Origin of the sequence: Natronococcus amylolyticus DSM 10524, assembly GCF_000337675.1 — an archaeon.
GTDB lineage: Archaea > Halobacteriota > Halobacteria > Halobacteriales > Natrialbaceae > Natronococcus > Natronococcus amylolyticus.
Genome location: NZ_AOIB01000013.1, coordinates 366,621 through 474,415 on the forward strand (window position 1 = coordinate 366,621; position 107,795 = coordinate 474,415).

The 107,795-nt window shown below is 66.2% G+C and carries 118 protein-coding genes, 1 tRNA gene and 2 pseudogenes (2 of these 121 cut by a window edge); 65 read left to right on the forward strand and 56 right to left on the reverse strand.

Features of this window, described 5'->3' with window-relative positions; genetic code table 11:
- Positions 1-967, forward strand: the 3' portion of a protein-coding gene (locus C491_RS03980; protein ID WP_005553959.1) for a DUF5787 family protein. 92 nt of this gene lie to the left of the window's left edge; only the last 967 of its 1,059 coding nucleotides appear in the window; its start codon lies beyond the left edge, outside the window; it ends in the stop codon at positions 965-967.
- An 18-nt stretch (positions 968-985) separates the two neighbouring features.
- On the opposite strand, the gene C491_RS03985 is transcribed toward C491_RS03980, so the two are convergent.
- Positions 986-1,486: a DUF5797 family protein gene (locus C491_RS03985; protein WP_005553961.1), complete on the reverse strand. Its 501-nt coding sequence runs from the start codon at positions 1,484-1,486 to the stop codon at positions 986-988.
- 64 nt (positions 1,487-1,550) lie between these two features.
- Positions 1,551-2,837, reverse strand: a complete 1,287-nt coding sequence (locus C491_RS03990; protein ID WP_005553962.1) for an MFS transporter — start codon at positions 2,835-2,837, stop codon at positions 1,551-1,553.
- A gap of 114 nt (positions 2,838-2,951) precedes the next feature.
- On the opposite strand from C491_RS03990, the gene C491_RS03995 reads away from it, so the two are divergent.
- Complete coding sequence (locus C491_RS03995) at positions 2,952-3,206, forward strand: DUF5789 family protein (protein ID WP_005553965.1); 255 nt, start codon at positions 2,952-2,954, stop codon at positions 3,204-3,206.
- A 51-nt stretch (positions 3,207-3,257) separates the two neighbouring features.
- Complete coding sequence (locus C491_RS04000) at positions 3,258-3,566, forward strand: transcription factor S (protein ID WP_005553967.1); 309 nt, start codon at positions 3,258-3,260, stop codon at positions 3,564-3,566.
- A gap of 312 nt (positions 3,567-3,878) precedes the next feature.
- On the opposite strand, the gene C491_RS04005 is transcribed toward C491_RS04000, so the two are convergent.
- The 3 genes from C491_RS04005 to C491_RS04015 form a co-directional block, all read right to left on the reverse strand.
- Positions 3,879-4,613, reverse strand: a complete 735-nt coding sequence (locus C491_RS04005) for a methyltransferase domain-containing protein (protein ID WP_005553968.1) — start codon at positions 4,611-4,613, stop codon at positions 3,879-3,881.
- Between the two features lie 3 nt (positions 4,614-4,616).
- Positions 4,617-5,006 carry a nascent polypeptide-associated complex protein gene (locus C491_RS22295; protein ID WP_049891426.1) on the reverse strand — a complete coding sequence of 130 codons (390 nt, stop codon included), beginning with the start codon at positions 5,004-5,006 and terminating at the stop codon, positions 4,617-4,619.
- Positions 5,007-5,189: 183 nt separating this feature from the next.
- Positions 5,190-5,678 carry a PUA domain-containing protein gene (locus C491_RS04015; RefSeq protein ID WP_005553970.1) on the reverse strand — a complete coding sequence of 163 codons (489 nt, stop codon included), beginning with the start codon at positions 5,676-5,678 and terminating at the stop codon, positions 5,190-5,192.
- 131 nt (positions 5,679-5,809) lie between these two features.
- On the opposite strand from C491_RS04015, the gene C491_RS23125 reads away from it, so the two are divergent.
- Complete coding sequence (locus C491_RS23125; RefSeq protein ID WP_005553971.1) at positions 5,810-5,983, forward strand: hypothetical protein; 174 nt, start codon at positions 5,810-5,812, stop codon at positions 5,981-5,983.
- On the opposite strand, the gene C491_RS04020 is transcribed toward C491_RS23125, so the two are convergent.
- A complete protein-coding gene (locus C491_RS04020; protein ID WP_005553972.1) occupies positions 5,980-6,477 on the reverse strand; it encodes a LabA-like NYN domain-containing protein in 498 nt (165 codons plus the stop codon). The genes C491_RS23125 and C491_RS04020 overlap by 4 nt on opposite strands.
- Positions 6,478-6,577: 100 nt before the next feature.
- The gene (locus tag C491_RS04025) at positions 6,578-7,402 is read right to left on the reverse strand and encodes a M48 family metallopeptidase (protein WP_005553974.1); all 825 of its coding nucleotides are present in this window, start codon (positions 7,400-7,402) and stop codon (positions 6,578-6,580) included.
- A gap of 336 nt (positions 7,403-7,738) precedes the next feature.
- Between C491_RS04025 and dapA the strand changes: the two genes are divergently transcribed.
- From dapA to C491_RS04045, 4 genes are all read left to right on the forward strand, one after another.
- Complete coding sequence (dapA, locus tag C491_RS04030) at positions 7,739-8,662, forward strand: 4-hydroxy-tetrahydrodipicolinate synthase (RefSeq protein WP_005553975.1); 924 nt, start codon at positions 7,739-7,741, stop codon at positions 8,660-8,662.
- Entirely contained in the window at positions 8,659-9,426 is a 768-nt protein-coding gene (gene dapB / locus C491_RS04035) for a 4-hydroxy-tetrahydrodipicolinate reductase (protein WP_005553977.1), read from the forward strand. The genes dapA and dapB overlap by 4 nt, the downstream gene beginning before the upstream one ends.
- Positions 9,423-10,259 carry a 2,3,4,5-tetrahydropyridine-2,6-dicarboxylate N-succinyltransferase gene (locus C491_RS04040; RefSeq protein ID WP_005553978.1) on the forward strand — a complete coding sequence of 279 codons (837 nt, stop codon included), beginning with the start codon at positions 9,423-9,425 and terminating at the stop codon, positions 10,257-10,259. The genes dapB and C491_RS04040 overlap by 4 nt, the downstream gene beginning before the upstream one ends.
- 506 nt (positions 10,260-10,765) lie before the next feature.
- The gene (locus tag C491_RS04045; RefSeq protein ID WP_005553979.1) at positions 10,766-11,515 is read left to right on the forward strand and encodes an enoyl-CoA hydratase/isomerase family protein; all 750 of its coding nucleotides are present in this window, start codon (positions 10,766-10,768) and stop codon (positions 11,513-11,515) included.
- Positions 11,516-11,755: 240 nt separating this feature from the next.
- On the opposite strand, the gene paaC is transcribed toward C491_RS04045, so the two are convergent.
- The 3 genes from paaC to paaA are packed head-to-tail and all read right to left on the reverse strand — an operon-like array spanning position 11,756 to position 13,874.
- On the reverse strand, positions 11,756-12,613 hold the full coding sequence (paaC, locus tag C491_RS04050) for a 1,2-phenylacetyl-CoA epoxidase subunit PaaC (protein WP_005553980.1): 858 nt from the start codon (positions 12,611-12,613) through the stop codon (positions 11,756-11,758).
- Positions 12,613-12,930, reverse strand: coding sequence for a 1,2-phenylacetyl-CoA epoxidase subunit PaaB (paaB, locus tag C491_RS04055; RefSeq protein WP_005553981.1), 318 nt, complete (start codon positions 12,928-12,930; stop codon positions 12,613-12,615). The genes paaC and paaB overlap by 1 nt, the downstream gene beginning before the upstream one ends.
- A 2-nt stretch (positions 12,931-12,932) precedes the next feature.
- The gene (gene paaA, locus C491_RS04060; RefSeq protein ID WP_005553982.1) at positions 12,933-13,874 is read right to left on the reverse strand and encodes a 1,2-phenylacetyl-CoA epoxidase subunit PaaA; all 942 of its coding nucleotides are present in this window, start codon (positions 13,872-13,874) and stop codon (positions 12,933-12,935) included.
- A 219-nt stretch (positions 13,875-14,093) separates the two neighbouring features.
- Here paaA and paaI point away from each other — a divergent pair, with 219 nt between their 5' ends.
- Complete coding sequence (paaI, locus tag C491_RS04065) at positions 14,094-14,492, forward strand: hydroxyphenylacetyl-CoA thioesterase PaaI (RefSeq protein ID WP_005553983.1); 399 nt, start codon at positions 14,094-14,096, stop codon at positions 14,490-14,492.
- A gap of 85 nt (positions 14,493-14,577) precedes the next feature.
- Here paaI and paaK read toward each other — a convergent pair whose 3' ends face one another.
- Positions 14,578-15,864 carry a phenylacetate--CoA ligase PaaK gene (gene paaK / locus C491_RS04070; RefSeq protein ID WP_049891427.1) on the reverse strand — a complete coding sequence of 429 codons (1,287 nt, stop codon included), beginning with the start codon at positions 15,862-15,864 and terminating at the stop codon, positions 14,578-14,580.
- Positions 15,865-15,963: 99 nt separating this feature from the next.
- Here paaK and C491_RS04075 point away from each other — a divergent pair, with 99 nt between their 5' ends.
- Complete coding sequence (locus tag C491_RS04075; protein WP_005553988.1) at positions 15,964-17,139, forward strand: thiolase domain-containing protein; 1,176 nt, start codon at positions 15,964-15,966, stop codon at positions 17,137-17,139.
- Positions 17,136-18,557: a zinc ribbon domain-containing protein gene (locus C491_RS04080; RefSeq protein ID WP_049891429.1), complete on the forward strand. Its 1,422-nt coding sequence runs from the start codon at positions 17,136-17,138 to the stop codon at positions 18,555-18,557. The genes C491_RS04075 and C491_RS04080 overlap by 4 nt, the downstream gene beginning before the upstream one ends.
- 22 nt (positions 18,558-18,579) lie before the next feature.
- Here the strand turns inward: C491_RS04080 and C491_RS04085 are convergent, their stop codons facing one another.
- The gene (locus C491_RS04085) at positions 18,580-19,716 is read right to left on the reverse strand and encodes a thiolase family protein (RefSeq protein WP_005553990.1); all 1,137 of its coding nucleotides are present in this window, start codon (positions 19,714-19,716) and stop codon (positions 18,580-18,582) included.
- 321 nt (positions 19,717-20,037) lie between these two features.
- Here C491_RS04085 and C491_RS04090 point away from each other — a divergent pair, with 321 nt between their 5' ends.
- The 5 genes from C491_RS04090 (at position 20,038) to C491_RS04110 (ending at position 23,559) form a co-directional block, all read left to right on the forward strand.
- Positions 20,038-20,844 carry an AzlC family ABC transporter permease gene (locus tag C491_RS04090; protein WP_005553991.1) on the forward strand — a complete coding sequence of 269 codons (807 nt, stop codon included), beginning with the start codon at positions 20,038-20,040 and terminating at the stop codon, positions 20,842-20,844.
- The gene (locus C491_RS04095; RefSeq protein ID WP_005553992.1) at positions 20,841-21,179 is read left to right on the forward strand and encodes an AzlD domain-containing protein; all 339 of its coding nucleotides are present in this window, start codon (positions 20,841-20,843) and stop codon (positions 21,177-21,179) included. The genes C491_RS04090 and C491_RS04095 overlap by 4 nt, the downstream gene beginning before the upstream one ends.
- 59 nt (positions 21,180-21,238) lie before the next feature.
- Positions 21,239-22,120, forward strand: a complete 882-nt coding sequence (locus C491_RS04100) for a 3-hydroxyacyl-CoA dehydrogenase family protein (protein ID WP_049891430.1) — start codon at positions 21,239-21,241, stop codon at positions 22,118-22,120.
- Positions 22,117-22,962, forward strand: a complete 846-nt coding sequence (locus C491_RS04105; RefSeq protein WP_005553994.1) for an enoyl-CoA hydratase/isomerase family protein — start codon at positions 22,117-22,119, stop codon at positions 22,960-22,962. Before C491_RS04100 ends, C491_RS04105 begins: the two co-directional genes overlap by 4 nt.
- 138 nt (positions 22,963-23,100) lie before the next feature.
- Positions 23,101-23,559, forward strand: coding sequence for a MaoC/PaaZ C-terminal domain-containing protein (locus C491_RS04110; RefSeq protein WP_005553996.1), 459 nt, complete (start codon positions 23,101-23,103; stop codon positions 23,557-23,559).
- Positions 23,560-23,640: 81 nt separating this feature from the next.
- Here C491_RS04110 and C491_RS04115 read toward each other — a convergent pair whose 3' ends face one another.
- Positions 23,641-24,510, reverse strand: a complete 870-nt coding sequence (locus C491_RS04115) for an amidohydrolase family protein (RefSeq protein WP_005553998.1) — start codon at positions 24,508-24,510, stop codon at positions 23,641-23,643.
- 604 nt (positions 24,511-25,114) lie between these two features.
- Between C491_RS04115 and C491_RS04120 the strand changes: the two genes are divergently transcribed.
- From C491_RS04120 to C491_RS04140, 5 genes are all read left to right on the forward strand, one after another.
- Entirely contained in the window at positions 25,115-25,879 is a 765-nt protein-coding gene (locus C491_RS04120; protein WP_005554000.1) for an aldo/keto reductase, read from the forward strand.
- A gap of 434 nt (positions 25,880-26,313) precedes the next feature.
- Positions 26,314-27,549, forward strand: a complete 1,236-nt coding sequence (lysA, locus tag C491_RS04125) for a diaminopimelate decarboxylase (protein ID WP_005554001.1) — start codon at positions 26,314-26,316, stop codon at positions 27,547-27,549.
- Between the two features lie 90 nt (positions 27,550-27,639).
- Positions 27,640-28,047 carry an SPW repeat domain-containing protein gene (locus C491_RS04130; protein WP_083909281.1) on the forward strand — a complete coding sequence of 136 codons (408 nt, stop codon included), beginning with the start codon at positions 27,640-27,642 and terminating at the stop codon, positions 28,045-28,047.
- Positions 28,048-28,173: 126 nt separating this feature from the next.
- Positions 28,174-29,250 carry a M20/M25/M40 family metallo-hydrolase gene (locus C491_RS04135; RefSeq protein WP_005554005.1) on the forward strand — a complete coding sequence of 359 codons (1,077 nt, stop codon included), beginning with the start codon at positions 28,174-28,176 and terminating at the stop codon, positions 29,248-29,250.
- 146 nt (positions 29,251-29,396) lie between these two features.
- Entirely contained in the window at positions 29,397-31,301 is a 1,905-nt protein-coding gene (locus C491_RS04140) for a sensor histidine kinase (RefSeq protein ID WP_005554006.1), read from the forward strand.
- A 301-nt stretch (positions 31,302-31,602) separates the two neighbouring features.
- On the opposite strand, the gene purB is transcribed toward C491_RS04140, so the two are convergent.
- Positions 31,603-32,988 carry an adenylosuccinate lyase gene (gene purB / locus C491_RS04145; protein ID WP_005554008.1) on the reverse strand — a complete coding sequence of 462 codons (1,386 nt, stop codon included), beginning with the start codon at positions 32,986-32,988 and terminating at the stop codon, positions 31,603-31,605.
- A 168-nt stretch (positions 32,989-33,156) separates the two neighbouring features.
- Here purB and purH point away from each other — a divergent pair, with 168 nt between their 5' ends.
- Positions 33,157-34,788 carry a bifunctional phosphoribosylaminoimidazolecarboxamide formyltransferase/IMP cyclohydrolase gene (purH, locus tag C491_RS04150; protein WP_005554009.1) on the forward strand — a complete coding sequence of 544 codons (1,632 nt, stop codon included), beginning with the start codon at positions 33,157-33,159 and terminating at the stop codon, positions 34,786-34,788.
- A gap of 484 nt (positions 34,789-35,272) precedes the next feature.
- Here purH and C491_RS04155 read toward each other — a convergent pair whose 3' ends face one another.
- From C491_RS04155 to carA, 3 genes are all read right to left on the reverse strand, one after another.
- Positions 35,273-36,133: a universal stress protein gene (locus C491_RS04155; protein ID WP_005554011.1), complete on the reverse strand. Its 861-nt coding sequence runs from the start codon at positions 36,131-36,133 to the stop codon at positions 35,273-35,275.
- Between the two features lie 71 nt (positions 36,134-36,204).
- Complete coding sequence (locus C491_RS04160; RefSeq protein ID WP_005554012.1) at positions 36,205-36,741, reverse strand: hypothetical protein; 537 nt, start codon at positions 36,739-36,741, stop codon at positions 36,205-36,207.
- An 88-nt stretch (positions 36,742-36,829) separates the two neighbouring features.
- Positions 36,830-37,906: a glutamine-hydrolyzing carbamoyl-phosphate synthase small subunit gene (gene carA / locus C491_RS04165; protein ID WP_005554015.1), complete on the reverse strand. Its 1,077-nt coding sequence runs from the start codon at positions 37,904-37,906 to the stop codon at positions 36,830-36,832.
- A gap of 102 nt (positions 37,907-38,008) precedes the next feature.
- Between carA and C491_RS04170 the strand changes: the two genes are divergently transcribed.
- On the forward strand, positions 38,009-38,422 hold the full coding sequence (locus C491_RS04170) for an Lrp/AsnC family transcriptional regulator (RefSeq protein ID WP_005554017.1): 414 nt from the start codon (positions 38,009-38,011) through the stop codon (positions 38,420-38,422).
- 17 nt (positions 38,423-38,439) lie between these two features.
- Here C491_RS04170 and C491_RS04175 read toward each other — a convergent pair whose 3' ends face one another.
- Entirely contained in the window at positions 38,440-39,150 is a 711-nt protein-coding gene (locus tag C491_RS04175) for a CehA/McbA family metallohydrolase (RefSeq protein ID WP_005554019.1), read from the reverse strand.
- A gap of 52 nt (positions 39,151-39,202) precedes the next feature.
- Between C491_RS04175 and C491_RS04180 the strand changes: the two genes are divergently transcribed.
- Positions 39,203-40,207: a diacylglycerol/lipid kinase family protein gene (locus C491_RS04180; protein ID WP_005554021.1), complete on the forward strand. Its 1,005-nt coding sequence runs from the start codon at positions 39,203-39,205 to the stop codon at positions 40,205-40,207.
- Positions 40,208-40,268: 61 nt separating this feature from the next.
- On the forward strand, positions 40,269-40,835 hold the full coding sequence (locus tag C491_RS04185; protein ID WP_005554023.1) for an NUDIX hydrolase: 567 nt from the start codon (positions 40,269-40,271) through the stop codon (positions 40,833-40,835).
- Positions 40,836-40,974: 139 nt separating this feature from the next.
- On the opposite strand, the gene C491_RS04190 is transcribed toward C491_RS04185, so the two are convergent.
- The 3 genes from C491_RS04190 to C491_RS04200 form a co-directional block, all read right to left on the reverse strand.
- Positions 40,975-41,472 carry a CAP domain-containing protein gene (locus tag C491_RS04190; RefSeq protein ID WP_241431288.1) on the reverse strand — a complete coding sequence of 166 codons (498 nt, stop codon included), beginning with the start codon at positions 41,470-41,472 and terminating at the stop codon, positions 40,975-40,977.
- Between the two features lie 235 nt (positions 41,473-41,707).
- Complete coding sequence (locus C491_RS04195; RefSeq protein WP_005554025.1) at positions 41,708-42,028, reverse strand: hypothetical protein; 321 nt, start codon at positions 42,026-42,028, stop codon at positions 41,708-41,710.
- 70 nt (positions 42,029-42,098) lie between these two features.
- Positions 42,099-43,139, reverse strand: coding sequence for a zinc-binding dehydrogenase (locus C491_RS04200; protein WP_005554026.1), 1,041 nt, complete (start codon positions 43,137-43,139; stop codon positions 42,099-42,101).
- 93 nt (positions 43,140-43,232) lie between these two features.
- Between C491_RS04200 and C491_RS04205 the strand changes: the two genes are divergently transcribed.
- Both C491_RS04205 and C491_RS04210 read left to right on the forward strand, forming a co-directional pair.
- Positions 43,233-43,787 carry a MogA/MoaB family molybdenum cofactor biosynthesis protein gene (locus tag C491_RS04205; RefSeq protein WP_005554028.1) on the forward strand — a complete coding sequence of 185 codons (555 nt, stop codon included), beginning with the start codon at positions 43,233-43,235 and terminating at the stop codon, positions 43,785-43,787.
- Positions 43,784-44,485 carry a 5-formyltetrahydrofolate cyclo-ligase gene (locus C491_RS04210; RefSeq protein ID WP_005554029.1) on the forward strand — a complete coding sequence of 234 codons (702 nt, stop codon included), beginning with the start codon at positions 43,784-43,786 and terminating at the stop codon, positions 44,483-44,485. Before C491_RS04205 ends, C491_RS04210 begins: the two co-directional genes overlap by 4 nt.
- Positions 44,486-44,861: 376 nt before the next feature.
- On the opposite strand, the gene C491_RS04215 is transcribed toward C491_RS04210, so the two are convergent.
- The 4 genes from C491_RS04215 to C491_RS04230 all read right to left on the reverse strand — a co-directional run bounded on the left by C491_RS04215 (position 44,862) and on the right by C491_RS04230 (position 48,244).
- Entirely contained in the window at positions 44,862-45,188 is a 327-nt protein-coding gene (locus C491_RS04215; RefSeq protein WP_005554031.1) for a DUF7126 family protein, read from the reverse strand.
- A complete protein-coding gene (guaA, locus tag C491_RS04220; protein ID WP_005554033.1) occupies positions 45,185-46,102 on the reverse strand; it encodes a glutamine-hydrolyzing GMP synthase in 918 nt (305 codons plus the stop codon). Before guaA ends, C491_RS04215 begins: the two co-directional genes overlap by 4 nt.
- Complete coding sequence (locus tag C491_RS04225) at positions 46,102-47,766, reverse strand: CTP synthase (protein WP_049891433.1); 1,665 nt, start codon at positions 47,764-47,766, stop codon at positions 46,102-46,104. Before C491_RS04225 ends, guaA begins: the two co-directional genes overlap by 1 nt.
- A 118-nt stretch (positions 47,767-47,884) precedes the next feature.
- Positions 47,885-48,244, reverse strand: coding sequence for a hypothetical protein (locus tag C491_RS04230; protein ID WP_005554036.1), 360 nt, complete (start codon positions 48,242-48,244; stop codon positions 47,885-47,887).
- Between the two features lie 156 nt (positions 48,245-48,400).
- On the opposite strand from C491_RS04230, the gene C491_RS04235 reads away from it, so the two are divergent.
- Positions 48,401-48,790, forward strand: a complete 390-nt coding sequence (locus tag C491_RS04235; RefSeq protein ID WP_005554038.1) for a cyclophilin-like family protein — start codon at positions 48,401-48,403, stop codon at positions 48,788-48,790.
- Positions 48,791-48,847: 57 nt separating this feature from the next.
- Positions 48,848-49,762: a hypothetical protein gene (locus C491_RS04240; RefSeq protein WP_005554039.1), complete on the forward strand. Its 915-nt coding sequence runs from the start codon at positions 48,848-48,850 to the stop codon at positions 49,760-49,762.
- Positions 49,763-49,778: 16 nt separating this feature from the next.
- Here C491_RS04240 and infB read toward each other — a convergent pair whose 3' ends face one another.
- Positions 49,779-51,578 carry a translation initiation factor IF-2 gene (gene infB, locus C491_RS04245; RefSeq protein ID WP_005554041.1) on the reverse strand — a complete coding sequence of 600 codons (1,800 nt, stop codon included), beginning with the start codon at positions 51,576-51,578 and terminating at the stop codon, positions 49,779-49,781.
- Positions 51,579-51,715: 137 nt separating this feature from the next.
- Here infB and C491_RS04250 point away from each other — a divergent pair, with 137 nt between their 5' ends.
- Positions 51,716-51,961: a PRC-barrel domain-containing protein gene (locus tag C491_RS04250; RefSeq protein ID WP_005554042.1), complete on the forward strand. Its 246-nt coding sequence runs from the start codon at positions 51,716-51,718 to the stop codon at positions 51,959-51,961.
- A 4-nt stretch (positions 51,962-51,965) separates the two neighbouring features.
- Complete coding sequence (locus tag C491_RS04255; protein ID WP_005554043.1) at positions 51,966-52,424, forward strand: NOB1 family endonuclease; 459 nt, start codon at positions 51,966-51,968, stop codon at positions 52,422-52,424.
- Here the strand turns inward: C491_RS04255 and C491_RS04260 are convergent.
- Entirely contained in the window at positions 52,421-53,518 is a 1,098-nt protein-coding gene (locus tag C491_RS04260) for a CPBP family intramembrane glutamic endopeptidase (RefSeq protein WP_005554044.1), read from the reverse strand. The genes C491_RS04255 and C491_RS04260 overlap by 4 nt on opposite strands.
- Before the next feature lie 244 nt (positions 53,519-53,762).
- Between C491_RS04260 and C491_RS04265 the strand changes: the two genes are divergently transcribed.
- Positions 53,763-54,419: a helix-turn-helix domain-containing protein gene (locus C491_RS04265; protein WP_049891458.1), complete on the forward strand. Its 657-nt coding sequence runs from the start codon at positions 53,763-53,765 to the stop codon at positions 54,417-54,419.
- A gap of 19 nt (positions 54,420-54,438) precedes the next feature.
- Here the strand turns inward: C491_RS04265 and C491_RS04270 are convergent, their stop codons facing one another.
- The 3 genes from C491_RS04270 to C491_RS04280 all read right to left on the reverse strand — a co-directional run bounded on the left by C491_RS04270 (position 54,439) and on the right by C491_RS04280 (position 56,417).
- Positions 54,439-55,734, reverse strand: coding sequence for a hypothetical protein (locus tag C491_RS04270; RefSeq protein ID WP_005554047.1), 1,296 nt, complete (start codon positions 55,732-55,734; stop codon positions 54,439-54,441).
- Between the two features lie 61 nt (positions 55,735-55,795).
- Entirely contained in the window at positions 55,796-55,975 is a 180-nt protein-coding gene (locus tag C491_RS04275) for a hypothetical protein (RefSeq protein WP_049891434.1), read from the reverse strand.
- 31 nt (positions 55,976-56,006) lie between these two features.
- The gene (locus C491_RS04280) at positions 56,007-56,417 is read right to left on the reverse strand and encodes an ester cyclase (protein WP_005554048.1); all 411 of its coding nucleotides are present in this window, start codon (positions 56,415-56,417) and stop codon (positions 56,007-56,009) included.
- A 180-nt stretch (positions 56,418-56,597) separates the two neighbouring features.
- Between C491_RS04280 and C491_RS04285 the strand changes: the two genes are divergently transcribed.
- Positions 56,598-57,068 carry a DUF5812 family protein gene (locus C491_RS04285; protein WP_005554049.1) on the forward strand — a complete coding sequence of 157 codons (471 nt, stop codon included), beginning with the start codon at positions 56,598-56,600 and terminating at the stop codon, positions 57,066-57,068.
- Between the two features lie 5 nt (positions 57,069-57,073).
- Here the strand turns inward: C491_RS04285 and C491_RS04290 are convergent, their stop codons facing one another.
- Positions 57,074-57,418: a hypothetical protein gene (locus C491_RS04290; protein ID WP_049891459.1), complete on the reverse strand. Its 345-nt coding sequence runs from the start codon at positions 57,416-57,418 to the stop codon at positions 57,074-57,076.
- A gap of 148 nt (positions 57,419-57,566) precedes the next feature.
- Between C491_RS04290 and C491_RS24160 the strand changes: the two are divergent.
- The 3 genes and pseudogenes from C491_RS24160 to C491_RS04300 form a co-directional block, all read left to right on the forward strand.
- Positions 57,567-57,818 (forward strand): annotated as a pseudogene (locus C491_RS24160) (protein translocase subunit SecF); the annotation flags it as partial.
- A 153-nt stretch (positions 57,819-57,971) separates the two neighbouring features.
- A pseudogene (locus C491_RS24165) lies at positions 57,972-58,550 on the forward strand (protein translocase subunit SecF); the annotation flags it as partial.
- Positions 58,547-60,169: a preprotein translocase subunit SecD gene (locus C491_RS04300; protein WP_005554054.1), complete on the forward strand. Its 1,623-nt coding sequence runs from the start codon at positions 58,547-58,549 to the stop codon at positions 60,167-60,169. The pseudogene C491_RS24165 and the gene C491_RS04300, both read left to right, overlap by 4 nt.
- A 31-nt stretch (positions 60,170-60,200) precedes the next feature.
- Here the strand turns inward: C491_RS04300 and C491_RS24350 are convergent, their stop codons facing one another.
- The 3 genes from C491_RS24350 to rnhB all read right to left on the reverse strand — a co-directional run bounded on the left by C491_RS24350 (position 60,201) and on the right by rnhB (position 62,146).
- Positions 60,201-60,305, reverse strand: a complete 105-nt coding sequence (locus C491_RS24350) for a DUF7563 family protein (protein ID WP_449289265.1) — start codon at positions 60,303-60,305, stop codon at positions 60,201-60,203.
- Positions 60,306-60,395: 90 nt separating this feature from the next.
- Positions 60,396-61,406, reverse strand: coding sequence for a sodium:calcium antiporter (locus C491_RS04305; protein WP_005554055.1), 1,011 nt, complete (start codon positions 61,404-61,406; stop codon positions 60,396-60,398).
- 71 nt (positions 61,407-61,477) lie between these two features.
- Positions 61,478-62,146, reverse strand: coding sequence for a ribonuclease HII (gene rnhB / locus C491_RS04310; RefSeq protein ID WP_005554056.1), 669 nt, complete (start codon positions 62,144-62,146; stop codon positions 61,478-61,480).
- A 204-nt stretch (positions 62,147-62,350) separates the two neighbouring features.
- Here rnhB and C491_RS04315 point away from each other — a divergent pair, with 204 nt between their 5' ends.
- Positions 62,351-62,728 carry an SHOCT domain-containing protein gene (locus C491_RS04315; RefSeq protein ID WP_005554057.1) on the forward strand — a complete coding sequence of 126 codons (378 nt, stop codon included), beginning with the start codon at positions 62,351-62,353 and terminating at the stop codon, positions 62,726-62,728.
- 90 nt (positions 62,729-62,818) lie between these two features.
- Here C491_RS04315 and C491_RS04320 read toward each other — a convergent pair whose 3' ends face one another.
- Complete coding sequence (locus C491_RS04320; protein WP_005554058.1) at positions 62,819-64,195, reverse strand: tRNA pseudouridine(54/55) synthase Pus10; 1,377 nt, start codon at positions 64,193-64,195, stop codon at positions 62,819-62,821.
- Between the two features lie 112 nt (positions 64,196-64,307).
- Here C491_RS04320 and C491_RS04325 point away from each other — a divergent pair, with 112 nt between their 5' ends.
- From C491_RS04325 to C491_RS04335, 3 genes are all read left to right on the forward strand, one after another.
- On the forward strand, positions 64,308-65,417 hold the full coding sequence (locus C491_RS04325) for a S1C family serine protease (RefSeq protein WP_005554060.1): 1,110 nt from the start codon (positions 64,308-64,310) through the stop codon (positions 65,415-65,417).
- A 239-nt stretch (positions 65,418-65,656) separates the two neighbouring features.
- Positions 65,657-65,863, forward strand: a complete 207-nt coding sequence (locus tag C491_RS04330; RefSeq protein ID WP_005554061.1) for a DUF7511 domain-containing protein — start codon at positions 65,657-65,659, stop codon at positions 65,861-65,863.
- 3 nt (positions 65,864-65,866) lie between these two features.
- Positions 65,867-66,055, forward strand: a complete 189-nt coding sequence (locus tag C491_RS04335) for a hypothetical protein (protein WP_005554063.1) — start codon at positions 65,867-65,869, stop codon at positions 66,053-66,055.
- A 26-nt stretch (positions 66,056-66,081) separates the two neighbouring features.
- Here the strand turns inward: C491_RS04335 and C491_RS04340 are convergent, their stop codons facing one another.
- Positions 66,082-66,261, reverse strand: a complete 180-nt coding sequence (locus C491_RS04340; RefSeq protein WP_005554065.1) for an HVO_A0556 family zinc finger protein — start codon at positions 66,259-66,261, stop codon at positions 66,082-66,084.
- A gap of 162 nt (positions 66,262-66,423) precedes the next feature.
- On the opposite strand from C491_RS04340, the gene trmY reads away from it, so the two are divergent.
- Both trmY and C491_RS04350 read left to right on the forward strand, forming a co-directional pair.
- Complete coding sequence (gene trmY, locus C491_RS04345; protein ID WP_005554066.1) at positions 66,424-67,020, forward strand: tRNA (pseudouridine(54)-N(1))-methyltransferase TrmY; 597 nt, start codon at positions 66,424-66,426, stop codon at positions 67,018-67,020.
- A gap of 187 nt (positions 67,021-67,207) precedes the next feature.
- Positions 67,208-67,280 (forward strand) — tRNA-Pro (locus tag C491_RS04350).
- A 132-nt stretch (positions 67,281-67,412) separates the two neighbouring features.
- Here C491_RS04350 and C491_RS04355 read toward each other — a convergent pair.
- A complete protein-coding gene (locus tag C491_RS04355; protein ID WP_005554068.1) occupies positions 67,413-67,802 on the reverse strand; it encodes a PPOX class F420-dependent oxidoreductase in 390 nt (129 codons plus the stop codon).
- Between the two features lie 113 nt (positions 67,803-67,915).
- Here C491_RS04355 and C491_RS04360 point away from each other — a divergent pair, with 113 nt between their 5' ends.
- Together C491_RS04360 and C491_RS04365 are read left to right on the forward strand one after the other, a co-directional pair.
- Complete coding sequence (locus C491_RS04360) at positions 67,916-68,134, forward strand: twin-arginine translocation signal domain-containing protein (RefSeq protein WP_005554070.1); 219 nt, start codon at positions 67,916-67,918, stop codon at positions 68,132-68,134.
- A 112-nt stretch (positions 68,135-68,246) separates the two neighbouring features.
- Positions 68,247-68,978, forward strand: a complete 732-nt coding sequence (locus C491_RS04365; RefSeq protein WP_005554073.1) for a hypothetical protein — start codon at positions 68,247-68,249, stop codon at positions 68,976-68,978.
- A gap of 225 nt (positions 68,979-69,203) precedes the next feature.
- On the opposite strand, the gene C491_RS04370 is transcribed toward C491_RS04365, so the two are convergent.
- Positions 69,204-69,479, reverse strand: coding sequence for a PadR family transcriptional regulator (locus C491_RS04370; RefSeq protein ID WP_005554076.1), 276 nt, complete (start codon positions 69,477-69,479; stop codon positions 69,204-69,206).
- 171 nt (positions 69,480-69,650) lie between these two features.
- Here C491_RS04370 and C491_RS04375 point away from each other — a divergent pair, with 171 nt between their 5' ends.
- Entirely contained in the window at positions 69,651-70,205 is a 555-nt protein-coding gene (locus tag C491_RS04375) for an NUDIX hydrolase (protein WP_005554077.1), read from the forward strand.
- 96 nt (positions 70,206-70,301) lie between these two features.
- Here the strand turns inward: C491_RS04375 and C491_RS04380 are convergent, their stop codons facing one another.
- Positions 70,302-71,537 carry a hypothetical protein gene (locus tag C491_RS04380; RefSeq protein WP_005554078.1) on the reverse strand — a complete coding sequence of 412 codons (1,236 nt, stop codon included), beginning with the start codon at positions 71,535-71,537 and terminating at the stop codon, positions 70,302-70,304.
- 298 nt (positions 71,538-71,835) lie between these two features.
- Positions 71,836-73,197, reverse strand: a complete 1,362-nt coding sequence (locus C491_RS04385) for a hypothetical protein (protein ID WP_005554079.1) — start codon at positions 73,195-73,197, stop codon at positions 71,836-71,838.
- 254 nt (positions 73,198-73,451) lie between these two features.
- Here C491_RS04385 and tgtA point away from each other — a divergent pair, with 254 nt between their 5' ends.
- Positions 73,452-74,930, forward strand: coding sequence for a tRNA guanosine(15) transglycosylase TgtA (gene tgtA / locus C491_RS04390; protein ID WP_005554080.1), 1,479 nt, complete (start codon positions 73,452-73,454; stop codon positions 74,928-74,930).
- A 128-nt stretch (positions 74,931-75,058) separates the two neighbouring features.
- Positions 75,059-75,415, forward strand: a complete 357-nt coding sequence (locus tag C491_RS04395) for a TRAM domain-containing protein (RefSeq protein WP_005554081.1) — start codon at positions 75,059-75,061, stop codon at positions 75,413-75,415.
- On the opposite strand, the gene C491_RS04400 is transcribed toward C491_RS04395, so the two are convergent.
- A complete protein-coding gene (locus C491_RS04400) occupies positions 75,416-75,667 on the reverse strand; it encodes a hypothetical protein (RefSeq protein WP_005554082.1) in 252 nt (83 codons plus the stop codon).
- Between the two features lie 85 nt (positions 75,668-75,752).
- Between C491_RS04400 and C491_RS04405 the strand changes: the two genes are divergently transcribed.
- From C491_RS04405 to C491_RS04415, 3 genes are all read left to right on the forward strand, one after another.
- Positions 75,753-76,163, forward strand: a complete 411-nt coding sequence (locus C491_RS04405; protein WP_005554083.1) for a hypothetical protein — start codon at positions 75,753-75,755, stop codon at positions 76,161-76,163.
- A 47-nt stretch (positions 76,164-76,210) separates the two neighbouring features.
- Positions 76,211-77,962, forward strand: a complete 1,752-nt coding sequence (gene arcS / locus C491_RS04410; RefSeq protein ID WP_005554084.1) for an archaeosine synthase subunit alpha — start codon at positions 76,211-76,213, stop codon at positions 77,960-77,962.
- 304 nt (positions 77,963-78,266) lie between these two features.
- Positions 78,267-80,189 carry an outer membrane protein assembly factor BamB family protein gene (locus C491_RS04415; RefSeq protein ID WP_083909284.1) on the forward strand — a complete coding sequence of 641 codons (1,923 nt, stop codon included), beginning with the start codon at positions 78,267-78,269 and terminating at the stop codon, positions 80,187-80,189.
- A 222-nt stretch (positions 80,190-80,411) separates the two neighbouring features.
- Here C491_RS04415 and C491_RS04420 read toward each other — a convergent pair whose 3' ends face one another.
- A complete protein-coding gene (locus C491_RS04420) occupies positions 80,412-80,687 on the reverse strand; it encodes a hypothetical protein (RefSeq protein WP_005554086.1) in 276 nt (91 codons plus the stop codon).
- 97 nt (positions 80,688-80,784) lie between these two features.
- On the opposite strand from C491_RS04420, the gene C491_RS04425 reads away from it, so the two are divergent.
- Positions 80,785-81,816, forward strand: a complete 1,032-nt coding sequence (locus C491_RS04425) for an LLM class flavin-dependent oxidoreductase (RefSeq protein ID WP_005554088.1) — start codon at positions 80,785-80,787, stop codon at positions 81,814-81,816.
- 30 nt (positions 81,817-81,846) lie between these two features.
- Here the strand turns inward: C491_RS04425 and C491_RS04430 are convergent, their stop codons facing one another.
- From C491_RS04430 to C491_RS04440, 3 genes are all read right to left on the reverse strand, one after another.
- Positions 81,847-82,041, reverse strand: a complete 195-nt coding sequence (locus tag C491_RS04430; RefSeq protein ID WP_005554090.1) for a hypothetical protein — start codon at positions 82,039-82,041, stop codon at positions 81,847-81,849.
- 134 nt (positions 82,042-82,175) lie between these two features.
- The gene (locus tag C491_RS04435) at positions 82,176-83,861 is read right to left on the reverse strand and encodes a bacterio-opsin activator domain-containing protein (protein WP_005554092.1); all 1,686 of its coding nucleotides are present in this window, start codon (positions 83,859-83,861) and stop codon (positions 82,176-82,178) included.
- A complete protein-coding gene (locus tag C491_RS04440) occupies positions 83,858-84,322 on the reverse strand; it encodes a response regulator (protein WP_005554094.1) in 465 nt (154 codons plus the stop codon). The genes C491_RS04435 and C491_RS04440 overlap by 4 nt, the downstream gene beginning before the upstream one ends.
- A gap of 1,587 nt (positions 84,323-85,909) precedes the next feature.
- On the opposite strand from C491_RS04440, the gene C491_RS04450 reads away from it, so the two are divergent.
- From C491_RS04450 to C491_RS04490, 9 genes are all read left to right on the forward strand, one after another.
- Positions 85,910-86,296, forward strand: a complete 387-nt coding sequence (locus C491_RS04450) for a hypothetical protein (RefSeq protein WP_005554097.1) — start codon at positions 85,910-85,912, stop codon at positions 86,294-86,296.
- Between the two features lie 83 nt (positions 86,297-86,379).
- Entirely contained in the window at positions 86,380-86,853 is a 474-nt protein-coding gene (locus C491_RS04455) for a hypothetical protein (RefSeq protein ID WP_005554098.1), read from the forward strand.
- Between the two features lie 43 nt (positions 86,854-86,896).
- On the forward strand, positions 86,897-88,000 hold the full coding sequence (locus C491_RS04460) for a glycosyltransferase (RefSeq protein WP_005554100.1): 1,104 nt from the start codon (positions 86,897-86,899) through the stop codon (positions 87,998-88,000).
- 53 nt (positions 88,001-88,053) lie between these two features.
- Entirely contained in the window at positions 88,054-88,401 is a 348-nt protein-coding gene (locus C491_RS04465) for a hypothetical protein (protein ID WP_005554101.1), read from the forward strand.
- Between the two features lie 119 nt (positions 88,402-88,520).
- Positions 88,521-88,799, forward strand: coding sequence for a ubiquitin-like small modifier protein 1 (locus tag C491_RS04470; RefSeq protein WP_005554102.1), 279 nt, complete (start codon positions 88,521-88,523; stop codon positions 88,797-88,799).
- A gap of 66 nt (positions 88,800-88,865) precedes the next feature.
- Positions 88,866-89,636, forward strand: coding sequence for an AzlC family ABC transporter permease (locus C491_RS04475; RefSeq protein ID WP_005554103.1), 771 nt, complete (start codon positions 88,866-88,868; stop codon positions 89,634-89,636).
- Positions 89,626-89,946, forward strand: coding sequence for an AzlD family protein (locus C491_RS04480; protein WP_005554104.1), 321 nt, complete (start codon positions 89,626-89,628; stop codon positions 89,944-89,946). The genes C491_RS04475 and C491_RS04480 overlap by 11 nt, the downstream gene beginning before the upstream one ends.
- Before the next feature lie 35 nt (positions 89,947-89,981).
- The gene (locus C491_RS04485; protein WP_005554105.1) at positions 89,982-90,248 is read left to right on the forward strand and encodes a hypothetical protein; all 267 of its coding nucleotides are present in this window, start codon (positions 89,982-89,984) and stop codon (positions 90,246-90,248) included.
- Positions 90,248-90,610 (forward strand): hypothetical protein, encoded by a 363-nt coding sequence (locus C491_RS04490; protein WP_005554106.1) that lies wholly within the window; start codon positions 90,248-90,250, stop codon positions 90,608-90,610. The genes C491_RS04485 and C491_RS04490 overlap by 1 nt, the downstream gene beginning before the upstream one ends.
- Positions 90,611-90,757: 147 nt before the next feature.
- Here the strand turns inward: C491_RS04490 and C491_RS04495 are convergent, their stop codons facing one another.
- The 3 genes from C491_RS04495 to C491_RS04505 all read right to left on the reverse strand — a co-directional run bounded on the left by C491_RS04495 (position 90,758) and on the right by C491_RS04505 (position 95,150).
- Positions 90,758-90,952 carry a DUF1328 family protein gene (locus C491_RS04495; protein WP_049891461.1) on the reverse strand — a complete coding sequence of 65 codons (195 nt, stop codon included), beginning with the start codon at positions 90,950-90,952 and terminating at the stop codon, positions 90,758-90,760.
- Between the two features lie 167 nt (positions 90,953-91,119).
- Entirely contained in the window at positions 91,120-92,976 is a 1,857-nt protein-coding gene (locus tag C491_RS04500; protein WP_005554108.1) for a bacterio-opsin activator domain-containing protein, read from the reverse strand.
- A 308-nt stretch (positions 92,977-93,284) separates the two neighbouring features.
- Positions 93,285-95,150 (reverse strand): rhomboid family intramembrane serine protease, encoded by a 1,866-nt coding sequence (locus tag C491_RS04505; protein ID WP_005554109.1) that lies wholly within the window; start codon positions 95,148-95,150, stop codon positions 93,285-93,287.
- A 94-nt stretch (positions 95,151-95,244) separates the two neighbouring features.
- Here C491_RS04505 and C491_RS04510 point away from each other — a divergent pair, with 94 nt between their 5' ends.
- A complete protein-coding gene (locus C491_RS04510) occupies positions 95,245-96,345 on the forward strand; it encodes an archaeosine biosynthesis radical SAM protein RaSEA (protein WP_005554110.1) in 1,101 nt (366 codons plus the stop codon).
- Between the two features lie 10 nt (positions 96,346-96,355).
- On the opposite strand, the gene C491_RS04515 is transcribed toward C491_RS04510, so the two are convergent.
- The 7 genes from C491_RS04515 to C491_RS04545 all read right to left on the reverse strand — a co-directional run bounded on the left by C491_RS04515 (position 96,356) and on the right by C491_RS04545 (position 103,576).
- On the reverse strand, positions 96,356-99,442 hold the full coding sequence (locus tag C491_RS04515; RefSeq protein WP_005554111.1) for a PAS domain S-box protein: 3,087 nt from the start codon (positions 99,440-99,442) through the stop codon (positions 96,356-96,358).
- A 117-nt stretch (positions 99,443-99,559) separates the two neighbouring features.
- Positions 99,560-100,252, reverse strand: a complete 693-nt coding sequence (gene purQ / locus C491_RS04520) for a phosphoribosylformylglycinamidine synthase I (RefSeq protein WP_005554112.1) — start codon at positions 100,250-100,252, stop codon at positions 99,560-99,562.
- Positions 100,253-100,311: 59 nt separating this feature from the next.
- On the reverse strand, positions 100,312-100,563 hold the full coding sequence (purS, locus tag C491_RS04525; protein ID WP_005554115.1) for a phosphoribosylformylglycinamidine synthase subunit PurS: 252 nt from the start codon (positions 100,561-100,563) through the stop codon (positions 100,312-100,314).
- A 218-nt stretch (positions 100,564-100,781) separates the two neighbouring features.
- Positions 100,782-101,234: a universal stress protein gene (locus tag C491_RS04530; protein WP_083909285.1), complete on the reverse strand. Its 453-nt coding sequence runs from the start codon at positions 101,232-101,234 to the stop codon at positions 100,782-100,784.
- A gap of 66 nt (positions 101,235-101,300) precedes the next feature.
- Entirely contained in the window at positions 101,301-101,522 is a 222-nt protein-coding gene (locus C491_RS04535) for a hypothetical protein (RefSeq protein ID WP_005554119.1), read from the reverse strand.
- Between the two features lie 61 nt (positions 101,523-101,583).
- The gene (locus C491_RS04540; protein ID WP_005554120.1) at positions 101,584-102,234 is read right to left on the reverse strand and encodes a DUF3267 domain-containing protein; all 651 of its coding nucleotides are present in this window, start codon (positions 102,232-102,234) and stop codon (positions 101,584-101,586) included.
- A gap of 136 nt (positions 102,235-102,370) precedes the next feature.
- Positions 102,371-103,576, reverse strand: a complete 1,206-nt coding sequence (locus tag C491_RS04545) for an FAD/NAD(P)-binding protein (protein ID WP_005554122.1) — start codon at positions 103,574-103,576, stop codon at positions 102,371-102,373.
- Between the two features lie 171 nt (positions 103,577-103,747).
- On the opposite strand from C491_RS04545, the gene C491_RS04550 reads away from it, so the two are divergent.
- Entirely contained in the window at positions 103,748-104,218 is a 471-nt protein-coding gene (locus C491_RS04550) for a hypothetical protein (RefSeq protein ID WP_005554123.1), read from the forward strand.
- Here C491_RS04550 and C491_RS04555 read toward each other — a convergent pair.
- On the reverse strand, positions 104,202-105,890 hold the full coding sequence (locus tag C491_RS04555) for a nucleoside recognition domain-containing protein (RefSeq protein WP_005554124.1): 1,689 nt from the start codon (positions 105,888-105,890) through the stop codon (positions 104,202-104,204). The two genes, C491_RS04550 and C491_RS04555, sit on opposite strands and share 17 nt — an antisense overlap.
- 172 nt (positions 105,891-106,062) lie before the next feature.
- On the opposite strand from C491_RS04555, the gene C491_RS04560 reads away from it, so the two are divergent.
- The 3 genes in view from C491_RS04560 to C491_RS04570 are tightly spaced (at most 39 nt apart) and all read left to right on the forward strand, a layout consistent with a single transcriptional unit that may run on beyond the window.
- Positions 106,063-107,328, forward strand: coding sequence for a CobW family GTP-binding protein (locus tag C491_RS04560; protein WP_005554125.1), 1,266 nt, complete (start codon positions 106,063-106,065; stop codon positions 107,326-107,328).
- Positions 107,329-107,337: 9 nt separating this feature from the next.
- Positions 107,338-107,550, forward strand: coding sequence for a DUF7511 domain-containing protein (locus C491_RS04565; protein ID WP_005554126.1), 213 nt, complete (start codon positions 107,338-107,340; stop codon positions 107,548-107,550).
- A gap of 39 nt (positions 107,551-107,589) precedes the next feature.
- A protein-coding gene (locus C491_RS04570) for a hypothetical protein (RefSeq protein ID WP_005554127.1) crosses the window boundary here: on the forward strand, positions 107,590-107,795 show its 5' portion. Its footprint extends 52 nt past the window's final position; only the first 206 of its 258 coding nucleotides appear in the window; it begins with the start codon at positions 107,590-107,592; its stop codon lies beyond the right edge, outside the window.

Genomic DNA, 107,795 nt, shown 5'->3' on the forward strand with positions numbered 1-107,795 from the left:
CGCGGACGACCGCGCGGTCCTCGTCGCCCGCCAGCTCGGGACGAAGCGCCGACGCTGGGACACGATCGTCCTCGAGTGCGACCGCGACGCCCTCGAGGCCCGTGCGAACTTCGGCCCGAAGCGACTCGACGGCGACCTCCTGCACGTCGTCCGGAACGCGCCCGCCGACTGGGCCTACTACCGCGACGCGCTCCCGGATCCGGGCTACCCCTGGCGGTACGTCCGCGAGGCGATCCACGAGGCCGACGACCGGGGGATCCTCGAGACCCGAAAGCGGGGGAACCGCATCGAGATCCGCCGGAAGTGGGCCTATCCGGCGTGGATCGACCGAATCGTCGCCATCGAGAACAAACCTGACCTCGACGCGAGCGCCGCCCGAACTCTCGCAACCCAGCTCGAGTACGACGTCGCGCTGGGGCTCGCCGACGAGGTCTGGGTCGCAACCCGGAAGACGGGCGAGCGCGTCGAGCCCGTGCTGTTCGAGGATCTCCCGGTCGAGGCGGGCGTGCTCGCGCTCGAGTCCGAGTCGCTGTCGACCGAGGTCGCGTGGTACCCCCGCTCGCTGTCGGTCGACGAGCCGGGAACCCGGATCCTCGAGCGACCCGACGGCGGCGAGCGGGACGGCTCGGCGGCCCGGTTCGAGTACGTCGACCCCGAACGGAAGGCCGAGAAGCGCCTCGCGATCGCGGAGCGGGCCTACGAGCGTGGCTGGCGCTCGTTCGTCGAGACGATGCGTCCCGACTGTCGGCACTTCGCGCTGCGCGGAACGGACGGCACGCAGCTGCAACCTCACTGCGAGGCCAAGGGGCGCTGTCAGACGGCCGCGGAGTGTTCGGGCTCCTGTCCCGAGTTCGAACCGGAGCCCCCGGTCTGGCGAACGCGAGGGTGGCCGATCGAGGGCGGGCCGGGGACTCGGCTCTCGGCGCTGCTCGAGGGGCGGCGACGCCATCGACGGCCCGGATTGTGAGACTCCGCTCGAGGCGATTCAGTCGGTCGTCGTGACCTCGAGTTCGTCGCGCTCGACGGCCAGCCGGAACGTCGGGACGGTGCGGTACTCGATCTCGACGACGCCCTTCCGGCGCAGGCTCTGCAGACCCGAGCGGACGTCCTCGGAGTCGGGATCGACGTCGTAGGCGTCCCGGAGCTTGTGTAACACCGAGACGACGCTCTCCGATTCCTCGTCGGGGCCCGCGAGCACCCCGACGATTCGCGCCTGGAGTTCGGGAACCCGGATCTTGGAGGGGGTGCCGTCGTCGGGATCGCTCTCGACGCCCGGCTCGACGTCGACCAGGTCCGCGGCCTCCGCGGTCGCCCGGATCAGGCTGTTGTCATCGCGGAAGTAGTAGTCGCCGAGCTCGTTCTCGAGATACTGGTGGACTTCGCTGCCGCTTTCTAACCCCCACCGATCCTGCAGCTCCGAGTTCTTCGTCGGCTGTAGTTCCACCACGTCGGCCAACCGTTCCGTGGCCTCGTCCGAGAGCGTCATCGCTCGGAGATACGCGGATCCGGTACTTTTGCGTTGTGTCCCGCCGCGGCGGGTCGCGATTCGATCAGTCACCGAGTACCGGCACTGGAGCGGTCGTCTCGAGGGTTTCCTCGACCTGGGTGTAGACGAGGATCGCCCCCAGCGCGGCGAGCACGGTGCCGAAGGCGAAGGGAACCCAGAACCCGTAGCCGATGAGCGCGCCCGAGGAGAACGGGCCGATCGCGATCCCGAAGCCGAAGGCCATCGTCAGCACCGAGAGCTTCGACCCCGACTCGCCGTCGCCCGCGAGGTCGCCGGCCAGCGCCAGCGCGGGTGCGAACACCATCGCGCCGGCGATTCCCTGGACGAGACGGGCCAGGAACATGGTCTCGGAGGTCGTGACCAGCCCCTGGGCCATCGTCGCGGGGACGAGGACGATCATCCCGGCGAGGATGAACGGCCGCCGACCGTACTGGTCACAGGCCCGGCCGATCGGCGTCTGCAGAAGGATCTGGGCGAGGATGAACGCCGCGAACTGGAGGCCGAACCAGGTCGATCCCTGGTCGAGGTGGTCGTTGACCTGTGGCTGGATCGTCGCGAACAGGGCGATCGCCGCCGCCATGAACAGGGAGACGACGCCCAGGGTGAAGATCGGATCGAGCAGGTTCTTTCCCGACGAATCGAAGACGTCGATCGAGAGATCCGCGCCCGCGGTCGCGCCCGTCGACTCGGGGTCCGTAATCAGGATCGTCACCAGCAGGTAGCTCAACGTGGCCGTGATCGCGGCGACGTAGAAGGCGGCGTCGAAGCCGCTGATCGCCAGCCCGCCGGGAAGCGGGTAGGGGCCGGCGCTGACGACCGCACCGGCGGCGACGGGGCCCGCGCCGAAGCCGACCAGCCGGAACGTGTTGTAGACGCCCATGTTCCCGCCCCGATCGCCTGTCGTCGCGAGTTCGTTGACCAGCGCGACCGACGCGGGGATGATGAAGGCGACGCTGATCCCCTGGAGGCCGCGGATCACGAGCAGGGAGACGTAGGTCTCGGCGAAGACGTACGCCAGGTTCGTCAGCGCGAGTCCGCCGAGGCCGACCAGGATGAACGTCTTTCGCCGCCTCGTTCGGTCCGAGAGGCGCCCGGTGAGTGGCTGGAAGGAGCTGTTGAGAAAGCCAAACAGCGACAGGATAACGCCGATGATCATCGCCTCGCTGAGGCCGAACGTCGGCCCGCCGACGACGTCGTCGGCGACGTACAGCGGGATCACGATGATCAGAAAGGAGTTACCGACCCCGTCCGCCATTCGGGCGAACGCCAGCGCGAGCACGCGCCTGTCGACGGCGAACTGCGCGAGAATCCAGTGAACGAGACGCCGCATCGCCTCGAACTGCGTAACCCACCCCGATTATCGTTTCGAATCGAAATGGCTGTCGGGCTGACAGTCAGATTTGGTTGCATCGCTCTACAAGACCCTGGCGCGCGTCTCCCTCGCATGGAGGAGGTCAAACTCAGTCGAATCGACGACGCGTTCGAGCGCCTCGAGTACCCGATCGAGGCCGAGACGGCAGCGACCGAACTCGAGGGCGTCACTCTGCTGCTGGCCGATGGCGAACGCAACCTGGGCGAACTCGTCGGCCGAACCAACAGCGATCGGTTCGAGTCGGCCGACGATCTCGAGACCGAACTGCACAACGTCCTGCCGCGGGAGGCCGTCGGCGAGCCGTACCAGTCGGAGGGCGAGGGCTAGCCAGCCCAAACGGGTCGTTTAAGTCGCTCCACCGACGTATGCCGGACAACGATGGAATTCTGCGACGAATGCGGTTCGATGATGAAAGCCGACGACGGCATCTGGGAGTGCGGGAGCTGCGGCTTCACGAAGCCCCAGGGCGACGCCGCCGAGTACACGCTGACCGACGACCAGGAGGCGTCCGAGGTCATCGAGTCCTCCGAGGAGACGTCGCTGCCCGAAACCGACGCGCACTGTCCCGAGTGTGGTCACGACCGCGCGTACTGGTACATGCAACAGATCCGCTCGGCCGACGAGTCCGAGACGCGGTTTTTCATCTGTAGCGAGTGCGAGTACAAGTGGCGCGAGGACGACAACTAACGAAATTTTACGCTGCAGTCTGTCGCGGCCGCGGTATCGCCGCGGCCGCGACGTCCCTCGGTAAAATTTCGATCAAAAGCACTCCTCCCTCCGTTCCGAACGCGTGGCGTTCTCAGCTCACGGCTTCGCCGTTCGCTCGATCGCGGCGCGTAGCGCCGCGCTCTCCACGTCAGTCGTCGGCCCGCTCGCTCACCCTCAGGGTTCGCTCGCGGGAAGTGTCGGTAAACAGCCTGCCCTCCCCCGAGTCGCGGACTCCTCGCAGTGCTCGGCGTCCGTTCCCGGCCAGTTTCCCTCGAGAGTGGTAGAACAGAACTACTCGTTCCGGGCGAGCACCAGGTATCCCGTGTGGCCGACCGGAGCCGTCGAGGGTCGGGACCCTCGGTCGTCGAACTGCATCTCCCGCTGGATCGTCTCTCGGGTACGGACGTCCGACAGCTCGGCCGCTCGAGCGGCCTCGACGACCTCGCGGGTCGACTCGACGAACGGACTGTACACCGCGAGGAACCCACCCTCGACGAGCAGTTCGGGAACGCTCTCGACGACGTCGGGCGCGTCGCCCGTATCGAGGGTGACGACGTCGAACGACGACGGCTCGAGGCCGTCGAGCTCCTCGGTCAGATCGCCGGTTCGGACGTCGACGTCATCGGCGACGCCGCCCAGTCGCATGTTCTTCCGGGCGACGTCGGCGAACTCGGGGTCGCGCTCGTAGGTGACGACCGACGCGCCCGCACGGGCAAGTAGCGCCGCAAGCACGCCCGTGCCGGTGCCGGTGTCGAGCACCCGATCGCCCCGTGCGACGCCGGTCTCGCCGATCACCAGTCCAATGTCTCGGGGCACCATCGGGGCGCCCGTTCGATCGAAGTGGTGGAAGAGATCCGGCCCCCGGAGCCGGCGTACCCTGAACTTGTCGCCGAGATGCGTCTCGAGGGTCTCGCCGGGCTCGACGTCCTCGGGAACCTCGAGCACACCGAGGTCGGTCCCCTTCTCCTCGCCGGGTTCGACGAGGTATTCGCGGTCGCCCCGAACCAGTAATACCGGGACAGTCACGCGTTACTCGAGGGCCTCGACCGCCGCGGCGAGGTCGCCGTCGTGCTCCTCGAGGGCCTCTCGGGCCTCGTCCTCGCTGACGCCCGTGCGGGTGGCGACGATCTCGACGTCGGCGTCGGGGATCGCGCTCCCGGCGTCCTCGCTGGCTCCGGCGTCGGCGCCTTCCACGGCGCCCGCCGCGCCGGACTCGACCTCCTCGGGCGAGCCGATGACCTGGTAGGTCTCCTGGCCGCGGGCGTCCATCTTCGTGACCTCGGCGTCGTCGAAGACGAGGTCGTACTCCGAGGTCCGGATGATGACCTCCTCGGCGTCGACGTCCTCGACGTCGATCCCCATCTGTTCCATCATCTGTTCCATCTTGCGCGGGTTCATGCCGCCGCCTCCTCCAAACATACCCGAAACGTCGCCGTCAGCCGTCTTTTACTCTGCGGTCTCTTCCGAGCGACGCCGGCCCCGAAATCCGGACGGAGCGTACACAGCGCCCTCCGCGTCGATCGAGAGCCCGCTCGAGCAACCCCGACGGGTTCTACGCGGCGGTGAGACGTCGGCGTCGGAGAACAGGGACGACGGTTGCCGTCAGTGCTCCGGGGGCACGCCCTCGCGAACGGAGACGGCCATCCCGGTCTCGAAGTCGCCCATCGCCGCGCCGTCGAGTTCGGCCGTGCCGACCGCGAGCACCTCGCCGCGTTCGTGGACGACGACCACCTCGTCGCCCGGGCGGATCTCGGAACCGGCCTCGAGGACGAACTTCGCGAAGACGTTCTTCTCCTCGCGGACGAACGGCTCGCTCTCGTCGTCGACGACGACCCGGTAGGCCGGTCGCTCGAGAGCAGCGTCGAGCCGCCGTCCGCCCTCGATCCCCAGCGTGAATCTGCCGTCGATTCCGAACGAGACGAGGCGGCCGTCCCTGCAGTGGATCTGCTGGGGTCGCCCCGAAGAGGTGCGTTTGACCGTCAGCGACTCCGTCGGCGGGAAGAGGCTCTCGCCCGCGTCGGCGCCGAACTGGTAGTCGGCGATCGTCCGCAGCGCCGGCAGTCCCGCGTTTCCGTCGGCTGGATCGCTCATAGCCCGCGTTCGGCGCGGGCGGTCGAAAGCCCTTCGACCCGCTGGCGACGGCGTTCGTGATCCGCTGACAACCACCGTCCCACGACTGTCATCAGGACCATTATATAGGTCGGTCCCGATTCGACGAGCGAATGGATTTTACGCAGGTCGTCCTGGGACTGGTGGTGCTCGCGGTGAGCAGCCTCACGTTCGCCGGCCCGTCCGCGCTCGAGTCGCACGTCCTCGTCTACGCGCTTACGGGGTCGGCGCTGGTGATCGGCGCGGGCGCACTGTGTGTCGATCGTGCCCGCGACGCCCGCGTCTAGAGCAGGAACGTCTCGCGGCGCGAGTCGAGATCCAGAAACGAGTCGGCCTCCGCGATGAGCTCCTCGGCGGTCGAGGACTCGAAGGCCATTACCTCGACGCGGACGCCCTCGTGACGCAGGTGTGAGCAGAGCCGCGAGAAGTCGCCGTCGCCCGTACAGAGCACGAGCGTATCGATGTGGTTCGCGAGCGTCACCGCGTCCAAGCTCATTCCGACGTCCCAGTCGGCCTTCTTCGAGCCGTCGGCGAACGTCTTGATATCCTTGATCTTCGTCTCGAAGCCGATGTCGATCAGCGCCTCGAAGAAGCTCTCCTCCTCGGGCGAGTCCGCGCGGATGACGTAGGCGATGGCACGGGTAAGCTGGCGGTCCTGTACCGCCTTCTCGAGCAGCGAGGAGTAGTCGATGTTTCGGCTGTGGAGGCTCTGTGCGGTGTGATAGAGGTTCTGCGCGTCGACGAGAACCGCGACGCGCTGCCCCGAATGAATCTCGGTCATGTCCTACCCGTGACGGTCGATCGTGAAAACCCTTCTCACAACGGGCGGCCCTCCGGCAATCCGTGGCTACCTGTCGCGGAAAAAACGTGCTGACGCCCGATCAGCTGCGAAGCTTCTCGATGCGCTTCTCGGTCGGCGGATGGGTGGCGAACACGGTCGCGAGCAGTCCGCGCTCGGAGTTGAAGATACAGAGCGCGGCCTGTCCCTCGTCGACGGTCGACTCGCGGTTCTCCGCGCCCTTCGAAATCTTCTCGAGAGCCCGAGCGAGCGGGTCGCCGCTGCCGATGTACTGACGCGCGTCGTCGTCGGCGACGTACTCGCGGTACCGCGAGATGGCCATCACGAGGATCGTGACGAGCATCTGGGCGAAGATCGAGAGGATCCAGCCGACGATGAACCCGCCGGGGTTGTCCTCGCCGCCGAAGACGTAGACGAAGTAGACGGCGTAGCCGACCATCATCCCGATGGAGCTGCCGACGGTCATCATCAGCACGTCGCGGTTCTTGATGTGGGCCAGCTCGTGGGCGATGACGCCCTCGAGTTCGTCGCGGTCGAGCAGCCGGATGAGCTCCTCGCTGACGACGACGACGCCGTCGCCCTTTCGACCGGTCGCGAACGCGTTCGGGACGCCCATCTGCTGAACCATCAGCGTGGGCTTTTTGATCCCCATGTCGCGGGAGAGCGACTCGGTCATGCGGTGGATATCGGCGTACTGTCCCTCCTCGGGCATCTCCTCGGCTTTCCTGGTCGCCATCCACTTGCCGAGTTTGTACTGGAGGAACGGGAACGTCACCAGCAACACCAGGACGATCGGCCAGCCACCTGTCCCCAGGAACGCGAGGCCGACGGCCCCGACGAACAGGTAGAGCGCCGCCAGCATCGAGCCGACGACGAACATTCGTACTTTCAGTCCGAAGTCTGTCATACCCCGAGGTAAGGGGTCGTGATGTATAAATTTCGCGGGTTGATTCGACAGACGGCGTGGCGGAGCCTGTCTCATCTCGGCTCGTCCACCTCGAGTTGCCGCAAGAATCGCAGGACAACGAAATCCATAAGTTCGTCCCGGTTGCCCTTCCGGGTATGCCACGCACCGCTCGCGCGATCGTCGGACCCATCGTGAGCGGAGCGAGCGCGGCCCCCTTCTCGAAAAAACGCGTCTGAGAGTGCTCGTGGCGAGCGTGGCGACCTCGTCTCGGGCGCGCTCCGGTGTGCGGTTTCCCAGAATCGTTCGACGAACGTACGACCACCACACGACACAGACATGACATCCAACATCGACTTCAGCGGCGTCTTCCCGGCTATGTGTACGCCGTTCGACGAGGACGAACAGATCGACTTCGAAACACTGCAGACCGACGCCCAGCGACTCGAGGAGGCGGGCGTCGACGGGCTCGTTCCCGTCGGCTCCACGGGGGAGTCGGCGACGCTGACCCACGACGAACACGTCGAGGTCGTCGAGGCCGTTATCGACGCCGTCGACGACGTGCCCGTCATCGCGGGCTCGGGCTCGAACAACACCCGCGAGGCCCTCGAACTCTCCGAGCGCTCGGCCGACGCCGGCGCCGACGGCCTGCTGCTGATCTCGCCGTACTACAACAAGCCCGAACAACAGGGCTTCGTCGACCACTACGAGACGATCGCCGACGCCGTCGACCTGCCCCAGATCGTCTACAACGTCCCCTCGCGGACAGGCCAGAACATCGAGCCTGACGCAGCCGTCGAGCTGGCGAGTCACGAGAACATCGCGGGCTACAAGGCCGCGAGCGGCGACCTGGGCCAGATCGGTGAGGTCGTCGAGCGCACACGCGACGAGGACTTCGCAGTCCTCTCGGGCGACGACGCGCTCACCCTGCCCGTCCTGTCGGTCGGCGGCACCGGCACGATCAGCGTCTCGGCGAACGTCGAACCCGAACGAACGTGTGCGATGGTCGGCGCCGCCCTCGAGGGAGACTACGAACGCGCCCGCAAGCTCCACCACGAGCTCGGACCGCTGTTCCGGACGCTGTTTATCGAGACGAACCCGATCCCGGTCAAGGAGGCCATGGAGATCCGCGGCTACGGCCCCGCCCGGATGCGCTCGCCGATGACCCGCCTCACCGACGAAAGCCGAGAGCTGCTCGAGGACGTCCTCGCCGAGCTCGAGGACGAGCCGGCGGCGGTCGCCGACGCAGAGGCCAGTCCATGACGGTCGGGATCGGCGTCACCGGAGCGACGGGACGGATGGGCCGCGAGGTCGTCGCCGCCGTCGCCGATCACGAGGACTGCGAGGTCGCCTTCGCCGTCAACCGCGACCCCGACGGCGAGCGCGTCGACGGCGTCGAACTCGAGCCCGCGGCGCGGTTCGACGCGCTGCTCGCGGAGCGCGAGCCCGACGCCGTGATCGACTTCACCGGACCCGAGTCAGCAGCGGACTACGCCCGAGCCTGCGCCGAGATCGGCGTTGCTTTCGTCACGGGCACGACCGGGTTCGGCGACGACGGGCTCGCGGCGCTCGAGGACGCCGGCGACGAGGTTCCGGTGCTCCACGCGCCGAACTTCGCCCGCGGGGTTCAGGCGCTGGTCAACGTCGTCGGCCAGGCGGTGCGGAACCTCCCGGGGTACGACGTCGAACTCGTCGAGACCCACCACAACGGAAAGCGCGACGCACCCAGCGGCACCGCGAACCGGCTGCTCGACGAGATCGAGGCGAACGGCGAGTTCTCGGGGCGCACGCACGGCCGTGAGGGCGAGGCCCCCCGCGAGGACGGCGAGATCGGCGTCCATGCGCTTCGTGCTGGCAATATCACCGGTGAACACGAGGTCGTCCTCGCGGGCAACGACGAGGAAGTTCGCCTGACCCACCGCGCCGAGGACCGCGGCGTGTTCGCCGCGGGCGCGGTCGACGCCGCGGTCTGGATCGCAGGACGGAAGGCGGGGAACTACAACTTTGCGGACGTGATCGACGAATGAGCACGCTCGAAAGCGAGATCGGCGAGCTGTGGGATCGCAAGCAAAACGGCGAGGTCGACGCGGCGTCGGCCGGCGAGGACGAGTTCGCGACCCTGGAGGCCTTTCTCGAGGCCCTCGAGGACGGCGAGGTCCGCGCCGCCGAGAAAAACGGTGACGAGTGGGAGGCAAACGAGTGGGTCAAGCAGGGAATCCTGCTGAACTTCGGCCTGCGCCAGAATCAGGCCTACGACTACGGCGGCGTCGACCACTACGACGTCCTCCCCCTCCGGGAGACCGACGACCTCGGCGAGCGCGGGACCCGGAACACGCCCGACGGGACGACGATCCGACGGGGCGCCTACCTCGGCTCGGACTGCATCATGATGAGCCCGAGCTTCGTCAACGTCGGCGCCTACGTCGACGACGGCACCCTCGTCGACTCCTGTGACACGGTCGGCTCCTGTGCTCAGATCGGCGCGGACGTCAAGCTCGGCGCGAACACCCTCATTGGGGGTGTACTCGAGCCCGTCGAGTCGGCGCCCGTCGTCGTCGAAGACAACGTTTCGCTCGGTGCCGGCTGCCGAGTGACCTCCGGATTCGTCGTCGGCGAGAACAGCGTCGTCGGCGAGAACACGCTCCTGACGCCGCGCATCCCCGTCTACGACCTCGTCGAGGAGGAGGTCGTCTACGGCGAACTGCCCGCGAACCGGCGCGCTTTCACGCGGTTCGTCGAGTCCTCGGTCAGCGACCACGACCTCTTCGAGGGCGGCGCCTACAAGCCCGCCGTCGTCGCCACCGACCTCGAGACCGAGACCCTCGAGGCGACCGAGCGCGAGGACGCGCTCCGGGAGTAAGACTCGACCACCGTTTCGTTCGCGGTCGTTCTGCGACGGCTGTCGGTTCGATAGGCACCCGACCGTTAGCCTTCTCCGGAAGTACCAGATTAGCATATATCTAAATAGGTGGAGAGTAGTGTGAAACCCTCTCGATCGAACAGCTCAGAATCGAACCGCCAGCCACCGGGGTGAAACCACCCTATTGTGGATTTGTAGGCCCTATTCAGCTGGTCACCGAATCGGTCGGTTATCACTCCTAGATCGGTCACCGATATTCGATATTCTCTCAGAATGCAGGTTCTCGTCGCTTAGCAGCCCCAAGTCGCTCGAGCTTCGAAGGTATCTCGATACCGGAGATACCCTGCCGAGACAAGGTTAGAACCTGTTTGGAAGAATAGATTAAGTCCGAATACTACTAATTCTGCCATTCGCACGGCCTCGAGCACTGCCGTACGTTCCCGGACGGACGCGATCGACGGAGCGAACATGAGAATCGTTATTATACTCGGTACTGTCGCGGGCGTATGCGCACCGACGACGAGAACGGAGTCCGAACGATCACCTTCGACCGGCCCGAACAGCTGAACGCGTTTACGGCAAGCGAAGCCAGGAAGTTGGCAGCGGCCATCGAGGAGGTCGACGAGGAGGAGTACGACGCGATAGTGCTCACCGGCGAGGGCGAGGCGTTCAGCGCCGGGGGCGACCTCGAGGCGATGGCCGAACGCGAGGAGACGCCCAAGGAGTCGTACGAGCGGACGACCGAGACGCTGGGACGGGTCGTCGAGACCGCGCTCACCTCGCCCGTGCCGATCGTCGCGAAGGTAAACGGCGACGCCGTCGGCGCCGGCCTGGCCGTCACTGCGGTCAGCGACTTCGCCTACGCCGCGGAATCGGCCGCGTTTAGCTGCGCGTTCGTCCGCGTCGGGCTCGTCCCCGACACTGGCGGAACCTTCCTGCTCCCGCAACTGATCGGACTTCGGGACGCCAAGCGACTGGCGCTGACTGCCGAGTTCGTCTCCGCCGAGGAGGCAGCGGAGCTGGGGCTCGTCAACGAGGCCGTCCCGGACGGGGAACTGGACGACGTGGTCGCCGACCTCCTCGAGACCTTGCGGAAGCGACCGACGGCGACCCTCGGGCTCACCAAGCGGGCGATCCACGAGAACATGGGCAGGTACTGGCAGGAGGCGCTGGACCACGAGCTGCTCACCCAGTCGATGGCGTACGGAACGCCCGAGCACGAGGACGGCGTTCGGACGTTCCTGGAGCGACGCTGAACGGAGACGTGCGACGCCCGCTCGGGACGAGATCCAAGATACCCGGTTGAGGCCTCGCTACGGGATACTCTCGACTCAGCACCAATCTCGGGAGCTTTTCCGACGGGAAACCGTACCGGAATTTCAACAAGTTCTCAACCGCGGTACGCGCACGGCTATTTACACGAGTACGTCTGTATTTGAGTCTGCCGGCAGCTCGTCTTTTCACCGGCGACCCGGACTAACCCACCTCAGAAACGGCTATTCTGGTTTCTCCATGATTTTGGTGGTCTCGCTGCGCCCGAGGTCGCGATAGGTGTGGGTTAGCTCGTCGTGGAGGTCGGCCCACGCGTCGGTGTGGCTCCCATCCCGGCCGCGCTTCTCGGGAAGCATCTCCTCGGTGATCTCGAAGGTGTCGTCGTCGACCTGCGGGCTGACCGGCAGCTCGAGTTCGAGGGACTCGAGGTACGGCACCACGATCGAGAGCCACTCCTCGCCCAGTTCCTCGAGGCTCGCGTCCCGCAGCCTCAGTTCGACGATAGCCTCCTCGAGGTCGGGATCGACCGGCTCGAACAGCGTCAACGCGTGGGGGAACAGCCGATCGAGGGCGTTCTGAAGGCGCTGGTGGCCCTCTTCCCCCTCGGCCAGGCGTTCGACCCAGTTCTGGGCGTGCTCTAAGTGGTAGTCCTCCTCGCTCTGGATCTTGCCGACGCGATCGGCGATCTTCGGGTACGTCGACTCCTCGAGGGCCTCGAGTCGGAGCTCCTCGGCGGCGTCATAGAGGTACGACCGGAGGACGGCGTCGGCCCAGTCGCCCTCCTCGAAGGGGAGTTCGACGAGCGTACTGTGGCGGAAGTCGTCGGGATCGCGCTCGTAGATCAGCTCCTGCTCTTCGAAGCCAAGATCCTCGAGGACGTCGTACCACAGGCGAGCGTGGCCGAGTTCGTCCTGGGCGTTGTTCGCCAGCGCGAGATCCGACTCGAGGCTGGGTGCCCGAACCTGCCACTCGGTGTACCGTTCGGCGAGCACGAACTCGTCGTCGGCCAGACGCTTGAGCAGCGTCTCGAGGGCCTCGCGCTCGCGGGCGTCGAGGTCGTCCGGGTTCTCGAGGGCCGCCATCAGTCGTCACCTCGCTGTCGCTCGGCGGTGGCCTGTTCGTCCTCGCTCTCGACGACCTCGCGGGCGTCCTCGCCGGTGGTGTTGTAGGCGGTCGCCCACCGGTAGCTCCTGTCGGTGGCGCCACCGAAGGCGACGTCCTCGCTGTCGATTTCGCCGATCTCCTCGCGGGGGACGACCCAGAGGCTGTTCGTGGGTTTGCGCCGACCGTGCTGGATGGCCGCGAACTGCTTGGCCATCTCGCGGTCGGGTGCGTGAACGTTTCCGCAGTGGGCGTGGTACCCACCCGTCTTCTCCTGGCGAAACACTTCCCAGATCATGGTCAGTCGGCCGCCTGCGGCGCGTGGCCGCCGGCGGTGGTAGCGTCGTTTTCGATCGTGTCACGGACCCACTGGACCGCGTCCTGTGCGTGTTTCCGGCCGTTGATCTGTCCGAGGCCGGGCTCGTAGTCGTTTTTGGCGATCGTGAAGAACTCGTCCCAGTCGAGGTCACCTTCCTCGACGGCGTAGGTGCCGTCGTCGCGCTCGCGAATCCGGGGTTCGTCGGGGATCTCGAGGCCGTGCTTGCGAGCTTTGGGGATGTACTGGTCGAGGAAGGCGTCCCGAAGTTGGTCGTTGGACTGCTGTTTGAGCCCCACCGAGGCGGCGAAGTCGTGGTGGGTGCTCTTGTCGTCGGTCGGGCCGAAGAACTGGATGATGCGGGGCCACCACTCCTCGAAGGCCTCCTGGGTCATCTGCCGTTCCTTCCGCGAGCCGGTCATCAGCTCCTTGAGGATGTCCTCGCCGTGTTTGACGTGAAATCCCTCCTCGAAGCAGACCTTGTCCATCGCATGGGCGTAGGGCTCCCAGCTGGTCCGTCGCAGCGTCGCCTGTCGGCGCATCGCCGCTCCGTCGACGAAAAACGAGATCATCGGCACGTCGACCCAGCTCTTCAGCGGGTAGTGAAAGCAGTTGAGGAACTTCCCGTCGCCGTTCGCCAGGTCGTCGAGCATCTCCTCGCGCGTTTTGACGCCCAACGACTCGGCGGCACGGTACAGCAGTTGTCCGTGGCCGATCTCGTCCTGGACTTTCGCCGAGAACGCCAGCTTGCGGTCGATGCTCGGCGCCTGCCGGATGAACGGCCGCTCGAGGTAGGCGCCCATGATCTCACTGTTGGCGTGGAACTCGATCATCCGCGTTGCGGCCTCCCGGTACTCCCGCGGCAGGTCGTCCGCGGGGCTGAACTCCCGGGGCCCCGCGCGTTTCGTGACTGCGTCGACGTTCATTACTCTACTGCAGAGTAGATTCCTCCATAGTATTTCACCCCCATATGACGCGGTTTTAAATACTCCCGAAGGCGTCCGTAACAGCCGCTGAAGCCAAAACGGCGTTCTCGGGCGGAAAGACGTCTCAATCCGATCGATCCAGCTCCGGTGGGTTGGCCATACCCCTCGAGGAGTACGACCGCCAGTAGTTTCTTTACTGGTCGGCACACGGGTAGCGGTATGACGTCTATCGACGCCATCAGGGAGCACGTCGAGAACGACCCCTACTGTGAGACGCTCGGTATCGAACTCGTCGCACTCGAGCCCGGATACGCACGCACGGAACTCGCGGTGACCAGTGATCTGACCAACTTCCACGGGACCCCCCACGGCGGAGCCATCTATTCGCTGGCCGATGCGGCGTTTGCCGCCGCATCGAACTCTCACGGCGACACCGCGGTCGCACTCGAGACGAACGTCTCCTATCTCGAGGCCGTCGACGTCGGCAGCGTCCTGACTGCAACCGCCGAAGAGACACACGTCGGCGGCCGAACTGCCGAGTACGAAGTAACCGTTACCGACGAGGCCGACGACCGGGTCGCGACGTTTCGCGGACGCGTCTACGTCCTCAAGCAGTAGTCTCGCAGTCGGAACAGGAGGCGTCGGCCATCGACGGCGACGAGGTCGTCGCTGCCGTCAAAAGAAGGTGCCGTCGCGGTCCCCGTCAGCGGTGATCGTAGACTCGCTTTACCTTCCCGACCTTGGTGCGCTCGATCCCGCCGGGCTCTGCGATCGTCAACGTGTCTGGCGTGAACGACAGCACGTTCTGCAGTCGCGTCATGACTCGATCGCGCAGGTCGTCGACGGAGCCGTCGAACTCCGGTTCGCGCTCGATCGTGACCTCGAGGGTGTCGAGATTGTCCACTCGATCGAGATCGATCCGGTAGTAGGGAGCGACCTCGTCGAACTCGAGGACGACGTCCTCGATCTCGCTCGGATAGAAGTTGACGCCCCGAACGATGACGAGGTCATCGGCGCGACCAGTGACGTTGTCCATCCGGACCATCGTCCGACCACACTCGCAGGTCTCGTAGGTAAGCGACGTCAGATCTCCGGTTCGGTATCGGAGTACGGGCAGGGCTTCCTTCGAGAGCGTAGTGAGAACGAGTTCACCCTCTTCACCCACCGGGAGGGGCTCGCCCGTTTCCGGATCAATAACCTCGGGGAAGAACCTGTCCTCCCAGATGTGGAGCCCGTCCTGGGCCTCGTAGCACTCGTTCGAAACCCCGGGTCCGATGATCTCCGAGAGGCCGTAGATGTCGATCCCGGTCACGTCGAGGCGCTCCTCGATCTCCTCGCGCATCGGGTCGGTACAGGGCTCGGCCCCGAAGATGACTGCACGGAGGGGGAGTTCCTTGATGTCGACGCCCATCTCCTGGGCCGTCTCGGCGAGATACAGCGCGTACGACGGCGTACAGGCGATCGCGTCGCTCTCCAGATCCTCGAGCATCTCGACCTGACGCTGGGTGTTGCCGCCGCCAATCGGAATCACCGTCGCGCCGAGTTCCTCGACTCCGTAGTGGAGACCCAGTCCGCCCGTAAACAGCCCGTAACCGTAGGCGTTCTGGACGGTATCGCCGGCTTCGACTCCTGCCGCCGCGAGGCTGCGGGCGACGACCTCGCTCCAGACCTCGAGGTCGTCTTCGGTGTACGAGACGATCTTCGGTTTCCCGGTCGTTCCCGAGGACGCGTGAATCCGGATGATCTCGTCGTCGTCAACGGCGAAGAGGCCGTCGGGATACTCGTCGCGGAAATCCTCCTTCGTCGTAAACGGGAGTTTCGTGATGTCGTCGACCGTCTCGATGTCCTCGGGTGTGACGCCCTCTTTGTTGAGTTCGTCGCGGTAGTAGTCGACGTTTTCGTAGGCGTTCCGCACAGTCCGGCGGAGTCGATCGTTCTGCAGCTCCCGTAGCTCCTCGCGGGAGGCAGCTTCTATGTCTTTGTGTACCATCCTCAACTACCTCTCTACCGGGATACGGTAAAAAATGATGTGGTATTCTCTCCGCGCCGAGTTCCGAAGCTATATACTAACTCGTGACAAGGCCTCGATATGCGAGACGTCTATGTTATCGGCGCGGGACAGACCCCCTTCGGCTCGTTTCCGGACCGGAGTTATCGAGACCTGTTCGCAGAGGCGTACGGAGCCACCCGTGACAGCGTCGACAGCGGTATCGAGACGGACGAAATCGACGAGGCCGTCGTCGCCACTCTCGGTGTCGGCGGGCGACAGCTCGGCCTCTCGGGCCCGGCGGTAACCGAACACGTCGGCCTCCACAACGTGCCCTGCTCGCGGATTGAGAACGCCTGTGGGGCGGGTGGCTTCGCCGTCCGTCAGGGCGTTCAGGCGATCAAAAGCGGCATGGCCGACGTCGTTCTCGCGGGCGGCTTCGAGGTCATGACCGACCTTTCCGGCGACGTCACGAAGTACTGGCTCGGCGTCTCCGGAGAGACCGAGTGGGAGCGTCTGACCGGAACGACCTTCTCGGGTGTCTACGCCCAGATGGCCAGCGCCTACATGGAAAAGCACGACGCGACCAAAGAGGATCTTTCTCGGGTCGCCGTGAAGAACCACGGCAACGGCGCGAAGAACCCGAAGGCCCACCTCGGCTTTGAGTGCTCACTTGAGGACGCGGTTTCCGCCCCGGCGGTCGCGGACCCGCTCAACCTCTATCACTGCTGTCCGACCTCCGACGGCGCGGCGGCCGTGCTACTGGCTAGCGAGGACGTCGTCGACGAGTACACCGACGAGCGCGTTCGCGTCGCGGGAACCGGCGCGGCCAGCGAGCGTGTCGGACTGGCTCAGCGCGACAGCTACACCGAGATTTCAGCTTCGAGTGAGGCAGCGGACCGCGCGTACGAACGCGCCGGAATCGACCCGGACGATCTCGACTTCGCCGAGGTCCACGACTGCTTCGCGATCGCGGAGCTCATCGCCTACGAGGACCTCGGGTTCTGCGACCGGGGCGAGGCGCCCCGCCTCCTCCGCGAGGGCGTCACCGACCCCGACGGTGACCTCCCGGTCAACACCTCCGGCGGCCTCAAGTCGAAGGGCCATCCCATCGGCGCGACCGGTACCGGCCAGGTCGTCGAGGCGTTCGACCAGCTCACCGGGCGTGCGGGTGACCGCCAGCTCGAGAACCCACGTTACGGACTGACCCACAACGTCGGCGGCAGCGGTGGTGCGGCGGCCGTTCACGTCTTCGAGAACGAGGAGGTGGCGCAATGATGGGACTCGAAAGCGTCGGTGCCTACGCCCCACGGTATCGACTGACCGCCGACGCGGTCACGGACGCCTGGGGACAGTTCCACGGCGCCGGCATCTCCGAGACCGCGGTGCCCGCAGGCGACGAGGATACGCTGACGATGGCCTACGAGGCTGCTTCGCGAGCGCTCGAGGCGGGCGACGTCGATCCTGACGCCGTCTCGCACCTCTTCCTCGGCACGACGACGCCACCCTACGAGGAGGAGGCACTCTCCCCCCGACTCGCTAGCTTCCTCGACCTCGACGACGCCCTCGAGACGCGTCAGTTCGCCGGCAGCACCCGCGCCGGCGTCGACGCGCTCGCGTCGGGACTCGAGGTCGCGGACGGAACGGTGCTCGTCGTCGCGACCGACGCCCCTCGCGGCGCGCACGATGACGAGATCGAACACGCGGGCGGCGCGGGAGCCGCGGCGGTCGTCCTGACGCCCGACGGCGCCGGAACGGTGACCGACCGCGCGGAGCGGGTCAGCCCCTTCCCCGGGACGCGGTTCCGCCCCGCCGGCGAGGCGGAGACGACGGGACTTGGCGTCACGGGCTACGACCGGCGGGCGTTCACGGAGACAGTTACGGCCGCCGCGGACGCCCTCGAGATCGACCTCTCCGCGGTCGACGCGGTCTGCCTGCAGTCGCCGAACGGGAAACTCCCCTACCGCGCCGCCGGGTCGCTCGGCGTCGACTCCGAGACGCTCCAGGCGGGGACCACGGTCCACGACCTCGGCGATACGGGCGCGGCGAGCGTCCTGCTCGGATTTGCGAGCGCGCTCGAGGACGACCACGAAGAACTCGTCCTGCTCGGCTACGGCTCCGGCGGCGGCGCGACCGCGCTGGCCGTCGACGCCGCCGACGTCGCGATCGTGACCGCGCTCGAGGGTGGCGAGACTCTGCGCTACGGCGAGTACCTACGGATGCGCGGCGACGTCACGCCCGGGGAGCCCGACGGCGGCGGCGCGTACGTCAGCGTGCCGAGCTGGAAGCGGACGATCCCGCAGCGCCACCGGCTCGTCGCCGGCCGCTGCGAGGAGTGCGGGTCGCTCGCGTTCCCGCCCGAGGGGGCGTGTCCGGACTGCGGCGCGCTCGAGGGCTACGACGAGGTCGCCCTCCCGGGAACCGGAACCGTAGAGGCGGCGACGGTCATCGGACAGGGTGGCGCACCGCCCGAGTTCGTCGAACAGCAGGCCCGCGAGGGATCGTTCGTCAGTGCCGTTGTCGCACTCGACGGCTCTCGAGACGACGATGGAACCGTTTCGACGCCGACGCAAGTGCTAACTGGCGCCGATGAGACCGTCGAGGTCGGCAACCGCGTCGAAGCCACGATCCGTCGGATCTACACGCAGGAGGGCGTGACCCGGTACGGGTTCAAGATGCAACTCGCGGCGGAGTAGAACAGGAGGAGCGAAGACGCGCTTACGCCCGTTCGAACACTACCGCAACGCCCTGTCCGAACCCGACGCACATCGTCGCCAGGCCGTATCGCCCGTCACGGCGCTCGAGTTCGTGCAGCAGGGTCGTCGCGATGCGTGCGCCCGAGCAGCCGAGCGGGTGGCCGAGCGCGATCGCACCGCCGTTGACGTTCAGTTTCTCGTCGACGATACCGAGTTCGCGCTGACAGTAGAGGCTCTGGGAAGCGAACGCCTCGTTGAGTTCGACGAGATCGAGATCCTCGACGGTGAGGTCGGTTCCCTCGAGTGCGTCGCGGGTCGCGGGTACCGGGCCGGTTCCCATCACGGTGGGGTCGACACCGGCGACGCCGCGCGAGCGAACGCGAGCGAGGGGCTCGAGGTCGTGTTCCTCGGCGTACTCGGCGCTCGTCACGAGCAGTCCGGCCGCGCCGTCGGTCAGCGGCGAGGCGTTGCCGGGGGTGACCGTCGCCTCGTCGTCGTCGGCAAAGACGGTCGGAAGAGCGGCCAGCGTCTCGAGGTCGGTGTCTTCCCGCGGGCCTTCGTCGCGCTCGACGACCCCCTCTGGACTGTCGACGGGAACGATTTCGCGGTCGAACCGACCCTCGTCTCGGGCCGCGACGGCGCGCTCATGAGAGCGAAGCGCGAACGCGTCCTGTTCCTTGCGACCGATGTCGTACTCCCGGGCGACGCGCTCGGCAGTCGCGCCCATCGGGAGGTCGTCGGGATCGTAGCGCTCCTCGATGTCGGGATGGAGCCAGTCCGAGAAGGGGATCCGGCTCATGTGTTCGACTCCGACAACGGGGTAGACGTCGCCATCGCCCGTCTCGACCGCACGAACGGCGTCCACGAGCGTCGTCAGCGAAGAACCACAGAGTCGGGTGGTCGTCGCGCCCGGCACGCTCTCGGGGAAGCCACCCGCGAGCAGCGACTGGCGGGCGAGGTTCCGGCCCTGCTCTTCCTCCTGGTTCGCACAGCCGAGGCGGAAGTCGTCCCATTCCTCGGCTGGGACGCCCGTTCGCTCGACCAGCGCTTCGAGCACGGCGACGACGAGGTCCTCGGGGTAGACATCGGCGAGTCGACCGTCTTTTCGCCCCTGTGGGGTTCGTACTGCATCGACGAGTACGGCCTCAGCTCGGGTCATCGACCGAGAAATCGAACGGTCGATAGTTAAGTTTTGCCTCGTGCACGGTTCTGCGCCGTCGATCCGTGGAACAGTGCATATGGATGATCATTCGATACAGTTTTCAACGAGGACGGTATGCTACGTGATAGGTAACACTCACCACGTGGTAGCGAGTTAGCCGAAACGGCCGATTCGCGCCGACGGACGAGCTGGTCGCCCACCGGACGGGTCGGTTCCAGTACTGCAGTAGTGTCGACGCTACCGACCCCACGTTACACGGCACCCAGGGCGCTACTCATCCGGAGGCCGATCGGATCGGAACCCTCTCTCGAGGTCAGGATGTCAGGAAACGAAACCGCATCGGCGGGACAAGACGAGCCCGCCGATTCAGACGCACGCACCGCTCTCGAACAGAACCCGCAGGGACAGCAGCTGCTGTCACGACTACTGCACGTCGATTTCCGGGCAGGAGCCCGCGACTCAATCGGAATCCTGTTGGGACTCATCCCGTTCGCGCTCGTGTTCGGGATCGCCGCCGACGGCGCGGGGTTATCGATCCTCCAGACGGTTGTGATGTCTGCAGGAATCTTCGCGGGCACCGCACAGCTCGTCATGGTCGAGTTGGTGGCTACGAACGCGGGGCTCGCGATCATCGTCCTCACCGGACTCGTCATCAACCTCCGGATGCTCATGTACTCGGCCTCCATCGCGCCGCATTTCACCGAGTACGGAAAACGAACGCGGGCGTATCTCGCGTACTTCCTCACCGACCACGTCTACGCGGTGTCGATCGGGGAGTACGCCAACGAGTCCCGTGATCGAGACAAGCGCCTGTACTACCTCGGGCTCGGGGTGAGCATCTGGCTCGTCTGGGTCATCACGACGGTGATCGGGTACGTCCTCGGAGCCGGCATCCCGGCCTCGCTGAACCTTCAGTTCGCGATCCCGCTCGTCTTCCTCGCGATTCTCGTGCCGGCTATCGACGCGTATCCCCAGCTCGTCGCCGCGCTCACGAGCGCGCTCGTCGCGATCGCCGCGGCGCTCGCCGTCTCCCAGACCGGGCTCCCAGAGGGTGCTGATCTGCTCATCGCCGCGGGCGTCGGGATCGGTGCCGGCGTCGCGGCCGAGGAGGTGATGGACCGATGAACGGGTACTCGATGCTCAGTATCTGGGGCGTTATCGTCGCGATCGCCGTCGCCACCTACCTCATTCGGTTGTCGTTCATCCACCTGTTCGGTCGGGTCAACCAGGTTCCCAGAAGGGTCAAACGCTTCCTGAAGTTCGTTCCCGCAGCGGTGCTGGCGGCGCTCGTCGCCCCCCAGCTCGTTACGCCGAGTGCGGCGGTCACCGAGATGGTCCTCGACGAGCGCCTGCTTGCGGGTGCCGTCGCCGCCGGCGTCGCGTGGTGGCGGGGTGATATTCTGTTGACGATCATCTCCGGGATGGTCGCCCTCTGGACGTTCCAGTTCCTTCTCTTCTGAATGGTGTCGGGTTTCGGGAACGGAAACGGCTTTGACCCGCCTCGTTCTATGCGTCGCGTATGCGAGTCGCAGTACTTGGAGCTGGCACGATGGGCCACGGGATCGCACAGGTAACCGCAATGGCGGGTCACGACGTCGTCGTCCGGGATATCGAGACGGAGTACGTCGAGGACGGGCTCGAGTCGATCGATTCGAACCTCGAGGGCGGCATCGAACGCGAGAAGGTCACCCGCAAGGAGGCCGACGCGGCGCTCGAGCGTCTCTCGGGAACGACGGATCTCGGCGAGGCGGTCGAGGGGGTCGACCTCGTCGTCGAGGCCGTTCCCGAAGACGTCGACCTGAAGAAAGGAACGATGGAAGACGTCGAAGAGCTGGTCGACGACGAGACGGTGATCGCGACGAACACCTCGTCGCTGTCGGTCACGGAGATCGCAAGCGCCGCGGAACGCGACGGTCGCGTCATCGGCCTTCACTTTTTTAATCCCGTCCACATCATGCAGCTCGTCGAGATCGTCGTCGCCGAACAGACCAGCGAGGAAACCCTCGAGTTCGCCCGGGAGTTCGTCGAGGATATCGGGAAGACCCCCGTCGAGGTCACCGACTCGCCCGGCTTTGCGTCCTCTCGGCTCGGCGTCGCCCTCGGCGTCGAGGCGATCCGGATGGTCGAAGAAGGCGTCGCCGACCCGCGGGACATCGACGCCGCGATGGAGCTCGGCTACAACCACCCGATGGGACCGATCGAACTCGGCGACGTCGTCGGACTCGACGTTCGCCTCGACATCCTCGAGTACCTCCGCGAGGAATTCGGCGAGCGATTCCGACCGCCCCAGGCGCTCAAGCGGAAGGTCCGTGCGGGTAAGCTGGGCAAGAAGACCGGTGAGGGGTTCTACGTCTGGGAGGACGGCGAGATCGTCGGCGTCAGCGGGGAGGTGGACGAATGAGCCTTCCCGAAAGTCCCGTCGACGGGACCGAAGCGATCGACAAGGTCGCCACGGACTGCGAGACGATCCACGCCAGCGTCGGCGACCGCGTTCCCGGCGTCGCGACGGTCACTCTCGATCGACCAGATGCGCGAAACGCGCTGAACGCACAGGTTCGGGCCGAACTGAAGGACGTCCTCGCGGCGGTCGCCGACAGCGACGTCCGGGTCGTCGTCCTCACCGGCGCGGACGAGGCCAAGGCGTTCGTCGCCGGCGCCGACGTCGGCGAGTTCCGCGACCGGAGCGCTCTGGACCAGCGCGAGGCCTCGAGCCGCCCGCGGGTGTACGAGGTCGTCGACGACCTGCCCCAGCCCGTCATCGGTCGACTCAACGGGCACGCGCTAGGCGGCGGTTGCGAACTTGCCCAGGCCTGTGACGTCCGCATCGCCCACGAGCGCGCGAAGATTGGCCAGCCCGAGATCAATCTCGGCATCATGCCCGGGGGTGGCGGCACCCAACGCCTCCCTCGACTCGTCGGCGAAGGACAGGCGATGCGGTTAATCCTTTCTGGCGAACTGATCGACGCCGAGGAGGCCCACGAGATCGGTCTCGTCGACGGGGTCTGTGCGGATTCGGAGGCGCTCGACGAGGAGGTCTACGACCTCGCCGAGGCGATGGCCTCGAAGAGCCCCGTTGCGCTCGAGTTCGCAAAGAAGTCGGTGAAGGCGGCCTCGCGGATGGATCTCGAGCAGGGGATCGAGTACGAGGCGGAGCTGTTCGCCCAGCTGTTCGCCACCGAGGACAAAGACGAGGGGATCGACGCGTTCTTCGAGGATCGCGATCCCGAGTGGAACGGTCGATAACGTCTTGATTCTGGCCGATTCAGCCCGGCTCGGCCGAGACTGTTCGGCGGCGGAACGGACGGTGAGCTGGCGATACCTCGCGGACGAACTGGCGCTCGAAGGAAAACGTATATATTACACTTTCATGAACAACAGACCATGGCATACAGTTACGAGCCACACCACTTCGAGGAGTTCGAAGAGGGCCAGGAGTTCGAAAGCGTCGGTCGAACCGTGACGGAATCCGATTTCATGATGCACTCGGCGCTCGCCGGCGACTGGACGGAACTACACACCAACAAGGAGTACGCGGAGGAGGGACCGTTCGACGGCCGGATCGCTCACGGCCCGATGACGTTCGTCCAGGCGACGGGCTTCGTCTACCGCACCGGTATCGTCGAGCGCACGGCGTACGCGTTCCTCGGCATGAACTACATGGACCTCCCGAACCCAGTGTACATCGGCGACACGCTCTCGCTCGACATCGAGGTCACCGAGAAGAAAGACGTCGACCACGACGACGCCGGCATCGTCGTCCTCGATACGGTGATGACCAACCAGGACGACACCGTCGTCCTCGAGGGCGACATGAAGTTCCTGATCAAGCGCAAGGAGTAACGGCGAGGACGTCCAGCCGCCCTCTCGGTCGCGTGTAACCGGTTTCGAGACGGGGACTCAAGAGACGCCACCGAAGGTGGATTACAGTTCGAGGAACTCTTCGGCGTTCTCCCAGAGGATTCGTCGCTGTAGCTCCTCGTCGAACCCCAACTCTGCGAACTGCTCGAGCCAGCGTCCCGGCTCGAGCATGGGATAATCAGTCCCGAACATCACTTTCTCGGAGAGGAGGGTTTTGGCGTAGTGGAGCACCTGGTCGTCGATGTACTTCGGCATCCACCCGGAGAGATCCATGTAGACGTTACCTTTCTGCTGGCAAATCGCGAGCTGTTCTTTTTCCCAGGGGTAGGCAGGGTGGGCGATGAGGATCTGGAGGTCGGGGTAGTTCGCGGCGACGTCGTCGATCAGCATCGGGTTGCCGTACTTGATCTTCAGTCCGCGACCGCCCGGCGAGCACGCGCCGAGCGTGGAGTTTCCGCCGTGGAAGACGACAGGAACGTCGAGATCCTCGATCGTCGCCCACAGCTCTTCGTGTTCGGGAGCGGAGGGATCGAACCCCTGTGCAATCTGCTGGAACTTGAACCCGGAGAGATCTAGGTCCTCAACACACCGGGTCGCCTCCTCGACGCAGTCGTCTTTAAGCGGGTCGACCGATCCGAACCCGATGAAGAAGTCCGAGTACTCGTCGCGAACCTCGGCGACGTAGTCGTTGGGAACGGGTGGATTCCCCGTGTTCGTCTCCGCGTCCCAGCCGAGCAACACGGCCCGACCCACGCCGGCCTCGTGGTATTGCTCGATCATGTTCTCGTAGGTATCTGTCTCGAGATCGGCACCGAACCGATCGGCAGCGTCTTTCATCATCTGCCCGCCGGCGTCGTGAAGGAACTCGCTGGTCGGCTGGTGAGCGTGCGTGTCGATTGCGCGCGGCTCGTCGGCAGGGATAGTCGGGCCCATACGGTAGCCGTTCGTGCCGACGGTACATATGTGTGATTGATGATCGAATTGAGAACGGGAGGAGAACGGACTGAACCTCGAGTGAGGGGACACTTATACTGCTCGTATCGATACCCGTCGGGAGAAGGTCTCCCCCCTCCGCGGATCCGCAGAAGGAACCAGACATCCACACTCTAATAGCAATAATATTATGATATCGCTAAGCTACCAGTCTCAAATAGTGTCGGGGCGAGCTCGGTCTGGACGAGCGGATATGAGTGTGAAACCAGCATTTCGGGTTTTGATACCGTTCTAATGCGCTTTTCGATAGATACGGGCTACCCGAACGTACGGAACGGAACTCAGACGAGGAAACCGACTTTGGATAGCGACAACTCCCACTTGTGGTCTTTTCAGGCGTTCAGTGGCCTGTTTGAAGAGCAGGCTGATTAATGGGACCGACGAGTCTCGTTCGCCCTCGGAGAGAGGTGTAATATTCTAGTGTAGATATTATATTTGTTAGACCGATGGCTGAGGATCGAGACGAGAGTGCTATCGACGCGTGGGATCGAGCCAACGTACCTCGATACGAGGGCTCTTAGTCTCCACTCGAGAACCCCCTCCTATGCAGCTACCACCGATCGGACTCGGCACGATGGGAATCGAGGATCCCGATACGATCGCGACGGCCCTCGAGTGCGGCTACGGACACCTCGATACGGCCCAGATCTACGGAAACGAGACCGTCGTCGGCGAGGGGTTGGCACGGAGTTCGGTCCCTCGCGAGGACGTCATCGTCGCGACGAAGGTGTGGGCCGACAGTCTCGAGCCCGACGCCGTTCGCCGGACGACCGAAGAGAGCCTCGAGCGACTCGGCCTCGACGGCGTCGACCTCCTGTACGTCCACCGTCCGATCGAGGCCTACGAGCCCGAGCGGACGCTGCCTGCCTTCGACGGTCTCTACGAGGAAGGAACGATCGACGGCGTCGGTCTGAGCAACTTTTCGATATCGGAACTCGAGACCGCCGCCGACGTCCTGGAGGCGCCGATCGCGGCCCACCAGGTCGAGTACCACCCGCTGTTCCAGCCCGGGGACCTGCTCGAGCACGCCCGCGAAAACGGCTATCCGCTGGTAGCTTACTCGCCGCTGGCGAACGGCCGCGCGGGCGAGATCGAGGCGGTCGTCGACGTCGCCGAGGCCTACGAGACCACCCCCGAGGCGGTCTGTCTCGCGTGGCTGGTCGCCAAAGAGGGCGTCGTCCCGATCCCGAAAGCGAGCAGCCGCGAACATCTCGAGGCGAACCTCGAGGCGCTAGAACTCGAGCTCGCATCCGAGGATCTCGAGCGAATCGACGCAGTCGAACGAACCGAGGAGCTGTTTCCGGAGTAGGAGGAGTTCTCACGGCAGTGACGACGATAGCAGTCCTGCTCACACGGACACAGGAGATCGCCACACCCTCCCCACCCGATTTCTGCTCACGGGCTATCAACCGTTCGCACGGTCCGCGGAACCGGAGGTTCCGCGCGACGCTCGCTCCGCTGTCGCTCGCTCATCCACTGGAAGACGCGCTGCGTCTTCCAAGCCGTTCGCTCGCATGGCTCGCAAAGACCTCGCGCAGCATCGTCAACCGTCCTTACTGGCGTTCGGACGGCCGACAGCGCGCGCCACCGCAGATCGAGTGGATGGCTCGACATGATGCGTAGTCCGCCTGTACGTAGCGGTGGGTTACTGGCCATCTCGAGCACCGGAGCACTTCTTCCAACCGCCGAGACGAGCACGGCAAACCCAAACCCTTGTTTCGTCGCGGTCACTCGAGACGAACGATGACCGACCTCGCCGATTCGCCGGCCGTGCGCCGGCTGGCCGACTGGGACCACGAGCGACTCGAGGGCCTTGCCGACGAGTACGAGACGCCACTGTACGTGATGGATCTCGGCCGCGTCAAGGAGAACTACACCCGTTTCTCGGAGGCCTTCCCGGACGCCGAGGTCATGTACGCCGCGAAGGCCCACACGGGGAAGGCGGTCCTCGAGGCCGTCCTCGAGGCCGGCGCCGACATCGAGTGTGCCGCCTGGGGTGAGCTCCAGCGCTCGATCGACGCCGGTGCGGATCCCAACACCCTCCAGTATACCGCCGTCAACCCGCCGGATCACGATCTGAACTACGCCACGGATCTCGCCGCCGATGCGCCCGGCCTGACGATCACCATCGGTGCGACCGACACGCTCGACCGACTCGCCGAGCGCGGCTACGACGGCCGGGTCGCCATTCGGATCAACCCCGGAATCGGGACGGGTCACCACGAGAAGGTCGCCACCGGCGCCGACGCGAAGTTCGGGATTCCCTACGAGCAGGTGCCCGAAGTCGCCGACCGCGTCCGCGAGGAGTTCGAGCTCGTCGGGCTCCACGCTCACGCCGGCAGCGGCGTCCTGACCGAGGGCCTCGAGGAACACTGCCAGGCCATCGAACGAGTCGGCGAGATGGCTCGCCGGGTCGGTGACGCGGACCTCGAGTTCGTCGACGTCGGCGGCGGCTACGGCGTGCCCTACCGCGAGGACGAGGATCCCTTAGATCTCGAGAAGACCTCGAATATGGTCCGCGACGCAGTGGGCGAACTGGAGGCGACGCTGAAACTCGAGCCCGGCCGCTACGTCGTCGCCGATGCAGGCCTCATTTTGAGCGAGGTGAACACGATCAAGGAGGCTCCCGACACCACAGTCGTCGGCATTGACGCCAGCCTGGCGACGCTGATCCGCCCGGCGATGTTCGGCTCCTACCACCCGATGTACAACGTCAGCGCACCCGGACGCGATCCCCACCCCGTCACGGTCGGCGGGCCGGTCTGTACCAGCGCGGACGTCTTCGCCCACGACCGCCCGGTCGCCCGCCCCGAGCGCGGGGACGTCCTCGCGATCGGCAACGCGGGCTCGTACGGCTACGAGCTGGCCAGTCAGTTCCACTCCCAGCCCCGCCCCGCGGAGGTCGCACTGGAGGACGGCGAGGCCCGGATTGTCCGCCGTCGGGAGAGCCTCGAGGACGTGACGCGAGTGGAGCAGTAGCTCAGCCCGCAACTCCATCGAATCCGAACTGTCAGGCCTGTAGGACGGGTGTGTAGGGGTTTTAAACCGCTCGAGCCCGTCGACTATCGTATGAGCACTGTGAGTGAACGACAGTCGACACGAACGGGGCGGTTGCCGCCCGTTCCGCGCCTCGCCGGGCTGGCAGCGGTGCTCGGCACCTGGGTCTTCTGGTCGGGCGTGTTCGTGACGGGCTTTGGCTGGATCGTCACGAACAACGTCCTCGTCGGCGCCGCCGCGGCCGCGTTCGCGGCCTACACCGCGGCGCGTCCGTCGGGCGGTCGGCTCCCGGCGCCGGTCGGCCCGCTGATCGTTCTCGTCGCGGGAGCGTGGACCGTCGCGGCGCCGTTCGTCTTCGGCATCGAGATGGGGATCCTGTTCTGGAGCAACGTCGTCGCGGGCGCGCTCGTCGCCGTGCTGGCGGCGGCCTGCCTCTACGGAGGCCGGAAGCTCGAGACGGATACCCCGACGACCACGTAGCGCGTTCTCTCGAGGACGGGGTTCCGGATTCGAACGCCAGCGGATCTCGACGAAAGCGGAGGCTTATGACTCGCCGCCGGAAACTGACGGTATCGACGCGCCGTCGCTCGACGACGGCGGATATCCATGAGTTTCGACATCACCACCTTCCACGCTGAGGCCGTCCGAACCCCGTCACACGAGGACGTCTCGGCGATGCGCGAACTGCTGCTCGAGACGCTGCGCGAGGCCGGCCACGAGCCCGAGGTTGACGCCCGCGGGAACCTGCTGGCGAGTCGCGGCAGCGACGACGGCCCCCACATCGTACTCAACACCCATTTCGACACCGTCGCGCCCCACGTCCCCTACGAACGCGACGGCGACACGGTGCGCGGCCGCGGTGCCTGCGACGCGAAGGGGCCCCTCGCCGCGTTGCTTGCAGCCTTCCTCCGGGCTGAGCCGACTGCCGGACGGGTCACGCTCGCCCTGACGCCCGACGAGGAGACGCTGATGACCGGCGCCGAACACCTCGGACGGACACTGTCGGCCGACGGCTATATCGTCGGCGAGCCGACCGAACTCGACGTCTGTGTCGCCGCCCGCGGCCAGTGTGAGGGGACGATCACCCTCGACGGCGAGGCCGGCCACGCGGCGAGTGTTCCGGCCGAACGAAATCCGGTGTTCGGACTCGCCGACGTCCTCGAGGCGCTAAGACACTACGACGAGACCCGAGGGTCGGAGACGGACCCGATACTCGGCGAGCCGAAGCTGACGCCCTCGGCGCTGTCTGGCGGTGAGGCGCCCAACCGCGTGCCCGGCTCCTGTCGGCTGACCTTCGACCGCCGGAACGTCCCGCCCGAAACGAGCGACTCGTTTCGCGAGGAGCTGCAGGCGTCCCTCGAGACGCACGTCCCCGAGGCGTTCTCGGTATCGGTCGAGTTGATCCGACCCGACACGCCGTTTCCGGATCCGTTCGTCACCGACGAGGACGAGCCGCTGGTGCGCGCGCTCGAGGCCGCGAGTGGGGGCGAGATCCGCCCGTTCGGGGCGGCGACCGAGGCCTCGTTCTTCGCCACCGACGCACCGACCGTCGTCTTCGGACCGGGTGCGCTGGACGACGACGACGGTCCCGTCGCCCACGCCGAACGCGAGTACGTCCGACTCACCGAGGTCGAAACCGCAGCCGACGCCGTCACGGAGACCCTCGAGTCGCTACTCTCGTGATCGCCCCGCTCCGATCGGTCGGTCGGCAAAATCGTGCGCGCTCGATCACGATAGGTTTAGGGCTCTACCGATAACTTCGACTGACAGTCGGCTCGAATCCGAGCGATAACACTATTCACGGTTGACGTGATAGATCACACCGACTAATGACCGCGGAGAAGGCAGAGGAGGGGGCCGGCGGCGGATCCGACGACGAGGGGGTTCGCGAGGCGCTGTCGCTGCGCGAGCAGGCGATAGACGAAGCACCCGTCGGGATCGTCATCACCGATCCCAGCCGGGCGGACAATCCGATCACGTATGCGAACGAGGGGTTCGTTCGGGTCACCGGCTACGCTCGGAGCGAGATCCTCGGTCGGAACTGTCGGTTCCTCCAGGGGGAACGAACCGATCCGGAACCGGTCGAGCGAATGCGAGCGGCGATCGACGCGGGCGAATCGGTCACCGTCGAACTGCTGAACTACCGGAGGGACGGCGATCCGTTCTGGAACCGCGTGACGATCGCGCCGCTGTTCGACGGTAACGAGGTGGCAAACTTCGTCGGTATCCAGCAGGACGTGACGGACCGCATTCGGCGGGAGCGCGAACTCGAGCGTGAGCGCGAGTTCGTCGAGCAGGGACTCGACGTGCTCGACGACGTCTTCTACGTGATCGGAACGGACGGACGACTTCGTCGCTGGAACGAACGGCTTCCCGAAGTGACCGGTTACACCGACGACGAGATCGCCGAGATGAACGCCCTGGAATTCGTTCCGGCCGACGAGCAGGAGACAATAACGCGTTCGATCGAGGACGTGCTGGCCGGCGAACCCGAAACCGTCGAATCGGCGCTGCTTACAGCTGATGGCAACCGGATTCCCTACGAATTTACTGGCTCCCGGCTGACAGATCCCGACGGGGAACTGATCGGAGTCGTCGGCACTGGACGGGAGGTCGCCGAGCGAACACGCCACCGGACGGTCCTCGAGTCGCTTCACGAGATCGCGACGACGATCCAGACCGCGGAGTCGGTCGACGCCGTCTGCGAACGGACCGTCGACGCGGCGGCCGACGTCCTCGAGTTCGACCTCTGCTCGTTGCTGCTGTGCGAGGATGAGTGGCTGGTTCCGCGAGCGACCTCGGCCAACGCCCCGACCGACGGGAGTCGGCCGATGCGGCTCGATCAGGGGCTCGCCGGCAAGACGTTTGAGTCCGGCGAGTCCTTCCTCGTCGACGAAGTCACACCCGACGGTGACGCCGACCCCGCGAAGGACTGCTACCGATCGGGCTTCAGCGTCCCGGTCGGCGACGCCGGCGTGTTCCAGGCGGCCAGCACCGAGACGTCGGCGTTCGACGCCCAGGACGTCGAGTTCGCGGAACTGCTCGTCAGCCACACCGCGAACGCGATCGAGCGACTCGAGCGCGAGGCCGCCCTCGAGCGCCAGAACGATCGCCTCGAGGAGTTCGCCAGCATCGTCTCCCACGACCTGCGAAACCCGCTGAACGTGGCCGCGGGTCGGCTCGAGCTCGCCCGCGAGGGGTGTGACGACGACAACCTCGAGGACGTCGCGCGGGCCCACGATCGAATGGAGGCACTGATCGACGATCTCCTGGCGCTGGCGCGGGAGGGACGGGCCGTCCTCGAGACCGAACCCGTCGACGTCGCGGCGGCCGTCGCCGACTGCTGGTGTCACGTCGAGACCGCCGAGGCATCCCTCGAGGTCGAGACGGAGCGAGCGATCGAGGCGGACCCGAGCCGGCTCCAGCGGCTCCTCGAGAACCTCGTTCGCAACGCGGTCGAACACGGCGGGTCCGACGTGACCGTTACGGTCGGAGAGCTGGCGGACGGGATCTACGTCGAGGACGACGGGCCCGGGATCCCGACGGAGAAACGCGAGGCGGTGTTCGAGACGGGCTACTCGGAGCGTCGGGGCGGAACGGGGTTCGGACTCGGGATCGTCGAACGGATCTGCGACGCACACGGCTGGGACGTAGCCGTAACCGACGGCGCCGACGGCGGGGCGAGATTCGAACTCACCGGGCTCGAGTTCGTCGACTGCGATCGCGAGCGGTGACGCGTGCCGCGTCTCACCACTGGGTCGAGATATACAGCAGGATGATCATACAGACGATCCCGATGAGAAAGAGCACGGCGGTAGCGATCTCGGGAAAGAGTGCCTCGAACATGGGTATCCGTAGCGGTCGTCTGTTCAAATCAGTATTGGTCGAACGGTCGTGAGAAGAGCGAAACTCGGACCTATCCGTCGTCGCCGGATCGGAGCAAGCTGCGAGGGAACCGACGCACTCGCGACGGCGCTAATCGGCAACACTGGCCGATCGCTCGAACGGCTCCATCGAGCAGGTCCGAGCCGGAGATCAGTCGAGATCGTCGACCAGGTCGCCCGAGACCCCCGTGTACGTGGCAGGGGTCAGCTCGCGTAGCTCCCGGCGCACGTCGTCGTCGACCTCGAGGTCGTCGAACAGTTCGTGGAAGTCCTCGAGGGAGACCTCCCGCCCGCGGGTGAGCTCCTTGACCCGCTCGTAGGCGCCCTCCTGGCCCTCCCGGCGGAGGATCGTCTGGACGGCCTCGCCGATGATCTCGGGGGTCGACTCGAGCTCGTCGCGCATAACGTGTTCGTTCGGGACGACCTTCTCGAGGCCCGCAGCGGTCTTGTCGTAGCCGATCAGGCAGTGGGCGAGGGCCGCACCCATATTGCGTTTGACCGTCGAGTCCGAGAGATCCCGCTGAAGCCTCGAGGTCGTGACGTAGTCGGCGAGAAAGGCGAGGTCGGCGTTGGCCTTCGAGAGGTTCCCCTCGCTGTTCTCGAAGTCGATCGGGTTGACCTTGTGGGGCATCGTCGACGACCCCGTCTCGCCCGCGACGGCCTCCTGGCCGAGGTAGCGATCGGAGACGTAGAGCCACATGTCCAGGTCGAGATCGAGCAGGACGTCGTTGACGCCTCGAAAGGCGTCGAACAGCGCCGCGAGGTCGTCACAGGGGTTGACCTGGGTCGTCAGCGGGACGAACTCGAGGCCGAGGTCCTCGACGAACGCCTCGGCGAACGCCGACCAGTCGACGTCTGGGTAGGCCGCGACGTGGGCCGCGTAGGTGCCCGAGGCTCCGCCGAGCTTGCCCGAGAGGCCGTCCGCCGCGGTCCGAATCCGACCCGTCGCCCGACCCAGTCGGGCCGCGTAGACGGCCAGTTCCTTGCCGAACGTCGTCGGCGTCGCGGGCTGGCCGTGGGTTCGGGCGAGCATCGGCAGGTCGCGGTGTTCGCGAGCCATCTCCGCGAGGGTCTCCCGGAGGTCGTAGAGGGTCGGCAGCAGCACCTCGTCGACGGCCTCGGCGAGGAGCAGGCGGTGGGCGAGGTTGTTCACGTCCTCGCTGGTCAGCCCGAAGTGGATCCAGGGACCGGCGTCGCTGCCCTCGGGCAGGCGGTGGCGGACGAAGTACTCGACGGCCTTGACGTCGTGGTTGGTCGCCTCGAACTCGCCGTAGCCGTCGGTCTCGAGGGTCTTGATCAGCCGGGCGTCCTCCTCGGCGAAGTGTTCGTACAGCCCGCGCAGGTGCTCGCGGCCCTCGAGGGAGAGCTCCAGGGGCGTCGCCTCGAGGTCGGCCAGCGCGATCAGGTACTCGACCTCGACGCGGACGCGAGCCCGCATCAGCGCGGCCTCGCTGGCGTACGGCGAGAGCCGTTCGGTCCGACCCGCGTAGCGGCCGTCGATCGGCGAGACGGCGTACAGGGCGTGGGTGTCGGTCATCGTTCCGATCCTTTCCAGCGGGGTGCAAAAGCGTATCGAAACGGGGAGCCACGACCGTGCATACTTCGAGAATACGAAGCCGAAATACCGCCGTAGCGATGCTCGATTGTGTATACCTCGCCGTTCGAGACCGCAACGGCTTTCCCGATCGCGGGCGCGGATTCGACCATGACCCGAATCGCCGGACTGGCCGGCAACCGAGGCCGCAACCTGTTGAACGTCGCCGACCGTCGACCGGGCGGGGCCGACCTCGCCGTCGTGCTGTCCGACGATCCCGAGGCGCCGGTCCTCGAGGCCGCAGCCGAACGCGGGATCGCCACCGAGGTCGTTCCCCTCGAGGACGGGGTGAACCGCCGCGAGCACGAGCGGGCGGTCAACGAGGCGCTCGCCGACTACGAGTTCGACCTGGTCTGTCTCGACGGCTACATGCGGATCCTCTCCGATACGTTCCTCGAGGCCCAGCCGACTACGTTGAACGTTCACCCCTCCCTGCTGCCGGCGTTTCCGGGCGACGACGCCTGGGGCGACGCCCTCGAGGCCGACGTCTCGGTGACCGGCTGTACGGTCCACGTCGTCACCGACGCGACCGACGCGAACGGCGAGATCATCGAGGCGGAGATCGACGCCGGCCCGATCGTCACCCAGGAGCCGGTTCCGGTCTACGAGGGCGACGACGCCGACTCGCTGAAAGAGCGCGTCCTCCACGAGGGCGAGTTCCGGGCGTACCCGCGGGCGGTGAAGTGGTTCGCCGAGGGTGCGGTGGACGTCGATCTCGAGGCGGGCGAGGTCTCGGTCGAGACGGACGTCTCGAGCGCCCCCGACGCCGAGGGACTCCCCGCGCGGCGCCTCGCCTCGAGCGACCGTCTCAATACCCTCCGCTACGGCGAGAACCCCCACCAGGACGCCGCGGTGTACGCCGACTACACCTGCGACGAGGCAAGCGTCGTCCACGCCAACCAGTTGAACGAGGGCGCGAAGGCGCTGTCGTACAACAACTACAACGACGCTGACGGCGCCCTGAACCTCATCAAGGAGTTCGACGAGCCCGCCGCGGCGGTGATCAAACACACCAACCCCGCGGGCTGTGCGACGGCCGATTCGCTCGCGACGGCCTACGAGCGGGCCCTCTCGACCGACCCGATGAGCGCCTTCGGCGGCATCGTCGCGCTCAACCGGGAGTGTGACGCCGAAACCGCCGAGCTGGTGATCGACTCGTTCAAGGAGGTCGTCGTCGCGCCCGGCTACGCCGAGGACGCCCTCGAGATCCTCTGCGAGAGGGAGAACCTTCGGGTGCTCGATGTTGACGAGCTGGGGGAGCGAACGGACCGGTTCACCGAGAAACCGCTTGTCGGGGGACGGCTCGTCCAGGAGCGGGACCTGCAGTCGATTACCGTCGAGGATCTCGAGGTCGTCACCGAGCGCGAGCCGAGTGCAGAAGAGCTCGAGTCGATGGTGTTCGCCTGGCAGACGCTGAAACACGTCAAGTCCAACGGGATCCTCCTCGCGCAGGGTACCGAGACCGTCGGCGTCGGGATGGGACAGGTCTCCCGGGTCGACGCGGTTCGGCTGGCGGCGATGAAGGCCAACGAACACGCCGAGGGGAAAGACGCCGAGGGCGCCGTGATGGCCTCGGACGCCTTCTTCCCGTTCCCCGACGGGATCGAGGAGGCCGCCGAGGCGGGGATCGGGGCCGTCGTCCAGCCCGGCGGCTCGGTCAACGACGACGATGTGATCGCCGCCGCGGACGAACACGGGATCGCGATGGCGTTTACGGGCCAGCGGTCGTTCAGACACGATTAGCAGCCGCGAGCGAACGAGAGTGCGGCACAACGCGCCCAAAAGGGCGAACGGGCAACGCCCGTGAGTCAGTGAGCGAGTGGATTTTTGGTCCAGATTTTTGCGCGAGCGGTGACTGACCGGAGGGAAGGAGCCCGAGCGGAAAAAGGTGGATCCGCGATGGCGTTTACGGGCCAGCGGTCGTTCAGACACGACTGAACGGGTCAGAAGCCAGCGGCTCGTCGGAGCCACCGTTCGGGACTTCGTGCTGTCGCGGATCTCGAGCGTTCTCGATTCGCGCGACTCGAGAACTACAGCGACGGTAGCGGCCGCTCGCGAGTAGTAGAAAGACGGGGTAGGCCAGCCAGCGGAGACCGCGCGTGGAAACCACGCGGGCCGAAAGGTAGCCGGCTGGCCGTGCCGTCCACCCAACTCTCTTCGCTGTCGCTACAAAACACCTCCGGAACGGGAACGAGACCACCGTCGATCCCAAGTCCAGCGCTCGCGGTTACCGAAATCGATCCCGTAGCCGTCGCCACAGCGCCTCCGGAACGTCCTGTTTTCGCTTGGCCATGATGACTGCGCTCTCGGCCTCCCGACCGATCGCCTCGGGGACGTCCCCGACCAGCGCCCGCCGGAGAAAGGCGCCCTCGGCCGCGCCGACGACGGTCACGTCGTGCTCGCTCGAGCGCTCGACGATCGTCTCGACGACCGATCCCTCGAGGACGGTCTGCTCGACGGACTCGACGGCCCCCAGCGCGGGCGCCGTGCGGTTGAGCAGGTCCCGGGCCTCGGCGACGGTCTCCTCCTCGCGGTCGGGGACGACGGTGACGAGTTCGATCCGGGCGTCGTGGGCGCGGGCCAGCGCGCCCGCGGTCTCGGCGGCGAACTCCGTGTTGGGGCCGCCGGCGACGGGGACGAGCACCGACGAGACGGCACGTCGGTCCCGGTCGATGCGCTTGACGAGGACGTCACACGGTGCGTCGGCGAGGACGTCGTCGATGTAGCTCCCGAGGACGACGTCGCGGCGACGGGGTCGGCCACGCCACCCCAGCAGGATCGCGTCGACGGACTCGTCGGTCGCGACGCCGCGGATCCCGTCGGCGACGCTTCGGCCGAACCGAACCCGACCCACCGCGGCGACGCCGTACCCCGTCGCTCGCTCGACCGCGTCGGCGACCAGCGCCTCCTGATCGTCGACGTCGAACTGGTGGCGGGCATCGCCGAGTGGAACCTGCATCGGGACAGTGACGACCGAGAGCACGAGGATCTCGAGGTCGCGATCGGTCGCGAGGTCGATCGCGGTGTCGAGTAACCGGTCCGAAGTTTCGGGGTTCGCGACGGGGACGAGGAGACGATCGCCTGACATGCGTCGGGTAGCCGTACTGTCTCCGTGCAGCGATAAGTAGGCTTTCCCACCACGGCGAGGGGCGACGGCCGTCACTCCCGATCCTGCGCGACGAACGCCTCGTAGAACGCCGCCGAGAGGTGGCGGTCCTCCCACGCCCGGCGCTCGTCGTCGTCGATCGACGCCCCCCAGATCGCGAGCAGGGTGACGAACGCGCCGATTCCGGGAACGACCGCGATCGCGAGCGTCACCAGCGGCTCGAGTACGAACACGCCGACGAACCGCGAGACGACCGCCCCGGTATCGATACCGAACAGTGCCCAGCGACCGACGAACGGCGCGAGCGCGACGATCGCGAGCGGGTAGACGACGGCGTTCAGCAGCGGTCCGCCGGAGCCGCGGACGAACGCGAGTCCGAAGTACGTCCAGACGAGGATCGAGCCGGCCATTCCGCCGACGCGCTGTGGGGAGACGTTCGTCTCGCTGGCGAGCACCGAGAGGTCGCCGTAGCCGACGGCGACCGCGCCGAAGTAGCCGATCCAGAAGACGACGACCGCCACGGCGACCGTCGCCGCGTGCTCGAGCGGGCGCTGGTCGGCAAAGCCGTCGAGTGCGGGTGGACGGTCCATCACTCGAGCGAGGCGTCGCCTCGTGGTTCAGCGTTGCGGATCCGGTTCGAAAACGGCGCGTCGAAACTGCCGGGAGACCGAGCGGGGCTCAGTCGTCGGCGGGGACGGCTCGCTGGCTACGGTCGCCGGCCATCTCGAGGACGTCGTCGAAGAAGTCGAGGGTGTCCTCGGGGCCGGGGTTGGCTTCGGGGTGGTACTGGCGGGTGAGAACGTCGTACTCGACGCCGTCGAGGCCTTCGGGAGTGTCGTCGTTGACGTTGATCTGGGAGACCTCGAGGGCGTCGCCGGGTTCGTCGACGGTGTAGCCGTGGTTCTGGGTCGTCATGACGACGCGACCGGAGTCGAGGTCGAGGACGGGCTGGTTGACGCCGCGGTGGCCGAACGTCATCTTCTCGGTGGTGCCGCCCAGCGCGCGGGCGACGATCTGCTGGCCGAGACAGATGCCGGCGACGGGGGTGTCCTCGACGAACGCCTCGACGAGCGACACCGCCTGCTCGTAGTTCGCGGGGTCGCCGGGGCCGTTCGAGATGAACAGCACGTCGGGGTCGACCGATTCGACGTCCTCGACGCTCGCGTCGTAAGGCAGAACGTGGACCTCGGCGTCGCGTTCGACGAGCGAACTGGTGATCGAGCCCTTCGCACCGCAGTCGATCAGTGCGACGGTCTCGCCGTCGTTGCCGGCGCCGTGAACTTCGACCTCGTCGACGCTGACCTGGGCGCCGATCTCGGTGTGGTCGCTCATCTCCTTGCAGGCCTCGAGCTCGGCCAGGGCGTCCTCCTCGGTGACGTCCTCGCCGACGGCGATGCCACACTTCATCGCGCCCTCGTCGCGGATGTCGGTGACGACTTCGCGGGTGTCGAGGTGGTCCATCGCGGGAACGCCCTCGCTCTCGAGCCAGTCGGCGACGTCATCGGTGAGCTCCCGGGAGAGCACGGCCCGGGGGTGGACACGGTCGTCCTCGAAGCGTTCCTCGCGGACGCCGTAGTTCCCGATCAGCGGGTACGAGAAGGTCAGGATCTGTTCCTCGTAGGACGGATCGGTCAGACTCTCCTCGTAACCAGTGTACGCCGTCGTGAATACCAGTTCGCCACGAGCCGTCCCTGGAGCACGGCCACGTCCCTCGATCACGTGACCACCTTCCAGTGCAACGTAGGCAGCTGTCATTACGAACTACGTATTTGATGCCGGGCCATAAGTGTTGCCTTCGAAGCTGAGTTACGAAATTCGTAATGGGTAAGTGCGGGTCGGTCGTAGCCCCGCATCTCCATGGACGAGCTGGATCGACGGATTCTCGATACGCTTCGGCGAGACGCCCGCACGCCGTACACGGAGATCGCCAACGAGGTGGGGACGAGCGAGGGAACGGTTCGAAACCGTGTCGAACGCATGATGGACGAGGGGGTGATCGAGCGCTTTACCATCTCGACGCACACGGGCAACGTCAAGGCGATGATCGAGGTCAGCGTCGCCGTCGACGTCGACACGAAGGCCGTCTCCGAACGGATGGCCGAGTGGGAGGAGGTCGACTTCGTCTGGATGGTCTCGGGCGAACAGGACATCGTCCTGGTCGTCGACGCGACCGACACCCGCGGCGTCAACGATCTCATCACCCAGGCTCGCGATCAGGAGGAAGTCGTGAGCACGCAGACGCGGCTGATTCTGGACGAGCAGCTCGGGTGAATCCGGTCGAGAGCCGGCTACGAGTCGGTCGCGTCCGGCGGCTCTCCGAGCCCCGGCGATGGCTCCGCGAGCAGCCCATCAGGATGTTTCCGGCTGTGGATCTCTCGGTAGAGCCGACGCAGCCCGCGATCGAATCGTCCGGCCGCGACTCGAGGCTCGACCCGGCCGTCCCGAATCGCCTCGACGACCGCCTCGGGCGTGAGTTCGGCGGCGTCGATCCGCGTGTACGCCCGTCCCGCTTCGAAGGGATAGTGAGCGTCGCTGCCGCCGACCAGGGGCAGGTCGTGGCGCTCGGCCAGCCGCTGGACCAGTTGCTCCGTTCGGGGGTGCTTGCCGTTGATTTCGATCGCGTCGAACGGCAGCTCCTCGAGCTCCCGGATCGTGCTGTCACGGTAGGGGTGGGCGACGATCGCCGCACAGCCCCGATCGTGGGCCAGCTCGACGACCTCCGCGGGCGTGTACTCGCCCGGGACCGTCTCGGTCGGTGGATCCGGGCCGATCACGAGGACGTGTCCGTGCGTCGTCGAGACCTCGATCCCGGGAATCGTCGCCACCCGCGACGACGAAAACGGCGTGTAGTAATCGTGGTTCGTCGTCGCGACGCCGTCGAGCCCACGGGCGTCGAGCGCGCGCGCGAGCAGCCGAAACCCGTACGGGTCGAACCGGTCGCCCAGCGCCCGGTGACCGTGGAAGAATCGCGTGTGTGCGTGCAGGTCGACGGCGAACATATCTAGCCGAACGTGAACTGGCCGTTTTGTTCTTCTGACTCGTACCGACGGTATGGAGCGAGACGTCGATCGAGTCGGGCAGCCGAGCGGAGACGTCGAACCGGAGAACGGAACCGACGCCGACCACGTCGTTATCTGCAACCCGGTAAGCGGTACGGAGGATCACCTCGAGCGAGTGCGAACGCTCGCACGCGAGCGCGGGTTCTCGGTTCGAATCACCTCGAGCGAAGGCGACGGCGTTCGCTTCGCCCGAGAGGCCGGGGCCAACGGTGTCGACCTCGTCGTCGCCTCGGGCGGCGACGGAACGATCAACAAGGTCGTCAACGGTCTCGCCGAGGCCGAGGCCCTCGAGCGAACGACCCTCGCGGTCGTCCCGACCGGGACGGGAAACAACTTCGCGTCGAACCTCGGAGTCGACACCATCGAGGAGGCCTTCGAGGCGATCGACACGGGTCGCCGTCGCCGGATCGACCTGGGCACCGCGAACGGCCGGGCGTTCGTCAACTCCTGTGTCGGCGGGCTCACCGCCGAGGCGAGCGGTGCGACGACGCCCGACGAGAAGCGACGCCTCGGCGTCCTCGCCTACGTCTCCCGCGCCCTCGAGACGGTCTCCTCGTTCGACTCCCTGCCGATTCGGGCGACGCTCGAGGGCGGAGCCGACGACGGCGACGCGAGTACGCGGAAGACGTGGACGGGCGAGGCGATGCTCGTCCTCGTCGGGAACTGCCGGCGATTCGGCGGTACCAGGCGCGCCCAGGCGAACGTGGAGGACGGCCTGTTCGAGGTGACGATCGTCGAGGACGCCCCGACAGCCGACCTGGTCGGCGAGGCCGCGCTCGCGGGGCTGTTCGAACGCGGCGAGCGACACATCGTTCGCCACCGCGTCCCCTCGCTCGCCCTCGAGAGCCTGCGGTCGGAGCCGATCGAGTACAGCCTCGACGGCGAGATGCTCGACACGGAGACCCTCGAACTCGAGACGGCGGCGAACGCGCTCGAGGTCGTGGTCGGAGATCGGTATCGGCCGGATCCCGACGCGGCCGGCGGTCGGTCCGGCTGAGGGCCGGCGTCGGAAGTAGCGAGACGATACTGGTTTCAGGACCCTTTGCAATTGTGTGGGTATGAGTACGCCACAGGACGAGGAACCCCACAAAAACGCACGGCAGGACGTCATCGCCGTCGACGAAACCGACACCGAACTCGAACTCGTCAACCGACTCGAGGCTCACACCGGTGACGGAATCCGCCACCGGGCGTTCACGTCGCTCGTCTTCGACGAGGACGACAACGTCCTCCTCGCCCAGCGCGCACCCGGCAAGCGCCTCTGGGGAACCTACTGGGACGGGACCGTCGCCTCCCACCCCGTGCAGGGACAGAGCCAGGAGGAGGCGACCCGCCAGCGACTCGAGGAGGAACTCGGCGTCACGCCGGATCAGTACGACGACCTGCGGGTGACCGACCGCTTCGAGTACAAGCGCTACTTCGAGAACGCGGGCGTCGAACACGAGGTCTGTGCCGTCCTGAAGCTGACACTATCCGATCGAACGCTCGATCCCGACGAGGAGGAGGTCGGCGGCTTCATGTGGGTTCCCTACGAGCGTCTTCACGAAAACCCCGAGTGGTACCGCCAGCTTCGACTCTGTCCGTGGTTCGAGATCGCGATGCGCCGGGACGTTCGCTCCGATTGAGGACGGTTTCGTTCATCGAAACGGCTTACGGACGGACAAAACGGGTTCCGGCGACCGAACTCGGACTAGGAACGGGATAGTCGCCGAAAACGGTCGGACGGACGTTCCACCGACGCTTCGAAAAACGAAAGTCGGCCGATCAGCGGCAGTTCGTGCCGAAGTTCTGGGTCACGTACAGTCGGCCGTCCGAGGCGACTGCGGCACCGATCCCCTCGGCGGTCCAGGACTGGGAGAGGATGTTCTGGCGGTGGCCGTCGCTTCCCATCCACTGGTCGACGCTCTGGCGGGCGGCCGCGGTCGGCGACTCGTCGGCCGCGTAGTTGAACAGGACGTTCTCGGCCCAGCCCCGGCAGTCGATTCCGAACCGCTCGTAGCGGTCGCTCATCGTCTCTCCCTCCGGAGACGTGTGCGAGAGATAGTTCCGGTCGGCCATATCCTGGCTGTGGGACGACGCGACCGCCGCGAGGTCGTCGCGGTAAGCGAGGGCGTCCAGTCCGCGATCCGTTCGGATCTCGTTGACGCGGTCGTGGATCGCCGACTCGACGGCTGTCTCGAAGTCGACGTCCTGCGCTGCCACCTGGTTCGTTCCGGCGGCGAGCGCGGAGCCGCCGAGGACGGTCACTGCTGCGTTACGCACGAACGATCGCCGCGAGTTGCGTGCCATCGTTTCTGCCTGTTTCCTACTGAACCTTTACTATAGTCAGGCTAACCTCAACTAGCCAATTCGACTGTTCGATTCTGTCACTGTGTCGAAGAAAACGGGACGGGAGCGAGGGTGTCGACGACAAAGGTGGTCCGGCTCGAGCGAACGGGCGGACTATCGGGAGGAAACGCTGCGGTCGAAAACGTGTGGGTGCTCGAGGCCCGAACGATCAGGGCCGGGTCGTCGCCCACACCGCCGTCACCGCCAACAGGACGGCGGGGACGAGCGGGAGGACGATCAGGGCGAACAGGTAGTCGGTCGCCGGGGGCCACAGCAGGATGATTCCCGGTGCGACGATGAACGCGAAGACGATGACGGCCACGAGCGTCCAGCCGCGCCAGTCGAACTCGCGGTCGGCCGCCTCCGGATGAACGGGTTCGTCGACCCAGTCTGCGGTCTCGTCACCGTCGTCGGTCGTCTCGCGGGGTTGGCCCTCCTCGTCGAACGTCGAGGGGTCGTGGACGTAGCCGCCGTCGTCGCTCGAGGTCACATTCGGAGGTTGCGAGGCGACGGTCAAAGCAGTCACGGTTCCGGCGCCCGAGCGATTGGGGGCTCGAGGTCTATAGCTCGCTGTCCGGGCGGACGACGACCTTCCCGAAGCCCTCTCGGGACTCGATGATCTCGTGGGCGCGGGCGGTCTCGCTCATCGGGAGCACCTCGCGGATCGCGGGCTCGAAGGTGCCGTCCCAGACGAGTTCCATCACGTCGTCGACCTGTCCGGGGGTTCCCATCGTCGACCCGATGATCTGGAGCTGGTTCCAGAAGATTCGCGGGATGTCCGTCTCGGGATTTCCGCCCGCCGTGCCGCCGCAGGTGACCAGTCGGCCGTTCTTCGCGAGGCTCTTGATCGAATCCCGCCAGGTGCCGGCGCCGATATAGTCGACTACGACGTCGACGCCCCGGTTGCCGGTCTCGCTTCGGACCCACTCCGCGAAGTTCTGCTGCTCGTAGTTGACGACGTGGTCGGCGCCGAGTTCGCGCGCGTGCTCGAGTTTCTCTTCCGTGCTGCCGGTGGCGTACACCTCCGCGCCCGCATAGTCGGCGATCTGGACCGCGGCGTGGCCGACGCCGCCGCTGGCACCCAGGACGAGCACCTTCTCGCCGGCCTCGATGTCGGCGCGGTCGATCAGCAGCCGCCAGGCGGTCTGAAACACGAGCGAGGTCGACCCCGCGGTGACCCAGTCGACGCCCTCCGGGACCGGGATGAGGTTGTCCTCGGGAACGGCGGCGTACTCGGAGTGAACACCGGTGACGTGCTCGCCGATGAGGTGAAAGTTGACACACAGCGTCGGATCGCCGCTGCGACAGAACTCGCAGTCGCCGCAGTGGACCCCCGCGGTGACTGCGACACGATCCCCCGGCGCGAATCGGGTGACGTCCTCGCCGACGTCCTCGACGACGCCCGCCGCGTCGCTGCCCGGTACGTGGGGCATCTCGAGGTCGAGCGTCGGCAGCCCGCGGCGGACCCAGACGTCGAGGTGGTTCAGCGCGCCCGCCTTCACGTCGACCAGTACTTCGTCGCGGCCGACCTCCGGGTCGGCGTAGTCGCCGTACTCGATGACGTCCGTCTCGCCGTGTTCGGTGACTTTGACCGCTTGCATACACGCTTCCCGACGGAAACGACCGGCATAACAGTTGGGCCGGGCCTCGGTGTGGTCCGCGATTCCTTTACCGCTCGCCCGCACAACTGCAGTATGGAGACGACGGAGCCCGACGACGACCCCGGGGAGGAACTGCCCGGAGTTGGCGTCGTCACGATCGCGACGAACCGCTCGCTTACGACCGACGCGGCCGGCGAGACCATCGAGGGGATCCTCGAGGAGCGCGGGTTCGAGGTCCCGATGCGTGAACACGTCGGCGCCGACCACGACAAGGTCCAGTCGATCGTCTCGCGAATGGTCGACCGCAACGACGTCGAACTGGTCCTTACGAGCGGCGCGACCAGCATCGAACCCGACGACGTCACGCTCCAGGCGGTTCGGCCGCTGCTCGACAAGGAACTGCCGACGTTCAACGACCTGTTCTCGACGCTCGCCTACGACGCCTTCGGCTCCCACGTCATCGCGGCGCGGACGCTCGCGGGCGTCTCCGGCGACGTCCCCGTGTTCTGCCTCCCCGGCAACCGCGACGCCGCCCGGCTCGGCCTCGAGAAGCTCGTCCTGCCGGAGGCGACCCACCTCGTCGCCCTCGCGAGCGAGGGAGAGACGGTCGCCGATCCCGAGATCGAGAAGGAGATCAAGGACGAATGAAAGAACAGATCCGCGAGCGGATCTGGGACGACCTGGAGGAAAGCGGCATCGCCCGATTCCCGTTCCCGCCCCACGGCCGGATTCCCAACTTCGCGGGCGCCGACGACGCCGCCGACCGACTCGCCGACCAGCCCGAGTGGGCGGCCGCGACGGCGATCAAGGCCAACCCCGACGCACCCCAGCTTCCGGTCCGTCGCCGCGCGCTCCGGAACGGAAAGACCGTTTACATGGCCGTCCCGCGCCTGCGCGACGAGCGGTGTTTCCTGAAGCTCGACCCCGACACCCTCGAGAACTACGACGCGGCGACGACGGTCTCAGGGTCGTCCGAACACGGCGAACAGGTCGGGCCGGAGGCCGTCGAAGAGATCGATTTGATCGTCTCCGGGAGCGTCGCGGTCACTGCAGACGGGGATCGAATCGGTAAGGGCGAGGGGTACAGCGACCTCGAGTACGCCGTCCTCCGGGAGTTCGGTCTCGTCGACGAGTCGACGACCGTCGCGACGACGGTCCACGACCGACAGCTGGTCGACGACGAGGTCGACACCGGCGAACACGACGTCTCGATGGATCTGATAGTGACGCCCGACGACGTCCATCGACCCGACGGTGGCGGGCAGCCAGACGGTATCGACTGGGAGCTGCTCTCCGAAGAGCGTCTCGAGGAGATTCCGGTACTGAAACGGCTCCGTGAGCGGTAGCTCGGGAGTGTGCTGAAAGCCATACTGGGACACGACCCCGTGTCCCGAGACAGCGATGGTGACGCGGGCCGGTGCAGGGAACCCGCGTCACCCATCAAGCGGATAACGGTATGGCAATGTGGGGGAAGGGTGCTGTGGTGGGGTTGCTGGAAGTCACGGGTTGGCAGATCGGTGCCACTTGGTGGGGTCTGCCCGTCGACCTCCATCGACTCCTATGAGTGGGTACCACTTGAACTGGGGAGTCGGTATAGCTGTCTTACGTCGAATTCCCGCAGGCTTAACTCGAGTTTATCCGTTCGAAATAGCTCAATAGAACGTTCACGGCGGCCACAGACGAGTAAGTTCCCGTTGCCAGGCCGCCCGTCGGAACAAACCGTCAGCCGACCAGCTCTTCGGCGACCAGGGTCGCGTCCATCAGCTGCGGGTCGAGCGCGAGGTCGAGCTGGCCCCGAACGAACTCCGGGACCGTGCGGTCGCCGTAGGCAACCGTCCGGATGTCGTCGTTGAGGTCGCAGACGATCGGGATCGTCGTCGCCTGATCGACGTCGGTCAGCACGTACAGATCCGCCTCGAGGACGCCCGCCTCCTCGAGGGTCGGTCGGGAGAGGACGCCGTTGACTCGAGCGACGTCGACGTTCTCGGCCTCGAGGGCGTCACCGATGCCGTCCTCGTCGGGGCCGGCGACGATGGCTCGCAGGCTCATTCGTACTCGATGGTCGCGGGCGGTTTGTGGGTGACGTCGTAGACGACCCGCGCGACGTTCTCGTTCTCGCCGGTGATTCGGGACTGGATGCGCTGGAGGGTCTCCCAGTCGAGTTCCTGGGCGCGGGCGGTCATCCCGTCGCGGGATTCGACCGACCGAACCGAGACGACCCAGCCGTGGACCCGGTTGTCGCCTTTCACGCCCGTCGCCTTGCCGATCACCGCGGCCAGAGCCTGCCACGGATCGTACTCCTCGAGTTCCTCCTCGACGACGTGACAGGCGTGGCGGGCGACCTCGAGTTTCTCCTCGGTGACCTCGCCGATAACTCGGACGGCGAGCCCGGGGCCGGGGAACGGCATCCGCTCGGCGACGAGTTCGTCGAGTCCGAGATGGCGGGCGACCTCCCGAACCTCGTCCTTGTACAGATCGCGGACGGGTTCGACGATGCCGTCGAAGTCGACGACGTCGGGCAGGCCGCCGACGTTGTGGTGGGACTTGATCCCGCCCTCGCTCTCGATGCGGTCGGGGTAGATCGTTCCCTGGACGAGGTAGTCCGCGTCCGCGTCCGTGGCCTCGCGCTCGAACTCGCGGATGAACTGCTCGCCGATAACCGCCCGCTTCTCCTCGGGATCGGTGACGCCCTCGAGCGCCTCCAGGAAGCGGTCCTTCGCGTCGACGATCCGCAGCGACTCCATGTAGTCGAACGTCTCGCGGATCTGGGCGGTCTCGCCCTTTCGCATCAGTCCGGTGTCGACGTAGACTGGGGTGAGCTGGTCGCCGATCGACTCGTAGGCAAGCGCCGCCGCGACGGAGGAGTCGACGCCGCCCGAGAGGGCGATGACCGCGTTCGCGTCGCCGACTTCGTTCTCGATCTCTTCGACTGCTTCGGGGACAAACGTCTGTGTGTCGACCATCAGTGGGTTACCTCGGTTTCGCCGTCTGTCGTCGTATCGTCTGTGGTACGCTCGAGTGTGGCCTCGACCAGGCCGAGAAACGGCGGACTCGGCTGTCCTGGTCGGGACGTGTACTCGGGGTGGAACTGCGTGCCAAGGAAGTAGGGGTGATCCTCGAGCTCGAGGATCTCCATGCGGTTGCCCGCGGTGCCCGAGAACACGAGCGGCTCCTCGTCGAACCGGTCGAAGTACTCGGGGTTGACCTCGTAGCGGTGGCGGTGGCGCTCCGAACAGGAGGTGTCGCCGTACAGCTCGTAGGCGAGCGTCTCGGGCTCGATCACCGTCGTGTGCTCGCCGAGTCGCATCGTCCCGCCCATGTCCTCGACCTCGTACTGCTCCGGGAGGATGTCGATAACGGGGTGGGGCGTCTCCTCGTTCATCTCGGCGGAGTGGGCGTCCTCGAGGCCCAGCACGTGCCGGGCGTACTCGACGACGGCCATCTGGAAGCCGAGACAGAGCCCGAGGAACGGAACGTCGTTCTCGCGGGCGTAGCGGACCGCCTCGATCTTCCCCTCGGAGCCGCGCATACCGAAGCCGCCGGGAACGATGACGCCGTCCATCCCCTCGAGCTGGCCGTCGTGGTCGTCCGCCAGCTCGTCCGCGGCCACCCAGTGGACGTCGACGTCGACGCCACGGTCGAAGCCGGCGTGTTTCAGCGACTCGTGGATGGACATGTAGGCGTCCTCGAGGTCGTACTTGCCGACCAGCGCGACGTCGACCGAGCCATCTTTCTCAGTCGTGACGATCTTTCGCCACTCGTTGGCTCGCTGTCCCTCCGGTAAGGCCTCGCTCGCGAGTCCGAAGTGTTCGAGGACGTACTGGTCGAGTCCCTCCTCTTCGACCATCAGCGGAACGTGGTAGACGTCCTCGACGTCGGGGTTCGAGAACACGGCCTCCGTCTCGATGTCACAGAACAGCGCGATCTTCTCCTTCGTCTTGGGCTCGAGTCGGTCCTCACAACGCCCGACGATCACGTCGGGCTGGAGCCCGATCGAGCGAACCTCCTTGACCGAGTGCTGGGTCGGTTTGGTCTTCTGCTCGCCGTTTTTCGAGTACGGAACGAGGGTGACGTGGGTGAAGAGGATATCCTCCTCGTCTTCCTCGTGGGCGAACTGGCGTAAGGCCTCGAGGTAGGGCATCCCTTCGATGTCGCCGACGGTGCCGCCGACCTCGACGATGCAGACGTCGGTCCCCGCCGCCGCTTCGCGGATGCGGCGCTTGATGTCGTCGGTGATGTGGGGGATGATCTGAACCGTCTTCCCCAGATAGTCACCAGCCCGTTCCTTCTCGATGACGTGCTGGTAGGTCTTCCCGGTGGTGACGTTGTGGTCGGAGGTCATGTCGACGTCGAGGAAGCGCTCGTAGTTCCCCAGGTCGAGGTCGACCTCGCCGCCGTCCTCCAGGACGTACACCTCGCCGTGCTGGTAGGGGTTCATCGTCCCGGCGTCGACGTTCAGGTAGGGGTCGACCTTCACCGCGGTGACGTCGAACCCGGCGTTTTTCAGGAGGCGGCCGGTGCTCGCGGCCGTGATCCCCTTGCCGAGCCCCGACATAACCCCGCCGGTGACGAAAATGAACTTGTTCCCCAGCGAGGGATCATAATGAGTGTCCGATTCCGTCGGCATACCGAGTGTCCGCGCGAACGGTTGAAAACGATTTCGGGACCGGGGCGCGCCCGGTAACGGCTGTCAGTGCCGACGGTGACAGGTTCGGACGCCGACTCCTCGGTCGTCGGCAAATCCGCTACGACGCACCGGGATCCTCGTCCTGTACCTCCACGATCCGGGACTGGTCGACGTACTCGATCTCCCCGCCCAGCCGAAGCTGGATCGTTCGTCCGGGCAGGTCAGGATCGTCGTCGTCGGTCGGCTCCTCCGGAACCGAGACGGCCGTTACACCGCCGACCGAGACGTCCCGGCGCTGGATCGGGTCGTCCTCGTACTCGATCGTCTCCCAGGTCTCGAGATCGAAGTCGTCGATGTCTTCGCCGAAGTACTCCTCGGGCTCCTTGTCGACCGTGTCCTCGGTCTGAGACTCGCCGGTCGTCCGGTTGTCGTCGAACTGAACCTCCTCGTGTTTGTACTGTTTGAGATGAACCAGCATACTCCGACACACCACAAACACGCAGTTAACCGTTGGAGTGGAAGGAGCAACCCGTTAATCAGTGCTACCGTCCCGCCGACGGCTCGGTTCGGGTCGGCGACGGTCGATCCTGCGGCGATCGGTAGCTCGAAAGGGGCCTCGAGCGTCTGCCCGAGTATGGACTTCCAGCCAGACCTCCGCGTCACGGTCGGCGACCGCGAACTGACCGCGACCTGGGTTGACGGCGCGCCCGAAACACGGACCGCACTCGAGGACGCCCTCCCCGTCTCCGGCGACGCGATCCGCTGGGGCGACGAACTGTACATCTCGGCGTCGCTCGACGCTCCGCTCGAGGACGGCCGGGAGGTCGTCCCCGAGGGGGCGATCGCCTACTGGCCCGCGGGCGAGAAGCTGTGTCTGTTCTGGGGGCCGACACCGGCGAGCGTCGACGACGAACCTCGCGCTGCCGCAGCCGTCACCGTCGTCGCTCGACTCGAGGAGACGGCACCGCTCGCGGATCTGACTGGTGGTGCAGAGCTGCGCCTCGAGCGCGCCAACGAACCGTAACTCGAGCGAACACATCAGACGCGTATCTTTTTGCGGATCGACCGCGTATCGAATCATATGTCCCTCGAACACCGCCGGCCGGCCGCGAACGCCGACCAGCCGGATCTCGGCTTCCAGGCCGCGTTCGGCTTCTATCTCGGCCTCGTCGCCGGCGGCCTCGTCGCTCTCGTCGGGCTGGCGGCAGACGTGACGACCGCGACGCTGCTCGGCACGATTCCGACCGTCGTCACCGCCGTCACGCTTATCGGTCACGTCCTCGCGAAGCGCTCTCACGGCCTTCCCGAGCGGATCGGCCGTCGCCGTCGCCTGCGACTGGCCTGCTATCTGCCGGCCGTCGCCTTCGCCGCGGCGGCCGTCGCGCCGAGCGTGACCCCGCTCGGATCCGACGCGCGGTATCTCGTGGTAACGGTCCTCCCGGCGCTGGTCGTCGGCGTCACCGCCTTCGGACTCGCGAGCCTGTGCCGAAACCGGTTCGTCCGGGCGGTTACCCCCGACGAACCGGCGGCAACGTGGGCCTATCGACCGGCGGGGCTGCTCCACGCGGGAAGCGTTCTGGTCGCACTGTCGCTGGCGTTCGTCTTCGTGGCCGGTATCGCGAGTATCGTCGCCGGAAGCCTACGCGGGCTGTTCTGGATCGCGTTCGGCGCCGTCATGTTCGTCTGGACGTGGGCCGTCGGCAAGGGTGACGACAACGGTAAGAAGTACTACGGCAACCGATTCTCGCTCGACGTGGATGCACAGACCCAGCAGGGCGAACTGCGCGCACACGAACGCGGCGTTCGACACGACCAGGGCCGCTCGAGGAAGCTGATTCCCTGGGAGAAGATTTCCGGCGTTCGGCTCACGGAGGACGAACTCGTCCTCGAGCGGCGGTTCCGGAACCTCCGCTGTGATCGCGACGCGATCGACGACCCCGAGTCGGTGTACGAGGCTCTCGAGGAGCTGAACGCACGCGTCGAAACGAGGAACTGAGCCGTAGAACGAGTCGCTATTTCCCCCAGAAGGGGTCCCGGCTGCGCTGCTTGTCGAGATACATGTTCAGCGCCTCGAGCTCGTCGCCGGGGATCTCGCTCGAGAGCTCCTGTTCTAAGATCTTCGCGTGTTTCTCTGGGATCTCGATCCAGAGCTCGTCGTCCTCCTCGATCTGGCGGCCGACGGTGGGGCCGTCGATGGCGACCGAGACGCGGTTGCCCGCGCGGGCCTCGTCGACGTCCTCGCCCTGCTCCTGGATCCCCTTGACCTGGCCGACGCGCTCGGCCTCGTTGCCCTCGAACTTCACGACGTTCGCGTTGTTCTGGACCGTCCCGGAGTTTACTTCGACGCCGACGACGGCGGGATCGTTCTGCCGGAAGGTGTGATCGGGCAGGATCCGGAAGCGCGCAGGGCGGACGATGTTCTCGAGGATGGTGTCCTGCTGGGCGCGCTCGAGGTCTTCGACGAACTCCTCGTACTCCTCGATCAGCTGGTAGATGACCTCGTCGGTAAACACGCGGACGTCCTCGATCTCGGCGCGCTGTTCGGCGTCGCCGAGCACGTCGACGTTGAAGCCCAGAATCACCTGCTCTTTCCCCTCCTCGGCCGTCGAGGCGACCGACACGTCCCGCGGGGCGACGTCGCCGACCTCCGCGCGGACGATCGGCACCTCTGCCTCCTCTAAGGCGTCGGCCATCGCCTCGAGGCTGCCGAGCGTGTCGGCCTTGACGACGACGCCGGCCTCCTCCGTGTCGACGGCGATGCTCGCGAGTTCGTCCTCGACCTCCGCGACGACGTCCGCGCGGTCGCGGTCGCGGATGACGCGAACCGGGGCGCCCGCGATCGCGTCGCCCAGATCGGGCGCGGCGACCTTGATCCCGGTCGCGGCCGACACCTCGTCGACCTTCTCGAACCGGCTCTCGGTCCGGATCTCCTCGAGCGGTCGGGGCTGGAGCAGCGCGCGGACGTCGGTGACGATCGGCTCGTTCGTCCCGCCGACGACGATCGTATCGCTCGCCCGGAGCGTCCCGTCATAGAGGACGAGATCGATCGTCTTTCCGAACCCCTTCTCCTCTTTGACCTCGAGGACGGTGCCGACGCCGGGGCCGGCGACGTCGATCTCCATCTCCTCTTTCATGTAGCGCTGGGAGAGGCCCATCATTACGGCCAGCAGGTCGGGCACCCCTTCGCCGGTCATCGCCGAGACGGGGACGACACCGACGTTGCGCTGGAAGTTCTGGACCCGCCAGTACAGATCCGCGGAGAACCCCTCGTCCGAGAGGTTGCCGATGATCTCGTAGAGGCTCTCGTCGAGGCGCGAACGGACGCGGTCCGACTGGGCCTCGTAGGTCGCGTTGATCGGCGAGTCCTCGTTTGCGTTCCAGCCGGGGACGGTGTCGATCTTGTTCGCGGCGACGATAAACGGCGTCTGGGAGCGCTGGAGGATGTCGAGCGCCTCGAGCGTCTGGGGCTGAAAGCCGTCGTTGACGTCCACCACCAGGATCGCGATGTCGGCCAGCGCCCCGCCGCGCGAGCGCAGCGTCGTAAAGGAGTGGTGGCCCGGCGTGTCGATGAACAGCAGGCCGGGCAGGTCGAAGTCGTCTGGGTCGACGAGTTCGCCCGCGATCGAGGAGATAACGTCGAGCGGAACCGCGGTCGCCCCGATGTGTTGGGTAATCGCGCCCGCTTCACCCTCGATGACCGCGGAGCCGCGGATCTTGTCGAGGAGACTGGTCTTGCCGTGATCGACGTGTCCGAGGACCGCGACGATCGGCGTTCGCAGAGATGTGGGGTCGTGTGTATCCGAATCAGACATGGTGACCACCCGAGAAGGTCTTGGGTAAACCGTCCGTAGGACGGTAGTTAAACCCATCGTCACGGCCCTCGGATTTGTGGAACTCAGTGTTCGATCGGCCCGTGGAGTTTAATAGCAACTAGTAAGTACGGGGTAGCATGAGCGAAGTGCTCGCCGAGAACCTCTCGGGGAAGTCCGTCATGGGGTCTGACGGAACGGAACTGGGAATGCTCTACAACATCACGACCGAGATCAAATCGGGGACGCTCCACGACCTCGTTATCGAACCGAACGACGAACTGCCAAACCAGACGATCGACTTCGACACCGACGACGACGGCCGGTTCCGCGTGCCCATCAACCGCGTCCGGGCCGTGAAAGACTACATCGTCATTCAGCGCTAACCGTATGTACGTTCTCGACTCCTCGGCTTTTATCCACGACTATCACACGACCGAACAGATCGCGACGATTCCGCTCGTCCGCGAGGAACTCAAAGACGAGAGCGCCTATCGCTACGATGCGATGGAGGGCTCGGGGATGCACATCCACATCCCCAACGAGGACACGACCGAGAAGGTCAGCCGCGCGGCGAGCGAATCGGGCGACCTCGAGGTCCTCTCGGACACCGACGTCAGACTCGTCGCGGCCAGCTTCGAGCTCGACGCGACCCTCGTCACCGACGACTACGCGATGCAAAACGTCGCCGAAAAGCTGAACGTCGACGTCGAGGTGATCGCCCGGGACGGGATCGAAGAACAGCGTAGCTGGCGGTTCCAGTGTCAGGGCTGCGGACGGGAGTTCGACGAGGAGAAAGAGCGCTGCCCGATCTGCGGGTCGGGACTGGCGCGCAAGAACCCGAACTAGGCGACCAGGATAATCATCTGGATCGCGTTGTACGCGCCGTGGACCAGCGCCGGTACCACCAGGTTTTCGGTCCGTTCGTAGATGAACCCGAGCACGAGCGAGAGTCCGAACAGCACGACCAGACTCGCAAGAATCTGACCGGGGCCCGCGGTCGCGTACGCGACGACGTGAACCCCCGCGAAGATGACGCTCGAGACGGCGATGGCACCGTACCGCGAGAACGTCTCGTACAGCGACTTCTGGATGACGTTTCGGTAGAGCAGCTCCTCGAAGGGACCGACCACTAGCAACATCCCGGGGACGATCACCATCAACAGCTCGGGGTTCTGTTCGACCTGCTGGGTCGTCCCGTGGTCGGCGGTATCGACGCCGACGACGGTCATCGCGACCGAGATCGCGATCAGCGCACCGAACAGCAGGATCAGCCCGCCGACCGTCCAGCCTACTGCTCGCAGGTTCGGCACCTCGAGGTCGAGAAACGACAGGTCGTACCCGCGAAGCGCCATGGTGAGCGCCGCGACGGAGCCGAGCCCGAGCGCCGTCGAGAGGTACTGGAGGAGCTGGCCCTGCATACCGTCGGCCCCGAACAGGGGAGCGAGGAAGACGCTGACCAGCGCCATCGCGATCAGTCCGGCGAAGCCGACGACAGTCATCGTCGAGAACCGATACGTCCGCTCGATCAGTCCGCGCGCCGAGACGCCACGGTAGTCGGCGGCCGCGACGCCGATCGAGCCGCCGGCCGAGGCGAACGCCAGAAAGAGCAGCGAGACAGTTCCGTCGAGACCGGGAACGGCGGTCGACCCGGTGATCCCCTGGTTGAGCGCGTACCCGGTCAACAGCACGACACCCAAACTGGAGCCCGCGGCGAGGGCGGCGCCGGGTACCACGCCGAGTGCGCCGTGACGGCGAGCGAGGAAGGCGACGACGGAGACGACCGCGAGCGCCCCCGCCACCTGGACGAACGGATCCCCGATCCCGTCGCGGACGGGAGCGAGGACGGCGACCATGGCGACGACTGCAGGAACGACCCCGAGCGACGGGACGAGCGAGTCGTCGGTCCCGCTCCCGTCGCCGGAGCGTGCTGTCTCGTTCATATCCGTGCATTCGATCGCGTACTCATAGGGGCTCCGCAATCGATCATCGGAACCGCCGCGCGATCGCACCGATCGAACGAAGAGTTAACAACCAGGATACAGAACGCACGCCCATGAAGCGTGAGAGCGTACCGCGACCGAAACGCCGCGTCGGTCGACGACCGGTAGCGGTTACCTGCCGACCCGCCTCCGCCGGGGATGCTCGCGGGTCTCGAGGCGGGAGCGAACTCGTGCGGTGAGCGAGATGAGCTTCATCGCCGAGTACTCGCTGTCGAACCACCCGATCATGCGAACCGCACGTCGCCGGGTGCCCGAGGTGACGATCGAGGTCGAAGACGAGCAGTCGGATCGTCACGACGGCTCCCACCTCATCTTTCGAGCGAGCGGCGCGACGGAAGCGCTCGAGCGGTTCTTCGAGGCGCTGGCGGACGATCGATCGGTCGACGAGTTCGAACGGCTCTCGACGGTCTCCGAGCGGTGTCTCTTTCGCGTTCGACTCACCCCCGAAGGGGAGCGAGGGATGACCTACACCGACGCCTTCGAACTCGGCATCACGTTTCTCGACATCGGACTGCAAGCGGAGTCGGTTCGCTATCGGGCACACTTTCCGAGCCGTGAGGCGCTGGCGGCCTACCGGGAGCGTTGTGACGAGCGGGAGTTGGCGTTTTCGCTGCGCCGGCTCTACCGGAGCGAGGACGATGCGGCTGAGCGGTACGACCTCACGCCCCGCCAGGCCGACGTCCTGCGTCGGGCGCTGGAACGAGGGTACTTCGACGTCCCCCGGAAGGTCTCCGCCGAGGAGCTGGCCGAGGAGTTCGAGATCTCGAGCCAGGCGCTCTCGGCGTTGCTCCGGCGCGGCCAGCGGACGATCCTGCGAGACGCATTCGACGACGAGGAGTAGGAACGACTGTCGGTCAGGGTTACCGCTCCACGCGGAGCTCGGTCTTCTCCGCGACGGCGTCGGCCTCCTCGAACTCGCCGCCGCCGAGCAGGCCGCGGGTCGCCTTCTTCGCCCACTCCACGGCGGGCTGTTCGAACGTGTTGACGCCGTAGAGTTCGCCCGCGAGCACGCAGGCCGCCTCCATCCCGTACAGCAAGCCGCCGAGCTCGTACTCGTCGACCCGCTCGAGTTCAATCCGGACGTTCGGTCGCCCCGCTGCAGCGAGGCTGGCCTCCGTCGCCTCGAACTCCGCGTCGAGCAACTCGCCGAGCGTCGCGTCGCCGAGGTAGGCGAGATCGTCGACCTCGGTGTCGGGGATCGCCCGATCGTCGGCCTCTCGAGGCGTGACGAACGTGACCACCTTGTCCCGCGGCCCCGCGCGGTAGAGCTGGAGCTGGGAGTGTTGGTCCGTTACGCCCAGCGCCCGCAGGGGCGTCTGCCCGAGGTCATCCTTCCCGAGACTCTCGGCCCACAGCTGGGCGAACCATTCGGAGTACGTCTCGAGCGATTCAGCGTAGGGGACCATCGCGTTCATCCCCGCGCCGCGGGCGTCCAGCGCGTAGCTGGTCGCCCCGTAGGCGTAGGCCGGGCAGTCGAACAGCGAGCCCGACAGGGTGTCGGCCTCGGCTGTGGCCCCCTCGAGGAGGGCCTCGAGATCGTGACCACAGACCGCGGCGGCGACCATCCCGACGGCCGAGAGCGCCGAGAAGCGACCCGGAACCCCGTCTGGAACTTTCAGCGACGGCAGGTCGTGGCGCTCCGAGAGATCGCGGAGGGGGCCCGACTCGCCCGTCGTCACGATCGTTCGCTCGGTCCAGTCGACGCCCGCGTCCTCGAAGGCCTCCCGGACGACAAGGAAGTTCGCCAGCGTCTCCGCGGTCGTCCCCGACCGGGAGACGACGTTGATCGCGGTGTTCTCGAGGGGGAGTCGCTCGAGCTCCGCCGTAACCCACGCGGGGTCGACGTTGTCGAGGTAGACGGTCTTGGTGTCGGAGTCGAGCGCCTCGGTGATCGTCGCCGCGCCCAGCGCGCTGCCGCCGATACCGACGGTCACGAGGGCCTCGGCGTCGGCGACGGGCTCGACGGCTCGTCGGATCTCGTCGGGATCGGTTCGATCGGGGAGGTTCAGCGCCTCGTAGCCGTGTTCCCCGTTTGCCATCCCGTCCTCGATGCGTTCGTGTGCGTCGGCGACCTGCTCGTCCAGGCGCTCGAGCGAGTCTCGAGAGACGCCCGGCGAAGCGACCGACGCGAGCGCGTTGCCGATGTCGACGTCCATGCTGGTGAGGGCACCCGCCTGCGGTAAAGGCGTTCCGTCACGCGGTAGCGGTCGACGAGCCTCAGGCGAACAGCAGGAGAGCGGAGACCGCGATCGGCGCCAGCGCCAGCAGGACGAACACGTATCGCCAGGTTCCGTACGGTGGCTCATCGGTCACCCCGTCCCGCCGGTTCCGTTCGCACGCCAGCCACGCGTCGTCGACGGCGAACGCGGTCGCGCCGTCCCGCTCTCGCTCCGCCACGGCGGACGCAACGTGGCCCGACGATGGCCGTCTACTCGGTAGCGCCGAGTTGGGCGAGTAGCGCTTCCGAATCGAAGTAGGTGCGATCCTCGACGATCCGTCCGTCGTTGACCGTCAGTGTCGCCATCCCCGCAACTTCGACCGTCCGGCCCGTCGGTTCTACGCCGTCGAACGCCGCTTCGTGCGTTCCGGTCCACGTAAACTCGTGCATGATCATCTCGTCGCCGACGAGCGCTGCGTCCGTCTCCACCGTTCCGTCCGGAAAGGCGGACTCCTGTTCGTGGAGGAACTCCTCGAGGGCGTCCCGTCCGTGAACCTCGTCGAGCGGGGAGTAGAACGAGATCGACTCGGCGACGACGTCCAGTTTCGAGTGGTCGCCGCTCCACAGTTCATCGTACCGCTCGAGGAGCCGTTCCGCGTCTTGGGTCGTGGCTTCTGACATGGTTCGTTCACCCGTGTTCGCTACGAAACCCGAAATCATAGCGTCACCTTGTGACCGAGTGCCACGACGTGGGCGAGGGTCAGTCGGTGAGCGCGTCACGTCAGGGTGTGCTCTCCCTGACGAGCGACGGACTCGCTCCGATCCGAAACCCCAAAACCCGCCACGCGCCTACGAGCCCGTATGACCGAACAGACGGGCACGTACGTCGTCACGCACGCCGAAGCGGAGTCGGCCGTCGTCCGCGACGTCGAGACCGCACAGGTACACACCCTTTCGTCGAACCCCGGCCTCGAGGTCCACGACGTCCTCGAGGCCACCGTCGCGCCCGAACCGCCACTGGAGGTCGCCTGGGAGGTCGTCGACGTCGCCGATCGGCGGACGATCGAGCTGGTCGACAGCGACCTCGAGCCGACCACTCACGAGAAAGAGCTTGCGGCCGACGCCGAGGTCGGTGAACTGATCCAGGAGGAACGGGCCGGAACGGGCGAGATCCACGTCTTCAACCTCGAGTCGGAGATCGAAGCTGCAGCGCAGGACGTCCTCGAGGACGAGGAGACGGTCGCCCGGGCCGCGCGGCTCGAGGCGGTCCGCGTCGAGGTGCGTCGGTCGGCCGACGACGGCGTGTTGAGCGTTCGGTACCTGCCAGATTGAACTCGCTACCCGTGGCTCGGGCCGCCCTTGCTCTGGACGCGCCAGCTCCCCTGAATACCACAGGCGTCGCGGACGTCGTACTCGATCTCGGTGTCGTCGACGATCCGCGAGCCGCCCTCGACGGCCTCGACCCGCAGCGGGACGTCGAGCGTGTTACCACAGCACCCGACGCCGACGAACTCCTCCCAGATGTCGCCCGCCTCTGCGGTGTCGCGGGTCTTGCGAAGGAACGCCCGAAACGAGGGTTTCTCGACCTGAAACCGACCCCACTCGGAGAGATCCGCGGGGTAGGAGACGACGACTCGCTCGGCGAAGGCGTCCCGGGCGGCGTCGGACGGGTCCTCGATCATCGTCGACGATTTGGGAGTCTCTGGGGTCATACTCCCGCCTACGGGCTCGAGCGGTTTTAGCTCGTCGTCGAACTCTCGATTATTCTCACAGGAGATTGGCGCAGAAATTAGGAAGGCTTACACGGCCCGACTGCCAGGTGGGTGGTATATGGGGTATTTCGACGTACCGGAGATCGATTACACCCGGTACAGCGACCGCCAGTTGGCGGCGGTGCCGCTCGCGGTTCTTGGGGTCGCACTGCTCGTTCTCGTCGGGTCGTTTCTGCTGTTCGGAACGCCGGTCCAGCTCGGGATGGACTTCGCCGGCGGAACGGAGCTGACGGTCCAGACGACCGCATCGGAGGGTGAGATTCCGGAGGCGTTCGACGAGGAGCCCGAATCCATCCAGTCGGTCGCCTCGGAGGAAAACCACTACATCGTCCAGTTCACATCGACCGACCAGGAGGGGTTNGAGATTCCGGAGGCGTTCGACGAGGAGCCCGAATCCATCCAGTCGGTCGCCTCGGAGGAAAACCACTACATCGTCCAGTTCACATCGACCGACCAGGAGGGGTTGAGCGATCAAGCCGAGGCAAACCTCCAGCAAGACGGTGACGCCGCGATCATCCAGCAGGTGTCCTCGACGTCGGCGAGCTTCGGCGAGCAGACCCAGCAGACCGCGCTGCTCGGCATCGCCGTTGCCTTCCTCGGGATGAGCGTGCTCGCGTTCATCCTGTTTCGAACGTTCGTTCCCTCGATCGCGATCGTCGTCTCGGCGTTTTCGGACATCGTGATTCCGCTGGCGTTCATGTCGATCGTCGGCATCCCGCTCTCGCTGGGGACGGTCGCCGCGCTGTTGATGCTGATCGGGTACTCCGTCGACTCGGACATCCTGTTGAACAACCACGTCCTGCGTCGGGGCGGTGACTTCTACGAGAGCACCCACCGGGCGATGCGAACCGGGGTGACGATGACCGTCACGTCGATGATGGCGATGCTCGTGATGGGGATCGCCGCATGGCTGTTCGGCGTCGAGTTGCTGTCGTCGATCGGCATCATCCTCTTCGTCGGCCTCGCCGCGGACCTGATGAACACGTACATGCTGAACCTGAGCCTGCTTCGGTGGTACATGTTCCACGGGGTGGCGCGATGAACCCGATCGCGTTCGTCAAGGAGTACTGGCGGATCCTCCTGCTGGTGCTGTTCGTCAGCGTCGCGCTCGTCGCGCTGTTCGTCCCCGGTGGGGTGATGGACGACGACACCCTCGTCGAGGAGGAAGACGAGGAGCTCGACGAGGGGCCGACGAACCTCGAGTATGGCCTCGGTTTAGACGGCGGGACCCGAATTAGTGCGCCGCCGGTCGGTATGAGCGCCGACATCGACATCGAGCCGGAGCAGGAACGCGAGGTCGAGTCGACGCTCCAGGACGAACTCGGGGTCGACGCCGCCGACGCGATCGTCCGCTACCACGAGGACGACAACCGCTTCACCGCCGAGGTGTTCGCCGAAGAGGTCACCGCCGCGGAGTTCGCCGCCGCCTTACAGGAGGCCGGTGTCGACGTCGACGAGGGTGACGTCAACGACGAGGTCACCCAGCAGACCCGCGACGAGATTATCCAGACGATCGAACTGCGGATCAACGAGGCGGGGCTCTCGGGCGGCACCGCCTACCAGGAGGCGACCGTCGGCGACGGCTACTACATCGTCACCGAGGTGCCCGGCATGAGCCCCGCGGAACTGCGCGAGATGCTCACCGAGCGTGGAGACGTCCAGATCGTCGCCTACTACCCCGAGGAGGACGGGAACCAGACCAACGAGACGGTCCTCCAGGGCGAGGAGTTCGCCAGCGTCGGCTCGGCGTCGTACAACGACCAGGAAGGGTACCACTACGTTCCCGTCACCGTCGACGACGCCGAGGACGGAGACGGCTCCAGTCCCGCCGCCGACTACCAGGAGTCGATGAACGAGTACGGCTTCACCGGTGAAGGGGTCGGCCAGTGCGCCGTCCACGACCGCGAAACCGGCGAGTTCGACTTCGATCCCGACGCCCCGCAGTGGTGTCTGCTCACCGAGGTCGACGGCGAAGTCGTCGACGCCCACAGCATGAGTCCCGATCTGGGCGAGAGCATGGCTTCGGGCAACTGGGTGAACGATCCCGTCTTCCAGATGATCGTGCCGACCCAGCAGGACGCCCACAACCTCGCGGTCAACCTCCAGTCGGGTGCCCTGACCGCCCCGCTGGACTTCGAGCAGGAACAGACGTTCTCGCTCGAGCCCGCACTCGCGGATCAGTTCAAGACCTACTCGCTGCTGATCGGCGTCCTCTCCATACTGACGGTCAGCGGGATGGTCTACCTGCGCTACAACGATCGCCGCGTCGCCGCACCGATGATCCTCACGGCGCTCGCAGAGGTGATCATCCTGCTGGGCTTTGCGGCGCTGATACGCATGCCGCTGGACCTCTCTCACGTCGCCGGGTTCATCGCCGTCGTCGGGACGGGGGTGGACGACCTCATCATCATCGCCGACGAGGTGATGGACGAAGGCGACGTCAGCTCCCAGCGGGTGTTCGAGTCGCGGTTCCGCAAGGCGTTCTGGATCATCGGCGCCGCTGCCGCGACGACGATCATCGCGCTGTCGCCGCTGGCCGTGTTGAGCCTCGGCGACCTGCGCGGCTTTGCCATCATCACCATCCTCGGCGTGCTGATCGGCGTGCTCATCACCCGGCCCGCCTACGGTGACATCCTTCAGCGCCTGCTGACGGACAAGTAGCTCGAGTCGACCGCTCGCCGCCTTCTTTTGCTCAGTCGTCGCGACAGCGCGGACACCAGTCGACGCGGTCGCCGTCGCCGTGGGCACGCACGAAATCGAACGATACGGGGTCGTCACAGTGTGTGCAGATCGGCATCGTTGTACCGGCGAACGAAACGTCCCTACGGGTAAGAGGCCCCTCCCTGCCACTGCAATTCGGTTCGCTCGAGACCACGTCACACCGAGTCTACGTCGGAACGATGTTCAAAACGCCGACGCTCTCGAGGACGAGCCAGACGACGAACACCCCGTACGAGCCGAGCAACAGCCAGGCCTCCCGCTCGGAGAGCAGCATGTCGGTCCGGGCGATTGCGAAGAAGACGACCGTCGCGAGGACGAGAAACGCCATCATCGGGACGATGTGGGCGAACGTGATCGCAAGCGAGCCGGCGACGAGTACGCCGGCTGGAACCGCGACCAGCAGGTCGAAGACGTTGCTCCCCAGTACGTTCGCGAGGCTGACCGACGGCCGATTCGCGCGGGCCGCGGCGACGCTGACGAAGACGTCGGGGACGCTCGAGCCCGCGGCGACAACGATCATCCCCCAGAGGAACGCGGGGGTGCCGAAGGCGTCGCCGAGGCCGATCGCGGCTCGGACGAGTCCCTCGACGCCGACGACGATGACGACCAGCCCGGCACCGAACCAGAGCCAGGTTCCCAGGAGGTTCACCGACGGGTCGGCCTCGAGTTCGTCCTCGGTCGCGTCGAGGTACTGGGTGAACACGTAGAGCCCGTACAGCCCGAGCGGGAACAGCGCGAGCCACCGCGTGACCTCGCCCTGCAGTCCGGCCCCCTCGAGGGGGTAGTAGATCACCGCAAGCGAGAACGTCAACAGGAGCACGGCGACCGCGAGCATGTAGAACAGCGCCTCCTTGTAGACGAGCTTTCGGCTCGTCTCCATCTCTCCGGCGCCGACCAGTACGGCGAGTCCCGGAATGACGAGCAGGTTGAAGACGGCCGAGCCGACGATCGCACCGACGCCGAGCTCGAACTCGCCGTGGACCAGGGTCGCGAGCAGCACGCTCACCAGTTCGGGCATGCTCGAGCCGACCGCGGCGATCACGGCCCCCTGGACGACCGGCGGGACGCCGTAGCCGACGGCGATCCGATCGGCCGCGTCCTCGAGCCAGACGCTTCCCTTCCAGACGACGCCCGTCGCGACGGCCGCGAGGACGAGTAACCAGACGATCTCGAGCACGACGTATCAGCTACGACGTAGGTCGGGACCGCGCATAAAACGGCGACATGAAGCCGACAGGGATCGGTTCATCAGAACTGTTCGAGGCCCGTCTGCTCGGCGTCGGCGAGGACGTCCGCGCAGGTCGACCACGACTCGCGGGCGAACGGCGGGAGCGAGTCGTGGTCGGCAACGTAGGACTCGAGGAACGCCCGCGTGGTCGGGTCGCTCGGGTAGCCGCTGCCGACGGGGCCGTACTCGTCGGCCAGCGCGGCCATCGAGGCGTCGCGTTCGACCTTGGCGACGACGCTGGCCGCGCCGACGATCGGGTCCTGGTCGTCGGCGCCGTGTTCGGCTTCGATCTCGAGTTCGTACTCGGGCTCGCAGGCGTCGGCGACCCGGCGGGCGAAGCGATCGGCGTCGGTGTCGCAGGCGTCACAGAGCCCCGGCGCCGACGAATCGGCGGAAACGTCGACGGCCTCGAGCATCTCTTCGATCGCCTCGGCGTGGGCCCTGACCGCCAGCGAGTTCATGTCGGTCTCGGGGTTGTCGATCAGGGACGGCGTGATCTCGCTGACGCCGACGGCGATCCGATCGTCCTCGCGCAGGGTCGCCGCCAGCTCCTCGCGGCGCTCGGGCACAAGACGCTTCGAGTCCGCGATTCCCTCCGGGAGCGCGTCGGGGTCCGCGACGTGGACGGCCGCAGCGAACATCGATCCCAGTGCGGGACCCTTTCCGGCCTCGTCGACGCCGAATGGCATGGCTCGGGGGTCGGCCGGAAGCGAGAAAATCGTTGTGGAAGTCGCGACGGAGCTGTCGACGGTCCAATGGTTTTTGTCTCGAGTCGTCGTACGCAACGATATGAGCGGTACCGATCTCGTCGAGCGCGTCCGACTGTTCCCATCCGTCCTTTTTTTCCGCCGATCGGCGCCCTGATCGTCGGCGGCCTCCTCGGCAGCACACCGTTGATCGCGCTCGGCGTCCTCGGCGTGATCCTCGTTCCGATGCTCGTCTTGCTGTTCGGAGACGCGGCAACCGTCGAGCGATGGTGGGGCGAAGAAATGGCCGAGCGACTCGAGACCGAGTCGAGGTCCAACGACACGCGTTCGGCGGAGGGCGACGCCTACGAGATGCTGAAACGACGGTACGCGAACGGAGAACTCGACCAGGAGGAGTTTGAGCGCCGCCTACAGGCGATTCTCGACGCCGATTCCGCGTCGGAACGGACGGACGTCGAGCCGTCGCCGCCGTCCCGCCCGGAGACGCGACCGGGAGCCAAACCCAAACCGACGGAACTGGCGAACATGGATCGCGACCCCGAGCCGACGGAGGACGTTCGCTGACCCGTTCTCACCAACCGAACGTCGACGCCAGTGGACTCCGTCCCGCGAGCACGTTCGCGACTCGGGATTCACTGCGGGACGGCACTTTCCTCAGTCGGCTGTCTCGGACGGCTGCTCCCGTGTCTCGCTCGGTTCGTCCCGGAAGTACTCCTCGAGTTCGAACGGTTCGTCCTCGCCCTCGACGCCGGTGACGTCCAGCGCCGTCACCTCGGCCTCGGTCTCGAGCAACCCCGCGAGACTCGGCTCCGTACGCCCCTCGTCGCTGCTGATGAGTTCCTTCACGTAGAGCCCGCCCGCACCGTGGAGGCGAACCTCCGCGTTCGTGGGCGATTCGAGATCCCCATCGATTTCGTAGACGGTGCGCTCGCGAGTCAGTCCCGCGCGACGGTGATCGACGCGCTGGGGGGTGTACTGCTCGACGGTGGTTCCCGAGAGCTCCTCGAGTGCGGTCTCGAACGCGTCCTCGTCGATCGCGCTGGAAAATTCGACGTCCGCGCGGTAGCGCTTGCTCGCGTCGTGTTCTTTCACCCGTTCGACCATCTCGTAGGTCGCGAGTCGCAGCCCCTCGACCTCCACCGCGCCCTCGGCTGCGTCGTTGATCTCGCGCTCGAGGTCGGCGGGGTCCGGCTCCCGAAATCGGGGTCGCTTGACCTCGAGCACGAACGGCCGCCCCTCCTCGAGCATCCGGGCGTCGACGTCCTCGCGGCCGGCGCCGTGGAAGGTGCCCTCCTCGCCGTCCATCGCTTCGACGACGTGGGGGCGGACGACCTGCTCGACGCTGGTGTCGTACATGTAGCCCGAGCCGCCACAGTAGTCACAGGGCTCCTCGCCGTCGTCGCCCAGCTGGATCCCGCTGCCGCCACACTCCCGGCAGGGCCACTCCGTCTGGGGGATATCCCGCTCGAGCTTGCGGTAACGGCCGTAGACGAACGCGGGGTTGATCTGGACGTCGACCGCGTGGCTCGTGACGGCGTCGTCCGCGTCGAACTCGAGAGGGTCGAACGCCTCGAGGTCGACGACCGCGAGCACGTCCGGCCGGTCGAAGTCGACCTCGGTGCCCGTCTTCGATCCGACGCGGCGACCGACCTCGCGGTTCATCTCGCGTTTCATCGACTCGCCGACGTCGGGCTCGAGGCTGGCGTCCTCGCGGAACAGCCGTTCGTTCTCCTCGACCAGCGGTGGAACTCGAGTGCCGACCTGGTAGGTGGCAAAGTCGACGCCCTCGAGTTCGCCGACGATCGTCTCCGCGATCGCGTCGAAGGTTGCGCAGTAGCCCTCACAGACCCAGCACGCATCGGGATCGACGGGCTCGAAATCGTCGTCGTCCTCGATCGCGATCGTCGTCCGCAGCGCCCGACCCCGCTCGGCGTTAGTTAGCCCGAAGCTCCGCTCGGCGAACGGCCGGCCGAGACAGGAGTCACAGACCGATCCCGTCGCGAGCAGCGCGCGGGCGTCCTCGGTACTCATATGCGCCCACTCGGGTAGCCGCGGGTAACACGTTTTCCATTCGACGCCTACAGCGGGTCACCGTGTCGGACTGTCCCACGAGGTTCAAATACGTCCGGTACAACCCGTCGGTATGGACCAGTATCGACCGAGCCGCCGCGGCGTTCTCGCGGGTGCGGGCGTCGGGCTCGCCGGCCTGATCGCCGGCTGTGCCGAACCGCGGACCGAGAGCTCGATCGAGGGGGACTCCTCGAGCGGGATCGACCGGGAGAACCGCGCGGACGGGTCGACCTACACCGACGTCTACGAGACGATCATCGACTCGGTGACCCAGATCCGTGTGTTCGGGATCGAGGATCCGTACACCGAGGAGGAGGGCCGGGGGCAGGGATCGGGGTTCGTCGTCGACGGCGAGTACATCGTTACGAACGAGCACGTCGTCGCCGGCGCGGAGGAGGTCGACCTCCAGTACATCAACGGCGACTGGTCGGGTACCCGGTTGCTGGGCAGCGACCGCCAGAGCGATCTCGCGGTCCTCGAAGCCGACCACGTTCCGGACGGCGCGACCCCGCTGGGGCTGGCCGAGGAACGACCCGTCGTCGGCCAGGAGGTGCTCGCGATCGGCAACCCCTACGGCCTCGAAGGCTCGATGTCGTCGGGGATCGTCAGCGGGGTCGATCGAACCGTTCCGGCACCCCACGGCGAGTTCACGTTCCCGAACGCTGTCCAGACCGACGCGGCAGTCAACCCCGGCAACAGCGGCGGGCCGCTGGTCGACCTCGACGGGAACGTCGTCGGCGTCGTCAACGCCGGCGGCGGCGACAACATTGGCTTCGCGATCTCGGCCGCGCTCTCCCGACGGGTCGTCCCCGCGCTCATCGAAGAAGGCGAGTACGACCACCCGTTCCTCGGAATCGCGCTCGCGACCGTCGACCGACTGATCGCCGAGGAGAACGACCTCGAGCAGGCGACGGGTGTCATCGTCACCGAGACGCTTCAGGAGCCAGCACTCGGCGCTCTCCGAGGGGCAGAGCGAACCGTCGAGCGCGGCGGCGAACCCGTACCGGTCGGCGGTGACGTCATCCTCTCGATCGACGGGGAACCGATCCCGGACCGTCACGCGCTCTCGACGGTCCTCGCGCTCGAGACCAGCCCCGGCGATACCGTCGCGGTCGAGCTTCGTCGCGACGGCGAGGTCAGCACCGTCGACCTGACGCTCGGGGTGCGACCGACCGACGACTGAAGGGAACGAGTATCGGACCGAACGCCGTCCGTAGGGTCGACGATACCGGTTGTCGACAGCGAGAGTAACCGGTATCGATGCAATACATTCTCGATTTTAGTACAGTCTTTTACAACTGATTAAGGGTCCTGAAAAGCGTCCGAGAGGAACGCTACCGCGACAGCTCGGTCAGTTAAATCCTCGATAACAATAGTGGGCTTCGGCGTAGTCGGCAGTGGCGCGATGGCCGCCTGTTCCCTATGACCAGCACCAACACAACCGACCCCGACGCCGGGCAGACTCCTTCCGTAGACGTACATCTCGAACTCGACAGCGTCACGATCCAGAACAACGACGGTCCCAACGAGTGTGCGATGTTTCCGCGGGACGCGACCGAGATGGAGCTGATGACCAACTGGATCGCGGCCTACGACGACGCGTTCGTCAGGCTCGAGTCGATGCGCTGAGCCATGTACGCCTGGAGCACCGTCACCGCAATCGGGTTCTGGATCGGGACCCTCCTCCCGGTCGTCTACCTGCCGGTGTTTGTCGCCGGCATCGATTCGGCGCAGGCACTGACGCTGCTGTTCGGCCTGCTCGCCGTTCACGCGCTCGCCCTGATCGTCGGGCACGGCTACGACGGCTCCCGAACCCGGTGACCGGTCGATCCCCGCTGACGCTCCGTTTATTCCGAAGGCTGCCAGACCTGTGCCTGCGGCGTGCCGCAGTCGTCACAGACTGCGGCCGCGTTGTCCTTGTACTCCTCGCGTTCGAGTTCGCCGTCCTCACAGACCGGACAGGGTCGTCCCTCGAGGATAGCGAGTACGTTCCGTCGCTGCCCGGCGGTGGACTGCGGTTTCGACATACCACACCCACTGCCGCCTGACTGACGTGAAACCGTTCGCCCTGTGTATGCAATGAACGGGTTGGTGAAATTATTGTGTGGAAGAAAGTCGCAAAGAAGTTGTTCCGACCGAGTGCGATCCGAAATCGTCGCCCCTATCCCCGCCGCTGGCGTCGTATCGGTATGCGCCAGTTCGTACTCATCGGTCACGAAGTCCCGACCGAGCCGTCGTTCTCGCTGGACGATCTCGCGGGCGGAGCCGGTCGACTCGACGCGCTCTGTCGGTCGATCACATCGGCGTTCGTCACCTCCCACGGGATCCGCGAGGACGTCCGAGTCCACCTCGTCGCGGGCGACGAGTTCACGATCACCTTCGACGGAAGCGAGCTTCGGCGGCTAAACCCCGACGAGCGAAGCACCGCCGCGCTGGTCCGGAAGGCACTCGAACACCGCGAGGAAGCAATCGGTGCGATGCCGGCCGAACCCAGCCCCGGGGTCGAGCTCTACCGCCGCGGGTTCGAGGATACCCTCGAGATCGTCGCCGACGAGGGCACCGTCGTCCAGCTCCACGAGGACGGGGAGCCCGTTACCGCAGCGGAAACGCTCGAGGATCCGGTCTTCGTGCTCTCGGACCACCGGGACTTCACCCCCGAGGAGGCCGGGCTACTCGAGACCGCGGCCGACCGACGACTCCGGCTCGGCCCCGAACTCCTCCACGCCGACCAGGCGATCACGGTAGCCCATCACTTCCTCGACACCGACGGCTACGAGCGCGTTTAGGTAGTTGTTAGAGGTTGGTTGCTAACAAGTGCCACGATTTCGGCGGTGTATAACGGGAGTCGTTTCGCTCGAGCGGGGCAGAAGGCGCCGAGCTCGAGGCAGGTACCGACGGTCGAGAGCTGCCGTCAGCCGGTCCGAGAGCCGTTTTCGGAAGGGTTAAACGAGCGGCTATCCACACTTTATCTGCGGGCCGGTGGGGTAGCTTGGTATCCTTCGGCCTTCGGGTGGCCGTAACCGCGATTCGAATTCGCGCCGGCCCACTTTCTCCCGCACCACAACAACGAGAAGCGGAGCGACGAGTCTGCGATAGGGAGCCAGACCGAAACAGAGTCAACCGAACGGGAGACGCACGGTAACGCGGATCTGTCGCAGCGCGACCGTCTCGCGAACTATCAGAGGACTCGATCGGGCCGAATCCGAACTATCACCCGCTCGGTTTCGACCGGGTTCGGATACTCCTCGACGTCCAGATACCGCTGCGAAAGCTCGTCGATGTGGGCTCGAGCGCCGTCCGTCTGCAGTTCTTCGACCTCACCGACGACCGACAGGTACCGGTACGGATCGTCCGGGTCGGTCATGCTGACCCCGACGACGGGGTTCGCCCGCGCGTTGCGCTCCTTCTGGCGGCCGCGCTCAGTGTTGACCAGCAGTCGCTTTGCCTCGGGATCGTAGTCGATCCAGACCGGCGTAATGTGGGGCGCGCCATCGGCGGTTAGGGTTCCGACGTGAGCGAACGTCGGTTTCTCGAACAGGTCGTGGTACTCCTCGGGGATCGGGACCATGGTTTGGGACACGCTCGCCGACTTCTTGGTGCTGTCTCTCACTGGCGTGCTCGCTCGAGCGAGCACGCGAATGCCGGGGAGCGGCGTATGGTGGTCGAACGAGACCTACGGGTATGGACCAGACCCGACGACGACTGCTGCAGGTCGGCGGCGCGACAATGGCGACCGCACTGATCGCCGGCTGTGGCGACGACGAAGACGATGAAGGGGCTCCGGAAGATCCCACGGAAGAGGACGAGGACGGCGGGATCGACGGCGGCGAGGACGACCAGGCCGAAGCCGAGGAGGGGACCGGGAACGGCCAGGAGGCCGACGAGGACGACGAGGAGTAACCCCGCGACGCTACCTCGAGGCGGTTTCTGTTGACTCTCGGATCGACTCGAGCGACGGGAGTAGCTACTCCGAATCCAAACCGTTACTGGATTCGAGCGCCTCGAACTGACGATGACCGACGGACTCGACAGTGACGTCGCCTCCGCGGACGACGTCGCAAAGCGACGCGACGATGTTGCAGCCCGCGTACGAACTCACGCCGGCGAGATGGCCCGTGAGTTGGCGGTTCTACAGGGCGGAGACTACGGCCAGCGGACCTTCGAGACCGACGACGGAGACTGGACGTTGAAGTACGAGGCCGGCGACGTCCAGTACCTGCGATACGAGCCGAGTTCGGGCTCCGAGATCTACGTCGTCTCGAGCAAACAGCCACCCGAACCGGGCCCGTTCGAGCGGGCGCTCGAGGACTACGACGCGTTCGTCGAGGTCTTCAACGACCACATCGAGTCGTTCGAGGGGCTGTTCGACGACGCGGCGACGGAGCTCCCCGCGGTCGCCAGCGCGGCGGAGCTGGCCGCCGAGCGTGACCGCATCCTCGAGCGAATCCGGGAGGTCGCGACCGCGATGGCCCAGCAGCTCCACCGCTACGACGGGGAGTACGGCACCTATCGGACGACGGTGTCGGGCACCCGCTGGGAGCTGAAGTGGGACGGCGACGCGGTTTCGTACCTGCGAGTCGGCGGATCGGATGGCACCTACCTGCTCTCACAGTATGGCCCCGCACCGGCCCCAGAGGTTCGTCGGCTCGTCGGCGACGTCGGCGCGTTCGTCTCCTCGTTCAACGAGGACGTCGCCGACCTCGAGGCGGACCTCTCCCGCGTTTCATTCGAGACGACGACGTAGGCGCTGCCTACGGGTACAGACAACGACTGTAGGGACTCCGTTCTCCGCCTGCTCGAGGACGACCCCTACGGACTCCGCCTGGTGCCGGCTGGGAACGGTACCTGTGTCCGTGCTCGGACGACCGATCGTAGACCGTTCGTTCCGGCCTCGAGAGGGGAAAGCCGTCACGGACGAACCGCTCGAGGCCGTCGCTCTCCGGCGGGTGACGGAACAAACGGAACGCCCTCAGACGTCGACGTATCGACTGACCCACTCCTGGCGCTGCTGGAGTTCGCGTCGACCTTTCGGCGTCAGCGCGTAGTAGTTCGTCCGCCGGTCGAGCTGGCCCTTCTCGATGAGCTCCTTCTCGACGAGCGCGTCGAGATTCGGGTACAGTCGGCCGTGTGTCACCGGCTGGTCGATATACTGGTTGATGTCGTCGAGGATTTCCTGTCCCGACGGTCGGTCCTTGCCCGCAATGACGTACAGCAAGTCGCGCTGGAATCCGGTTAGTTCGTCCATGGAGTGTCCTCTGAGTGACGACCTTCAGCGATCTGTGGCTTTGTTATAGAGCGGGTACGTTCGCTCGTCCCACCGGAACGCACTACATAGGCGGCTTTCGGCTCACGCTACTCGGTCACAGTCCGAAACCGTGACGGGGCGTTTTTTACGCCGACTGCCGTATCGGGAGTTATGCCAACCGATCCGCTCGCCTGGGAAACCCTCGAGGAACGGACGTCGTACTCCTGCCCGGGGTTCGACGTGCTCACCGAAACCGTCCGACTTCCGGACGGGTCCGAAACCGAGTTCGACTACGTCTCGGAGCCGGCGAGCGTCTGCGTCCTACCGTTTACGCCCGACGGCGACGTCGTCTGCATCGAGGAGTGGCGCCAGGCGGTCTCGCGGGTCAATCTCGGCCTTCCCGTCGGCGGCACCGAACCCGAGGACGACGACCTCGAGGCCGCGGCCAGGCGCGAACTGGCCGAGGAAACCGGCCACGAGGCCGAGCGACTCGAGCCGCTAATCACGGTCGAACCGGCCAACGGGTTCGCCGACTCGGTCATGCACTTCTTCGTCGCCTACGGCTGTCGCCCCGCCGCCGAGCAGCGCCTCGACCACAACGAGAGCATCCGTCCGACCGAGACGACCCTCGAGGAGCTCACGGAGGCGGTCCGTACCGGAGAGATCCGCGACGGCAGGACGGTGCTTGCGCTGTCGTACTACCGGCTGTTCGAGGCGGACGAGTAGATAGCTCGTGAAGCGAGACGGGGCGCCTGGTCCATAAAAAAGACGGCCGCGAGCGATCGCGGCCGGTGGTACGGTTCGATCGCTCGAGCGGACCGTTCAGCGCAGGGCTGCGATCGAGGACGTCTCGTCCTCGTCGTCCTCGAGGTCGTTCTCCTCGTCGTCGGTCTCTTCGTCGGGCTCGGCCTCGTCGTCGGTCACTTCCTCGAGGTCCTGGGCGTCCCCGAGCGTGACGGTGTCAGCGTTGGCGTCGGTGACCGAGATCGTGGAGGCGGAGGCCTGGGAGACGGTTTCGGTCGTGGCCTCGTCGTTCTCCTCGTCAGCATCGTTCTCGTCCTCGTCGGCCTCGTTTTCGTCCTCGTCGGCTTCCTCGAGCGATTCGATCGTCATCGAGTCGAAGGTGATCTCCTCGACGTCGAACTGCTCGATGGTGAGGTCGTCGATCTCCTGGGTTTCGCCGTTCTCGTCCTCGTCGGCATCGTTCTCGTCCTCGTCGGCGGCGTTCTCCTCGTCTTCCTGAGCGGCGTCTTCATCCGCTACATCGTCGTTCTCGTCCGCAGCGGCATCGTCTTCGTCCGCAGCCGCGTCGTTCTCCTCTTCGTCGTCGCCGAAGATCCCGTCGAACCAGTCACCGATATCGTCGAGGAGCCCGCCATCCTCGACGGTCAGCTCGTCGATCGTCATTTGTTCGACGTCCATCGTCTCGATGGTCAGGGTCTGGATCGTGAGTTCGTTCGCGTCCTCGTCGATCAGATCCTGCCCGTTCTCGGGGGCCTCATCGTTATCGTTCATCTCTTCGTCCGTCTCGTCATCTGCGAGGTCGTTCTCCTCGTCAGCTTCTTCGTCGTCCATCATCTCGTCATCGTCCATCATGTCCTCGTCGTCCATCATGTCCTCGTCATCCATCATCTCGTCATCGTCCATCATGTCCTCGTCGTCCTCCTCGAGCTCGAGGTCGTCGATCGAGACGTCCTCGAGGGTCAGCGACTCGAGCTGGATGTCCGAGATCGTTACGTCCTCGGTGGTCTCGGTGTCAGCAGTATCGTCCTCCTGGTTCTCATCTTCCTGATTCTCTTCACCGTTTTCCTCGAGTTCTTCCTCGAGATCCTGGGTGTCGGACTCGAGTTCGTCGACGTTCAGCTCCTCGATCGTCGCGTCCTCGATCGTCACTTCCTCGAGGTCGAGGGTCTCGACCTGGACGTTCTCGAGGGTCGCGCTCACGTCTCCGGCGTCGTCGCTCGTGCCCGCTGACGCGCCGGCGAGGGCGGGACCCCCCGAAAGCGCGACCAGCAGTGCGACGAACACGACGCCGAGTTTCTGTACGTTTGAAACCATGCGAGCCGACCGTGGTCGGTAGCCGAGCTAAAACGAGCCGACTGTTACGGTGTCGTGCTGGAGACAAGCCGGAATTAGCGACCGACTCCGGCGTCCTAATCAGTCGTTCACTCCGACCAGATCGGCGGCGACTCGCGATCGAAACCATTCCTGTCAGGTTTCAGACATCCTGAACGCGATGGTCGGTATCACTCCGCGGGAACAGGACGTTTACTCACGGCACCGAAAAGAAATCGCGATCAGTCCGCGGTCGACACCGCCGACCGACCGGAATCGGTCGATCTCGCGTGCAATCCGGTTAGCTCAGCGCGGCGATCGAGGGGAGACCGTCGTCGTTCTCCTCCTCGTCGTCATCGTCGTCGAGCAGCCCGTCGTCATCCTCCTCGTCGTCATCGTCATCGAGCAGTCCGTTATCGTTCTCCTCCTCGTCGTCGACCGCCTCGAGCTCCGCGGCGTCGCCGAGCGTCAGCGTGTCGACGGTCGCGTCACCGATCGAGATCGACGAGGCGGACGCCTGGCTGACCGTCTCCTCGTCGTCGTTCATCTCGTCGGCGTCCTCGTCGTTCATCTCGTCGTCTTCAGCCGCGTCGTCATCCATCTCCTCGTCGTCGTTCATCTCGTCGTTCGCGTCCTCGTCGTTCTCGGGCGCGTCCTCGTCGTCAGCTTCCTCGACCGACATCGCGGTCATCGAGTCGATGGTCATCTCCTCGACGTCGAACTGTTCGATGGTGAGGTCGTCGATCTCCTGGGTTTCACCGTTGTCGTCCTCGGGTGCGTCCTCGTCATCCATTTCCTCGTCGTCGGCGTTCTCCTCGTCCTCGGCCTCGTCGTCGTTCGCGTTCTCTTCGTCATCGACGCCGTTCTCCTCGTCATCGACACCGTTCTCTTCGTCTTCAGCCGCGTCTTCGTCGTTCATCTCGTCGTCCTCGACGGTTAGCTCGTCGATGGTGAGCTGCTCGACGTCCATCGTCTCGATGGTCAGAGTCTGGATCGAGAGCTCGTCAGCCTCCTCGTCGATCAGATCCTGGCCGTTCTCTTCGGCCTCGTCGTTGTCGTCCTCGAGCAGGCCGTCGTCGTTGTCGTCAGCTTCGTCGTTCTCCTCGTCGTTCAGGATGCCGTCGTCGTTCTCCTCCTCGTCGTCGGCTTCGTCAGCCTCCTCGTCATCGACGCCATTGTCCTCCTCGTCGACGTCGTTCATCTCGTCCTCGTCGAGTTCGAGGTCATCGACCGAGACGTCCTCGAGCTCGAGCGACTCGAGTTCGATGTCGGTGAGGGTCACCTCGTCGGCGTCCTCGTCGTTCATCTCGTCCTCGTCGTTGGCGTTCTCCTCGTCATCGACGCCGTTCTCTTCGTCGTCGGCGTTCTCCTCGTCGTCAGCCGCCTCGTCCTCGTCGGCGGCATCGTCGTTCTCATCGAGTGCGTCCTGAAGCTCCTGGGTGTCAGCGTCGAACTCCTCGACGTTCAGCTCCTCGATGGTAGCGTCTTCGACCGTGACGCTGTCGAGTTCGAGGCTCTCGACCTGGACGTTCTCGAGTGTTGCGCTCGTGTCTCCGGCGTCGTCGCTCGCGGCTGCGGACGCTCCGGCGAGGGCAGGACCCCCCGACAGAGCGACCAGCAGAGCAACGAAGACGACGCCGAGTTGCTGCGATCGTGAAACCATGCGAACCACGCTACATCCAGCCGGAGAGTAAAACGAGACGACTGTTACGCCATTATCGTCGAGAAAAGATCAGTTAGAACCGTGTAACCGTCGCTAACCTCTCGTTCTTCGTCTCGTTTCTTGTGACCGTAATCGGCGGCGACACTACGGAGACACCGCGGCGACACGACGCCGATCGATCGGCTCCGGATCGACGGACGGGCCCACCGGCGGAGAACGGAACGTTTACCGACGCCCTCGCCAACACACGGTCGATGCGCGAGTGCTTCGAACTCCGGGACGCCGACGCCGGCGGTCGTATCGGCGAACTCACCGTTCCGCGAGCGGACGTGACCGTCGAGACGCCGGCGCTGTTGCCGGTGATCAATCCGAATCTGGACACGATCTCCCCCCGTCGGCTCGCCGAGGAGTTCGGCGCCGAGATCCTCATCACCAACTCCTACATCATCTACGGCACCGAGGACGTTCGCGAGGCAGCCCTCGAGGACGGCCTCCACGAACTGTTCGACTTCCCGGGGGCGATCATGACCGACTCCGGCTCCTTCCAGCTCGCGGAGTACGGCGAGATCGACGTCACGACCGAGGAGATCCTCGACTTCCAGTACCGGATCGGTTCGGACATCGCTACCCCAGTCGACATCCCGACCCCGCCGGACGTCTCCCGCGAGCAGGCCGAGGACGAACTCGCGACCACGCAGGAACGCCTCGAGATCGCCGAGACCGTCGATACGGGCGAGATGCTCGTCAACGCGCCCGTCCAGGGCTCGACCTACCCCGACCTCCGCAAGGACGCGGGCCGACACGCGGCCGAAACGGATCTTGACGTCTTCCCCGTCGGTGCGGTCGTCCCCCTGATGAACGACTACCGCTACGACGACATGATCGACGCCGTCGCGGGCGCCAAACGCGGTCTGGGCGCCGACGCGCCCGTTCACCTCTTCGGCGCCGGCCACCCCATGATGTTCGCGCTCGCGGTCGCGATGGGGTGTGATCTGTTCGACTCGGCCGCCTACGCGCTGTACGCCCGAGACGATCGCTACCTGACGGTTCGTGGCACCCGCCACCTCGAGGATCTCGAGTATCTGCCGTGTTCGTGTCCGGTCTGTACCGAAAACGACCCCGACGATCTCCGGGCGCTCGAGGACAAACCACGGGAGAAAGAACTCGCCGCGCACAACCTCCATGTCACCTTCGAGGAGATCCGACGTATCAAGCAGGCCATCCGTGCGGGCAACCTCCTCGAGCTCGTCGAACAGCGCGCCCGCGCTCACCCGACGATGCTCGACGGCTACCGGACACTGCTCGATCACGCCGACCAGCTCGAGCGCTCGGATCCCGTCTCGAAGGGCGCCTTTTTCTACACCTCCCACGAGAGCGCGCGCCGACCCGAGGTACTGCGCCACCACCAGCGCCTCGACCGTCTCGCGGTACCCGACTCGTTGTTTCTCACCGAGGGCGACTCGGACAGCGAGCGCTACGACGAGTCCTGGCGGGTCCAGCCGCCATTTGGCCCCTTCCCGCGGGCGCTCTCGAAGAGCTATCCCCTCACCGCCGAAGTGCCCGAGCGAACCGACCGTAGCGCGCTCGAGGCCGCAGCCGACGGCGTCGCCCGCTTAGTTGAGACGAATCCCGAGACCGAGTTCGCGCTCGGCCACCGGGGGTGGCCGGCGGACGTGCTCGAGCGGATACCGGACGGCGTCGACCTCGTTGATCTGTCGGGAGAAAGCGGCTGAAGGTTCCGTTTGCGGGTTCGTTTGCGAAGCCGCTACTGCACCCAAATAGCGATTACAGCGCGGCTCCTCGAGGACGGCGTCCGACACGGACCAGAACAGCAAAGGGGCGAGCGCGACCCAGTAGCGGTATGCTCGGGGCCGCGTCGCTCGTTCTCGGCGGAATCGTTGGGGTGTTTTTCGTCTCGTGGCTGGTCGGCCGGGTTCGTTCTTCCGACAGCGAGCGACAAGCGTCCGCAGCGCGCCATCGGGAGGCCCAGCAACGCGAGCCGCCGGTCGAGATCGGCGACACTCGAACGGTCGCCATCGAGGAGTTCACGACGCATCACTCCGGGACGCGTCAGGCGGTCTGCAGGATCGAGGGGTTCGTCGTCTTCGTCGAGGACCTGCCCGGCGACCTCGAGGAACGAGACATCATCGAGATCACGATCCTCTCGTTCAACCGCGGCCACACCTCCGCGACCGCGACCTTCCTCGAGCGGGCCTGATCACTCCCCGAGTTCCTCCTCGAGCGAGAGCCACCAGAGGTAGCCCTCGCCGGCGACCTGGTGGCCCTCGAGTCGACCGGCCTCGACCAGCGACTCGAGCCGGGGGACCAGCTCCCTGGGAGTAACGTCGAACTTCCCCGCGAGATAGGTCGTGTTGACGACGGGCTTGGGGGCGGCGCGGATCGCCTCGACGAGTCGGTCGTCGATCGCGTCGCCCTCGGTGTTTTGATCCCTGTTTGACGGTGGCGACATACGGGACGTACGGTCTCGACCGGGTTGAATCTGGGCCCAACGGGAAACGGGGAGGGTTTTTCGCCGCTGCCAGTGTGGATTGGGTATGCTTCGCCCGCTGCTGCTCGCGTTCGCCATCCTCGAGATCCTCGTACCGGATCGAATTGTTGCTCGGGGAGAACGGCTTGCCTTCGAGAACCCGGAAAGCGGCCGACTTCGACCCTGGACGCTTCCCCTGGCGCGCCTCGAGGGTGTCACCGCGATCTGGCTCGTTCGGAACCGCGAGACGGCGTGGCCCGGCGTCAAGCCGCTGTTCGCCGTTCTCGGCCTGCCGGCCCTGTTACAGCCGCGGGCGTTTCTGAACGTCGCGCTCGCGACGGCCTACGAGAACCCCGAGGACATCGAGCTCAAGTCGTGGGTCGTCCCGTTCACGCGGGCTCTGGGCGCCTGCTACCTCGTCGTCGCGCTGTGGCCCGGCCGCTCCGGATCGCCGTCGGACGCCCGGTCGGAGCCGTAGCCGACGGCTATCGACAGCCTCTTTCGCGCCCCACCGTCATATCCGGTATGACCGACTACTTCGAAGTACACGCACGCGACGGGGCCGCGCGCGTGGGCGAGCTTCGTCTCGAGGAGCCGCGTTCGACGCCCGCGCTCGTCGACGACGTCCTCGAGGACGCGGGCTCATTGTGGAGCGCCGATCGGGGGGTGCCCGAGGGCGACGACTCCAGTCTCACCGTCCTTCCCCACCGCGGGTTCCCCGGCGGCACCGCCGACGAGGTCAAGGAATCCTTCGCCGTCGAGTATCCCAATGTCGACTACCCGAGCGTCGCCGTCGTCTCCAGCGACCACGCCGACGACCACGGTACCGACGCCTACGCCGTCTCGGACGTCCAGTCGATCACCGGCCACGGTGCGGCGCTGGTCGAGGCCGTCGTCGAGGCCCGCGAGGCGATACCCACCGACACCGCGCTCTACTTTTCGGGGGTCGCCACGCCCCGTAACGTCGCCGTGCTCGCCTACGCGGGTGTCGACCTGTTCGACGAGACAGCCACCGTCGTGAAGGGAACCGAGGGTCGGTATCTCACCACGGACGACGCCTACTTCCTCGAGGACCTCGAGGAGCTGCCCTGTGCCTGTCCCGCCTGCGAAAAGTCGCGCGAGGAGTTCACGCTCGAGGACTGCGTCGAACACAACGTCAACGCTCTCGAGGCAGAACTGGGGATCGTCCGCCGACGGATCCGTGACGGCCGACTCCGGGACTACGTCGAGGGCCAGGCCCGCCAGGACCAGTGGCTCACCGCCGCGATGCGCGAACTCGACTCGCAATGGGGCTACCTCGAGGAGCGCACCCCGATCCTGCGAGACGCACAGATCGACGCCGCGAGCAGCGATACGATTCGGCGGGTCGAGATCCAACGCTACGCCGACCGGGTGACCACGCGGTACCAAAACCGGTTCAACAACCCGCTCGTGCTGGTGCCCTGCTCGGCGGCGAAACCCTACAGCGAATCCCAGAGCCACCGCCAGTTCCACGACGCGATCCAGTTCCGGGGCCACCTCGTCTCGATGACCAGCCCCATCGGCGTCGTCCCCCAGGAGCTCGAGACGACCTACCCTGCCCAGCACTACGACACCGTCGTCACGGGTCGCTGGTCCGAGGACGAGAAACAGTTCGTGAGTCAGGTTCTGCAGCGGTACCTCGAGCGTAACTCCTACCCGGAGATCATCGCCCACGTCCCCAACGAGGGCTACCGCGACATCGTCGGACGGGTCGAGGACGAGCTCGAACTCGATATTACGTACACCGTCGAGGAGCACCCGACCGAGACCGAGTCGCTAGCGAACCTCCAGCGGGCGCTCTCTGGCGAACTCAAATACTCCAAGCGCGAACGCGAGCACAACACCGTCCGCGCCATCGCAGACTACCTGCTCGGCGACGGCGCGGGCGACGAGCTCTTCTCCGATATTCAAACGACAAGTCGGTACCCGAAGATCCAGGTTCGCGATCGCGACGAGACGCAGCTGGCGACGATGGTACCCCAGTACGGGACGCTGTCGTTCACGCTCGAGGGCGCCGAGATGTGGGTCGACAGCGAGGCGCCGACCAAACGTGTCGAGATCGACGGCTTCGTCCCCCACGGCAGCGTGCTCGCGCCGGGGGTCGTCGACGCCGACGAGGAGATTCGGGTGGGCGACGAGGTCGTCGTCGAGGGGCCAAAGGCCTTCGGCGTCGGCCGCGCCGAGATGTTCGGCCGCGAGATGGCCGAAAGCACGCGCGGTATCGCCTGCGAGATCCGTCACGTCGAGGAGAAGTAGTCACAGACGCACAACCTCTATGCGAATCGGCCTATGATCCGTGAGTTGCGCTTCCGGTGGGTCAATTCCTCCCCTGGCACCAGTTCGGCAGCGTATCGTACACAGACCAAGCAGGTGACGAAACGATAGTCGGTTTCTCCTGTGGCCCTCGAGAATCGCGTGCCGAGTACGCAGCGCGAACACGACGTCCCTCGTAAGCCAACCGACGGGGCTAATCGCCGGTCAGCACCGACCACTGGCAATTAACCGGGCCGGCTCGTGCAAACCGTCCTGTTTTATCAGTACGTATTAGTGTGCATATACAATGAATACCACTCGGCGAACACTGGTAGCGTCGGGAACGTCTCTCGTCGCGGCTGGGGTGTTCGGGTCGCTGTCGACGGCGGCGGCCGAACACGACGAGGACGATGAACTTGCCGAGGACGATTCCGAGTACTCTCCAGTCGAGGAGTCCGCGAGCTGGTCGTCGTACGCCGGGACCGTGGGAAATACGGGTGCCGTACCCGCAGACGGCGCCTTCCCTGAGCCGGAAACGGTCGCGTGGGAACACGACGACTCGGGCCACGTCGCCATCGCCGACGGACGGGTCTATCTCCGGTCGGAGAACTCGCTTTACGCTCTCGACGACGGTGATGGTTCGGTCGTCTGGACGGCCGACGACGTCGGAACCGAAGGCGGTGTCCGGTATGGAACGCCGGCAGTCGCCGACGAGACGGTCGTTATCGGCGGCGATCGACTGACGGCGCTCGACGCCGACAGCGGTGAGGTTCGCTGGAGCCAGGAGTTCGATACCGAGAGTGACGAGGCGGTAACGAGCCCGACGGTGGCGTTCGACACCGTGTTCGTCGTTGCCGACGAGGCCCTCCACGCCTTCGAATTAACTGACGGATCGCTCCGGTGGAGTCGGGAGTCGATCGAACTCGACCCGCCCGAGGATTCGGATCTGGACGACAGCCAGGATGTCGCCTTCGTCTCGACACCGGCCGTGTCGAACGAGTACGTCTACGCGGGTGTGGGTCACGACGACCCCGCCGGGGTGGCGGCTCTCGACGTCGATGCAGGCGAGACACAGTGGGCGCATGCTATCGAAGAGGAGACGAGGCGGTACGCCGAGAGCTTCAACCGTGATATTCTGGCAACCGAAAACAGAGTATACACGCGTGGGGGTGACGTCGACCAGGGACTGCAGTACCCCGTTCTGGATTCTCGGACGGGTGAGGAAGTGACCCGAGAGAACGCATCCCGAACTCGACCGGCCGCGACGGACGAGGTTCGTGTCGCGACGGGACGAAGTGGATTCTCTGTCGAGAACCACGAGACGGACGAAGGGTGGAGCAAGGGTGGTGACGCGGACGGATGGAGCCACACGGACGCATGGGGACAGCCGGCCATCGCCGGAGAGATACTCGTGATCCCGTATCAAGTAAATGCCCCGGAGGGAGACGAAAACGATGGGATCTACGGCTTCGAGCTCGAGGACGGAACCGAACGGTGGCAGTTCACCCACGCCGATGTGGACGGCACAGATGTCTGGAACACCCACGGGTTCGTCGTCAGCGGGGAGAGTATCTACGTCACTGGGGGAGATCAGCTCCAGGTCCTTCGCCCCGAGGATCAGGAGCAGCAAGAAGAGAGCGACGAGGAAGACGAGGAGCAGCAAGAAGAGAGCGACGAGGAAGACGAGGAGCAAGACCAAGAAGAAGGTGGCGAGGAAGACGAGGAGCAAGATCAAGAAGAGGGCGGCGAGGAAGACGAAGAGCAAGAAGCGGACGACCAACCGGAGGATTCGGACTCCGAGGACGAGTCGTCAGACGAGGAGCCATCGGAGGGCGACGAAGCTGACGACGGGGTTGATGAAACGCCAGGCGACGACACGGCGGAAGATGCTGACGATGATGCGTCGGACGCGGAATCCACAGAAGGGGCCGACGACGCCGACACCGGTGATGCCGACGACACAGACGAGGCCGACGAGGACGATACTGACGAGGCCGACGAGGAGGAAGACGATACCGGCACCGACGACGGGGGCGCCGAGGCCGACGAGGGTGACGAGGACGTGGACGAGGGTGACGACACCGCTGGTGACACCGACGACAGTGATGACACCGACGACGCCGATGGGGTGCCCGGCTTCACCACCGGTGCGGGTATCCTCGGTGGCGCGCTCGGTCTCGAGTGGATGCGTCGGCAGGCGAGGACGGACAAGTCGGACGAAAAGCAATAACAGCGAGGACGAGCCGGTCGTACCGTCGCATGCTGTTGTTCGTCCGAGCGGGACTGTACGGAGGAAGAACGCGGTACGGACAGGCGGTACCACTGCGGTAGCGCCACGAGCGCAGCACCCGCGAGCGACCAGCGGGAGCGAGCGGCCTTTTTAGCGTAGATTTTTGCAAGCGGTTCGAGCGACCGCAGGGAGCGAGGACCCGCAGCAAAAAGGTACGTGTGCTTACCCGCGGATCGACGGCACGAGATCTAGCGCAACCGCAGCGATGGCGAAACCGAGAACAACGAGTGCGAGGCTGACGACCGCACCGGTCGTCCCGGCCACCTCGAGCAACCCTCGAACCCCGGTCGCGACGAACAGCAAGGCGAACCCGAGCAGGGCAACGGTACCGACGACATCGAGCAGTGCGTCTCTGACGGCGGTACGGACGACGGCGTACAGCTCCTCGCGATCGACCTCGGCCGCCGTCCCGCCGTCAGGTTTCGGTTCCGTTCCCATACGCACCGACGCGTTTCGAGGCGTATAAGTTTTCGAGAACGAACGATCGAGAGCGTCGACCGAACGGTTATTCAGCCTTCGCCTCCGACCGCCCGTCGTGAACCTCTCGATCGTCGATCTGGCGCCCGTTCGGGACGGAGAAAGCGCAACCGAGGCCTACGAGCACACCACCGAACTCGCTCGAGTCGCCGAGGAACTTGGCTACGAGCGATTCTGGGTGGCCGAACACCACGGGCTGGCCGACTCGATCGCGAGCACCACGCCGGAGGTGCTGATCGCCCACCTCGCCGCGAAAACCGACGACATTCGCGTCGGTTCGGGAACCGTCCTGCTGAACCACTACAGTCCGTTCAAGGTCGCCGAGACGTTCGCCTCGCTGGACGGGCTGGCGCCCGGCCGGGTCGACCTCGGGCTCGGTCGCGCGACCGGAATGCCGGAAGTCGACCGCGCGCTGGGCACCGAGCGACGCAAGCGCAACCCCGATCAGGACCACCGAGAGAAGGTCGAGGCCGCTACGAGCCATCTCTACGACGGGTTCGAGGAGGGCCACCCCTACGCGGATATCAAGATCCCGCGCTCGGCCGACGACGTCCCCGAGATCTGGGTGCTCGGCTCGAGCCCCTCGAGCGCCGAGATCGCCGGGGAGCTCGGCCTGCGGTACTGCTTCGCGGCGTTTATCCGCCCACAGCTCGCCGAGCGCGCCTTCGAAACCTATCGCGACAACTTCGATCCCTCCGCGTTCGACGCCGGCCCCGACGAGCCCCGGGGGATGCTCGCGGTGAACGCGGCGTGTGCCGAGACCGACGAGGAGGCGGCGCGACTGCGGGCGACGGCCGAGGCCTCGTACAAACGGATGCAGCGCGGTGTCGTCGGCTCGATGCCGTCGGTCGAGGAGGCGATCGACGAACTCGGCGGCGTTCCCGAACCGACGCCGAACCCGCTTCCGGACGGCGAGTGGCCTCGCTCGATTTCGGGGAGTCCGGAGACGATGCGGGATCTGCTCGAGCAACTGACCGACCGAGTCGGCGTCGACGACGTAATCGTCCAGAACCTGATCGCCGATCACGACGACGTGATCCGATCGCACGAACTACTCGCGGAGACGGCCGATCTCACGGCCGCACGCTGACCCGACTCGGACGGGGTCGAAGCCGCACCGTTACCAGTGAGCCGCCAGGTTAGCCAGATCGACGCCGATCGCAAACGGAAGCAACAGGACCGTCGCCGCGTACACGAGGCCAACCAGGACGGTATCGCGGACGCTTCGGTCCGGGAAGTCCTCCGACGTCAGCGAGTGACGTACCGCGCCGAGCAGCGTCCTCGTTTCTCCGAACGCCCGTTCGGTTCCGTTCATCGCTAGCGTTCACCCCCGTGACGGATTCGCATGATAATTCTCAATCTATTGTGTGGGCTGGATTCGGATAACTGTGCCCATTGCATTACGAAGGTGTTCGGGTACGGCAGGATCGATCCGACTGCCCGATTCGATCACTCCCCGAGTACCGAATCGAAGAACTTCCGCTCCGAGGTCCGCAGATGTTGGTTGAACGTCGCGGGTGAGATCCCGAGTCGGTCGGCGATCTCCTCGCCGGTACTCTCGCGGGGCCAGTCGAAGTAGCCCGCGAAGTAGGCCGTCTCGAGGGCGGCCCGCTGCTTTTCGGTGAGGTCGCTCTCAAGAACCGACTCCGAGCCCGACTCCGAGCGATCGCCCCGTTCGGTCGTCCGCTGGGCGAGGTAGGTGACGTCCGGGCGCTGTTCTTTGAGCAGTTCGATCATCTGGCGGGTGTCCCGGCCGCGAGGGAGTTCGACGACGAACCGGAACTCCCCGTCGGCGATCGTCGCGGAGGCGACCCGACCGCCGTGGGTCGCGATCGTCTCAAACAGCGAGACCGCCGTCGGCGCGACGAGCTCGAACTCGAAGTAGTCCTTTCGAGCCGAGAGGACCCGCGCCTCGCCGAGACCGTCGGTTTCCTCTATCGTCTCGAGGAACGTCTCCTGCTCGAGGTCGGACGCGGAGCCGTAGACCAGCAGCGTCTCGTCGCCGTGGATCATCCGATCGAACCGGATCGTACACGACTCCTCGGTGGAGAGGGCGATCAACTCCGGGGCCATCTCCCCGATCCGGAACTCGAGTTCGATGACGGCGTCGCTGACCAGCGCGTCCTTGCGTTCGATGGCGGTGATCGCGTGGGCGATGACGTCGCCGATCCGCGAGAGGATCGTCGCCTCGGCGTCGGTGAACGACCGGGCTGACGCCGAGTAGACGTTCAACACGCCGTAGACGAGATCCTCGTGGACGATCGGGATCGCGACCGTTGATCGGTAGCCGCGGTCGCTTGCAGCCTCCCGCCACGGGCCGAACGTCTCCTCGGTCTGCGTATCCTGGGCGATCTGGACCTCGCCGGTTCGGATCGCCGTTCCGGAGGGTCCCTGGCCCCGTTCGTCGTCCGGATCGGCGGTGACCTCGACTTCGTCGAGGTAGCCGTCCTCGGCGCCGGCGGCCGCGGTTGGCTCGATCCGGTCGCTGCCAGGGTTGACGCTCCCGAGCCAGGCGAACCGGTAGCCGTCCGACTCGACGAGGCGGTCACAGACCTCCTGTTCGAGCTCTGCGCGGGTCTCGGTCGTGATCACCGCGTGGGTGATGTCGTGGCCGATTCGGTTGAGGCGGTTGAGTGCCTCGAGCTGTTCGCGCTGGCGTCGGCGCTGGCGTTCCTGGTGGGCTCGCTCGATCGCGTGATGGATCGTCCGGATCAGCAACTCGTCGGTGACCTCGTCCTTGACGAGGAAGTCCTGGGCACCGCTTTGAATCGCCTGGACGCCGACCTCCTGGTCGCTGACGCCGGTGAAGACGACGATCGGCGTCTCGTCGGCGACGTCGTCGACCGTCTCGAGGGTGTCGAGCCCACGACTGTCCGGAAGGTTCAGATCGAGCAACACGAGATCCGGCGGCGTCGATCGGAGCGTCTCGAGGCCCTCCTCGAGATGGTCCTCGTGGATCACCGTCGGCGCCTGGTTCGTCGACTCGTCGGGGTTGACCCGCTGGGTGAGTTCGGTCGCGTCCCGGAGCATCTCCTGGATCAGCCGCGCGTCGCCCGGGTTGTCCTCGATCAGCAGCAACTCGAGCGTGCCGCCGATATCGGCGTCGTCGCCGGCTCCGGAGACGACGTCGTTCATTGACCGTCCTCCTCGGGGGGGAGTCGGACTACGGAGAACCAGAACTTCTCGAACGCGCGGACGGTCTCGATGAACTCGTCGGGGTCGACCGGCTTCGTCAGGTAGGCGTTCGCGTGGAGCTCGTACGATCTGGCGATGTCCTCCTCAGCTCGCGAACTCGTCAGGACGATCACCGGGATCGACTGAAGCTGGGGATCGTCCTTGAGATCGGCGAGCACCTCCTCGCCGTCCTTCCGGGGAAGGTTGAGGTCGAGCAACACGAGATCGGGTCGCGGCGCGTCCTCGTACTCGCCTCGCTGGTGGAGAAAATCCAACGCGTCGCTGCCGTCCGAGACGGTGTGCAGGTCGTTGTCGATCCGACCCTGCTTGAACGCCTCTCGAGTTAGACGGACGTCACCCGGATTGTCCTCGACCAGGAGCAGCTGTGCGGGTTCGGGGGAGTGCTGTCCTGACTCGCTCATTGGTCTTCGGTTAGTACTCGACGGTCGTTTCTGCTTCGGTTTCGCAGGTGAAGGGAGAGCTTCGACGCGGTCCTCGAGTCTCGTTCCGCGTCCGAACTCGCGGACTCCGTCTCGAACCCGCAGCGAGCGCAACTGTTCGGAGACAAGGTTACCTGCAATTGTCGACGAAGACGGATATACGTGCGGTCTTCGCGTGCGAACTTTGATCCCCGAACACGACAGTCGTGTCGTCGAACGCACCCCATTACGAGCGGGAGACCCCCCGGCTGGAACGCCATCCGTTTACAGAGTTCCGTATCGTGGTATGAACTGTATCGGTGAAAACGGAGTCGCGATGGCGGCGAATGCGAGCCGCTACGGCGTCGCTCGTCTCGCACGCGGAGGATGGATATACAGCCGTCGCTCGAGAGTCTCTCGATCGCCGCAGTTCGGTTGTCGGTGGACGACGAATCCCGTGTCATCGAGACAGGACCGGACGGCTCGGTGCCGGATCGTTCCCGACGGGAACGGGGTTCCGTTCGGAGCCCCGTCGCTCCGCTACCGGTCACCGTCGCGAGACGACCGGGGTGAGTGTGATGTAATTCGATAGATGGCGCTAACGATCGTCCGCGAAGAGTGCGATGTCGTGATCGTGTTCCGAATCACTGGGGCCGATTCTTCCTCGAGCGCGTCCGAGCGGCCTCGGTGCTATAGTAACAACTGAAACGGTTTGGACACCGATCGCACACCCGTCATGCGATCGGGTGCGCACTGACTTTCAGTGGCTACTATAGTCGACCCCTAGTTTCCACGACGGGACGACGCGGATCCAGGCGAACGGAGAACGTATAGTAAATTGGATATCGCGATAGAGAATCGATTACAGTGGCGCGGTTCGTCCCCTTCCGTGGTCCACTCGCCTGCTGCTACCAGCAATTCGGATCGCGCTCCGACACTGTCGCTCCAAAACCAGGTATCAACTACACACTGAGACGTCAGTCACGATCCCAGCAGTCCGCTCCGGACTGTGAACCGTCGATTTCGTCGAACAGCAGTGACTCCGTACAGCTCGGGACGAGCTCGAGTGCGACCCACCCCTCGTCGGACTGCTCGACGAAATACGCGCTGAGCTGTGGGTCGGAGCCCTCGTCGGCGTCGTAGAAGGGGAGCTGTGACAGCGTCGTACCGAGTTCCTCGTACTCGTCTTGGTTGACCTCGAGCGGGGTTCCGAGATCGTCGAGCGCCGCTCGGGGGAGTTCGTGTTCGAGCGCGGACTCGCCCTCGTCGATCGCTACTGCGTCGTCGGGAATCCGCTCGAGCCCCTGTACGTAGCGGTATCCACCCTCGGATCCTTTTCAGGTGATGCAGCCGGGCATCGACACAGCGCCGACATCGGCGATCGAAGCCACCAGCCGTCTCCTGTCCATATCCTACACTCCGTTCGATATGTAATGGGATTTGCCTCGTCGTGGCCTCGAGCGGAGACGGCTCCCGGCTTCACGGTTCCAGCGTTCGGAACCGCACCGCCCGGCTTCCTCGAGCCGTCCGAACGCTGCCACCGCATGGCTGGCTAGTGGTTTCATACCGGTCCCGTTCGTACGGTCGCCCATGGACGAGATCTCACTCGGCGTTCCGGAACCGCTGCTCGAGCGACTCCCCGAGGACGACACCACCGCGGCGACCGACATGCAGGAGGCCGTCGGCGGCTGGGAGCGACAGCTCAACCGCGTGATCGAGGAGTCCGAGGACGAGCGCGAGGCGGCCGGTCGGATCCTCGAGGCGATCGAGCGCTTCGAAGACCGATACCAAACCTACGACGAACTGGTCCCGGAGCTGCGGGCGTGGGGCCAGTCGCCGATCTACGCGATCGCGTGGCGGACGCTGTACGCCGACGTCGTTGCCCAGCTGTACGAACACGACGGTCTCGGCGAGCACCTGGAGCGGGAGCGAAACGCCCAGTTAGTCGAGGACGGAATCCGGCTGCAGGACCTCTGAGCGGACGCTTCGACGATCCGATCAGAAGCGAGAAACCCCACGCACCCGCAAGGGCTTTGCTCCCGTAGTCGATACCTGAGAGCGTGGCATCGACCGACGACACCCGCGAACCGCTCGATCTGACGACCCGCACCCGCCGCCGCGTCCTCCCGGCACTTCACCGCATCAAAGAACCCCTGGGCGGGTTCGCGACCTGCGTCCAGCACCCCGACGAGTACGTCGGCACCGTCGACCGAAGCCTCTCGTCGTTCCGATCGGACCTCGAGGCGATGTCGTTCGCCCCCGAGCCCGTCGCCTCGCTGAAAGTTCATCGCGACGGTCGCCTGTCGGCCGGCAGCTGGGTGCGGCGACGGTCCCCGCTCTCGAGGCGCCAGCTCCACGTCGCCCTCTTCAGAAACAGCGTCGAGGAGATCGAGGTGTTCGCCCACCGCGAGTACTCCTGGCTTCGCCATCCCTACAGACACTACACCGCCGAGGGGTGGGACACCGACGGCGGCGTGCGACGGATGCGGTCGCTGCTGTCGGACCACGGCGTCACGTTCTCGGTCGAGCGATAGTCGGTCAGAACGGCTATACCGACGGCCGAGAGAGTACGGGCCGATGGTCGAGACGGTCGCGGCGTTCACGGATCTCTACCTGCCGACGGTAAACGGCATCACCTACACGATCTCGCTCTGGCGCGAACGGTGGAGCGGCCGCCGGGCGTCGATGGACGTCGTGTTTCCCAAGATAGACGGCTACGAGCCTAACGACGGCGAGTACGCGGTTCCGAGCATCGAGGCCCCACTGTACCCCCGATATCGGCTCGGACGGCCGACGCCACCTGACGACCTCGACGTCCCGGACGTCGTCCACGTCCACACTCCCTTCTCCCTCGGGGTCGCGGGCGTTCGCTTCGCTCGAGCGAACGACGTCCCGCTCGTCGCTTCCTACCACACGATCCTCGAGGGGCGCGTGCCGGATCTGGTCTCGAACTCGCTGGTCGAACCTGGGCGACGGCTCTGTCGGGCCTACGAGCGGGCCTTCTTCGCCCGCGTGGATCACGTCATTGTGCCAACGGCGTTCGCCCGGCGACACCTCCGCGAGTCGGTCGGCGCGGACGTCGAGGCGACCGTCGTCTCGAACGGGATCGACACCGACCGTTTCCGACCGACCGATCCCGGCCCGTTCCGCGAGCGCTACGGGCTCCCCGACGGGCCGCTGCTCGGGTACACGGGCCGCCACGGTCCGGAGAAGAACCTCGAGGAGGCGATCGACGCCGTCGCGGGCACCGACTGCACCCTCGTTCTGGCCGGCGACGGTCCCGCCCGCGAGGGCCTCGAGCGTCGGGCGGCCGAGACCGGAGCCGACGCCCGCTTTCTCGGCTTCCTCGATCGCGAGGAGCTGCCGGCGTTTTACTCGGCGCTCGATGCGTTCGTCTTCCCGAGCCCGGTCGAGACCCAGGGGCTGGTCGCGCTCGAGGCGACCGCCTGCGGGACGCCGGTCGTCGCCGCCGACGCCGGCGCCCTGATCGACAGCGTTATCGAGGGCGAGACGGGCTACCGCTACGAGCCGGGCGATCTCGAGGCGTTCCGATGGGCGATCCGACGCACCCTCGCCGAGAACGATCGGCTGTCGGATCTCTGTCGGCGCCGACGGGCGATGCTCTCGGTCGAGCACTCCCTCGAGCAGTTGGCGCGGGTGTACGGCGGGCTGCAGGGGTGATGGTACGCGGACGCATCCCAAGCGTTCAAATCCCGTGACTTCCTACAGCGGGTATGGAGTTTGCCGTCTCTCGCGAAGGTACGACGCTCGTCACGTTACACGGAGGAAGCAACACGACTGCCTGCGACGACGCCGTTTCGGAAGTCGAGGACGCCCTCGAGTCGCTCGCGACCGAGGGAACGCTCGTCGACTGGGCGGTGACCGACGCCGAGGTCCACGAACCGCCCTCGGCGCCGTTCGATCCGTACACGATCGCGATCGAGTTCGACGTCGTCGTCACCGTCGAAGCCGACGACGCCGAGGCGGCCGGTGAGCGCGGCGCCGAGACGATCGACGCGGCGCTGGCCGAGGCGGGCGTCGACTCGATCACGTACCGTTCGTCGCCGACGGCATCGGCCTGACATGGACTACGGTACCGACTTCGCGGCGTGACCGCAGTTCGATCACAGCTGTGCCAGAACTGACGTACAGCGGCCAGTCCGAGAGCCGGACTTATGGTTCCGGCCTCCGACCACCCGGTATGGAACTCGATTTGCGATTCTTCGCCACCTTTCGCGAGGCGGTGGGGCAGAAGGAGCTGACGTCCTCGTTCGAAGAGGGCACGACCGTCGGCGACGTCCTGAGCGAGCTCGAAACCGAGTACGACGACCTCGAGGGAGAACTGCTTGAGGACGGCGAGATCCGTCCCCAGCTAAGCGTGCTGAAGAACGGCCGCGACGTGGTCCACATGGAAGGCCCCGACACCGCGCTCGAGGCGGGGGATACGCTCTCGGTGTTCCCCCCGGTCGCGGGCGGGTAGTCGGCGCGACGGCCGAGACCGGTTTCGAGAGGGACTTATACGCCGCTCCCGGAGTCTCGGGTGGTGATGGAGAACGAGACGGAGACGAACGCGAGCGACGGCGACGCCGCCGGAGACGCGACGGAACTCTCCGAACCGACCGACGGCGCAGAGCCGGTAACGTTCAGCTGGCGGGGGATCCGCGCGGGACTGGTCACCTGCGTCCCGATCGCGTTCGGCGTCGCCGGCTACGGCGTGGCGTTCGGCGTCCTCGCGAATCAGGTCGGGCTGAGCGTCGCGGAGGCGGCGCTGATGAGCGCACTGGTCGTCGCCGGCGCCTCCCAGATCGTCGCGGTCGAACTGTGGGCCGATCCGATCCCGATCGCCGCAATCGTCGTCACGACGTTCGCGATCAACCTGCGGTACTCGCTGATGGGGGCGGCGCTCCAGCCCTGGTTCAAACGCCTGTCGGCCTCGAAGGCCTACGGCAGCCTGTTTTTCATGGCCGACGAGAACTGGGCGCTGACGATGCGGGACTTCCGGGCGGGCAACAGACGCGGCGCCTTCCTGCTGGGCAGCGGGATCGCGATCTGGACGTTCTGGGTCGCGTCGACGGTCGTCGGCGCGCTCGCAGGCGAGACGATCGGCGACCCCGCAGAGTACGGCGTCGACTTCGTCCTCGCGGCGGTGTTTCTCGCGCTGGCGGCCGAGCTCTGGGAGGGACGGTCGTCGCTGGCGCCGTGGATGGCGTCGCTCGGAACCGCGGTGATCGCCGCTGAGGCGCTTCCGGGCCGGTGGTACATCCTGCTGGGCGGACTCGCCGCGGCGGTCGTCGAGGTGATCCGCCATGATCGGTGACGGCGCGCTCTCGCTCGAGCCGATCGTCGTCGGCGTCGTCCTCGCGATGGCGGTCGTCACCTACGCGACCAAGACCGGCGGGCTCTGGCTGCTCAACCGGATCGAGGCGAGCGAGCGCCTCGAGGCCGCCCTCTCGGTGCTGCCGGGTGCGATCGTGATCGCCGTCCTCGGCCCCGAACTGGCGGCCGGTGGACCCGCCGAGTGGGGTGCCGGCGTCCTCGTCGTCGCCGTGATGTGGCGCACCGAGAGCATCCTGCTGGCGCTGTGTACCGGCGTCGTCTCGGTCGTCGCGCTGCGAGCGGTCGTCTGAGGGAGCTTTATTCCTCCGGCGACCCAACGACGGGTATGACAGAACGGACGCGGGTCGAACGCTCCTTTCGCGGGATCTCCGAACGACTCGCGAGACACTACCTGACGAACCTCGGCGGGGAGCGGGTCGACGACGAGACCGTCGCGGGCGAGGACTGGACGGCGTCGCTCTCCTCGGAGACGGTCGGCATCGGCCCGTCGCTAACGCTGACGGAGGTGACGGTCGTCTTCGAGGGCGATCCCGACGCGCTCGACGGGCTGATCGAGGACTTCGCACAGAAGGCGATGCGCGCGGGTGGCTGATGGCGGGGGAGCCGATCGAGGGACAGATCCTGCTGCTTACCGCCGCGAAGGCGAGCGTTACGCCGACGCAGCTGCCTGATCTGGTGGATCTGGCCCAGGAGCGGCTGGCGGCCGACCGCGAGCGCTATCGCCGCGAGTACGAACGCCTCTACGAGGGCGACGGGCTCGAGGCGTTCGCCGTCGAGACGGGACACTGGGCGACGCTGGGGACGGAGCTGGGAATGAGCGACCGCGAGCGATCGGCCGTCGAGCGCGCCCACGAGGAGCAGCTGTTACGGATCGGTCGGCGCACCGATCGCGAGGACGAGTTCGAAACTGCTCTCGAGATCCGCGAGCCAGTATTGATCGGAACCGGCGAGTAGGTGGTCTTCGCGACGGCTACCGAATAGGGCTCGTCGATCGGCAACTGCGAAAGAACGGCGGCAGTCGGCGATCTGGCTCCGCGGTGGCCACGGACCTCCCGACCCGCCGTGCGGACGGGATCCCGATCGAGCCGACGACGCGGCCGACTACAGCAGGAGTGCGATCACCGCGAGGACGATGAAGATCAGCACGAAGATGCGCGCGATCTCCATCGAGACGCCCGCGACGCCACCGGCGCCGACCGCGGCGGCGACGAGTGCGAGGACCATGAAGATGACTGCCCAGTAGAGGAAGTCGACGCCACCGATCTGGAGCGGGACCGCCGTTGCGAGTTCGTACATGCTGATCGATCCCACGCCGTCCATTATAAACGTCGGTGTCGGTCCGCGGCCCGTCGGTTCGGTAGGAGGGGAGTATCGACGGTCTCATACGGTTTACTGTACGTCAGTACCGGCGTAACCGCGACCCGTGCGGCGGTTGCGCAGGTAAAGCGGTACAGCAATCCGTATCAGTCGTCGCCGAAGAACGCCCGACACAGCTTCGCCTCCGCGCCGCGGAGGTGTTCGTGGAACGTCGGTCGCGAGACGTCCATCGTCTGTGCGAGTTCCTCTCCGGTCGTCGGTCGAGGCCACTCGAAGTAGCCCGCGAGGTAGGCCCGCTGTAACGCGGTGAACTGCCGATCGGTGAGCGATCCCTCGAGCCGCGAGGCGAACTCGTGGCGGGAGCGACCCTCGCTCTCGCGCTGGCGGAACGAGACGACGTCGGTCCCAGCGTACCGGTCCTCGATCGCCTCGATAACCGAACGGACGTTTGCCGACCGCGGAATCTCCAGCGAGAGTCGGGCACTGCCGCCCTGGCTCTCGATCGTCTGGGTCCGAACGCCCCGGTCGGAGAGCCAGCCGACCGGATCGTCGTCGTCGGTGAGCTCGATCAGACAGCTCCCCTCGTGTTCGACCAGCACCTCGAGGGAGACGCCGGAGAGGTCGGCCGCGGCCGCTCGAAGCTCCTCCCCGCTCGCACCCTCGGCGGTGAACAGCGATGCCGTCCCGTCGCCGGTGCGGTGGACCGAGCGGCGGTACTCGAGGCGGGCGTCGGTTGCCGCCGATAGCGCGACGACGGTGAACGCGGGGTCCGTGAGTTCGATGTCGACGGCGACGACGGCGTCGGTCGCGAGCGTGCGGCTGGTTTCGCGGGCGTTGACGCCGCTTGCGACCGCGCGGGCCAGCGCCGAGAGGATCACCGACTCGCGGTCGTCGATCGGGCGGTCGCGGTCGGTACAGACCGTCAGCACGCCGTAGTCGATCCCGTTGTACCGAAGCGGGAACGAGGCGTGAGTGGTGTCGCCGTCGCCGTCGACAGCGACGGCGTGGGTATCGAGCGCCTCCACCGCCGGGTGGTCGTCGCCGATCGAGGGCCCGTCGACGGGAACCCCCGCGCGTTCTCGGACCTCGATGCGTTCTGTGGCCGGATCGCGCTCGCCGATCCAGGCGCCGTCGTAGGCCTCCTCCGCGGCGATACGCTCGCAGACAGCGGCCTCGAGCTCCGACCGGGAGGTCGAGCCCGCGACGACGTCAGTGACGTCCTGGATCAGCCCCTGGACTCGCTCGAGGATATACTCGAGTTCCTCGGTCCGGCGCTCGAGCTCGAGTTCGGCCTCCTTGCGGGGGGTGACGTCGTTCTGGAAACCGACGTAGTGGGTGGTCTCGCCGTCGCCGTTGCGGACGGGCGCGATCGTTACCTCGTTCCAGAAGGCGGTGCCGTCCTTCCGGTAGTTGACAAGTTCGACCGTGACGGGACGCTCCTCGCCGATCCCTCTGCGCATCTCGGCGATGGCCTCCGGGTCCGAGTCCTCGCCCTGCAGGAGCCGACAGTTGCGCCCGACGACGTCCTCGTAGCTGTAGCCGGTGATCTCTTCGTAGGCCTCGTTGATGTAGACCAGCGGGTTGTCCTCGCGGTTCGGGTCGGAGATGGTGATCCCCACCGGGGCCTCGTTGATCGCCCGATCCTTGACCGTTCGATCGCTCGCCGGCGGCTCCTGTTCGCCGAGGCGCTCGAACGTGATCGTCGCTCCCATTTCTCCGCGGTGGATTCGGACGTCGTACTCCGCGGTCTCGAGGGAGACGTGGCGAGCCGTGCCGACCGTCGTCTCGGTCAGGGCGGCTTCGATGCGCTCCCAGTGCGAGTCGAAAACCGGTTCCGGCTCCCTCGGGAGGGCGTCTTCCTGAAGGTCGAACTCCGTCCGAGCGGCCTCGTTCGCGAAGGTGATCACCCCGTCCGTCACGGCCAGAACGGGATCGACGAACCACTCGAGGGCGGTCGCCGCGGTCCCGCCTCCGGGATCGTGTGTCTCACTGACGCTGTCCATACACCCACGTACGAAGGCGATGCCTAAGAACCATGCTGGTACGCTCGACGTATCAACGAAGCCGCAACGAGCGCCGTGGCTTTTCACAAGGTGTGCTATCGTACATTTGCCGATCCGTCCGAGCGGCTACGGGAGACGGTCAACGACTCGAGGCACACGTACCGACGCTTGGCTATCGCGACGACAGCGGCTGGAAGTCCCGATGCGTGGCAGCCGCGTTCGCTACCGGCTCGTCCGCTCGTCCCAGGAGGCCGTCGAGACGTAGGAGATACCGCTCCGGTCGCGGGCTCGAACTCGTCACGGAACGGTCACTCCTCGGCGAACTCGTCCGCTGGATCCGCTTCCTCGGCGTACGTCTCGCGCTCGGCGACCGTCAGTTCGGTATCGTCGGTCCCGACGGCGACCCGCTCGCGGTCGTCGACGCGCTCCGTCGAAACCTGTAGTTCACCGACCGTCGTCGACTCGTTCGCGTCCGGGATCGCCGTCTCGCCGACTTCGGTACCGTCTTCGGTGATCCGAAGCGAGAACCCCTCTTCGGTTGGTGCGACCGACACCTCGTAACCGTCGACGGTCGCCTCGGCCTCGACGGGATCGGTGACGAACGTTCTGGTCGTCTCGTTTCCGACCTCGAGATCGACGGCGTAGGCTGTTTCGTTGCCGACGACCTCCCAGCCGGTTCGGTCGACGTCGATCGACTCCCGCCAGCCGAGCCCGCCAACGTGGACCGTCTCCTCGCCGGCGTACGCGAGGACGTCGTCCCTGACCGCGACGGTAGCAATCTCGCGCTCGTCACTGGCCAGAAGCAGGCCGTCCTGCTGGGACTCGATCGACTCCTCCCCGAGGTCGATCGGTGACCCCTGCTCGACGGTCGCGTTCTGCTCGTAGGTGAGGCTGTACTCCTCGATCTCGAGTTCGTTCGAGCCGTCGACGGCGCCGTCGTCGACGACGGTCAGCCCGAGCGGGAGACTCGGCGCGGCGACGAGCACCGTCGCGGCCAGCAGGACGATGAGCGCCGCCCGACGACGCGGGGTCGGACTCGAGAGCCACCGATCGGGCGCCAGCGCCACCAGTGCCGGCAGCGCGACGAGTCCGACGGCGAGGAGCAGCGCGCCGACCGAGAGCGCGAGCGGGGCGCCCTCGCTGACGACGAGGGCGATCCCCGCGATGAGGCCGAGCGAGAGGACAGCGAGCCACCCGAGCGCGAGCAGTCGCCGGGCTCGTGCCGGAAGCGACACCGGCCACGGGAGCGGGCGATCGCTTCCAGCGACCGCGATCGAGAGCACCGCGGCCAGCAGAAGTACGAGGACGACACCGGGGGCCCGGTAGAGCACGAACGTGTCGTCGCCGACGGTACCGACGAGCAGCCAGAGCGACTGGGCGAACCCGAACAGTATCGTCGCTCCGAACACCCAGCTGGCCGCCGGCCGACGGCTGCGCCGTCGCAGGAGCGCGATCCCGACGAGCGCCCCGAGGAGGAAGCCGAGCAGGTGCGCCTGAAACCCGATCCCGGCCCACTCGGGCGGTGCCGGCGGCCCGCGCTCGATCGCTTCGTGCACGATGGGCTGGGTCAGCGCCTGGTAAACCAGCTGCACCCCGCTGGTTGCGACCACGCCGACGACGGTCGCCAGCGGGTGGGTGACGAGGGCGAACCCGGCGATGGCGAAGACGGCGCCCGAGAAGCCGAGCCCCGGTCCCAGCGAGAAGAAGGCCGTCGCGTAGGCGACGCCGAGCAACGCTGCCGGAAAGACGACGACCGCCCGAATCCAGGGGCGAGCGAGGAGACCATCGGCCTCCCGGTCGCGCCCGTCCCGGGGGTAGTGACTCCAGGCATACTCCGCGATCGGGGCGAACGCGAGCGTCCCGGCGACGTTCGAGACCAGATGTTCGGGCGAACCGTGGGCGATTCCTGCGGTGAGCCACCCGGTCGGGTAGAGATACGACCACGTGATGAACGGGTAGGTGAGCGGCTCGCTCCAGTGGCGGAGCCCGCCCTGGACCAGCAGGTAGAACGCGACGACAAGACTCACGGTGACGAGCGTCCCCCAGGGGACACCGTAGACGAACCGCGACTCGAGGAGCGAACGCCAGCGTCGGCGGTCGCCGACGGCCAGCGCGAAGCCGACCGCGACGACGAACGCTGCGGCGAGGGCGATCTGAGCGGGAGCGAGAGGCATCGTTCGTCCGTTGTGTGACAGGGGGCCTAACGGTTCGGGAACCGCGCCGCACCAGACGAAGGCGCTTTAGGTACCCGACCGTTTTCTGCTCCTAATGAGTCACCCCACGCCCGACGTCTACGAGCAGGGCAAGGGCATGGACGCCCACAACCAGGTCATGCGCGAGATCCGCTCGCGCAAGGAGGCCAGCTACGACCCCCACGAGCCGACCCGCGTCTGGCTCGACGAGGACAACACGCCGAACGGCGTCAAGCGAAGTCTGACGATCATCCTGAACACCGGCGGCTGCCGATGGGCCCGCGCCGGCGGCTGTACGATGTGTGGCTACGTCGCCGAAAGCGTCGACGGCGGCAGCGTTTCCCACGAGGCGCTGATGGACCAGATCGATGTCTGTCTCGCACACGAGGCCGAAAACGGGGACGAGCCCGCGGAACTGATCAAGATCTACACCTCCGGCTCGTTCCTCGACGAGCGCGAGGTCGGCGCCGAAAGCCGGCGGGCGATCGCCGACACCTTCGCCGACCGCGAGCGGATGGTCGTCGAGTCCCTCCCCGACTTCGTCGACCGCGAGAAGATCGCCGACTTCACCCGCCACGGCGTGGATACCGACGTCGCGATTGGGCTCGAGACCGCGACCGACCGCGTGCGCCACGACTGCGTGAACAAGTACTTCGACTTCGCGGACTTCGAGGCCGCCTGCGCGGAGGCCGCCGCGGCCGACGAGGAAGCGGCCGGCGACGCTGACGCGGGGATCAAAGCGTATCTCCTGATGAAACCGCCGTTCCTCACGGAGTCGGAAGCCGTCGCCGACATGATCTCCTCGGTCGAGCGCTGTGCCGCCGTTGAGGGCTGTCACACCGTCTCGATGAACCCCTGTAACGTCCAGCGCTACACGATGGTCGACGACCTCTACTTCGAGGACGGCTACCGGCCGCCGTGGCTCTGGTCGGTCGCCCACGTCCTCCGCGAGACGGTCGACGTCGACGCCATCGTCGTCTCGGACCCCGTCGGCCACGGCTCGGATCGCGGTCCGCACAACTGCCAGGAGTGTGACGACCTCGTCCAGAAGGCGATCAAGGACTTCGACCTGCGACAGGATCCCTCGGTGTTCGAGCAGGTGTCGTGTGACTGCGAACTGACGTGGGAGGCCGTGATGGAGCGCGAGCGGAGCTTCAACCAACCGCTGACCCGCTAGTCGAGTCGGCTCAACCCCGCGTCGGACCGTCGGCGTCGGGATCTGCCCGCGGGAATTCGAGCGTGACGACGGTCCCCCGCGGCTCGTTGTCGGCGATGGACAGTCGGCCGCCCGACTGCGAGACAGCCCAGTTGACCAGCCAGAGACCGAGGCCGTTCATGTGCCGGAGCTGGGTAATCTCCCGTTCCTCCCGGAGCAGTTCCCGCTCCTCGGTGGGAATACCGGGGCCGTCGTCGGCGACCGACAGCGCGACCAGGTCCTCCGCCGGCCGATCGCGGACCGTGACCTCGATCGAGGGATCGCCGTCGTGGTGTTCGACCGCGTTCTCGAGAAGCTGGTCGATCGCCGTCTCCAGATACGCTCCGCCGGAAACCGGAGCAGGCCCCGATATCGAACGTCCGATCTCGACGTTCGGATCGTCGTTCTCGAGTCGGGTCGTCACTCGTTCGGCGAGCGCGGCGACGTCGATCGGCCGGGTGTCGGCGCCGTCCCGGTTGAGCGTCCGTTCGACGGTTCTCGACTTCTCGGCCAGCGAGGTGAGTTCGTTCGCCCGCTCGCGGATCGTCTCGACGCGCGCCGCGACCTCCCCGTCGACCCGATCCGCGAGCAGGTCGGCACAGCCGTCGATCACGTTCATCCCGTTTCGCAGGTCGTGTCGCAGCACTCGGTTCAAGATCTCGAGGCGCTTTCGTCGTCGCTTCTGCTCGGTGACGTCGGTGTAGAGCGCGAACGATCGGCTCTTGGTCTGGCCGAGCTCGATCGGAACGAGCCGCAGCATGAACTCGCGGAAGCCATCCGCGGTCCGACGTCTCACCTCGGCCTCGACCACCGATCCCTCGCCGCTGCATCGGTTGATCGCCTCCGCCGCGTCCCGGTCTTCGAACGGGACGATGTGTGCGTCTAACGAGTTCCCCACTAACTCCGCCTCGTCGTAGCCGAACGTCCGCTCGAACGCGGGGTTGACCGCCTCGACGATCGGCTTGCCGTCCCGGTGTTGGACGCTCGCGACGGCGTCGGGAACGTTCTCGAAAAGCGCCGCGAACCGATCGCGTTCGGCCCTGAGCACCGACTCCGACTCGAGCTGATCCAGCCTGTCGGTAACGTGAGAGAGCAGCAACTCGACCAGCTCCTCGTCGTGGCGGTCGAACGCGCCCGGCGTCCGCGAGGCCGCCTGGAAGACGCCGTGGTCGCCGATCGGGGCGCTCAACACCGACGCGTAGGCGCCGGCGTCCGCCGCCGTGTCCTCGCAGCGCTCGACGTCGTCGATCCGGTACGTTCGGCCGGTTCGGTAGGTCTTCCCCGCGATCCCGGTCTCGATCGGTATCCGATCGACGTAGTCGGTATCGTCGAGGTGCGAGGAGAGGGCGACCTTTACGAGCGAGTCGCCGACCGCACGGTCGACGGCACAGACGTCGAACTCGAGAACGTCCTCGGCCGTCTCGACGATCAGCTCGTAAATCTCCTCGGGACGGCGGCAGTCGTCCAGCCGGGAGGCGACCTCGTGCAGATTCTCGATCTTCGCCCGGCGCTCCCGGAGTTCACGCTCCATTCGTTTGCGGTCGCTGACGTCGCGGACGACCCCGACCGAGCCCTCGATGTCGCCGCCCGAGCACAGCAGTCGCGTGGTGGACTCACAGGGAATTCGTTCCCCCGACTCGGTCAGCACGGTCAGCTCGTAGGTCGCGCCGTCTTCGGTTCCGGGCTCGAGGGCGCCGACTTGGTTTCGGATTCGATCGGCGCTCTCGGCGGTCAACACCGTCGAGAAGTGCTCGCCGACGAGCGTCTCCCGATCGTAGCCGGTTATCGACGCGAGCATGTCGTTGACGGTGACGAACCGTCCCTCCCGGTCGGTCGCGTACACGCCGTCGCCGACGGCATCGACGATCGTCTTTGCGCGCTCGAGTTCCCGCTGACGCGCCGTCCGGTCGAGGGCGGCCTCGGCGGTCGCGGCGAGCACCCGAACCAGGTTCATGTCGGTGGCCTCGAGTTCGCGCCCCCCGACCGAACAGACCGACAGCACACCGTGTTCGCCGAGCGGGTACACGATCGCGTTCCCGAGGGGAAACTCGAGGTAGTAGGGAAACCGCTCGATCGAGGCGTCCTCGACTACCATCGGTTCACCGCGTTCGTAGACCTCCCAGAGAAGGCTGTCACTGGGGGTGACCGGCGAGCGATCGACGCTGGCGTCGGCCAGCTGCGAGGCCGTCGCCGCGAGCTCGAGGGCCTCGCCGTCCTCGTCGGCGAACCAGACGCCGGCCAGCGAGCGATCGAGGACGCTTCCGGTCGCACCCATGGTGATCTCGGCGATCGTCTCGAACGAGGACGCGCCCACGAGCTGGCGCGTCGTCTCCTGGAGCGCCTCGAGGGCGTTCGCCCGCTCGAGGTCGTCGGTGATGTCGCGGGCGAAGGAGAGCACTCGAACGACCTCGCCGTCCGTTATCAGCGGCGCGTTGACCCACTCGCAGGTGACTTCGGTGCCGTCCTTGCGAACGTTTCGGGTGACGGCCCGGGACGACTCCTCGAGGTCGGCTCCGACGAGCAGCTCCCACTGGGCCGCGACGTCGGTCCGGTCGTGTTCGCCGACGACCAGCTCGAACGCCGACGTACCGAGGGCCTCCGCTCGGTCGTAGCCGAACAGTTCCGTCGCGGCCGGGTTCCAGCTGATCGCCTCGAACGACCGGTTCCACTCGATGATCGCGAGCGGGGACTGTTCGACGAGCAGCTCGAACCGGCTCGAGTGCTCGCCCGATCGCGAGTCGGAACCCGAAAGCAACGCCGCGAGGCGCGAGCGAAGCGTCTCGAGGCCCTGGGACTGGGGCACGTAACCGTCTGCGCCGGCCGCAATTACCTCGCCAGCTAGCTCCTCGCTGCCGCTCGACGGAAAGACCACCAGCGGAAGGTCGGGTCGGCGGCCCCGGATCCGCGAGCAGAGTTCGGCACAGGTCGCGTCGGGGACGGTATCGGTCGCCACGACGCAGTCGGCGCTCTCGAGTCCCGCCAGGCAGTCCGCGAGCGTCTCGACGACCTCGTCGAAGACACCGTCGACGTTCGGCGGAACGTCCGACCCGACACAGACGACGCGCGTTGCCGTATCCATAGCCCGTGTTCCACGTAGTCGGGACCGTCCGCCCGTCCGCTTTGGGCGGACCGACCGACACGTTCGACTAACTGTGTTGAAATTCCACAGGTAACAAAATAAATATGTCGGCTGCAGCTACAGTTTGCCGACCGCAGATTCGAACCCGCGGAGGATCCCCTGCCCGTCGGTCGGACCGACGTCCGGTAGCGTGGCGCGCTCGGGATGAGGCATCAACACCGCGACCGTCTCGCGCTCGCCGAGCAAGCCGGCGACCGCCGCCTTCGATCCGTTTGGGTTCGCGTCGCCGTCGACCGCGCCGTCAGCGTCGCAGTACCGAAAGAGGATCCGGTCGTCGGCCTCGAGCGCCGCCAGTCGGTCGTCGCCGATCTCGTAGCGCCCCTCGCCGTGGGCGATCGGCACCTCGATTACGTCGCCCTCCTCGTAGGCGGCCGTCCAGGGCGTGTCGGCGCGCTCGACCCGGAGGTGGACGGGCTCGCACTGGAACCGGGCGCTCTCGTTGGTCGTAAACGCGCCCTCGGTCAGTCCCGACTCACAGCCAACCTGGGCGCCGTTGCAGATCCCCAACACCGGAACGCCGTCGGCGGCCGCCTCGCGGACCTCGGCCAGGATCGGCGAGCGCGCGGCCATCGCTCCCGCGCGCAGGTAGTCGCCGTAGGAGAACCCGCCCGGCAGAACGATCCCCGACGTTTCGGCTGGCAGGCCGTCCTCGTGCCAGACGATCTCGGCGTCGATACCGAGATGCTCGAGGGCTCGCTCGGCGTCGCGGTCGCAGTTCGAGCCGCCGAATCGGACGATCGATACCGTCACAGTCGCCACCCCGCGGTGTTGCGACCGACGGTTTCGATCGTCGTGATGGAGACCGTCATCTACCGCTCGTCGACCTCCACGTCGTAGTCGTGGATGGTCGGGTTCGCGAGCAGTCGTTCGGCCATCTCGTCGGCGCGCTCGCGGGCGCCGTCGGCGGAGTCGGCCTCGAGGTCGATCTCGAAGCGGTCGGCAGAGCGCAGCGCCTCGAGTTCGAAGCCCAGCCGCTCGAGGGCCTGTTTCGTGGTCTCGGCCTCGGGGTCGAGGACGCCGCGTTTGAGTCGAACCGTCACCGTCGCGGTGTAGGCCGTCATTACCTGATACCCCGTAACCGTGCTCAAAAACGCTTTCGGGTTCGGTTCGAAATCCACGTTTGTGGATACTGGGAGAGTCGGGTCGAGCGCCGTCCGGCTCCGCGACGCGAGTCAGCGATCGACGGCGCTCGATTCCGGCGTCTCGCGGGCGTCGCGACCCGAAGACGAGTACACGGACGAGGGACCCGATCCGGGTCGAATCCGTTCCCGTTCGGCACTCAGGCAGCGTCGACCGTTCCGTCGGGTCGGACGGTAACGACGGGAACCGGTGCAGTTCGAACGACTTTGTCCGTGACGCTGCCGACGACCATTCGCTCGAAACCGCCGCGGCCTGCCGTTCCCATCACGATCATCTCGGCGTCGACCTCGTCGGCGTAGTCGGCGATCTCCCGGGCGGGGCTCCCGGTTCGGACGACCGCTTCGGCCTCGAGGCCGTACGCCTTCGCATCGTCGGCGAGCTCGTCGGCCCATTCGGCCGCTATCTCGGCGACGTCTTCTGTCGTTTTCGGAGGTGGACCGCCGACCGAGGAGATGTGCGTGAGGCTTTCGTCCCCGACGGAAAGGGCGTGAACGGTCGCCCCCGTCTTCTCGGCGATATCGAATCCGGTTTCCGCAGCACTCTCGGCATATTTACTTCCATCCGTCGGCACAACTACGATATTTCCACTCATTCGTATTCTAATCAAGAGTAGCTAGCTACGGTCGTATAAACCTTTGTAGGCAGTTGGAGGTGTCGTTCACCACCTCCGACCGTCCGACAGCGAACCGATTCGATCGTTCCCCGCCGTCGCGTCTTCGGCGAGCTCGTCGGCGGCGTTGCGTTCGAACGCCGTCGCATTCAGGGGTCCGCGGCTACGGTACGGGCGGAATCCGGCGGTCGCCTGGGCCTGGTGGCCGGGACCCGCCAGTCCGGCCAGATCGTCACGTGCTCGCGCCAGTAGCTCCAGAGTATGCAACATCGAACGGGAGACAAAACGGTGTATGGACAGTCGCTCGAGCCGCTTCCGGACCGCGTTCGCGCTACGCCGACGGCTCGTAGACGTACGAGTAGCGGATGTCCACGTCGTACAGCAGCGCCCCCTCGGGCAGCCCCCGGAGTCGCCACGTCGCGTAGAGGTCTCCGATCGCTCCGGCGGTGTTCAAGACCAGTACGAACGCGGCCGTGAGGGCGACGATCGGAACCGGCACGAACACCAGCGGGAAGCAGACGGCCGTGATCCCGACGAGCGGCGCGAGGCCGACGCGGAGCAGTTCCGCCCGCCGCTGAAACTGGCCGAACGCCGCCGCGTAGAACGCCCCCATCGACGGTGCGACGCCGTACGTCACGTCGTAGCCATAGAACCGGAAGACGACGCCGTGGAGCAGTTCGTGGACGACCGTCGTCACGACCAGCGCGGCGAGAAACGGGACGGCGATAGCCGTCAGATCCATCGCGAACGTCGTCGTCTCTCCGTCGACGGTCACCTCGTAAAACGTGAACATCTCGGGGCCGTGGACGAGCGTCAGAAGGGCCACGAGCGCCACCGACGAGACGATCCCCAGCACGCTGGAGCCGACCAGCAAGCCGACCGTCGGATACCGGAACTCGTACGGGTCGGCGTATCCGTCGGGTGTCGGCGGAAGCTCCGGTGCCCGCGTGAGATCCGAACCCGACGCCTCGCTCGTTGTCACGACAGAGGCTACCGAACCGGAGTACAAGTAACGGCCGCTTCGAGCGACTCGGAGGCCGCCGACACTACCGGTCCGAGATCGAACCCCGGCCGAGCGTCGCTCGAGAATCACGACCCCGGTCCCGCGGTCACACGAGTCAGTCGGCCGGCGCCATCGGCTTTCCGTGACTCGAGATCGGTTCGACCAGCCGATCGGCCGCCCGTCGCGCGCCGGCGACGTTCCCCGCGAACGGGCCGACGGTCCCGGCAGCCAGCGCGCCGGTGACGAACACCGGGGATCGGGTGCCGTCGGGACGGCGCCACGCCAGCGTCTCGTCCTCGAGCATCGGCATCCCTCGGTAGCCGCGCTCGAGCTCCAGCTCCTCGGCGACCCGGTCGACGAACGGATGGTCGAACACCGGGGCGAACCCGGTCGCGAGGACGACGCGCTCGGCCGAACAGCAGCCGCCGTCCTCGAGCAGCAGTCGGACGCTGCCGTCGACCGCGCGGGCCGACTCAACTTCGCCGATCCGGGTTCGCAGGTCCCCGTCGCCTGCCGCCGAGTCGAGCCGATCGAGCAGCGTCGGCGGAACGGTGGCGTCGTTTCGCGCCTCGCGGACGACCTCGAGGCGGTTCCGCGAACCGGGCGGGTGACGGTGGAGGTGCCGCTCGACGTGCGACCAGTTGATCCAGCGGGGATCGGCCTCGATGGCCGCCTCCTCGGGGTCGCGCCTGGAGAGCAGCGTCACGGGTTCCCGGTCGGCGAGGCAGGTCGCCAGCTGGGCCGCGGTAACCCCGCCTCCGACGACGACCGTCTCCTCGGCCCGACGATCGGGGTCGAACCCGTCCCAGACGTGGGTAATCCCGTCGACGCCGTTCGCCCAGTCGGGCGTTCGGTACCGTCCACCGCGTCCGATCGCCAGCACGCAGGTTCGGGTTCGGATCGATCCCTCGTCGGTCTCGAGGACGAGTGGTCCGTCCTCGCGTTCGCTGACGGCGTCGACCGCCGTTTGCCTGTGCAGCGCCTCGAGGTTCTCCCGGTCGATGACCCGGTCGGCGTAGTCGAGAAACAGCGACAGCGACGGTCGACGTGGGTAGCCCGGCGTCGGGAGGAGTTCGTCCTCGCGGCCGCAAGCCTCCGCGAAACTCTCGAGGCCGAACGGCTCGGTGCCGACGTGGTGGACGAACGTCGAGCGCATCGCGTCCATCTCGCAGGCCCGGGCCTTCCGTCGGAACGAGGCCAGCAGCCGTTCGTTCGGATCGACGATCAGAACGTCTTCGCGCTCGAGGTCGGTGTCCTCGAGCAACCGCTGGACGAGGTACGTGCCGTGGACGCCCCCGCCGACGATGACGCAGTCGTACATGTGAATCAGATAGGCCTATTGTTACTTCATACCTTCGTCTTAATAATCATTGTGTGGGATTCTGAGGTAGGATAGTAACCGAGTGAGCGAACCGGACGGGAAGCGCCCAGTCGTTCGGTCGAAAGCTGTGGGGTTTTCCTCGGTGCAACGCGTAGTCCCGCCGCGAGTGCCATGTCCGAAGAAACCTTCGCCGACCGGTTCGGCGCCTATCAGCGGCAGTTCGACAGGCTCGACGCGGCGATCGCCGCCCACATGGATCGGTGGGGGATACCGGTGTTGCGGGCCGCGATCGGCGTCGTATTCATCTGGTTCGGCGCGCTCAAGGTGCTCGGCGTCTCGCCGGCCGGCGAACTCGTTGCGGCGACCGTCTATCTGGTGCCGCCGGATCTGTTCATCCCCGTCCTCGGCGTCTGGGAGGTGCTCATCGGGATCAGCCTGCTCTACCGACCCCTCATTCGGCTCGGCATCCTCCTGCTGTTCTTCCAGCTACCCGGCACGTTCCTCCCGCTGCTCCTCGTTCCGGAGGCGGTCTACGTCACGTTCCCGTACGCGCTCACGGTCGAGGGGCAGTACATTATCAAGAACCTGGTGATCATCGGCGCGGCGCTCGTGATCGGCGGCACCGTTAGAGAAGACGTGTAAGCAGCCGTCCGATCCACACGAGCGCGAGCGCGAATCCGATCGCCGCCGCGGCCTGACGGGCAAGCATCTTCGCGACGAACCGGGCCGAGACCTCGCGAGCGACCGTGATCGCGGTGACCAGACAGGGCAGGAGCACACCCGCGAGGTAGACCGCGACCAGCACCTGGAGCGGCGAGAGCGCGGTGATCCCGCTCGCGTCGGCGGTCAGCAGCGCGATGCCGTCCTTGCGGATCGAGGCGAGGACGATCGGCAGAGCGGCCTCGGCGGGGAGGCCGAAGGCGCCCATCGCCGGCACCAGCGCGTCGCCGAGGCGTTCGAGCGCGCCGACGTACTCGAGCAACGCGGCGACGACGCAGATCCCCGCGAAGACGGGTAAGGCGGTCGTGAGGAAGCTCGCGAACGAGGATCTTGCCTCGCGCCAGATCGCGCGCGGACGGGGCCACTCGAGGAACGTCCGACGATCGACCGCGAGCGACGTCGTTCGGGCTTCCGAGGGGGCAATCAGGCGGACGTAGAACAGCGTCGTCGCGACGAGCACGACGAGGTAGGGGACGACGAGCCAGCTCATCCCGACCGCCGCGAAGACTGCGAGCGTGGCCGGAAACTGGTAGGAACAGGCCGCGCCGAAGGAGATCGCCGAGATGGTGGTACAGCGGGTACAGTCCGAGCAGCTCCGGGTGCTCGTCACGGCGGGGACGTTACAGCCAAAGCCCATCACGACGCGGACGAGATCTCGCCCCGTCAGCCCGACGCGGCGCATGACCGGGTGGAGCGCGGTCGTCACCCGCGTCACGAGCCCGCTGGCTTTGTATGCGCCCATGAACAGGGCGAAGATCAGCATCGTCGGCAGCGCCCAAACGAACAGGAACGGCCCCATCGCGAGCAGTCCGTAGTCGCTGACGAACACGGCCGCTACCGGCTCCGGCAGCGGCGCCGCCTCGAACCAGGTGACGGCGGGCTCGAGGGCGGCACCGACGATCGGGTCGAGTTCGCCCGCGATGGTGTTGGCGAACCAGACGGCGACAACGGCGGGGAGGAGGAGAACGAGCGCGCTCGCGATCGGTCCCATGTACGGGCGCTCGAGGATCGTCTCGGACGGCTCGATCTCCCAGTTCGCGTGGGTCGTCGTCTCGACGGGAAACGAGCCCGCGTAACGAAGCGCCTCGAGGGTCGAGCCGGCATCGGCTCCCGCCGCCGAGTCCGCGTCAGGAGCGACCCCGCCATCCGCGGCTACCCGCGTTAATCGTCGGGCGTCGACGGGGACGACCGGGACGCCGAGATCCGACTCGAGTTCGGCGATCGTCTCCTCGGCGTCGTCGGCGTCGTCGATCCGATCCCAGTGGGTGACGACCACCGCGCCGGGACGTCCCTCGACGAGCGGCAGTAGCTCCTCGAGATCCCGATCGAGATCGGTCGCCGGGACGACGAGGACGACCCGGTCAGTCGCCTCGAGTTCAGCCAGGGCCTCGCGGGTCGTCTCGGTGTCGGCCTCGAGGGTAATTCCGGGCGTGTCGACCAGCTCGAACCCGTCGGTCCGGTAGATCTCGCTCGAGACGGTCGATCCCTCGACGTTCCGGTCGGCCGGTCTCGAGCCGGTCAGGCCGGCCGCGAGCGCCGATTTGCCGACGCTTTCCTTCCCGATCAGGGTGATCCGATCTCGGCTCTCACTCATCTCGACGACTCCTCCGTCACCGGTGTACTCGCCGACGTCTCGGATCGGCCGGTCTCCTCGGCGGCGTGATCTCGGTGCTTCATCCGTGGCTGCTCACTCGCCAGCCAGTATTAATAATAGTATCGCATAAGATAATAACTTCTATTATCCACGAGTCTGTATTGGTAATCGAATGCCCGACAACTCGACGCCAGTCACGGTCCTGTCCGGAACGCTCGGTGCCGGCAAAACCACCGTTCTGAACCATCTCCTGCGCGAGACCGAGGATCGGGTCGCGGTCCTGGTCAACGATATGGGCGAGGTCAACGTCGACGCCGAACACGTCGCCGAATCCTCCGATATCGCAGACGAGGACGAGGAGCTGATCGAGCTCTCGGACGGCTGCATCTGCTGTGAGCTCCGTGGCGACCTGCTCGAGGCGATCGACGAACTCACCCGCGAGCGGGCGTTCGACGCCGTCGTCGTCGAGTCGACCGGGGTCGCCGAACCGCTGCCGGTCGCCCAGACGCTGACGATCGGGTTCGACCAGAGCGACCTCGAGCCCACCGAGTTCTACGAGGAGACCGGGATGGAACCGCTCGAGGACTGCCATCTCGACACGACTGTGACCGTCGTCGACGCCCACCAGTTCGACGCGGCGATGCGCTCGGACGAGCTCCTCGACGACGACGGCACCGAGAAACACCTCGGCGACCTGCTCGTCGAGCAGGTCGAGTTCTGTGACGTCCTGTTGCTCAACAAGTGCGACCTCGTCGACGAGGAGACCCTCGAGCGGATCGAGTCGACGCTCGAAGTACTGCAACCCCGTGCGGAGATCGTCCGTACCGAACACGGTCGCGTCGACCCCGACACGATCGTCGACACCGACCGGTTCGACTTCGAGGACGCGAGCCAGTCGGCCGGCTGGATCCGGGAGCTTCAGGAGCCCCACCAGTCCGCCGAGGAGGAACACGGCGTCACCTCCTTCGTCTTCGGCGCCCGTCGCCCGTTCCACCCCGAACGGCTCGCCGACCTGCTCGATACGTTTCCCGACGAGGTCGTCCGCGCGAAGGGCCACTTCTGGCTCGCCGGCCGCGGCGAGGAGGCGCTGACGATCAACGTCGCCGGCCGGTCGATCCGCGTTGGCCCCGGCGGCTCGTGGATCGACGCGATGCCCGAACCGGAGCGCAGCGAGCACCTCGAGCAAAATCCCGAACTCGAGGAGAGCTGGCACGACCGGTGGGGTGACCGCAGCACCCAGCTCGTCCTGATCGGAACCGAGATGGACCACGAGTCGCTGCGGGCTGCCCTCGAGGACTGCCTGCTCGAGGACGCGGAACTCGAGGCGGACTGGTCGAGCTACGAGGACCGGTTCCCGACGTTCGAACCCCCTGAAGACGAGCCGACGGCGAAGCCCGAGGACGACTCGAGCCAGGAAGAGATCGGCATCGCGGATTAAGATCGACCAGTGACCGAGTACGACACCGACGCCGACCCGTTCGCCGACGCACGCACCGAAACCGACGGCGACGTCTCGCCGTGTTACCAGGCGTACATCGAGCGCCGCGACCATCGACCCGACAGCTGCACCGTCTACTGTGCGCTCGACGGCGAATCGATCGAGGATACCTGGATCCGCGCGAAGGGCGACGCGTTCGTCTCCCGCGAGGACGCCAGGTAACGGTTCCGAACGCTATACACTCCAACACGCCACACGACGATGTCAACCAACTTCCAGACCGCAGTCAGATCGAACGTCTCGCACGCAACCCGACGCGAAGCAATCGACCGTCTCGTCGCGGCAGACGAGCGACGCAATCTCGCACTCCTCGTCGAGATGGGCGGGCTCCGCGGGGAGTTCCGTCGGCGCGCCCTCGAGGGACTCGCCGACTGTAACGCGAACGAACAGCTCGAGGAGCTAGCCGA

What these genes read in the sequence shown, in the direction of transcription:
- C491_RS04155 (WP_005554011.1), bottom strand. Translation starts at nt 36,133, where the DNA reads ATGTCAGGCGATCGTCTCCTCGTCCCCGTCGCGAACCCCGAAACTTCG.
- paaI (WP_005553983.1), top strand. Translation starts at nt 14,094, where the DNA reads ATGACGTCTATCGACGCCATCAGGGAGCACGTCGAGAACGACCCCTAC.
- C491_RS04320 (WP_005554058.1), bottom strand. Translation starts at nt 64,195, where the DNA reads ATGAGTACCGAGGACGCCCGCGCGCTGCTCGCGACGGGATCGGTCTGT.
- C491_RS04140 (WP_005554006.1), top strand. Translation starts at nt 29,397, where the DNA reads ATGACCGCGGAGAAGGCAGAGGAGGGGGCCGGCGGCGGATCCGACGAC.
- C491_RS04210 (WP_005554029.1), top strand. Translation starts at nt 43,784, where the DNA reads ATGAAAGAACAGATCCGCGAGCGGATCTGGGACGACCTGGAGGAAAGC.
- C491_RS04475 (WP_005554103.1), top strand. Translation starts at nt 88,866, where the DNA reads ATGGAGAACGAGACGGAGACGAACGCGAGCGACGGCGACGCCGCCGGA.
- C491_RS04395 (WP_005554081.1), top strand. Translation starts at nt 75,059, where the DNA reads ATGCTCGGGGCCGCGTCGCTCGTTCTCGGCGGAATCGTTGGGGTGTTT.
- C491_RS04415 (WP_083909284.1), top strand. Translation starts at nt 78,267, where the DNA reads ATGAATACCACTCGGCGAACACTGGTAGCGTCGGGAACGTCTCTCGTC.
- C491_RS04200 (WP_005554026.1), bottom strand. Translation starts at nt 43,139, where the DNA reads ATGCAAGCGGTCAAAGTCACCGAACACGGCGAGACGGACGTCATCGAG.
- C491_RS04000 (WP_005553967.1), top strand. Translation starts at nt 3,258, where the DNA reads ATGGAATTCTGCGACGAATGCGGTTCGATGATGAAAGCCGACGACGGC.
- C491_RS03985 (WP_005553961.1), bottom strand. Translation starts at nt 1,486, where the DNA reads ATGACGCTCTCGGACGAGGCCACGGAACGGTTGGCCGACGTGGTGGAA.
- paaK (WP_049891427.1), bottom strand. Translation starts at nt 15,864, where the DNA reads ATGGTACACAAAGACATAGAAGCTGCCTCCCGCGAGGAGCTACGGGAG.
- C491_RS04185 (WP_005554023.1), top strand. Translation starts at nt 40,269, where the DNA reads ATGAGTACGCCACAGGACGAGGAACCCCACAAAAACGCACGGCAGGAC.
- C491_RS04300 (WP_005554054.1), top strand. Translation starts at nt 58,547, where the DNA reads ATGAACCCGATCGCGTTCGTCAAGGAGTACTGGCGGATCCTCCTGCTG.
- C491_RS03995 (WP_005553965.1), top strand. Translation starts at nt 2,952, where the DNA reads ATGGAGGAGGTCAAACTCAGTCGAATCGACGACGCGTTCGAGCGCCTC.
- C491_RS04250 (WP_005554042.1), top strand. Translation starts at nt 51,716, where the DNA reads ATGAGCGAAGTGCTCGCCGAGAACCTCTCGGGGAAGTCCGTCATGGGG.
- C491_RS04440 (WP_005554094.1), bottom strand. Translation starts at nt 84,322, where the DNA reads ATGAGCGAGTCAGGACAGCACTCCCCCGAACCCGCACAGCTGCTCCTG.
- C491_RS04545 (WP_005554122.1), bottom strand. Translation starts at nt 103,576, where the DNA reads ATGTACGACTGCGTCATCGTCGGCGGGGGCGTCCACGGCACGTACCTC.
- C491_RS04235 (WP_005554038.1), top strand. Translation starts at nt 48,401, where the DNA reads ATGGACTTCCAGCCAGACCTCCGCGTCACGGTCGGCGACCGCGAACTG.
- purH (WP_005554009.1), top strand. Translation starts at nt 33,157, where the DNA reads ATGACCCGAATCGCCGGACTGGCCGGCAACCGAGGCCGCAACCTGTTG.
- C491_RS04550 (WP_005554123.1), top strand. Translation starts at nt 103,748, where the DNA reads ATGTCCGAAGAAACCTTCGCCGACCGGTTCGGCGCCTATCAGCGGCAG.
- purS (WP_005554115.1), bottom strand. Translation starts at nt 100,563, where the DNA reads ATGACGGCCTACACCGCGACGGTGACGGTTCGACTCAAACGCGGCGTC.
- C491_RS04270 (WP_005554047.1), bottom strand. Translation starts at nt 55,734, where the DNA reads ATGGACGTCGACATCGGCAACGCGCTCGCGTCGGTCGCTTCGCCGGGC.
- C491_RS04480 (WP_005554104.1), top strand. Translation starts at nt 89,626, where the DNA reads ATGATCGGTGACGGCGCGCTCTCGCTCGAGCCGATCGTCGTCGGCGTC.
- C491_RS04215 (WP_005554031.1), bottom strand. Translation starts at nt 45,188, where the DNA reads ATGAGCCTGCGAGCCATCGTCGCCGGCCCCGACGAGGACGGCATCGGT.
- C491_RS04515 (WP_005554111.1), bottom strand. Translation starts at nt 99,442, where the DNA reads ATGGATACGGCAACGCGCGTCGTCTGTGTCGGGTCGGACGTTCCGCCG.
- C491_RS04435 (WP_005554092.1), bottom strand. Translation starts at nt 83,861, where the DNA reads ATGAACGACGTCGTCTCCGGAGCCGGCGACGACGCCGATATCGGCGGC.
- C491_RS04095 (WP_005553992.1), top strand. Translation starts at nt 20,841, where the DNA reads ATGAACGGGTACTCGATGCTCAGTATCTGGGGCGTTATCGTCGCGATC.
- C491_RS04420 (WP_005554086.1), bottom strand. Translation starts at nt 80,687, where the DNA reads ATGGGAACGGAACCGAAACCTGACGGCGGGACGGCGGCCGAGGTCGAT.
- C491_RS04240 (WP_005554039.1), top strand. Translation starts at nt 48,848, where the DNA reads ATGTCCCTCGAACACCGCCGGCCGGCCGCGAACGCCGACCAGCCGGAT.
- C491_RS04490 (WP_005554106.1), top strand. Translation starts at nt 90,248, where the DNA reads ATGGCGGGGGAGCCGATCGAGGGACAGATCCTGCTGCTTACCGCCGCG.
- C491_RS04265 (WP_049891458.1), top strand. Translation starts at nt 53,763, where the DNA reads ATGAGCTTCATCGCCGAGTACTCGCTGTCGAACCACCCGATCATGCGA.
- C491_RS04260 (WP_005554044.1), bottom strand. Translation starts at nt 53,518, where the DNA reads ATGAACGAGACAGCACGCTCCGGCGACGGGAGCGGGACCGACGACTCG.
- infB (WP_005554041.1), bottom strand. Translation starts at nt 51,578, where the DNA reads ATGTCTGATTCGGATACACACGACCCCACATCTCTGCGAACGCCGATC.
- C491_RS04535 (WP_005554119.1), bottom strand. Translation starts at nt 101,522, where the DNA reads ATGTTGCATACTCTGGAGCTACTGGCGCGAGCACGTGACGATCTGGCC.
- C491_RS24350 (WP_449289265.1), bottom strand. Translation starts at nt 60,305, where the DNA reads ATGCCGATCTGCACACACTGTGACGACCCCGTATCGTTCGATTTCGTG.
- dapB (WP_005553977.1), top strand. Translation starts at nt 8,659, where the DNA reads ATGACGGTCGGGATCGGCGTCACCGGAGCGACGGGACGGATGGGCCGC.
- C491_RS04100 (WP_049891430.1), top strand. Translation starts at nt 21,239, where the DNA reads ATGCGAGTCGCAGTACTTGGAGCTGGCACGATGGGCCACGGGATCGCA.
- C491_RS04500 (WP_005554108.1), bottom strand. Translation starts at nt 92,976, where the DNA reads ATGGACAGCGTCAGTGAGACACACGATCCCGGAGGCGGGACCGCGGCG.
- purB (WP_005554008.1), bottom strand. Translation starts at nt 32,988, where the DNA reads ATGACCGACACCCACGCCCTGTACGCCGTCTCGCCGATCGACGGCCGC.
- C491_RS04160 (WP_005554012.1), bottom strand. Translation starts at nt 36,741, where the DNA reads ATGGACCGTCCACCCGCACTCGACGGCTTTGCCGACCAGCGCCCGCTC.
- C491_RS04205 (WP_005554028.1), top strand. Translation starts at nt 43,233, where the DNA reads ATGGAGACGACGGAGCCCGACGACGACCCCGGGGAGGAACTGCCCGGA.
- C491_RS04365 (WP_005554073.1), top strand. Translation starts at nt 68,247, where the DNA reads ATGACCGACGGACTCGACAGTGACGTCGCCTCCGCGGACGACGTCGCA.
- paaA (WP_005553982.1), bottom strand. Translation starts at nt 13,874, where the DNA reads ATGAACGTCGACGCAGTCACGAAACGCGCGGGGCCCCGGGAGTTCAGC.
- C491_RS04465 (WP_005554101.1), top strand. Translation starts at nt 88,054, where the DNA reads ATGGAGTTTGCCGTCTCTCGCGAAGGTACGACGCTCGTCACGTTACAC.
- C491_RS04105 (WP_005553994.1), top strand. Translation starts at nt 22,117, where the DNA reads ATGAGCCTTCCCGAAAGTCCCGTCGACGGGACCGAAGCGATCGACAAG.
- C491_RS22295 (WP_049891426.1), bottom strand. Translation starts at nt 5,006, where the DNA reads ATGTTTGGAGGAGGCGGCGGCATGAACCCGCGCAAGATGGAACAGATG.
- arcS (WP_005554084.1), top strand. Translation starts at nt 76,211, where the DNA reads ATGACCGACTACTTCGAAGTACACGCACGCGACGGGGCCGCGCGCGTG.
- paaB (WP_005553981.1), bottom strand. Translation starts at nt 12,930, where the DNA reads ATGATCTGGGAAGTGTTTCGCCAGGAGAAGACGGGTGGGTACCACGCC.
- C491_RS04400 (WP_005554082.1), bottom strand. Translation starts at nt 75,667, where the DNA reads ATGTCGCCACCGTCAAACAGGGATCAAAACACCGAGGGCGACGCGATC.
- C491_RS04355 (WP_005554068.1), bottom strand. Translation starts at nt 67,802, where the DNA reads ATGGTCCCGATCCCCGAGGAGTACCACGACCTGTTCGAGAAACCGACG.
- C491_RS04015 (WP_005553970.1), bottom strand. Translation starts at nt 5,678, where the DNA reads ATGAGCGATCCAGCCGACGGAAACGCGGGACTGCCGGCGCTGCGGACG.
- C491_RS04115 (WP_005553998.1), bottom strand. Translation starts at nt 24,510, where the DNA reads ATGGGCCCGACTATCCCTGCCGACGAGCCGCGCGCAATCGACACGCAC.
- dapA (WP_005553975.1), top strand. Translation starts at nt 7,739, where the DNA reads ATGACATCCAACATCGACTTCAGCGGCGTCTTCCCGGCTATGTGTACG.
- C491_RS04405 (WP_005554083.1), top strand. Translation starts at nt 75,753, where the DNA reads ATGCTTCGCCCGCTGCTGCTCGCGTTCGCCATCCTCGAGATCCTCGTA.
- C491_RS04530 (WP_083909285.1), bottom strand. Translation starts at nt 101,234, where the DNA reads ATGAGTGGAAATATCGTAGTTGTGCCGACGGATGGAAGTAAATATGCC.
- C491_RS04470 (WP_005554102.1), top strand. Translation starts at nt 88,521, where the DNA reads ATGGAACTCGATTTGCGATTCTTCGCCACCTTTCGCGAGGCGGTGGGG.
- C491_RS04485 (WP_005554105.1), top strand. Translation starts at nt 89,982, where the DNA reads ATGACAGAACGGACGCGGGTCGAACGCTCCTTTCGCGGGATCTCCGAA.
- C491_RS23125 (WP_005553971.1), top strand. Translation starts at nt 5,810, where the DNA reads ATGGATTTTACGCAGGTCGTCCTGGGACTGGTGGTGCTCGCGGTGAGC.
- C491_RS04120 (WP_005554000.1), top strand. Translation starts at nt 25,115, where the DNA reads ATGCAGCTACCACCGATCGGACTCGGCACGATGGGAATCGAGGATCCC.
- C491_RS04230 (WP_005554036.1), bottom strand. Translation starts at nt 48,244, where the DNA reads ATGCTGGTTCATCTCAAACAGTACAAACACGAGGAGGTTCAGTTCGAC.
- C491_RS04340 (WP_005554065.1), bottom strand. Translation starts at nt 66,261, where the DNA reads ATGTCGAAACCGCAGTCCACCGCCGGGCAGCGACGGAACGTACTCGCT.
- C491_RS04510 (WP_005554110.1), top strand. Translation starts at nt 95,245, where the DNA reads ATGAGTCACCCCACGCCCGACGTCTACGAGCAGGGCAAGGGCATGGAC.
- C491_RS04330 (WP_005554061.1), top strand. Translation starts at nt 65,657, where the DNA reads ATGACCAGCACCAACACAACCGACCCCGACGCCGGGCAGACTCCTTCC.
- C491_RS04335 (WP_005554063.1), top strand. Translation starts at nt 65,867, where the DNA reads ATGTACGCCTGGAGCACCGTCACCGCAATCGGGTTCTGGATCGGGACC.
- C491_RS04325 (WP_005554060.1), top strand. Translation starts at nt 64,308, where the DNA reads ATGGACCAGTATCGACCGAGCCGCCGCGGCGTTCTCGCGGGTGCGGGC.
- C491_RS04360 (WP_005554070.1), top strand. Translation starts at nt 67,916, where the DNA reads ATGGACCAGACCCGACGACGACTGCTGCAGGTCGGCGGCGCGACAATG.
- C491_RS04170 (WP_005554017.1), top strand. Translation starts at nt 38,009, where the DNA reads ATGGACGAGCTGGATCGACGGATTCTCGATACGCTTCGGCGAGACGCC.
- C491_RS03990 (WP_005553962.1), bottom strand. Translation starts at nt 2,837, where the DNA reads ATGCGGCGTCTCGTTCACTGGATTCTCGCGCAGTTCGCCGTCGACAGG.
- C491_RS04255 (WP_005554043.1), top strand. Translation starts at nt 51,966, where the DNA reads ATGTACGTTCTCGACTCCTCGGCTTTTATCCACGACTATCACACGACC.
- C491_RS04040 (WP_005553978.1), top strand. Translation starts at nt 9,423, where the DNA reads ATGAGCACGCTCGAAAGCGAGATCGGCGAGCTGTGGGATCGCAAGCAA.
- C491_RS04085 (WP_005553990.1), bottom strand. Translation starts at nt 19,716, where the DNA reads ATGACCCGAGCTGAGGCCGTACTCGTCGATGCAGTACGAACCCCACAG.
- C491_RS04380 (WP_005554078.1), bottom strand. Translation starts at nt 71,537, where the DNA reads ATGGTTTCAAACGTACAGAAACTCGGCGTCGTGTTCGTCGCACTGCTG.
- C491_RS04090 (WP_005553991.1), top strand. Translation starts at nt 20,038, where the DNA reads ATGTCAGGAAACGAAACCGCATCGGCGGGACAAGACGAGCCCGCCGAT.
- guaA (WP_005554033.1), bottom strand. Translation starts at nt 46,102, where the DNA reads ATGGTCGACACACAGACGTTTGTCCCCGAAGCAGTCGAAGAGATCGAG.
- C491_RS04285 (WP_005554049.1), top strand. Translation starts at nt 56,598, where the DNA reads ATGACCGAACAGACGGGCACGTACGTCGTCACGCACGCCGAAGCGGAG.
- C491_RS04110 (WP_005553996.1), top strand. Translation starts at nt 23,101, where the DNA reads ATGGCATACAGTTACGAGCCACACCACTTCGAGGAGTTCGAAGAGGGC.
- C491_RS04020 (WP_005553972.1), bottom strand. Translation starts at nt 6,477, where the DNA reads ATGACCGAGATTCATTCGGGGCAGCGCGTCGCGGTTCTCGTCGACGCG.
- C491_RS04430 (WP_005554090.1), bottom strand. Translation starts at nt 82,041, where the DNA reads ATGAACGGAACCGAACGGGCGTTCGGAGAAACGAGGACGCTGCTCGGC.
- C491_RS04225 (WP_049891433.1), bottom strand. Translation starts at nt 47,766, where the DNA reads ATGCCGACGGAATCGGACACTCATTATGATCCCTCGCTGGGGAACAAG.
- lysA (WP_005554001.1), top strand. Translation starts at nt 26,314, where the DNA reads ATGACCGACCTCGCCGATTCGCCGGCCGTGCGCCGGCTGGCCGACTGG.
- C491_RS04025 (WP_005553974.1), bottom strand. Translation starts at nt 7,402, where the DNA reads ATGACAGACTTCGGACTGAAAGTACGAATGTTCGTCGTCGGCTCGATG.
- C491_RS04560 (WP_005554125.1), top strand. Translation starts at nt 106,063, where the DNA reads ATGCCCGACAACTCGACGCCAGTCACGGTCCTGTCCGGAACGCTCGGT.
- C491_RS04460 (WP_005554100.1), top strand. Translation starts at nt 86,897, where the DNA reads ATGGTCGAGACGGTCGCGGCGTTCACGGATCTCTACCTGCCGACGGTA.
- C491_RS04280 (WP_005554048.1), bottom strand. Translation starts at nt 56,417, where the DNA reads ATGTCAGAAGCCACGACCCAAGACGCGGAACGGCTCCTCGAGCGGTAC.
- C491_RS04555 (WP_005554124.1), bottom strand. Translation starts at nt 105,890, where the DNA reads ATGAGTGAGAGCCGAGATCGGATCACCCTGATCGGGAAGGAAAGCGTC.
- C491_RS04385 (WP_005554079.1), bottom strand. Translation starts at nt 73,197, where the DNA reads ATGGTTTCACGATCGCAGCAACTCGGCGTCGTCTTCGTTGCTCTGCTG.
- C491_RS04505 (WP_005554109.1), bottom strand. Translation starts at nt 95,150, where the DNA reads ATGCCTCTCGCTCCCGCTCAGATCGCCCTCGCCGCAGCGTTCGTCGTC.
- C491_RS04080 (WP_049891429.1), top strand. Translation starts at nt 17,136, where the DNA reads ATGATGGGACTCGAAAGCGTCGGTGCCTACGCCCCACGGTATCGACTG.
- C491_RS04290 (WP_049891459.1), bottom strand. Translation starts at nt 57,418, where the DNA reads ATGATCGAGGACCCGTCCGACGCCGCCCGGGACGCCTTCGCCGAGCGA.
- paaC (WP_005553980.1), bottom strand. Translation starts at nt 12,613, where the DNA reads ATGGCGGCCCTCGAGAACCCGGACGACCTCGACGCCCGCGAGCGCGAG.
- C491_RS04130 (WP_083909281.1), top strand. Translation starts at nt 27,640, where the DNA reads ATGAGCACTGTGAGTGAACGACAGTCGACACGAACGGGGCGGTTGCCG.
- C491_RS04375 (WP_005554077.1), top strand. Translation starts at nt 69,651, where the DNA reads ATGCCAACCGATCCGCTCGCCTGGGAAACCCTCGAGGAACGGACGTCG.
- tgtA (WP_005554080.1), top strand. Translation starts at nt 73,452, where the DNA reads ATGCGCGAGTGCTTCGAACTCCGGGACGCCGACGCCGGCGGTCGTATC.
- C491_RS04075 (WP_005553988.1), top strand. Translation starts at nt 15,964, where the DNA reads ATGCGAGACGTCTATGTTATCGGCGCGGGACAGACCCCCTTCGGCTCG.
- C491_RS04495 (WP_049891461.1), bottom strand. Translation starts at nt 90,952, where the DNA reads ATGTACGAACTCGCAACGGCGGTCCCGCTCCAGATCGGTGGCGTCGAC.
- C491_RS04175 (WP_005554019.1), bottom strand. Translation starts at nt 39,150, where the DNA reads ATGTTCGCCGTCGACCTGCACGCACACACGCGATTCTTCCACGGTCAC.
- C491_RS04370 (WP_005554076.1), bottom strand. Translation starts at nt 69,479, where the DNA reads ATGGACGAACTAACCGGATTCCAGCGCGACTTGCTGTACGTCATTGCG.
- C491_RS04135 (WP_005554005.1), top strand. Translation starts at nt 28,174, where the DNA reads ATGAGTTTCGACATCACCACCTTCCACGCTGAGGCCGTCCGAACCCCG.
- trmY (WP_005554066.1), top strand. Translation starts at nt 66,424, where the DNA reads ATGCGCCAGTTCGTACTCATCGGTCACGAAGTCCCGACCGAGCCGTCG.
- C491_RS04450 (WP_005554097.1), top strand. Translation starts at nt 85,910, where the DNA reads ATGGACGAGATCTCACTCGGCGTTCCGGAACCGCTGCTCGAGCGACTC.
- C491_RS04045 (WP_005553979.1), top strand. Translation starts at nt 10,766, where the DNA reads ATGCGCACCGACGACGAGAACGGAGTCCGAACGATCACCTTCGACCGG.
- C491_RS04180 (WP_005554021.1), top strand. Translation starts at nt 39,203, where the DNA reads ATGGAGCGAGACGTCGATCGAGTCGGGCAGCCGAGCGGAGACGTCGAA.
- rnhB (WP_005554056.1), bottom strand. Translation starts at nt 62,146, where the DNA reads ATGCCATTCGGCGTCGACGAGGCCGGAAAGGGTCCCGCACTGGGATCG.
- carA (WP_005554015.1), bottom strand. Translation starts at nt 37,906, where the DNA reads ATGACAGCTGCCTACGTTGCACTGGAAGGTGGTCACGTGATCGAGGGA.